Origin of the sequence: Ruminococcus sp. D54t1_190329_F1, from assembly GCF_015551645.1 — a bacterium.
Lineage (GTDB): Bacteria > Bacillota > Clostridia > Lachnospirales > Lachnospiraceae > Blautia_A > Blautia_A faecis.
Window position 1 is genome coordinate 1 of the sequence record NZ_JADNDC010000015.1, and the last position, 98776, is coordinate 98776.

Consider the following 98776-nt stretch of genomic DNA (forward strand, 5'->3'; position numbering starts at 1 on the left):
GTCGGAAAGCCGTGTGAGGGAGAACCTCATGCACGGTTTGATGAGGGGCGGATGAAAATTTCATCCGCCTACTCTACCACAGTTCTTGTTACAGCTTTTACATTTCCTCTATCCCTCAAATCACGACCTTCATTAGCTTCCATAAACATTTCCAGAATATCGGTTTTAATCAGGACTTTGCGACCAACCTTTAATACTGGAAGTTTCTTCCATTCTACAAGCTGTCTTAAGGTGTTTCTGCCGATTCCCGTATAGTCAGCAGCTTCTTCGATGGATAATGCAATTTTTCTTTGCGTCATATAATCACCTCCTTACAAATTGCATTATGCAATTCTTGTGATGTAAGTATATCCTTTTCACATCTTTTTGTCAAGCGTTACGAAATGTCAAAAATAAACTTTATATTGCATATTGCAATTTCAGAAAAACAATGCTATAATTCATACATACCGAAAAAGGAGGCAGTCAGCATGAAAGATAAAGAATTACGCAAGCTGATAGGGAGCAGAGTAAAACAGCGCCGTCTGGAATTGAATCTGACACAGCCTTATGTCGCAGAAAAGATGGGTGTTACCGCTTCTACAATCCTGCGTTATGAGAATGGTTCGATTGACAATACGAAAAAAATGGTGTTGGAAGGTCTTTCGGAAGCACTCCATGTATCTGTGGAATGGCTCAAAGGGGAAACAGATGAATATGAAACCGATATTACGGATAAGAGAGAATTACAGATTCGTGATGCGATGGGAGATATTCTGGAACAGTTACCACTTGCCCTTACCAAAGAAGAAGATGCTTTTTCAAAAGATTTATTACTGCTGATGTTAAAACAATATGGTCTGTTTTTGGATTCCTTTCAGTTCGCCTGCAAAAACTTTAAGGGGAATGATGGTCAGACGGATATTGCCAAAACAATAGGGTTTGAATCGAATGATGAATATAATGAGATTATGTTCTTAAGGGAAATCACTCACACCATCAATGCTTTTAATGAGATGGCAGACATCGTAAGGCTCTATTCCAAGAAACCCAAAACAGCAGAGCAAAGGCTTGCAAATCTTTTATCAGAAGTCTTATACGAAGATTCCGAATCGGTATAGTAAGACAGCCGGAGTTATGATATACTTACACGCACGAAGCATTTCATCAGTTCCGATTGTCTAATATCGAAAGGAGACATACGATTATGGCAAAAGGATCTGTAAGAAAAAAAGGAAAGAAATGGTACTACCGCTTCTATGTAGAGGACGCAAGCGGCAATCTTGTTCAGAAAGAATGCGTTGGAACAGAAAGCAAAAGTGAAACTGAAAAACTGCTCCGTCAGGCAATGGATGATTATGAGAAAAAGAAATTTGTTGCCAAAGCGGAAAATCTCACAGTCGGACAACTTTTGGATGTGTGGGCAGAGGAGGAATTAAAAACAGGTACGCTCAGCAATGGTACTGTGGAGAATTACCTCGGAACAATCCGAAATATTAAGAAACATCCGCTGGCAGAACGGAAATTAAAAAATGTAACCTCTGAGCATTTGCAATCCTTTTTTGATTTGCTTTCCTTCGGGGGAGTTCATCCCGACGGAAAAGAGAGAAAGGGTTACAGCAAAGATTACATCCATTCTTTTTCCGCAGTCATGCAGCAGTCCTTCCGCTTTGCAGTATTTCCAAAACAGTATATTACGTTTAATCCCATGCAGTATATTAAACTGCGGTATCAGACGGATGAAGTTGATTTGTTTTCAGACGAGGACATGGACGGAAATATCCAACCAATTTCACGAGAAGATTATGAAAGATTGCTTGCTTATCTGAAAAAAAAGAACCCAGCCGCAATACTTCCAATCCAGATAGCCTATTATGCCGGGCTTCGTATTGGAGAAGCCTGCGGTTTGGCGTGGCAGGACGTAAATCTGGAAGAACAATGCCTTACCATAAGACGTAGCATCCGATACGATGGCTCAAAGCGCAAATATATCATCGGACCAACCAAGCGGAAAAAAGTGAGGATTGTTGATTTTGGAGATACGCTGGTAGAGATTTTCCGTAATGCCCGGAAAGAGCAGTTAAAAAATCGAATGCAGTACGGAGAACTTTATCACACGAACTACTACAAAGCGGTCAAAGAGAAAAACAGAGTGTACTACGAATATTATTGCTTAGACAGAACAGAGGAAGTCCCGGCAGATTATAAAGAAATTTCTTTCGTCTGTTTAAGACCGGATGGTTGTCTGGAACTTCCAACTACTTTGGGGACTGTTTGCAGAAAGGTGGCAAAAACATTAGAGGGATTTGAAGGCTTTCATTTCCACCAGTTACGTCACACCTATACAAGCAACCTTTTAGCAAATGGAGCTGCCCCAAAAGATGTGCAGGAACTGTTAGGACACTCAGATGTAAGTACCACAATGAATGTCTATGCTCACTCCACAAGAGATGCTAAACGAAAATCAGTTAGGCTTCTTGATAAAGTGGTAGGCAATGATTAAAAAAATTCCCTTATTTCCCTTGTGATTATCTCATAAGGGTAAAAATAAGGGAAACTACATATCATTTCACTAATGGACAGGCGGGAAAGCCTATAAAATGGGGAAAGTTAGAGAGATAATTATATAAATTCCAGTTTGACTACAAGTACGGGCATAGGCGGATGATTAGGCCGGTTGTAATATTCTGTTTTAATAACCAGAAATTTCCTGGAATCCAGCACCTTCAGCCATTTCAGCAGTGCATCCCGTTCCTCAAACCCGGAATCTCCGCCGCTGTAGATACACAGCATCAGGATCCCGCCCTTTTTCAAAAGGGACAGGGATACGGTAAGTGCCTGAATACTGGATTCTGCCCTTGTGGCAAGAGTATGATCGCCCTTCGGCAGATAGCCGAAATTGAATACAATGCAGCTTACACTCACAGGCTCTGCGTATTTTCCCATATTTACGTGGGAATCCAGAAACAGTTCATAATTGTGAGGGGCATTTTCTTTTTCAAGCCGCTCTCTTGTATTGGCAAGTGCCATTTCCTGAATATCGAAAGCGAGTACATGCCCTTTTTCCCCACAAAGACGGGAAAGAAGCAGAGTGTCATTTCCGTTACCCATGGTGGCATCAATGCAAAGCTCTCCCTCTTTTACATGCTCTGAGATAAAGTGGGCGCACCACTGTGTGATCTGGTAGTTCATAATGGTTCCTTTCTTTTGTAGTATCCTTATTATCAAAGACGAAAACAGATGGCAAAATTTCCCGCAAAGTGGGGTGTGCACGTTACGGGAAGGATTTTTTTACATGCTCTGGAATGGCTGTTAAAAGTCCAAGGCTATTATAACAGATAATAAAACAAAGAAAAGATGCATATAAAGGTAAATTATGTATGAAAAGCTGAACATATAAAAAATACATTGCATTCATACGTCTCTTTGCATTATAATAAGCGGTACGGACAAAAGGTATAAAATAACAGATGAATTTTGTCCAAAAGATTTCAAAGAGAGATGAGGGAAGATAATGTTAGAGGGAAAGACAGTTCTTCTGGGAGTTACTGGAAGTATTGCAGCATATAAGATCGCATATCTTGCAAGTATGCTGAAGAAACAGCAGGCAGACGTTCATGTGCTAATGACCAGAAATGCCACTAATTTTATTAATCCCATTACTTTTGAGACACTTACCGGGAATAAATGCCTTGTGGATACCTTTGACCGGAATTTTCAGTTCCAGGTAGAGCATGTGTCCATTGCGAAAAAGGCTGACGTTGTGATGATCGCACCGGCAAGTGCCAATGTGATAGGCAAGCTGGCTCATGGAATTGCAGACGACATGCTTACAACCACCATTATGGCATGCAGATGCAAGAAATTTATTTCTCCGGCGATGAACACCAATATGTTTGAGAACCCCATTGTTCAGGATAATCTAAAAATCCTGGAGCATTATGGATACGAAGTGATCGATCCTGCTGTGGGCTATCTTGCATGTGGCGATACCGGAGCAGGAAAAATGCCGGAGCCGGAGACTCTTTTAAACTATATTTTGAGAGAGTGTGCCTGTGAGAAGGATATGAAAGGGCTGAAGGTGCTGGTTACCGCCGGTCCTACCCAGGAAGCAATTGATCCTGTCCGTTATATTACCAACCATTCTTCCGGCAAGATGGGCTATGCCATTGCAAAAATGGCTATGCTGCGCGGAGCAGATGTCACACTGGTGAGTGGACGTACTGCACTTACACCGCCGCCATTTGTAAGAGTGGTTCCGGTGGTAACAGCCAGAGATATGTATGAAGCTGTAACCTCTGTCAGTCAGGAACAGGATATTATCATTAAAGCAGCAGCAGTGGCAGACTATCGTCCGGCCAGTGTGAGCGATGAGAAAATCAAAAAGAAAGACGATGACATGTCCATTGCCCTTGAGAGAACAGATGACATTCTGAAATATCTTGGAGAGCACAAACCGGATGGACAGTTTCTCTGTGGCTTTTCCATGGAAACAGAGAATATGATCGGTAATTCCAGAGTCAAACTTACCAGGAAAAATCTGGATATGGTAGCTGCCAACAATGTAAAAATGGCAGGTGCCGGATTCCAGGGGGACACCAATGTTCTGACTCTGATTACACAGGATGAGGAAGTATCACTCCCGCTAATGAGCAAGGAGGATGCAGCCGGTAAGATCCTGGATAAAATACTGCTTGAGAGAGTTCGCAGATAGTTATTTACAGGCTGTCATTTTGATAGCATTTATAAATCTTTTGCGAAGCCGCAGGCAGTGGCACTGGTGTTATATTCGCAGATTGTATTTTGTAAATCTGGACAGAGGATAACACATTTTTCAGAGTGGCGGGTAAATACCAAAAAAACATGCCCGCTGTTCCATACCGTATTGTATCCCTGGGTCTGAACAGGCTCTAATATAGGGAACGATAACAAGGAGGACAATATGAACAAAAAATTTACAACATCTCAAATCACCTTACTGGGCCTTATGATCGCAATTCTGCTTCTTATGGCTTACACACCTCTTGGATACCTGAATATCGGGCCTCTTGCAATCACCTTTAATATTATTCCGGTTGCCGTCAGCGCAATTACAATGGGACCTGTAGGCGGAGCCATCGCGGGAGCCGTATTCGGACTTACCAGCTTTGGTCAGTGTATCGGCATTGGAGGTACCAGCCTTATGGGTGTTACCTTATTCGGAATCAATCCATTCCTGGCGTTTGTTCAGAGATTTATTCCAAGACTGGTTGACGGACTTCTTCTTGGATATATTTTCCGGGGAGTCCGCAGGAAATCAAAAAATATTTATCTTTCCTGTGCTGTAACAGGATTTCTTTCCGCATTTTTAAATACTCTGTTTTTTATGGGGTTATTGGTTTGCCTTTTTGGAAATACCGAGTATGTACAGGGACTTATGGGTGGAAAAAACGTGATTCTGTTCATCTGTACATTTGTAGGAATCAACGCAGTATGTGAAATGCTTTCCGCTACCGTTATCACAGGCGCTGTAGGTGCAGCCCTTTACAAGGCAAGGCTTCTTCCGGAAACAGAGAAGAAATCTGAGAAAGTGGTAAAAACAGCAGAAGTTTAAGAAAATTGAAAACAGACAGACTGTTTGCAAAAATGGCCGCTGATTGCGGCTGAAAGCAGTCTGGCTGATGATAGAGAAATCATGGAGGAAAAAATGATTTTAGCAATTGATATTGGAAACACAAATATTGTGGTTGGCTGCATTGATTCAAAGCAAACCTATTTCATTGAGAGACTTTCCACTGTCCGTACAAAAACAGAACTGGAATACGCAGTTGACCTGAAGACAGTTTTGGATTTATATCATATTAAGCGGATTGATATTGAAGGCTGCATTATTTCCTCTGTAGTACCGCAGATTACCAATGCCGTGAAGCTTGCAGCTGAAAAGGTTCTGAAAAAAGAACCTATGGTATTGGGACCAGGTGTAAAAACAGGACTGAATATCCTGATGGATAATCCCGGACAGCTTGGAGCAGATCTTGTAGCAAATGCAGTTGCAGGAATTCATGAATATTCTCTTCCACTGGCAATTATTGATATGGGAACTGCAAGTACGGTAAGCGTAGTAGATGAGAAGAAGCATTATGTGGGAGGCATGATTTTTCCCGGAATGGGAGTGTCCCTGGATGCCCTTACTGCCCGTGCTTCTCAGCTTAGCGGAATCAGTATTGAAGCACCGAAGCGCATCATTGGAAAAAATACCATTGAATGCATGAAAAGCGGTGTGATTTACAGCAATGCAGCAGCCCTTGACGGAATTGTTGACAGAATTGAAGAAGAGCTTGGTCAGAAAATTACAGTTGTTGCAACTGGTGGTCTTGCCCGTAAGATTATCCCACATTGCAAGCGGAAGATTTTGCTGGATGAGGATCTTTTGTTAAAAGGTTTGCTCATTATATATGAGAAGAACAGAAAAGAATTATAAGCTTTCTGAGAATGAAAAATGAGACAGGTCAGAACTTCACGGTTATGAGGTTCTGACCTGTTTTGCCCGAATTCGGTTGCCGTTAGGAACGATGAAAGGCATCTGCAAAATCTTCTGGGACAGGGGCAGTCATACACATGTTTTCTCCTGTAACAGGGTGAGCAAATTCCAGCTGAAAGGAGTGCAGGGGCTGTCTTTTTATAATTCTGTAATCTGGATTGTAGAGAAAGTCTCCTGGCAGCGGATGTCCAATGTACTTCATATGCACACGGATCTGATGAGTGCGTCCGGTTTCCAGATGGAGCTCGATGAGAGAGTAGGAATGATAGGTGTCTAATCGCTCATAATGTGTGACCGCACTTTCCCCATTTGCGAAATCCACCTGTCTTTCGATGGTGGAATCTGCTGCGCGCCCGATAGGCGCATCAATAGTTCCTTGCTCTGGTGCGATTCCCTGTACAATTGCCAGATAGGTACGCCGGATCTGACGCTGTTTCATCTGGGCAGAGAGAACTGCTGCACTATAAGGATTTTTCGCCAGGATCAGGGCTCCTGTGGTGTCTCTGTCCAGACGGTTGATGCAGCGGTAGACGAAATGCTGTCCTTTTTCTTTAAAATACCAGGCAACTCCATTCGCCAGTGTATTATCATAATTTCCAATGGAAGGGTGCACAGGCATGTCTGCCGCCTTATTTATGACTAAAATATCTTCATCTTCATATAGAATAGAAAGGTCCATTCTCACAGGCAGGATATTCTCAGTGTTGTCCGCTTCCGGAATATGTATGTGAAGAGAATCTCCGACCTGAAGAACTGATTTCCCAAATCCCCGCTCACCATTTAGCTGAATCGCATTTTTATCTGCCTTCATGGAAGATAAAATTCCCCGGGAAAAGCCCTTGTTCCTGAGAAAATCAAGAAGCTGCATTCCTTCCTGCTCTGGCTGTATCGTGTATGTAAGAATTCTGTCCAAGGTGTTCCTCCTGAAATTGTATTAAAATTATGTTGAAACATAAGGATTGTGCGTAATTAAATACTGTATTTTTTTCGCTCAAGGTGTATAATAGCACAGAAAATATTTGCATGGAAGTATCTGAAGCAGTTTTATGAGATATACATCCATGCGACAGGAACTATTTATATATTTAAGGAAAAAGAGAAAACATATGAAACAACAGCAACATCTTTTTACAAACAAAATGCTCCGGGCGCTTCTTGTTCCTATTATTATGGAACAGCTATTAAATGCCTTGATGGGTACGGTAGATACTATGATGGTCAGCAATGTAGGTTCTGCGGCCATTTCCGCCGTTTCTCTTGTGGACTCCATCAATGTATTGATCATTCAGGCCTTTTCTGCACTGGCAGCAGGAGGTACCATTATCTGTACCCAGTATCTTGGCCAGAAGAATCACGAGATGGCAAACAAATCAGCCAGGCAGGCACTTTTTATTATAACGGCTATTTCTGTTTTCATCGTTGTGCTTGGACTTGCTTTCCGTGCACCGCTTCTTAGCTTTATTTTCGGAAAAGTAGACGCGGATGTTATGAAGAATTCCATGGTATATTTCTTTTATACTGTGCTGTCCTATCCTTTTATTGCGCTTTATGATGCCGGAGCATCCATTTTCCGTGCACAGGAAAACACCAGAGGACCGATGGTAATCTCCATTATTTCCAATGTGATGAATATTGTGGGAAATGGAATCCTGATCTGGGTATTTCATATGGGAGTTGCCGGAGCCGCCATTTCTACACTGGTATCCAGAATTTTTTGTGCAGTGGTAGTGCTTTATCAGCTTAGAAAAGACAGGCAGCCAATTGTGGTACGTGATTATCTGAAAATCCGTCCGGATGGAAAAATGATTGGCAGGATTCTTGCTCTTGGTATTCCTTCTGGTATAGAGAACAGCATGTTCCAGCTTGGAAAGCTGGCAATCCAGTCTACAGTCTCTACGCTTGGAACCACTGCAATTGCAGCCCAGGCTATGACCAATATGCTGGAGATGTTAAATGGAACAGCTGTAATTGGTGTTGGAATCGGACTTATGACAGTAGTGGGACAGAGCCTTGGAGCCGGAAAAAAAGACGAGGCAGTTTATTATATGAAGAAACTGATGATCTTTTCCGAAGTCTTTCTCATCGCCTGCTGTGCAGTGGTATATGTCCTTGCACGGCCGATTACCATGATTGGTGGAATGGAAGCTAAAAGCGCTGAAATGTGTCTTGATATGATGTTCTGGATCACCATTGTGAAACCAATCGTATGGATGTTTGCGTTTATTCCGGCTTACGGCATGCGTGCGGCAGGAGATGTGAAGTTTTCCATGATTACTTCCTGCATTACTATGTGGACCTTCCGCTTTTGCCTGTGCGTTTATCTGATCCGGGTATGTGGCATGGGACCGATGGCTGTCTGGATCGGAATGTTCACAGACTGGACGGTACGTGCGATCGTGTTTGGTCTGCGGTTTAAGAGTGGAAAATGGATGGAACATAAAGTTGTGTAAAAGGTAACTGCAAAAGGTAACTGCAAAAGATAAGGAAAGCGATCCCCTTTTATTGACTTTTAAATGGCAAAATTATATAATGTAACGGATAAAAACAGGGAAAAGCATGATCAGGAAGCCAGGTGTAATTCCTGCACAAGTCCGTTACTGTACAGTCAGATACTGGTTGCTTTTTCAGAAACAGGATTTCCTGCGGCAACCGGGATAAGACTGATAGGAAAGAAGCTTTGTTGTCAGGACAGGGCTTCTTTTATTTACGTAACAGATGGGGCGGACGTGAAGATTGCCGTCACAATCCCGGAAACCCGCATAGCGGGTTCCTCATAGCTTTGGAGGCAAGAAAAATGGAACATAAGACAGGATTGGAAGATTATTATGTGATTCGCGGACAGAAGAAAATGCGTTTTGGCTATACTACAGGTTCCTGCGCGGCAGCAGCTTGCAAGGGCGCCTGCCTGATGCTTCTGGGAAAAGAAAAGTTAACATCTGTACCGCTTATGACTCCCAAGGGAATCCTCCTTGACCTGGAACTGCATGACATTCAGATCAGTGAAAATCAGGTTACCTGTGCAGTGAAAAAAGATGCCGGAGATGATCCGGACACAACAAATGGCATTCTTGTGTATGCTACAGTGTGGAAGACGGATACTGCCGGAATCGTCATAGATGGCGGAGTGGGCGTAGGCAGAGTTACAAGACCCGGGCTCTCCCAGAAAGTAGGAGAAGCTGCGATCAATTCTGTTCCTCGTGCCATGATCCTTCGAGAAGCAGAAGAAGCTGCAGTTTCCCATGACTATGAGGGAGGGCTGAAGGTTGTGATTTCTGTTCCGGAAGGTGTAGAGATCGGCAAGAAGACCTTTAATCCCAGGCTGGGAATCACAGGGGGAATTTCCATTCTTGGAACCTCCGGAATTGTGGAGCCTATGAGTGAAAAAGCTCTTGTAGAAAGCATTCATGTGGAAATGAAGCAGCACTTTACCCAAGGCGAGAAGTACCTTCTTGTGACTCCGGGAAACTATGGGGCAGATTATCTGCGTGAGCACATGACCTTACCTTTCGAACGAAATATTAAGTGCAGCAATTATGTGGGAGAAACCATTGATATGGCTGTGGATATGGGAGTGAAAGGAATCCTGTTTGTGGCCCATATTGGCAAGTTTGTAAAGGTAGCAGCAGGAATTATGAACACCCATTCCCACAGTGCAGATGCCCGTATGGAAGTGCTTGCAGCCAATGCCCTCAGAGTGGGAGCGGATGGAGATACTGCAAGAGATATCCTGAATTGCAATACCACAGATGATGCCCTTGATATTTTGCACGAAAAAGGCCTTTTAGAGCCTGCAATGCAAGAAATTATGGAAAGAATCCAGTTTTATCTGGATCACCGTTCTTATGAACAAATTAAGCTTGGTGCGGTTGTTTTTAACAATGTATATGGATATCTGGGAAAAACAAGAGATGCCGGTGAACTGATTCAGGAAATTCAAAAGCAGGATGAAATGCTTAAACTTCAAATGTAAGCGGGATGATAGAGTGTGCAGATTGCAGGCATGGACAGTATGTTGCAGGGCATTTTTACGAATAAAGATATGTTCAGTTTATGAGAGCAAAAAATAAAAACAGAGTAGTTATGTTTAAAAACTATTTCAGAAAGAGAGATCTATGACAGGAAAATTATATGGCGTAGGAGTTGGCCCAGGGGATCCGGAGCTGATCACTTTAAAGGCCTTAAGACTTACAAAGGAAGCAGATATACTGGCTTTTCCAGGGGAAAACCCAAAAGAATCTGTAGCATACAGGATCATGAAAGGTGCGTATCCGGAAATTGACAGCAAACAGATGATTTCCCTGCCAATGCCCATGATCAAAGACAGAGAAGAACTGAAACGTGTTCATGATGAAGGAGCAAAAATAATTGCAGAATGGCTTGAGAAAGGAAAAAATGTAGTATTTCTTACCCTGGGAGATCCAACCGTATATTCTACATACATTTATGTTCATAAAAGGGTGGAGCAGCTGGGATATGCAACGGAAATCATCAGCGGCATTACATCCTTTTGCGCAGTCAGTGCCAGATTTAATGAAGGACTGGTGGAAAAATCCCAGCAGCTTCATGTAATCCCTGCCTCCTATCAGATAGAAGAAGCATTAAAGCTTCCAGGAACGAAGGTTCTGATGAAAACCGGCAAAAAAATGCAGGAAGTAAAAGCACAGATCAAAGCATCTGGTAACAAAGCCGAGATGATCGAAAATTGCGGAATGCCAGATGAGAAAATTTATAGAAGTGTGGAAGAAATTCCAGATGATGCAGGTTATTATTCGTTGATCATTGTGAAGGAAAAGTAAGATAATGTAAATGAAAACCAATGTAGGCAGAGTAAAAATTTATTAAAGCAAGAATTATAAAACTTTGCCGCATAATAAAAATTATAGTGAAAAAGGAGAGAAAGCCATGATTCATTTCGTAGGAGCAGGTTCCGGAGCACCGGATCTGATCACCGTAAGAGGAAAGAAATATCTGGAAGAAGCAGACGTAGTTATTTATGCAGGATCTCTGGTAAATCCAAAACTTCTGGAGTACACAAAGGATATTTGTACTATTTATAACAGCGCAAAGATGACACTGGAAGAGGTGCTTTCTGTTATGGAAAAGGCAGAAGCAGCAGGCAAGACAACAGTAAGACTCCACACAGGTGATCCCTGTATTTATGGTGCCATCCGTGAGCAGATGGATGTGCTGGATGAGAAGGGAATTGCTTATGATTACTGTCCTGGTGTCAGTGCATTCTGCGGTGCGGCAAGTGCTTTAAATCTGGAATATACGCTGCCAGATATTTCCCAGAGCGTGATCATCACCCGTATGGAAGGAAGAACTCCGGTTCCGCCAAAGGAAAGCATTCAGTCCTTTGCTGCCCATCAGGCAACTATGGTTGTTTTTCTCAGTACAGGAATGCTGGAAGAACTGAGCAGAAGACTGATCGAAGGCGGTTATACGGCAGATACTCCTGCTGCGATTGTGTATAAGGCAACCTGGGAGGATGAGAAGAAATTTGTGTGCACAGTAGGAACCCTGGCGCAGACTGCGAAAGAGAATCATATTACGAAGACTGCACTTATGATCATTGGAGACTGTGTAAATGCCGCTCATTATGACCGTTCCAAGTTATACGATCCAGGATTTACAACAGAGTTCCGTGAAGCAACGAAATAAGAATAAGGTTATTTGATATGGCAGCTTAGGTTAGAGCCTGTTCCAGATGAAAGGAAAACGGATGAAAATTTCCATGATATGCTACACCCTGACAGGGCAGCAGACAGGAGAGAAACTAAAAAAGGGACTGGAAAAAGAAGGAAATATAGTTTCTTTTTTCACAAAGAGCAAATACATTCCAGATTCTATAAAGGGAAGCTGCGGGAAATGGACGGGAGAACAGTTCGAAACTGCAGACAGTATCATTTTCATTGGAGCAGCCGGAATCGCAGTGCGCAGCATTGCTCCCTTTATACAAAGCAAAAAGAAAGACCCGGCTGTGCTGGTAGTAGATGAATTGGGCAAATTTGTGATATCCCTGCTGTCTGGACATCTTGGCGGGGCAAATGAACTTGCCTGTCTGGCTGCAGACATTTTACAGGCAATCCCTGTAGTCACAACTGCCACAGACCTTGAGGGAAAATTTGCTGTGGATGTGTTTGCAAAGAAAAATAACTGTCACATTTTTCGAATGAAAGAGGCGAAAGAGGTTTCTGCCGCGCTGCTGGCAGGTGAGAAGGTGGGATTCTACAGCGAATTTCCCTGGGAGGGAGAACTGCCAGAGGGACTGATCTGGTGTCAAAAAACTGGCATATCACTTTCTGAAATACAGTATGAAACTGTGGATGGCACACCACTTCCAGAGGTGGGGATTGCCGTGACCGTACATAAAAGCTGTCATCCCTTTGCCTCAACGACGCATGTAGTTCCACCAGCTGCTGCGCTTGGAATGGGCTGCCGGAAAAATAAAGAATCAGAAGCCGTGGAAAAAGCAGCATTCAGCTGCCTGAAAGAAAATGACATTTATCCGGAGGCAGTTGCAGCTCTAGCAAGCATTGATGTAAAAAAAGAAGAACCCGGGCTTCAGGCTCTTTCAGAAAAGCTGGGAGTTCCCTTCAAAACATTTTCCAGTGAGGAACTTCTGTCTGTGCAGGGTGAATTCACATCATCCTCTTTTGTGAGTAAGACAGTAGGTGTGGATAATGTGTGTGAGCGAAGCGCGGTGAAAGCCGCAGAGAATTATACTGGCGTTCATTTTATACAGAGAAAACGGGGCGCAGAGGGCGTGACAACGGCTCTTGTCCTTGGAGATTGGAGGATACGTTTTGAGTAAAGAAAAGAAAATCTATGTGGTAGGAATCGGACCAGGTTCTTATGAAGGAATGACAGGAGCTGCAGCTACAGCTCTTGAAAAAAGTGATGTGATCGTTGGATACACTGTTTATATTGATCTTGTAAAAGACCATTTTCCGGGAAAATCTTTTCTCACTACACCTATGAGAAAGGAAGTAGACCGCTGTGTAATGGCTTTTGATGAGGCTATGAAAGACCAGACAGTTTCCATGATCTGCAGTGGTGATGCGGGAGTTTACGGAATGGCTGGTCTTATGTATGAAATCGGCGCAAACTATCCGGAGGTGGAGCTGGAAGTAGTTGCAGGTGTTACAGCAGCAACCGGAGGAGCAGCAGTTCTTGGTGCTCCATTGATCCACGATTTCTGTCTGATCAGTCTCAGTGATCTGCTCACACCATGGGAAAAGATCGAGAAGCGTCTTCTTCTGGCTTCGGAAGCTGATTTTGTGATTGTTCTTTACAATCCGTCCAGTCACAAGAGACACGATTATCTGAAAAAAGCCTGCGAACTTATGCTTCAACACAAATCTCCGGAAACAGTATGCGGTACCGTGCAGAACATTAACCGCGAGGGTGAAACTGCCAGGGTTATGACTCTGGCTGAATTGAAAGAAACACAGGTAGATATGTTTACCACTGTATTTATCGGAAATTCACAGACCAGAAATATTGATGGAAAAATGGTAACACCAAGAGGATATAAAAATGTCTGATGTTGTTGTTTTTGCAGGCACCACAGAAGGCTGTGAAATCTGCAGCTTTTTGGCAAAAAATAAAGTAAGTGTGTTTGCCTGTGTCGCTACCGATTACGGCAGCAAATCATTAAAAGAGGGCGAATATCTGAAAATCCACGCTGGCCGCCTGAATGGGGCGGAGATGGAAAATCTTCTGAAAGAACTCAGCCCCGGACTGGTGCTGGATGCTACCCATCCGTATGCTGCCGAGGTAACGGAGAATATTCGTGCTGCCTGCCAAAATACAGGTTTTTCTTACCAGCGAGTATTAAGAGAGGCCGGTGCTTATCAGGATAAGGCTGTTTATGTGGAGAATACAGAGGCAGCAGTGGAATTTCTGGAAGGTACAAAAGGAAATATCCTGCTTACCACAGGCAGCAAGGAGCTTGGAAAATTTACAGCTTTATCTGATGCAGGAGAACGCATTTATGCCCGTGTTCTGTCTTTGCCATCTGTGATGGAAACCTGCAAAGGTTACGGCTTTGAGGGCAAGCATCTGATCGGTATGCAGGGACCCTTTTCCATGGAATTAAACGCAGCCATGCTTCGTCAGTATGACTGCAAATATCTTGTGACAAAGGATACAGGAAAAGCAGGTGGTTTCCAGGAGAAAATTGATGCTGCACTTATGTGCGATGTGATTCCTGTTATAATTGGAAGACCGCTGCAGGAAGAGGGCCTTTCTGTGGCAAAATGTAAACATATGCTCGCGGAACACTTTGGACTCACCCTGAAACCTCACGTTACACTCCTGGGAATTGGGATGGGAAGTGAGAAAACCCTTACAATTCAGGGAAAAAGGGCAGTTCAAAGAGCTGATCTGATCATTGGGGCCAGGCGTATGGCAGATTCCATCCGGGAGCCGGGACAGCCGGTGGTGTATGAATACCGCAGCGATGTGATTGGAGCTTATATTAAGAGCCATCCGGAATATGAGAATATTGTGATAGCTTTGTCCGGGGATGTGGGATTCTACAGCGGAGCGAAGAAGCTGTTGGATGTGTTGAATGGAAGGAAACCAGAGGGGGTTTTAGCAGATGATTTTGAAGGGCAGGAGCACAGTGAAAAAGAGAATGGCTGTGTCTCCATTGAGATTATCTGCGGAATTTCTTCTGTGGTTTATTTTATGTCCCAGATCGGTTTATCCTGGGATGATGCGAAGATCACCAGCGCCCACGGCAAAAATTGCAATTTGGTTTCCATGATCAAGCAGAATCAGAAGGTTTTTTCCATTCTGGGAACAGGAAGTGCAGTTGCGGAACTTGCACAGAAGCTGGTGGAATATGAGATGGGAGATGTGGTTCTCTATGTTGGAGAAAATCTTTCCTATCCAGATGAAAAAATATTCCAGGCGAACGCCAGTGAACTGACTTCCTATGAGGGTCAGGCATTGAGCGTTGTCTGTGCTTACAATGAAAAAGCCAGACCGGCATTTTCCACTCATGGAATTCCAGATGAGAAATTTATCCGTGGAAAAGCACCTATGACAAAAGAAGAGGTGAGATGTGTTTCCCTTTCCAAGCTTCGTCTTCAGGAAGATTCCATCTGTTATGATGTAGGTGCCGGAACAGGTTCTGTTTCTGTGGAAATGGCTCTTCGCGCAGATCAGGGACAGGTTTTTGCTGTTGAGAAAAAGGATGACGCGGTGGCTCTTCTTTACGAAAACAAACAGCGGTTTGCAGCGGATAATCTGGAAATTATAAAGGGCGAGGCACCGGAAGCACTAAAAGAACTGCCGGTTCCAACTCATGCGTTTATCGGCGGTTCATCAGGAAATCTGAAAGAAATCGTTGCCCTGCTTTTAGAAAAGAACCGGGATGTGCGGATCGTGATCAACTGCATTACGCTGGAGACTATCAGTGAGGCACTGGAGATATTGAAAGAATACGATTTCGCAGATCAGGAAGCAGTGCAGCTTACAGCCTCCAGATCAAAAGAGATTGGAAGATACCATCTAATGATGGGAGAAAATCCTATTTATATTATTACCTGCCAGAGCCCCCGGGCGCAGATATGACAGGTGTGGTTTTCTTAAGAGTGCAGAAAAAGGCTGTTGGCGCGGAAAGAAGAGGAGGACTATCATGAAAAAAAGAATACCCAGGATCTTGCTTGCAGCAGGAGCCAGCGGAAACGGGAAAACACTTCTCACCTGTGGTCTGCTGCAGGTACTGGTAAACAGAGGAATAAAGACAGTCTCCTTTAAATGCGGACCGGATTATATTGATCCCATGTTCCATACCCAGGTAATTGGTACAAAATCCCGAAATCTGGACACTTTTTTTACAGGAGAGGAGATTACCAGATACCTTCTTGCAAAAAACAGTGCTGATTGTGAAATAGCAGTGATGGAAGGGGTCATGGGATTTTACGATGGAGTGGCAGGAATTACCACCAGAGCAAGTGCCTATGATCTGGCCAGGGTAACGGACACACCTGTAATTCTGATCGTGAACAGCAAAGGAATGAGTGTTTCACTTGCTGCTTACATAAAAGGATTTATGGAGTATAAAAGGGACAGCCATATAAAGGGCGTGATTTTTAACCAGATGTCGCCCATGCTTTATCCCCGAATGAAAAAGCTGATAGAAGAAGAGCTTGGTATTAAGGTGCTGGGCTATGTGCCAAAGGTAGAGGACTGTGTGATAGAAAGCAGACATCTGGGCTTGGTTCTTCCGGAAGAAATTCCGGAATTAAAGGGAAGGCTTTTAAAGCTGGCAGAAGTGCTGGAGAACAGTCTGGAAATAGAAGAGATATTAAAACTGGCCAATGAGGCACCAGTGTTGGAATATCCATTGTTGGAAAAGACAGATGAGAGATCCCTATGTCAGCCAGCTGGAACCAGTGCAATAGCTGAAAAGGTGAAAAGAGAAGTGGATGCATTGACTGAAATGAGTCAGGTGTATACCTGGAAAAGCCCAAAGAAGCTTCGGATCGGTCTTGCGAAAGATGAGGCATTCTGCTTCTTTTATGAGGATAATCTGGATCTTCTTCGTTCCATGGGTGCCGAGTTGGTGGCTTTTTCGCCTGTACATGACGGACATTTACCAGATAATCTGGACGGACTTCTTCTCTATGGTGGATATCCGGAATTAAATGGAAAAGCATTGGAGGAGAATCTTTCTATGCGGCAGGAAATTGCGGCAGCCATAAAGGATGGAATGCCCTGTCTTGCAGAATGCGGTGGGTTCATGTATCTCCACGAAAGCATGGAGGGAATGGATGGGAAATTCTATGAAATGGCAGGCATTATTCCGGGTAAGGTATGGCGCACACCCAGACTGACCCGGTTTGGCTATATTACTTTGAAGCAGAATCAGGGGATTTCCCATGGAAAACAGGAAACTGTAATTCTTGGGGAGTCAGATCTTGGAGTAAGTCCGGCCCATGAATTTCATTATTTTGATTCGGATAATTGTGGAACTGCATTTCATGCTTCCAAACCGGAAAGCAAACGCGGGTGGGACTGCATGCAAGGTTCTGATCATTTGTTAGCTGGCTTTCCTCATTTATATTATTACGCAAATCCGAAAATCCCACAGGCATTTTTAAAAAAGTGTCTGGAGTATAAGGAGTTACAAAAATGATACGATTATTAACTCTTCCGGCAGGTTTTATTCTTGACCTGCTTATGGGAGATCCAAGATGGCTATATCATCCGGTATGTCTTATAGGAAATCTGATCAGCATACTGGAAAAAGGAATACGAAAGGTGTTTCCGAAAACAGATAAGGGTGAGCGGGCAGGAGGCATTCTGGAAGTTGTCCTTGTCTGTTTTATTACCTTTTTTATTCCTTACGTTGTAATCCATCTGTTTTATAAATGGAATTTCTGGCTGGGCTTTGCACTGGAGACTTTCTGGTGCGGACAGCTGCTTGCAACAAAATCATTGAAAGTGGAAAGTATGAAAGTATATGACCGCCTGAAAAACGGAACCATTGAGGAAGCGCGTTATGCCGTTTCCATGATTGTGGGACGTGATACACAGGCACTTTCAGAAATCGGAGTGACGAAGGCTGCTGTGGAAACGGTTGCGGAAAATTCCTCTGACGGAATTATTGCCCCTATGCTTTATATGGCAATCGGTGGAATTCCTCTGATGTTTTTGTACAAGGGCATCAACACTATGGATTCTATGCTTGGATATAAAAACGATAAATATCTGTATTTTGGAAGATGTGCAGCCAGACTTGACGATGTGGCGAATTATATTCCAGCCAGAATTTCCGGCTGGCTGATGGCATTGTCCACAGTATTTGTTGGAATGGATACCAAAAATGCAGTGAAAATATACAGAAGAGACCGCCGCAATCATGCAAGCCCCAATTCTGCCCAGACAGAAGCGGCTATGGCAGGAGCACTGGATGTTCAGCTGGCAGGAAATGCTTATTATTTTGGTAAGCTATATGAAAAACCGACGATCGGGGATCCGATCCGCCCGGTTAAAATCGAGGATATTCCAAAAGCGAATAAACTGCTTTATGCAACCTGTATTGTGGGAGCAATTTTATTCTTCGGTCTGAGTGTTCTTCTGAAGACTGTGTTATAGCAGATTTTGCTGAAAAAACAGCAACAAATAAAAGATTAAAGTATGTTTTAAAATTGTGATGCACATCTAGAGCGTGCAATTACTTGAATGGAGACAACAATGGAAAAACACATACATGGCGGTGATGTGTATCATCATCAGGGGTGCATTGACTTTTCAGCAAACTGCAATCCTCTTGGCACCCCGGAGGGAATCAAAAAAGCGATCATTGAAAGTCTGGAGCATATAAATGACTACCCCCAGGTAGGCTGCACTCCCTTAAAAAAAGCCATTGCAGAATATGAGAATACGAAGCCGGATCAGGTGATCTGCGGAAACGGCGCTGCAGAGGTGATCTTTTCCCTTTGCCGGGCGGTGAATCCAAGACGGGCTCTGGTGCCGGCTCCGACTTTTGCAGAATACCAGCAGGCATTATATAGTGTAGATTGCCAGGTAGAGTTTTTTCTCCTGGATGGGAAAAAGAGGTTTGTGCTGGAGGAAAACTTCTTACAGGCATTGACAGAAGAGATTGACATTATTTTCCTGTGTAATCCCAATAATCCAACCGGGCTTCTGGTGGAAAAACCATTGCTGGAAAAAATTCTGAAGCGTTGTCAGGAGCTTAATATTCTTATGGCGGTGGATGAATGTTTCCTGGATTTCGTTCCATCACCAGAAAAATATACGCTAAAAGAATATCTGGAAACCTATGACAATCTGTTTCTTCTGAAAGCTTTTACAAAGCGCTATGCTATGGCAGGTGTGAGACTTGGCTATGGTCTTTGCGGAAATAAAGGACTTCTGGAAAAAATAGAAGGTGTATGTCAGCCCTGGAATGTCTCTTCCATGGCACAGGCAGCAGGTCTGGCTGCATTACAGGAAACGGAATATGTAGAAAAGGGCAGACAGGTGACATTTGAAGAGCTGGCTTACCTGAAAGAGCAATTGACTGCTCTTGGTTATCCGGTTTACCCATCTCAGGCAAATTATGTGTTTTTTACTGGTCCGCTGGATTTGTATGAGAAGCTGGAGCAGAAGAAGATCCTGATACGCGATTGCAGCAATTATACCGGACTTTCCAAAGGATATTACAGGGTTGCGGTGAAGGAACATGAAGAAAATCAGCAGCTTGTCAGGGCATTGAAAGAAATAGAAAGAAATAGATAGAACCAAAGTTGAAAATGTGATTTTATAAAAGGAGGAACACATTTTGGCAAAAGCAATCATGGTGCAGGGGACAATGTCCAATGCCGGAAAAAGCCTTCTGGCAGCAGGCCTTTGCAGAATTTTTAAACAGGACGGGTACCGTGTGGCACCTTTTAAGTCCCAGAATATGGCGTTGAATTCTTTTATCACAAAAGAAGGTCTGGAAATGGGACGTGCCCAGGTGATGCAGGCAGAAGCAGCCGGAATTGCTCCTTCTGTTCTGATGAATCCTGTTCTTTTAAAGCCTACAAACGATGTAGGCTCCCAGGTGATCGTAAACGGTGAGGTTCTGGGAAACATGAGCGCCAGAGATTATTTCAAATATAAGAAAAAACTGGTGCCGGATATTATGAAGGCTTACAATGCTCTTGCAGCAGAAAATGATATTATTGTTATAGAGGGAGCCGGAAGTCCGGCGGAAATCAATCTGAAAAGTGATGATATCGTAAATATGGGTATGGCGAAAATGGCAAAGGCTCCGGTTCTTCTGGTGGGAGATATTGACCGTGGCGGTGTTTTTGCCCAGCTGATCGGAACTGTCATGCTTCTGGAAGAAGATGAAAAGGAGATGGTAAAAGGTCTGATCATCAATAAATTCCGTGGAGACAAAACTATTCTGGATCCTGGGGTGGAAATGCTGGAGGAGAGAAGCGGCATTCCGGTTGTAGGCGTAGCTCCTTATCTGAATATTCAGGTGGAGGATGAGGACAGCCTGACGGAACGCTTTGAGACAAAACGGACAGTAGACATGATTGACATTGCGGTGATCCGAGTGCCCAGAATTTCTAATTTCACAGATTTTAATCCGCTGGAGAGTATTCAGGGAGTTTCCCTTCGCTATGTAAAAAATCCATCAGAGCTTGGCAATCCGGATATGATCATTCTGCCTGGAACCAAAAATACAATGGAAGATCTTCTGTGGATGAGAGAAAATGGCCTGGAAGCGTTGATCCTGAAGGAGGCTGCGAAAGGAAAGCTGATCTTTGGAATCTGCGGCGGCTATCAGATGATGGGCGAAACTTTAAGCGATCCTCATGGAGTGGAAGCTGGCGGAACGATCAAAGGTATGGGCCTTCTTCCAATGGATACCGTTTTTGCCAGGAAAAAGACCAGAACCAGAGTGGAAGGCTCCTTTAGCCAGCTGACTGGTGCGTTTGCAAAGCTTAGTGATACTGCTCTGGAAGGATATGAGATCCATATGGGTGAGACTGCCCTGAAGGGAGATGCAAAGCCATCTACAAATATTCAGGATAGCGTAACCGGAGAGAGAAAGGCGGATGGTGCTTATCTTGACAATGTGTGCGGAACTTATGTCCATGGTGTTTTCGATAAAGAGGCAGTAGCTGAGGCAATTGTACAAATCATTGGAGAAAAGAAAGGGCTGGACGTATCCGGAATGACTGGAATGGATTTTCAGGCATTTAAGGAAACCCAGTATGATATTCTGGCAGCAGAGCTCCGGAAACATCTGGATATGAAGAAAATATATGAAATCCTGGAAGAGGGGGTATAAATATGAAGGTAGAACTGGAAAATGTAAAACCAATGGACATAGAGAAAAGAAGCTTTGAGATTATCACAGAGGAGCTTGGTGATACCCCTCTGCTCCCGGGAACAGAGCTGGTGGTAAAGAGATGTATTCACACAAGCGCTGATTTCGATTATGCGAAAAATCTTTGTTTTTCCGAAAACGCAGTGGAAAAAGCGATTCAGGCAATTAAAGATGGCGCCTGTATTGTAACCGATACCCAGATGGCAAAAGCAGGAATCAATAAACGCGCCCTTGCAAGGTATGGCGGTGAGGTTTACTGCTTTATGTCAGATGAGGATGTGGCGAAGATTGCGAAAGAAAATGGTTCCACCCGTGCCACGGCAAGCATGGACAAGGCGGCCGGGGTGGATAAAAAGCTGATCTTTGCCATTGGAAATGCACCTACAGCACTGGTTCGCCTTTATGAGCTGATCGAGGAGAAAAAACTGAATCCGGAGCTGATCATCGGTGTGCCGGTAGGGTTTGTGAATGTGGTGCAGTCCAAGGAACTGATCATGCATACAGATGTGCCGTATATTGTAGCCCGCGGGCGTAAGGGCGGATCAAATATCGCAGCGTGCATCTGCAATGCCTTGCTGTATATGATCGACAACAACCGGGGATAAAAAACAGCGTATACTCTGTCTGTGGTAAATGGCAAAGTATACGCTGTCCGTTTAGTTCAAAACTACAGACTTCAGCAGTTCGCAGGCCGGGACGAAATCCTGTACTGGTATGGAGGAGCAGGACATAAGTACCGTCACATCTTTCTCACTTTCTTTTAGAATTTGTAAATGCAGGCTTTTTTCAGAAGCCTGTTTTTTTAATTCATCCCCGCTTTTTTCATAAGGCAAAGTAAGAGCCAGACTGGTACCGGCTGCGCCCACCTGAATCTGACAGCCAGTGCCAAATACCTGACGGACTGAGCTGCGAAGCTGTTTTAATTTGGAAGAATAAAGTCGTTTCAGCCTTCTGGTCTGTGCAGCAAGATGACCGTCCCGGATAAATTGACACAGAGCAATCTGTTCTGCTTTAGAAGCAGTCTGGTTGTAAAATCCGGCTTTCTTTTTATAAGCATTGAGAAGCTCAGGAGGCAGGATCATAAAGCTGATACGGATAGAAGGCAGCAGCAATCTGGAAAATGAACCAATGTAAACTACGCCCTGTCCTCCGGAGAGTCCGAAAAGGGAGGGTGTAGGCTTCTGGAAATAGACAAATTCGTTTTCGAAATCATCTTCGATTACCAGATGATGGCGTTCATCTGCATATTTCAAAAGCTCCAGACGGCGCTTTACCGGCATGATTTCGCCCCACTTTGTCATGTGTGCAGGAGAAACATAGACCACATCACAGTCTTTGTTACGGTAACAGATCTCATATCCATAGTCCCCGAAAACTGTGCTTCCGTGAACGAAAGAAGGGGTTGGAAAGGATACCCGGTGAAATTCCGGATATACTTCATGGATAAGAGGACAGAGAATCTGCAGCAGGCTTTGGAAACTGGCGCCTACTACAATATCATCCGGTGAACAAAGAATGTTCCGCCTCTCACGGATGTAATCTGACAAAGTTTCCCGGAAATCCGCTTCCCCCTGGGGTTCGCCATAGGTCAGCATGCGTTCATTCTGCCGGAGGGCGCTTTTCATGTAACGGCTCCACAGGTCAAAACGAAAGCTTTCTTTATCTACACCTGAAGATGCCAGGTCATAGCGGTAATGAGTTTCTTTATGAGTACCCGGCTGGTTGTTTTTATGCTGGTGGGAGGCAATCTCTGTGACATAATAGCCGCTTTGGGCTTTTGCCATAATGTAGCCGTCTGCGGCAAGCTGAAGATAGGCAGTTTCAATAGTAGTGCGGGAAAGCTTCAGCTCCTGGGAACACTTGCGGAGAGAAGGCATTTTGCTTCCGGGTGTCATTTTCCCATCCAGGATCAGTTTCCGGTAGTATTCGTAAACTTCCATATAAAGATGCGTAGTGCGGTTTTGATTCTTTTCAATGTCTAACATAAAACTGTCCCTTCTAAAAAAGTTGAATTTGGATATTTCTGTACATACACTTAGATGATATTTTATAATATAAACGAAAAATTTACAATAAAAATCAGGAGTGATATATTTGAAAAAAATAGCGGTAATTCAGGATTTGTCAGGGCTTGGAAAATGTTCCCTGACAGCGGCAATTCCGGTGATCTCGGTGATGGGCGTGCAGGCTGTACCGCTGCCAACAGCAGTACTCAGCAACCAGACCGGTTATCCTTCCTATTACTGTGACAATTATACAGAGCACATGGAACAGATCATGGATGAATGGGAGAAACGGGGATTTTCCCCGGATGGAATTTATACAGGATTTCTGGCTGACGAGGAGCAGGCAGATAAGATCCTGGATTTTCTCAGAAGATTCCGGAAAGAGAAGACCGTGGTGCTGGTGGATCCGGTTATGGGAGATAATGGCGGTGCTTATGGGATTTATACAGAAGGTTTGCGGGAACGGATGGTCCAGCTGGTGAGAAGCGCACAGGTGATCACCCCTAATCTGACAGAAGCATTGCTTCTTTTGTATGGGAAAGAAGAGATGGAAAAAAGATATGCAGGGCTTATGGAACTGGATGGGGAGAAACGTCTGGAGCAGATTGAAAAAATCGGCGAGAAGCTGGCAAATGAATATTGTTTACAGGCAGCTGTAATTACGGGAATCGAATATGTGAAAGAGCAGAAAGCAGCACCTGCGCTAATTTCAGATAGGAATAAGAAGAACTCTATGCAGATGGGAAATCTGGTGGTGGAAAATGGTCAGGTCTACTGGTGTTTTGCCCCAAAGACCGGGGGCAGCTATTCGGGAACCGGTGATCTGTTTGCCTCTGTACTCAGTGCAGGGTTAGTGAAGGGAATGTCTATGATGACTTGTGTAGAGCTGGCAGTAAATTTCCTTTCCAAAGCAATTGCGGAAACTGTACAGGAGGGCACGGATCGAAATGACGGGGTCTGCTTCGAGAAATATCTTGAAGAATTGTGTAAAATAGAAAAATGAAACAGCTGCTGTGAATGGCGAGAAGAGTAACATGAATTATGAAGGAGCGAGTGAATAATGGCTGATATTGTTTATTGTTATAATCATGAAGTGTATTTTAATTTAACTAATAAATGTCCCTGCAACTGTACCTTCTGCATCCGTAACAACGGTGATTCTGTAGGTAGTGCAAAGACATTATGGTTTGAGAAAGAACCTACAATGGAAGAAATCTACAAGGCAATCGATGCGTTTGATTTTTCCGGTTACAAAGAAGCTGTTTTCTGCGGGTACGGCGAGCCGACTATGGCATTGGATAAGCTGATCGCAGTCAGCAAATATGTAAGAAGTAAATATCCGGCACATTTAGACCGAGATGGTAAGCTCTGTCCGGGAATCCGGTTACGTCTGAATACAAATGGACTTGGTGACCTGATCAATAAGCGTTCTATAGCCAGGGAAGTGTGTCAGGCTGTAGACATTGTTTCCATCAGTCTGAATATGCCAGACGCAAAGTCCTACAATGAAGTAGTACGTCCGGCCTATGGGGAAAAAGCATTTGATGCCATGTTGAAATTTGCAGAAGATTGCAAACAGTATACAGAAAATGTAAAATTTACCGTTGTAGACTGCATTGGCGAGGAAAATGTTGAGAAAAGCCGTAAAGTGGCAGAGAAGCTTGGTATTCCCTTGAGAGTGCGTGAATATACAGCAGAATAAAAGCGGAAGAATATAAGCAGATATGTTTAAATAAAAAAGACACCTTAACAGATTATTTATAAAACCTAACAATTTTTATTAGATTTTATATGTATAAAAATCTGAAGTGGTGTCTTTCATTTTGCGGACAACGAGCTAAAGTCCGTGTTTATATGAAAACTTAGAACTTTTGAGAACTGGTTGCAGCCTTGTTACGCATTTATAAGCTTCAGCAAAATCTCCCGGAACTGTGGCACACAAGCCAGTATATCTGAGTTCGCCAGATAAGGCAGCTCCTTATTTCCCCAGTCTGTGATGGTGCCGCCTGCTTCCCTTAAAATAATGGATGCCCCACTGTAGTCCCAAGGCTTCAGATTCTGCTCAAGATAAGCATGCTGTCTTCCGCATGCCACATAGCAGATATCAAGAGCAGCAGAACCGGTACGTCTGAAGTCAGCACAGTTCATAAAGATATTATAAAATATCGGGAACAATTCCTTTGCCCTGTTTTTCTCATAAGGAGAAGAACCGAAGGATACAACCGCGTCCTTGAATTCCGGCTGGTCAGAAACCTGGATAGGAGCTCCGTTCAGGTAAGCGCCTTCTCCCTTTGCTCCGTAGAACAGCTCTTCTGTAAATGGATTATAAACTACACCGAAAGTAATCTCCCCATTTTCATAAAGCCCAAGAGAAACTGCACTTAAGTGATAATCCCGGATCAGATTGGTGGTTCCGTCAATGGGATCCAGAATCCAGTATGATTTATCCGGATCCAGCCCAAGGTTCTCTTTCTCTTCGGCAATCAGTGCGATATCCGGAAATTCATTTCCAAGCGCCTCTTTCAGATACTTCTGCACAGCTACATCTACGTTTGTGACGTAATCTGCAGCTCCTTTTTCTGTAACCTTTTCATGTGTCATTTCCTGAAAGATCAGTGGCTTTGTCTGTCTTACAAGTTCTATGATCTTAGACTGATTTTCTTTATTCATATAAAAGTAACACCTCCAAGGTAAAATTTACCATAAATAAAAAGGAAGGACAAGACGCTAAAGCTATTAAAAATTGAGTTGAAAAAATTTATTTTTACCTTATAATTACAGTGTAAAAATAAAACTATGGAGGTAAGAGAATGGGTAATCTCACCAAGAAAGCAATTCTTGTGGTAAGCTTTGGAACCAGCCATGAGGATACCAGAAAAGTGACTATTGACGCAATTGAAGAGACAATTGGAGCCGCTTTTCCCCAGTACAGGATTTATCGTGCCTGGACAAGCAAGATGATCCTGGCGAAGATTGAAAAACGGGATCACATTCATTATGATAACGTGAAAGAAGCTATGGAGCGCATGGCACAGGACGGAATCGAAGAGGTGATCGTTCAGCCAACTCACGTAATGAATGGAGTGGAGAACGATCTTATGAAAGCAGACGTTCTTGCAGCTGCTAATCACTTCCAGTCTGTGAAATTCGGCAATCCGCTGCTTACCACAGAAGAAGACAATGCATATGTGGTAAAAACAATTACAGATGTATTTCCTGTAATTCAGGATAAGAAGACTGCACTTGTGCTTATGGGTCATGGAACAGAGCATTATGCAAATACGGTTTATGCCGCTCTTGATTACAGATTCAAAGATATGGGATATGAAAATGTGATCGTGGCAACCGTAGAGGGTTATCCGGAAATTGACCAGGCTTTGAACCAGCTGGAGAAAAGCGATGCCAAGAAAGTTGTGATCGCACCATTTATGATCGTGGCAGGTGACCATGCCAAGAATGATATGGCAGGGGAGGAAGCGGATTCCTGGAAAAATGTGATCGGAGCGAAAGGCTATAAAGTAGAAACTGTTTTGAAGGGTCTTGGCGAATACGAAAGCATTCGGAGGCTGTTTGTAGAGCATATAAAAACTGCCAGATAATTGACCAAAAAATTTGCAAATTGGTAATAATATTGTTGTTTTTAAAGAAGAGATATGCTAGACTGTTGAAGTAATTGAATACCAGTTAAGTGAACGGCGATTTCGCTGTGAGAGGGAATCAGGTGCAACGCCTGAACGGTTGCGGCCACTGTATACAGGAAGGCTGGCTTATGAAAACCATTGCGTATATGCGTGAGAAGGGAAGCCATGCTGTTACTACCTGCGAGTCAGGAAACCTGCTTGACGAAGGTAAGAAGAGGAGCTTCCGTAAAAAGTGCCTTTTAAGTCACGGGTAGTAGTGACGCTTTTTGAAGCCCCATCTTTTCGGTTACGAAAACAAACGAAAAGAGAGGAAAAGAAATGAAAAACAAAGTTTTAACTACAAGAATCATGGCTATGATGATGGCTGCTGCTATGACCATGTCCGCAGCGCCTGCAGTATATGCAGCAGAGCGTGCAGACTCTGAGACCATCAAAGAGGATAACCAGCCGGCCGAAGAGACTGCAGATGCTTCCGAGGAAGAGGATGCTTCTGAGGGTGAGACCAGAACCGAGTATCCTTTAACCATCACCACCTATGATTACGATGGAAACGAGATCGAAACCATCTATGAAAAAGCACCGGAAAAGGTTATCGCAGTATATCAGGGCAGCATTGAGACAATGCTGGCACTTGGACTTGAGGACCGCCTTGTTGCAACTGCAGGTCTTGACAACGAAGTTCCGGATGATCTGAAAGAAGCATTTTCTAAAACAAATTATCTTGATGAATTTACCCCATCCCTTGAAACTGTCACTATGCTGGAGCCAGATATGATCCTTTCCTGGAGTTCCCTGTTTTCTGATAAGAACCTTGGAAATGTAACCAACTGGATCGATAAAGGCTGCAACACTTATTATAACTCTAATACCCGTCCAGGCGGTGAGAGAACACTGGAAAATGAATATACAGATATTCTGAACCTTGGTAAGATTTTTGACGTACAGGATAAGGCAGAAGCAATTGTTGACGATATCAAAGCTGTAATTGACAACACACTTGAGGCAACAAAAGATGTAGAAGAGAAACCTACAGTAATGGTTCTTGAGCCACTTGGTGAGGACATTACAAACTATGGCGCAAGCAGTCTCGGAGGAGATATGGTAACCAAGTTAGGTGCAACTCTTGCAAATCCAGATGCTTCTACCGTTGGAAAAGAGGACATTATTGCAGCAAACCCGGATGTGATCTTTGTGGTATACATGCCATATGCAGGTGACGATCCACAGAGTGTTCTGGAAAGCCAGATGGCCGTGATCCAGGATGATGAAGCCCTCCAGAGCCTTGACGCAGTAAAGAATGGCCGTGTATATCCAATTATGCTCAGCGAAATGTACGCAAGTGCAACCCGTACCCAGGACGGAGTGGAAACATTTGCTAAGGGATTATATCCAGATGTTGCAATTGATTAATTGGATTGTGGAATGGATATATTGAGGAAAAAACAGTGAAAAAAGAGAAAATTTTTCGTTCATCTATCTATGCAACAGCTCTTGTGGGACTTGCCGCATTTCTGGTTTTTTCCATTCTGGCAGCTGTTACATTTGGAAATGCAGATCTGTCATTGAAAGATGTATACAGCGTGATTCTGTACAAAATATTCCACATAAAAAGTATGGCCTCCTACTCTGAGGGGGCCATTCATGATGTTGTATGGCTGATCCGGCTTCCAAGGGTTCTTCTGGCACTGGCGGTAGGTATGGCTCTTTCTGTGTGTGGCGTGGTCATGCAGGCAATTGTGCAGAATCCTTTGGCAGATCCTTATGTACTTGGAATTTCTTCTGGTGCTTCTTTCGGGGCAACTCTGGCGATCATGCTTGGAATCGGCAGCTTCCTTGGAGGAAACTCCGTAGGGCTTTGCGCATTTATAGGAGCCATGCTCACATCCTTTGCGGTTATTGCAATTGCCAATATGGGAGGCAAAGCAACATCGGCGAAGCTGATTCTTGCAGGAATGGCAATCAGCGCAGTCTGTTCTGCTTTTTCCAATTTTGTGATCTACATAACAAATGACAAAAATGGTGCCACAGAGGTTATGAAATGGACCATGGGAAGTCTTGCCGGGGCCAACTGGTCAAGGGTAAGTGTGATGCTTCCTGTGACGCTGGTGTGTGTAGTGCTTTTCTGGACGCAGTACAGGAATTTGAATCTGATGCTGTTGGGCGATGAAGTATCTATTACCCTGGGAACAGATCTGCACAGATTTCGGACTGCATATCTGATTCTTTCTTCTGTGATGGTAGGATTTGCCGTGTATTGTGCCGGAGTGATCGGTTTTGTAGGTCTGGTGATTCCTCATGTGGTAAGAATCTTGTTTGGAACAGATCACTGCCGCCTGATCCCCCTTAGTGCTCTGCTTGGAAGTTCCTTTCTGATATGGTGTGATGTGGCGTGCCGTGTGATCCTGAAAAACTCAGAAATGCCTATCGGTGTTCTGGTTTCCATTATTGGAGCGCCTTGTTTTATCTATTTACTGGTTCGCAAATCTTATGGTTTCGGAGGGAAAAAGGGATGAAAATAACCACAGAAAATATCCGGGTAAATTTTCAGGCAAAAGAAATCCTTAAGGGAATTTCCATTGAAACCAGAGATAAGGAATTGGTGGGGATCATTGGACCTAACGGAAGTGGAAAGTCCACTTTGCTGAAATGTATTTACCGTGTATTAAAGGCAGATTCCGGAGCTGTATATCTTGATGGGGAAGAACTTTATGCTATGAATGCAAAAAGCTCCGCAAAGAAAATGGCGGTGGTAGCCCAGCACAATTACTATAATTTTGATTTCAGCGCAAGAGAAGTAGTTTTGATGGGGCGTGCGCCTCATAAAAAAACTCTGGAAAGAGACAATGCAGATGACTACCGGATCGTAGAGGAAGCGCTGAAAATCGTTCAGATGGACAAATTTGCAGACCGCAGCTTTTCCACTTTATCAGGAGGCGAGCAGCAACGCGTGATTCTTGCAAGAGCCCTTGCACAGCAGACGCCTGCCCTGATCCTGGATGAGCCTACCAATCATCTTGATATCACTCATCAGATCATGCTGATGAAGCTGGTAAAGAATCTGGATGTTACCGTGATCTCTGCAATTCATGATCTGAACATTGCAGCTGCATACTGCGACCGGATTTATGTTTTAAAAGACGGTGTTCTGGAGGGGGAGGGTACTCCTGGGGAAGTTTTGACACCGGAGCTGATCCGACGGATTTATAAGGTGGAATCAGAAGTTGTCTATGACAGTCAGGGGAAAATGCATATTTTGTTCTTATAAAATAAACAGGCACAAGAGTTAAAAGGTGAGAAAAATGACAAAGATCGGAACTTTGACCTGTCTTCATTCCAACGATGTCTGTGCCAGGGTGGGATGTCTGAAGGCTTTTATGGAACGGGAGGCCTTTTTTAAGGAATATTCCCAGGATACCTGTTTGGCAGCAATGATGACATGCAATGGATGTAAAAGTATGAATCCTGCAGAACCAGATGATGACAAAGGAATTCTGGAAAAAATTGACAGGCTGGTCAGTGAAGACATAAAAGTTATGCATGTTGGTGTATGTTGTCTGATCGACGGCAAAAAAGAGTGCCCAAGAATAACCCGTATCTGTGAAATGCTGGAAGACAGAGGCATTCAGGTGGTTAGAGGCACTCATAGGGAATGAAAAGATAAGAAGAATATAAGAAAACTTCCAGACGGATAAGTAGCCCATAATCGAACCGCCTGGAAGTTTTTCATTGTTGTTTTATTGACAATCTCCCTGCAAATTAGTAAAATTAGCGGTGGCGGAAAAAAGATAGAAACACAAAACGCCAAAGCAAAATGTTTTTAAGGAGAATTACATAAGATGAGTATTTCCATGATTGGAATCGACCATAGTATGGCTCCCATAGATATAAGAGCCTTATTTGCATTTACCAGAAAAAATGCAGGAGAGGCAATGGAGAAAATAAAAGAGCAGCCTGGAATCAACGGCTGCATTATCCTGTCCACATGCAACCGCCTGGAAGTCTGGGCAAGCGTTGATGAGGAAACTGAGATTTCTTTATATGAAGAGCTTTGCAGATTAAAAAAAATACAGAACAGGGAATACGAGAAGTATTTTATAAAACGGGAAGGTCATGACGCTGTAGAACATCTGTTTTATCTTGCATCAGGGCTGAAATCCCAGATTTTGGGTGAAGACCAGATCCTGACGCAGGTAAAGGACGCCCTTGGAATTGCCAGAGAACATTTTACCACAGACGGAGCTCTGGAGGTGCTTTTTCGAATGGCCGTGACAGCAGGCAAGAAGATCAAAACAGAAGTCCCATTTTCCCATGGAAATCCATCTGTGATCCATCAGGCTATACAAATGCTGGAAAAACAAGGCTATTCAGTAAAAGAAAAGGTCTGTATGGTGATCGGAAACGGTGAGATGGGAAAGGTGGCAGCTCAGACCCTGATGGAGAGCGGAGCAGATGTGACGGTAACAGTCCGTCAGTACCGAAGTGGTATGGTAAGCATTCCTTTTGGCTGTAAAAGAATTAATTATGGAGAACGAATGGAATATCTGCCAAAATGCGATCTTGTGGTAAGCGCCACGGCAAGTCCCAACTTCACTTTGCGCGAAGAGCTGTTTGAGGATCTGGAACTGGAGAAGACCATTGTACTTATTGACCTGGCGGTTCCAAGAGATATTGAACCAGAGGTGGGCAGGTTTGAAGGTGTGACTTTATATGACATGGACAGCTTCAAAACGGATGAGAAGCCTGCCGAGCTTCAGGAACATCTGGAGGCAGCTGGAAAAATCGTCCGTGAGCAGATGGATGAATTTTTCAAATGGCTGGAAGGGAAAGATCTGATCCCGCGTATACAGGAAATTAAAGAAAATGCAGTAAATGATTTTAATTTAAGAATTATGAAGCCTCTGAAAAACACTCATATGGAAGAGCAGGAAAAAGAGCAGCTGTTGAGTGCAGTGGACCGTGCAATGGAAAAGGTTGTAAACAAAATGTTGTTTGGACTCAGGGACAGCATGAATGAACAGGCATTTCTGGAATGTGTAGCAGGACTGGAGAAAACATATGAAAAATAAGCGTTATTTCCCACTGTATGTGGATTTATCGGATAAGAATATTGTGGTAGTGGGTGGGGGAACCATTGCCACAAGAAGAGTGAAAGCATTATTATTATTTACCAGGAATATTACAGTAATCGCACCGAAGATGACAGCCGATCTCTGGGAACTGGGCAAGCTGGGAAAAATTCAGATCCAGCCCCGCCCTGTGAAAAAATCAGATTTCTCTATGGCTTATATGGTGCTGGCTGTTACGAATAACAGTGAGTTAAATGAGGAAATTTACCGTATCTGTAAAGAAGAGGGAATTTATGTAAATGTTGCAAGTGATAAGAATTTGTGCGATTTTTACTTTCCCGGAATTTGTCTGAAGGATGATATTGTAGTGGGAATCACGGCCAGCGGTGTCAATCACAAAAAGGCTAAGGCAGTAAGAGAAAAAATGCAGGCACTTCTGGAAGAACTGGAAAAAGATGAGGATAGTTATGAATAAAAAAGTTGTGATCGGAAGCAGGGAGAGCAAGCTTGCCGTACTGCAAAGCCAGATGGTGAGGGACTATATTGTCTGCAAGCACCCGGAAACAGATGTGGAAATTCTTACCATGAAGACCACAGGTGATAAAATTCTGGACCGTACACTTGATAAAATCGGAGGAAAAGGTCTGTTTGTAAAAGAACTGGATCGGGCGCTTCTGGAAGGAAGAAGCCAGTTGTCAGTTCATAGTCTGAAAGATATGCCAATGGAAATCTCAGAGGAACTTCCCATACTTGCTTTTTCCAGACGTGAAGATGCAAGGGATGTACTGGTTCTTCCAGAAGGCTGCCATACTTTGGATCCGTCCAAACCCATCGGATGTTCCAGTCTTCGAAGAAAACTGCAGCTGAAAGAAATTTATCCGGATATGAATGTGAAAAGCATTCGCGGAAATCTTCAGACAAGACTGGAGAAACTGGATAACGGAGATTATGCAGGGTTAGTTCTTGCAGCCGCAGGGTTGAAGCGTCTGGGACTTGAAAAAAGAATCAGCCGGTATTTTGATACAGAAGAAATGGTTCCGGCAGCAGGTCAGGGAATCCTGGCTGTCCAGGGAAGAAAAGGGCTGGATTATGAATATCTGGAAGGATATGACGATCTGCAGGCACACCAGGCGGCAGCAGCGGAGCGTGCCTTTGTGAAATATTTAAACGGAGGCTGTACTTCTCCTGTGGCAGCCTATGGAGAAATCAAAGATGGTCAGTTGAAACTTACCGGCCTTTATTACGAGGAAGAAACCGGACATTACCTGAAAGGATATAAAACAGGAAATCCTTCAGATGCAGAAGAACTGGGAACTTCTCTTGCAAAAGAACTGCAGGAGCGCTGCAAAGTGGAATACAAAGAGTCTGGCTTGCAGGAAGACAACAAAAAAGAACCGGGAAAAGTCTGGCTAGTGGGAGCCGGTCCTGGAGATGTGGGACTTTTTACAATGAAAGGTGCCCAGGTGCTGGAACAGGCAGATGTGGTTGTTTATGACAGCCTGGTAGGACAGGGAATCCTGACCAGAATTCCTGCTTCTGCAAAATTGATCAACGTGGGAAAACGTGCCGGCCACCATACCATGTCCCAGGAGAAGATCAATCAGGTTCTTGCTGAAGAGGCAAAAAAGGGCAACAAGGTAGTACGCCTGAAAGGCGGCGATCCTTTTCTCTTTGGACGAGGAGGAGAGGAGCTGGAGCTTCTTACAAAGGAGGGCATTCCTTATGAAATAGTTCCTGGTGTGACATCCCCGATTTCCGTACCTGCATACAATGGGATTCCTGTGACACATCGGGATTTCTGTTCCTCTGTCCATGTTATCACCGGACATAAACGCAAGGGTATGGAGTACGACATTGATTTTGGGGCACTGGTGCATACAAAGGGAACTCTTGTTTTTCTTATGGGAATCACTGCCATGGAGGATATCTGCAATGGTCTTATGAAAGCTGGTATGGAACCGGATATGCCTGCCGCTGTTTTGTCCAAAGGAACCACAGCAGGTCAGAAACGAGTGGTGGCTACTGTTGGTACCCTGAAAGCCGCGGCTGACCAGGCGAAGATCCAGACACCGGCCATTATTGTGGTAGGAAAGGTCTGCACTCTGGCAGATGATTTTGCCTGGTATGAGAAATTACCTCTGGCAGGCTGGAAGATCCTTGTCACCCGGCCAAAGGAGAATATTTCCAGAACTGCGGCCCTTCTTCGGGAGAAAGGTGCAGAAGTACTGGAACTTCCATCCATCAGTATTATCCCTCTGGAGGATCAGAGCAGACTGTACCAGGCCTTTTCTCATATCCGCAGCTATGACTGGCTGGTATTTACAAGTCCTGCAGGCGTGGAAGTTTTCTTCAGGCAAATGGAGAAAAAGAAGATCGACCTGCGTTCTCTTGGAAATGCAAAAATCGCGGTGATCGGTGAGGGCACAAAGAAGAAGTTTCTGGAAAGAGGAATCTATCCGGATTTCATGCCTTCTGTTTATGATGGAAATACCCTTGGAAAAGAACTTGGCGCTCTTTTAAATGGAACAGAAAAGATTCTGATTCCAAGAGCCTCCCTTGGAAACAGGGAGCTGGCAGAAGAACTGAAAAAAACAGGTGCACAGGTGGATGATGTTCCGACTTATGAGACCGGATATGTAAGCAGTCCTCTTATTAATGAGAAGAAAGAATTTGAAGAGGGCACCATTGACCTGGCTGTATTTACCAGTGCTTCCACAGTGAAAGGCTTTGTGGAGAGTACCAAAGGACTTGATTATTCCAGGGTTCGTGCTGCATGTATTGGGAAACAGACTCGTGCAGCGGCGGATTCTTATGGAATGCAGACATATATGTCAGAAAAAGCAACCATCGACAGTCTGATCGAACTGGTTGAGACACTGAAGAGGAGTGAAGAAAAATGGAACTGATTAAGAGACCTAGAAGATTAAGGGGCAGTGCAAATTTGCGAAAAATGGTGAGAGAGACCAGAATGGACAAATCTTCTCTTATCTATCCGCTGTTTGTAATGGAAGGAAATGGAATCCAGGAAGAGATTCCTTCCATGGAAGGGCAGTACCGTTACAGCCTGGACCGTCTTCCCTATAAGCTGGAGCAGTTGGAAAAAGCAGGAGTAAACAGCATTATGCTTTTTGGAATCCCGGATCATAAGGATGAAGTCGGAAGCGGCGCTTACGCTCAGGATGGTATTGTACAGAAGGCACTTCGGGAAGCAAAGAGCAGATTTCCAGAGATGTATTATGTGACAGATGTGTGTATGTGTGAATATACCTCTCACGGTCACTGCGGCGTTCTTTGCGGCCATGATGTTGACAACGACAAGACATTGGAGCTTCTGGCAAAAACAGCTCTGTCTCATGCGCAGGCTGGCTCTGATATGATCGCGCCTTCCGATATGATGGACGGACGTGTAGCTGCCATCCGTAAAGAACTGGATCTGGGCGGTTATACCAATATTCCGATCATGTCTTATGCGGTGAAATATGCTTCTGCGTTCTATGGTCCATTCCGCGATGCAGCCGGAAGTGCTCCTGCTTTTGGAGACCGCAAGAGCTATCAGATGGATTTCCACAACAGAAGAGAGGGAATGAAAGAAGCTCTTATGGATATTGAAGAAGGCGCTGATATTATTATGGTGAAGCCTGCCATGTCCTATCTTGATATGGTATCTGAGATCTCCAAGGCTGTGAATGTTCCGGTAGCTGCCTATAGTGTAAGCGGTGAGTATGCCATGGTGAAGGCTGCAGCAAAGATGGGCTGGATCGATGAAGAGCGGATCGTTGGAGAAATGGCGGTGGGAGCTTATCGTGCAGGTGCACAGATTTATATCACCTATTTTGCAGAAGAAATTGCAAAAATGATGGAGGAAGGGAGAATCGGATAATGACAAAGTCTGAGAAGCTTTTTGAGAGAGCGGTAAAAAGAATCCCTGGCGGTGTAAACAGTCCGGTGCGTGCATATGGCGCTATTGGAGAAGCACCGAGATTTATTGAACGTGCAGATGGCTGCTATATTTATGATGTAGATGGCAATCGTTATATTGATTACATAGATTCCTGGGGACCAATGATCCTGGGACACAATTTTCCTGCAATACGGGAAAGCGTTCTGAAGGCATGTGAAAAAGGCCTGAGTTTTGGATGCGCTACAGAGATTGAAGTGGAAATGGCTGAATTTATCTGTGACAGAATCTCGCATGTGGATATGGTCCGAATGGTCAATTCTGGTACAGAGGCTGTTATGAGTGCAATCCGTGTGGCAAGAGGTTATACGGGGAAAAATAAGATCATCAAATTTGCAGGCTGCTATCATGGACACAGTGATGCCATGCTGGTAAGCGCAGGTTCCGGTGTGATGACAAGTGGTGTGCCGGACAGTGCCGGTGTTCCAAAAGGCTGTACAGAGGATACTATGCTGGCAGCTTACAACGATCTTGGCAGTGTGGAGACTCTTTTTCAGCAGGCAGATGGCCAGGTGGCAGCAGTGATCGTGGAAGCAGTTGGAGCCAACATGGGCGTAGTTCCGCCAAGGGAAGGATTTCTGCAGGGACTTCGCGCTCTTTGCGACCAATACCATGCCCTTCTTATTTTTGATGAGGTGATTACCGGATTCCGACTTGCATTTGGCGGCGCAGCACAGTATTTTGGTGTAACACCGGATCTGGTTACTTATGGAAAAATCATTGGTGCCGGAATGCCGGTAGGTGCATATGGCGGAAGAAGAGATGTGATGGAATTGGTTGCTCCGGCAGGAAAAGTATATCAGGCAGGTACTTTAAGCGGAAATCCGGTAGCTATGGCTGCCGGGCTTACCCAGCTGAAATATTTGTATGACCATCAGGAAATTTACACGGAACTGGAGAAAAAGGGAGAGCTTCTCTACGGTGGAATGGGAAAAATCGTGAAAGAAAAAGGTCTGAATTACCAGATGAATTATGTGGGCTCTCTTGGAAGCCTGTTCTTTACGGGACAGCCTGTTGTCGATTATGTTTCTGCAAAATCTTCTGACACAGTGGCATTTGCAGAATATTTCAAAAAAATGCTGAATATGGGAATTCATATGGCTCCGTCCCAGTTTGAAGCCATGTTCCTGTCAGCGGCTCATACAGATGAAATTATTATGGAAACTCTGGATGCAGTAAAGCTTGTTCTTTGAAAATGTGTGTGGTATAATTTAGACACAATTACATAAAAGAAACCAGAATACGAGTTGCTGTAATAAAATGCGGCTGTAATAAATGAACCGTGGCAGAGGATTTACTGATATAGAGAATGCAGTAATATTCAGAGCTGCACAGTGACCCGCTACGCTGTAAAAAAGATCGGAAGAACAGCGTGAACGGACGGTTTCCAGAAAGAGACTGTAGGAGGCTAGACAAATGGGTAAGAAATATGTGGCTTATGTAGGAACCTATACTCACGGAACCAGCAAGGGAATTCAGGTTTATGACGTGAACCTGGAAGAAGGTACTCTCACAGAGAGAAGTGAAGTGGAAGTAAGTAATGCGTCTTATACCGCGGTATCCAAGAATGGAAAATACCTTTATTCTATCGAGGATGAGGGCGTTGCGGTATTCAAGCGTGATCATAATGGCGATTTGGCACGTATCAACAGCGTGGATATTGATGGCATGAGAGGTTGTTTCCTTGCTACAGACGTAGATGGCAAATATCTTTACGTAGCAGGTTATCACGATGGAAAGGTAACCGTTGTACACACTCATAAGGATGGACGTCTTGGAAGTGTTATGGACGGTGTTTTCCACACTGGTCTTGGAAGTGTTGCAGAGCGTAACTTCCGTCCTCACGTAAACTGTGTACGTCCTACTCCGGATAATAAATATCTCTGCGCAGTAGATAATGGAATTGACCAGATCAAGGTTTACCGGATCAATAAGCGCACAGATAAGCTGGAGCTGGTTGATATTGTAAGATGCCCGAGAGAGAGCGGACCGCGTATTATCCGTTTCAGTGCAGATGGACGTTTCGCATATGTGCTTTTTGAGCTGAGCAATGAGATAAAGGTTTATAGCTATAACGGAAATGGAGATATTCCGGAATTTGAACTGCTTCAGAGCATTTCTACCCTGGCGAAGAAAGAGGATGGAGGTGTATCTCACAATGCTGCTTCCGGACTTGCACTTGCACCGGATGGCAAGCACCTGTTCTGCACCACAGCCGGTGAGAACACAGTGGGCATGTTTGAAGTGGATTCTGAGACAGGACTTCTGGAACGCAAGCTTGTTCTTCCAGTAAGTGGTGACTATCCGAAAGACCTTGTAATCTTCCCGGATAACCAGCACATTGCCGTTGCCAACCATTCCAGCAACAGCATTACCACCTTCAAGGTTGACTATGAGAAGAACATCATTATGATGAAAGGCAAGCCGCGTAAGATCGAGACTCCGAACTGCATCAATATCTGGCCGGTACCGGATGGAAATGATATTGAGGATTTGGAGGCATAGGTATATTTTTTCAAACACGCGTTAGTGTGAATAGTGAATTTTTTCACAGATTATATAAATAATGAAGGCAGTTATCTGAATGAGAGAAAGATTCAGGTAACTGCCTTTTTGACGAATTTTAAAGATAAAAGTTTTTTACATAGTCCATGCGTGCACTCATATTGGAGAACATGGCATCTACCAGTGTGATGGCGGCCATGGATTCCACGACTACAACGGCGCGGGGCACGATCACAGGATCATGGCGGCCTTTGATTTCGATGGAGGTGTTCTCGCCGGTAGTGGTAACAGTCTGCTGAGGCTGTGCAATGGATGGGGTTGGTTTGATGTGGGCGCGGAGGAGAATTTCACCGCCGTCACTGATTCCGCCTAAAATGCCTCCAGAGTGGTTGGTGGTCTTTACAATTCTGCCATTTTCCATGTGGAAGCCATCATTGTTTTCGGAACCCTTCATGGTGGAAACCTTTACACCATCGCCGATTTCCACTGCTTTTACGGCGCCAATAGACATCAGTGCCTGGGCAAAAGCTGCATCTAGTTTTCCAAATACAGGATCTCCAATGCCAGCAGGAACGCCGCTTATACGGCACTCGACAACACCGCCTGCACTGTCCTCCTCTTTCATGCATTTCTCCAGATACTTGGCTGCTTTTTCTGCGGCAACCATATCTGGCATATAGAAAGAGTTTTCCGGTATTATTTCAGGGTGGTAGCTGTGGCAGGAGACTGGTCCGATGGAACTGGTGTAGGCCTGCAGGGTAATACCAAGTTCTTTCAGAATCCTGGCTGCAATGGCTCCTGCGGCAACTCGGCCGATGGTCTCACGTCCAGAGGAACGTCCACCGCCTCTGTAGTCGCGAAAACCATATTTACTGTCAAACCCAAAATCTGCATGTCCAGGACGATAGGTCTGCGCGATATTTCCGTAATCCCGGGAACGTTGGTCTTTGTTCCGCACGATCATGGAAATGGGGGTGCCAGTGGTCTGTCCCTCAAAGACTCCGGAAAGGATTTCGACTTCATCTCCTTCATTTCGGGCAGTGGTGTAACGGCTTTGGCCAGGCTTCCTTCTGTCCAGATAAGCCTGTATATCTGCCTCCGTAAGGAAAAGTCCTGCCGGAACGCCATCTACAACGGTGCCCAGTGCCTTGCCGTGGGACTCTCCCCAGGTAGTTACCGTAAATTTTTTTCCAAATGTTGACTGACTCATAGGCATAAATCCTTTCTTCTTCGGACTGCAGCAATCGCCAGTTGTGGAGGGAAAACTGCTGTGCCGAATTAAAGTATGAATGTGATGTTAAAGACATTATAGCGAAATGCAAAAAATTTGTAAACCGAATCTATTAGAATTGACAAAATTTCCTGTAGAAATTATAATTAAGCGTGTATTTTTGAGGATAGGAGCCCTGTCTGACAGAAAAGTGGGACAGCTGGTTTTTATACAGAAGCAAGAGATTGGAAGGAGTGCAGCTTGTGGTAAGGATTTTTAAGACAATAGAGGGTGCGATCCATGAGATTCAGGAGCCACAGGAGGATTGTTGGATTGCAATGACCAATCCCACTGCAACTGAGATCTTTGAGATGTCCGAAAGATTCGGAATCGAAGTAGATGATCTTCGCGCTCCTCTGGATGAGGAAGAGCGTTCTCGTATTGAAGTGGAAGATAATTATACACTGATCCTGGTAGATGTTCCTATGATCGAGGAACGCAATGACAAGGACTGGTATGGCACTATCCCTCTTGGTATTATTGTTACCAAGAAGATGATTTTTACCGTATGTCTGGAGGATACCCAGGTGCTTACCCGGTTTATGGAGGGAAGAGTACGTAATTTCTTTACCTATATGAAAACCAGATTCATTTTGCAGATCCTGTACCGCAATGCCACTATGTACCTGCATTATCTGCGTATTATAGATAAGAAAAGTGAACAGGTGGAGGAGAAGCTCCACATGTCCACCCGTAATCAGGAACTAATGGAACTGTTGGAACTGGAGAAATCCCTGGTTTATTTTACTACATCTCTTCGGTCGAACGAGGTAGTACTGGAGAAGCTTCTGAAGGTAGAGAGCATTAAGCAGTACCCGGAGGATACGGATCTTCTGGAAGATGTTATCATTGAGAATAAACAGGCAATCGAGATGGCCAATATATACAGCGGTATCTTAAGCAGCATGATGGGGACTTTTGCCTCGGTTATTTCCAATAACCTGAATGTGGTTATGAAGGTTTTGTCCGTTATCACGATTGTAATGAGTATTCCCACTATTGTGTTCAGTGCATATGGAATGAACCTGAGCCCTTCGGGAATGCCGTTTTCTGCTGACAAATGGGGATTTTTAGTGGTGATATTGCTGTCCATACTGGTGAGTATTGTGGCAGCTGTGATTCTGTCCAAGAAGAAATTTTTCTGAATAGGAGGATTACATGAAATTTATTGATAAGCTGGAACGAAAATTTGGAAGATTTGGTATTCCCAATCTCACAATTTACATGATTGTATGCTATGTGATCGGTTATGCACTGATGATCGTGAATCCAGGCATACTGAACTGGCTGAGCCTGGAACCAGCGTATATTCTGCGGGGACAGGTATGGAGACTGGTAACCTGGGTACTGTATCCACCGAGCACTTCCGGAGTATTATGGTTTGCAATTGCAGTTCTGTTCTTTTATTATCCAATTGGAACTTCTCTGGAGCGGACGATTGGAACTTTTAAATATACGTTGTATATTCTTTCGGGCGTGATATTTACAATTTTGGGAGCGTTTATTCTGTATTTCCTTCTCGGAGGAAATGTTCTGGTAGGAAACGTATTTTCTACTTATTATATCAGTCTGTCCACATTCCTTGCATATGCAATGTGTTATCCGGATATGCAGGTTCTGCTTATGTTTATCATTCCGGTGAAGATGAAGTGGATGGCAATTTTTTATGTGGTGATCGTTGTATATGAAATGATTCAGTACGTTATGGCAGGTGCATGGTATCTGGTGATCCCGATTGTGGCTTCACTGTTGAATTTCATTATTTTTTACTTTGGAACAAAGGATTTCAGCCGGTATAACCCGAAGGAGATCCACAGAAGAAATGAATTCCGCAGAGCAATGGAACCCCAGGGACGTATGAAATCAGGCAGCGGCAGTGTGACCAAGCACAAATGCGCGATTTGCGGACGTACTGAGCTTGATGATCCTAATCTGGAATTTCGTTTTTGTTCCAGATGCAATGGAAATTATGAGTATTGCCAGGATCATCTTTTTACACATACACATGTGAAATGAAATTAATGTAATTGTTAACCGGTAACATCGCATGGCTGCTGTGAACGATGTGGGCAGCAGCCAGCAAATGACTGAAAAGACAGAGGGAAAGACTGCTTATGAAGAGAACAAAAATTATCTGTACTATGGGACCAGCATCCAGTAAGAAAAATACTTTAAGAGCTATGATGCGTGCCGGAATGGATATTGCACGTTTTAATTTTTCCCATGGTTCTCATGAAGAACACAGGGGAAGAGTAGACATGGTCAAAAACCTACGGGAAGAACTGAATATTCCGGTTGCCCTGCTTCTTGATACAAAGGGACCGGAGATCCGTACCAAGCTTCTTAAGGATCATAAGAAGATTACATTGGAGGCTGGAAGCGAATTTACACTTACTACCGGTGATATAGAGGGAGATGAGACCAGAGTCGCCATCACATATGAAAATCTTTACAAAGATGTGAAAAAAGGCGGCAAAATCCTGATTGATGATGGTCTGATCGAACTGGAGATTGAGAATATTAAGAATGGGGATATTGTCTGCCGTGTCTTAAACGGCGGCGAGCTTGGAGAGCGCAAAGGAATCAATGTTCCTTATGTGAATGTGAAGCTTCCGGGAATTACAGAGCAGGATAAAGATGATATTCTGTTTGGAATTACACAGGAGTTTGACTATATTGCAGCTTCTTTTGTCCGTGATGCAAAAGCGATTAAAGAAATCCGTCAGCTTTTGGATGAAAATGGCGGACATGATATTGGAATCATTGCCAAAATCGAGAATGCCGAAGGTGTTGAAAATATTGATGAGATCATCAAGGCTGCAGATGGTATTATGGTTGCCAGAGGTGATCTTGGTGTGGAGATTCCTCCTAGTGAGGTTCCTTATATCCAGAAAATGATCATCCGCAAGTGCAATGAGAACTATGTTCCGGTTATTACTGCTACCCAGATGTTGGATTCCATGATTCGCAATCCACGTCCTACAAGAGCAGAGGTGGCAGACGTTGCCAATGCTATTTACGACGGTACAGATGCTATTATGCTTTCCGGTGAGACTGCAGCTGGTAAATATCCGCTGGAAGCACTGAAGATGATGGTGGAGATTGCACAGACCACAGAGCCTCACCTGAATTATGAGGATTATACCCATAACCGCAATATGTGTGGTGAGAGCAGAGTGTCCAGCGCTGTGGGACTGGCAGCAGTGCAGACTGCAAGAGATCTGAAGGCCAAGGCCATTGTGACTCCTACCTTTGGAGGAAGAACAGCCAGACTGATTTCCAATTTCCGGCCGGAAGCTCCTATTTATGCTGTTACTCCCAATGATACGATTCTGCATAGACTTCAGCTTGTATGGGGCGTTACACCGTTGAAAGGATACGAGAAGGATTCCACAGAGCATATTATTTCCCAGGCCATGAGCGTTGTCCGCAGAAAGCGGCTTGCAAAGAAAGGAGACCTGATCGTATTTACGGTTGGAGATCCTGCTACCAATATGACCCGGGAAGGTGCTGTAACAAATATGCTGCATGTGATTGAAGCCAAATAAAGCTGTCACAGGCTCTGACTTGTGACAACAGAAAAATTACTTTTTAAGAGCAGCGAGTGCTGTATTTTACAAACGAGGAGAAACTATTATGAAAAAGACACCTTTTGTAACACTGGAAAAGGTACAGGAAATTGCCGGAAAATATCCTACCCCATTTCATCTTTATGATGAGAAAGGAATCCGGGAGAATGCACAGGCTTTAAAGGAAGCTTTTGCATGGAACAAAGGCTTTAAGGAGTTTTTTGCAGTAAAGGCAACCCCGAACCCATTCCTGATCAAGATTTTGCAGGAATATGGCTGCGGATGTGACTGCTCATCCATGACAGAACTGATGCTTTCCAAAGCTATCGGATGTAAGAAGGGAGACATTATGTTTTCCTCCAACGACACTCCGGATAAAGAGTTTAAATATGCAGATGAGATAGGTGGAATTATCAATCTTGATGACATCACTCATATTGAGAGTGTAGAGAAAGCTGTTGGAAAGATTCCGGAGATTATCAGCTGCCGTTATAATCCTGGCGGAGTGTTCAAAATCAGTAACGATATTATGGATAATCCCGGGGATGCAAAATATGGCATGACTACGGAGCAGATTTTTGATGCATTCCGTATCCTGAAGAGTAAGGGCGCCAGGGAGTTTGGAATTCATGCATTTCTTGCCAGCAATACAGTGACGAATGATTACTACCCGATGCTTGCGAAGGTTATGTTTGAACTTGCTGTGAAGCTTCAGAAGGAGACTGGGGCGCATATTAAATTCATCAATCTTTCCGGTGGTATAGGTATTCCTTATCGCCCAGAGCAGACTCCAAACGATATTCGTGCAATTGGAGAGGGTGTACGCAAGGTATATGAAGAAGTTCTGGTTCCGGAAGGAATGGGAGATGTAGCTATTTATACAGAACTTGGACGATTCATGATGGGACCTTATGGTTGCCTGGTAACAAAAGCGATTCATGAGAAGCACACTCACAAAGAGTATATCGGTGTGGATTCCTGCGCAGTAAACCTTATGCGGCCGGCTATGTACGGTGCTTATCATCATATTACTGTTCTTGGAAAAGAGGATCAGGTTTGCGATCATCTGTATGATATCACAGGATCTCTTTGCGAGAATAATGATAAGTTTGCAATTGACCGTTATCTTCCGAAGATTGATATGGGAGATTATCTGGTGATTCATGATACTGGCGCACATGGTTTTTCCATGGGATATAATTACAATGGTAAATTGAAATCTGCGGAGATCCTTCTTCACGAAGATGGAAGCTTCGATATGATCCGTCGCGCCGAGACTCCAAGAGATTACTTTGCAACTTTCGACTGCTTCCCGATTTATGAGAAAATGCTGGAGGATGAAGACCGGGCGTAATTACTTATGAGTAAGATAAAAACAGTTTGATGCGTTTGGCTTGCAGACTGTGTAAATGAAAAGAGGAACCGCTGAAATGCTGGCGGATCCTCTTTTGCTATATAGAAAGAATTTCTTTGGAACAGTTGGAGATTGATGGTCAAAAGTATGAATCCACGAGGCAAATGCAGGGCAAATTTTTGACAACCCTTGCCATTTTTTGAAATTCTGAACAATAAAAAATCCCGTAAAATCAAGGATTTGACAGGATTTATATAACATATGAAATATGAAAAAGTGCCGGCAGTGGGACTTGAACCCACACGTAGTTGCCTACAACAGATTTTGAGTCTGCCTCGTCTGCCATTCCGACATGCCGGCGGTTGAACAATTGATATAATAGCACATTATAAAAATAAAGTAAAGATGAAATTATGAAAAGTTTATAAATTTTTGAGGCAGAATATTGATATTCATACATGGAAATGCTAAAGTATTTAACAGTTGACAGAAAATGGAGGAAATGCCAATGAATATTGACCATAAAAAACCAGAAAACCGGCCATTGTACATTTTTGCACTGATAGCGGTTGGGGTGATCCTTTTCCTGAACATATTTGCCATTCCTGCCATGCAGGAACGCTCTGTGGAGAAGACCGACTATAGTACATTCCTCAGCAATGTAGAGCGTGGAAATGTATCCAAGGCAGAGGTGCAGGACGATTATATCTATTATGTAGTCAGAAAGAACGGCGAGGACGTGGTGTGCAAGACTGTACGTATGGATGATCCAGACCTTGTAAGCCGCCTTTATGAAGCCGGAACCAGTATGGAAGCAGTGGAGCCTCAGAAGCAGTCCATCTTTCTCAGTCTGGTGATCGGATATGTGATTCCAATCGTAATCTTTGTTTTCCTTGGGAGATGGCTGAGTAAAAAGATGATGAGCTCTATGGGCGGAGGCCCTGGCGGAGCAATGTCCTTTGGAAAAAGCAATGCCAAAGTATATGTGAAGTCTTCTACAGGAATTAAATTTACAGATGTGGCAGGTGAGGACGAGGCGAAAGAGCTTCTTACGGAAATTGTAGATTATCTTCACAATCCACAGAAATACACGGAGATTGGAGCATCTATGCCCAAAGGCGCCCTTCTTGTAGGACCTCCTGGTACAGGTAAGACATTGCTCGCCAAGGCAGTTGCAGGAGAAGCAGAAGTACCGTTTTTCTCTATTTCCGGTTCGGAATTTGTGGAAATGTTTGTGGGCATGGGTGCTGCCAAGGTTCGTGATCTGTTTAAACAGGCAAATGAGAAGGCACCTTGTATTGTATTTATTGATGAGATTGATACCATTGGTAAGAAACGTGACAGCGGAAGCTTCACAGGTGGAAACGATGAACGTGAGCAGACATTAAACCAGCTGCTTACAGAGATGGATGGATTTGACGGCTCCAAGGGAGTTGTGATCCTGGCTGCTACCAACCGTCCGGATTCCCTGGATCCGGCCCTTCTGCGTCCAGGTCGTTTTGACAGACGTATTCCGGTAGAACTTCCGGATCTGAAAGGACGTGAGGAAATCCTGAAAGTCCATGCCAGAAAGATCAAAATCGCAGACAGTGTCCGTTTCGATGAAATTGCCAAGGCAGCAGCCGGCGCTTCCGGTGCAGAGCTTGCCAATGTTGTAAACGAGGCAGCTCTTCGTGCTGTCCGTGACGGCAGGAAGTTTGCTACCCAGGCTGACTTTGAGGAGAGTATTGAGGTAGTTATCGCTGGTTATCAGAAGAAAAACCGGGTGCTTTCCAATAAGGAGAAGTTGATCGTATCCTATCATGAGGTGGGACATGCACTTGTGGCGGCGAAACAGACGGATTCTGCTCCGGTTCACAAGATTACCATTATTCCCCGTACCTCAGGCGCTCTTGGATACACCATGCAGGTGGATGAGCAGGAGCACTTCCTGATGTCAAAGGAAGAATTGGAGAATAAAATTGCTACATTTACTGGTGGACGTGCTGCTGAAGAACTGATTTTCCACAGTATTACAACTGGCGCGTCGAATGATATCGAGCAGGCTACCAAGATTGCCCGAGGCATGATTTCACGCTATGGCATGAGCGATGAGTTTGATATGGTTGCGATGGAAAGTATGAACAATCAGTATCTGGGCGGTGATTCAAGTCTTAGCTGCTCCTTTGAAACACAGACACTTCTGGACAAAAAGGTAGTAGAGCTGGTACGAAGACAGCATGAGAAGGCCTATAAGATTCTTGAGGATAATATTGAGAAGCTTCATGAACTGGCAAAATATTTGTATGAGCATGAAACAATCACAGGCGAGGAATTTATGAAGATTTTAAATGATCCGCCGAAGTCTCTTACTGCCAGTGCAGAGTAAAAAAGCATTTTTGTATTATTTGACTGGATTTTGCGGCAATAAAGAGAACCGCATTGCCGGATATATAAAATAAGGGACAGCAGAAAATGATCGGATACCTCTTAAGCAGATTTTTGTTATTTACATTGTCTGTTTAAAGAGTAACCGTATCCGATCAAACATCTGCTGTCTCTTGTGTTTTGAGGGAGATTCGGATATAATAACAAATATGGGCTGCAAAAGGGAGGTGTGTTTCCATGAATTGTCAGACAGCAGAGAGTATGGTAAACCGATACATTGAGCATGATTTATCTGTAGATGAACTGGAGGATTTTCTGGAACATGTGGAGAATTGTCCGTCCTGTTACGACGAACTGGAAACTTATTTTATTGTTCATGCTGCCATGCAGCAGCTGGATGAGCAGAGCAGAGATTCCACATTGGATCTTCGGGAGCTTCTGGAAGAAGATATTCGTAAATCCAAGCATTATATACTGAAGATGAGATTCCGCCGCGCGCTGAGTGGAATGGGATTCTGCGCGTTGATTGCCGGACTGGGTGGATTTTTGATTTATATTATTATGCAGGTATTATAGGAAACACGGTACAGGAGGCTTATATGTGTGAGAAAATTTTACTGATAGATGGTCACAGTATTTTAAACAGGGCATTTTACGGACTTCCGGATCTGACTAATTCAGAAGGTCTGCATACAGGTGCTGTCTATGGCTTTTTAAATATCCTGTTTAAAGTGCTGGGAGAAGAGAAACCGGAATATCTGGCAGTGGCATTTGACAGAAGTGAGCCGACTTTTCGCCATGCGAAATACCCAGAATACAAAGGTACACGTAAGCCCATGCCTCAGGAACTAAAGGAACAGATTCCGCTCTTGAAAGAGATGCTTGAAAAGATGGAAATCGCCACAGTTTCCCTTGCAGGCTTTGAAGCAGACGATATTCTTGGTACGCTGGCGAAAAAAGGTGAAGAAAAAGGTATGGATGTAATCATTCTTTCCGGTGACCGTGATCTTTTACAGCTGGCGACTAAGAAAACCATGATCCGTCTGCCAAGGACTGCAAAAGGGCAGACTGTTATAGAAGACTATAAGGAAGACCAGGTGCAGGAGCGGTATCTGGTTACTCCTGCCCAGGTTATAGAATTAAAGGCTCTTATGGGTGATGCTGCCGACAATATTCCTGGAATTCCAGGTGTCGGAGAGAAGACAGCCACCAGGCTGCTTGCAGAATATGGCTCCATAGAAAATGCTTTTTCCCATGTGGAAGAGATTTCACAAAAGCGGGCCAGAGAATCTTTGAGGGAAAATTACCAGATGGCCCAGCTGAGTAAGGAGCTTGCAACTATTTGTACAAACAGCCCCATAGAATTTGAACAGGAGAAATTCCAGTTAGGAAATATTTTTACAAAGGAAGCCTACGAGCTATGCAGAAAATTGGATTTCCGGAATTTTCTGATGAAATTTGATCCGGCTGAAGTGAATGAAAATACAATAGAACAGGATTTTTTCATCTGCAATGATCTGGAGGGCTGTGAGGCACTTTTTGAAAAAGCGGGACAGGCAGAAGCTGTGGGAATAGCGCTTCTCTGGGATAAAGAAGGTGTCTATGGAGCTGGTCTGGCATTAGGGGAAGATGAAATGTATTATGTTCCTGTGGAGGGAATGGTAACAGCAGCTTATTTAAGTGATAAGATCGGCAGGCTGGGGAAGTCTACCACAGTTTGTTCCATGGACGTAAAAACCATGCTCAAGCGTGCTGATCTAACACCCGATGCAAACGTATTTGACTGTGGCATTGCAGCTTATCTTCTGAATCCTTTGAAAAGTACTTATACTTATGAAGAGCTTGCAAAAGATTATCTGGATGGGAAGCTCCTTCCGGGAAAAGAAGAGCTTCTGGGAAAAATATCCCTGAAAAAGGCCTGGGAGGAGGATATGCCGGAACTGGAACATCTGGCATGCTATATGGCGTATACCGCTTTTGCCACCAGAGCCCCCTTGAAAGCGAAGCTTCAGGAAACAGGTATGTGGAAGGTATACACAGAGATTGAACTTCCTCTTGTATTTACGTTAGATTCCATGGAAAAATGGGGAATCGAAGTAAAAGGAGAAGAATTGAAAAATTATGGTGAAAAGCTGACTGTCCGCATTCATGAACTGGAAAAGCTGATCTGGCAGCAGGCAGGAGAAGAATTTAATATCAATTCTCCGAAACAGCTTGGTGTGATCCTTTTTGAAAAAATGGCTATTCCGGGAGGAAAGAAAACGAAGACCGGCTACTCCACATCCGCAGATATATTAGAGAAACTGGCATCAGAGAATCCAATCGTAAATGATATTTTGGAATATCGTCAGCTTACAAAGCTGAAATCCACTTATGCAGACGGTCTTGGAGCCGTAATCGAGAAGGATGGAAGAATTCATTCCACTTTTAACCAGACCATAACTGCCACTGGCAGAATCAGCAGTACAGAGCCAAACCTTCAGAATATTCCAGTCCGAATGGAGCTTGGAAGACTGATCCGCAAAGTATTTGTACCGGAAGCTGGATTTGTATTCCTGGATGCTGATTACTCACAGATTGAGCTGCGTGTTCTGGCTCACATGTCCGGGGATGAAAAGCTGATCAAGGCTTACAGGGAGGCGGAAGATATTCATCGACTGACAGCGTCTCAGGTCTTTCATATTCCGCTTGAGGAGGTCACTCCTCTGCAAAGACGAAATGCCAAGGCGGTAAACTTTGGCATTGTATATGGCATCAGCTCTTTTGGTCTTAGCCAGGATCTTAGTATTACAAGAAAAGAGGCTGCCGCTTATATCCAGAAATATTTTGAGACCTATCCAAGCATAAAGGGATTTCTGGATGGACTTGTGGAGCAGGGAAAAGAAAAAGGCTATGTTTCCACTATGTTTGGCAGAAGAAGACCGGTTCCGGAACTGAAATCCAGCAATTTTATGCAGAGATCCTTTGGCGAGCGTGTTGCCATGAACTCGCCAATTCAGGGAACTGCCGCAGATATTATCAAAATTGCCATGAATCGTGTGTATAAACGTCTTTTGGATGAGAAACTGAGATCCAGACTGGTGCTTCAGGTCCACGATGAATTGCTGATCGAGACTTGGAAAGATGAAATCCCTCAGGTATCAAGAATTCTGGAAGAGGAAATGAAGGGTGCAGCCAATCTGGCAGTGGAGCTGGAAGTAGATATGCATCAGGGGAATAACTGGTACGAGGCAAAGTAGAATCAGAGCTATGTCTGGAATAGGATTGAGGAAGAAAATAGTTTGCACCTCATAATTACCAGGTGAAATCGAAGCAGTAAGGAATAGGACAAATGAAGACAATTGGTATTACAGGAGGAGTTGGTGCCGGAAAAAGTACGGTGCTTGCTTATCTTGAGAAAAAATATAATGCTTTTGTTATACAGGCTGACGAAGTGGGACATATTGTGATGGCTCCGGGACAGGAATGTTATCAGCCAGTGATTGATCTGTTTGGGAAAGATGTGATAAAAAACGATAAAACTATTGACCGGAAGAGGGTTTCCGATGTAGTATTTGAGCAACCGGATTTTTTGAGCCGCCTAAATGGAATAATTCATCCGGCTGTAAAAAGATATATCCTGAAAAGCCTGGAGGAACAGAAGAATAAGGGACGGAAGCTATGCATTGTGGAAGCTGCACTTTTTCTGGAAGAACATTACCAGGAGTTTTGTGATGAAGTATGGTATATTCATACAGATGAGGAAATCCGCATTCAGCGCCTGATGAAAAACCGAGGCTATACAAGGGAAAAATCTCTTGGAATTATCGGAAATCAGGCCAGCGAAGATTATTTTCGAGCCCATACAGATTTCGTTGTAGAAAATAACGGAAATGTGGAAAAAACCTGGAAGCAGATAGATGAAGGAGTAAGAAGAAATGAGACTTTGTAGCATTGCCAGTGGAAGCAGCGGAAACTGTATTTATGTGGGATCAGAAGAAACCCATGTTCTTGTAGATACAGGAATAAGCGGCAAAAGGATCGAGCAGGGACTGAACCAGCTGGAACTTACTGGCAGGGACATTGATGCGATTCTGGTCACTCATGAGCATTCCGATCATATCAGCGGTCTGGGGGTGATGGCACGCAGATACCACATTCCGGTTTATACTACAGGTGGAACTGCAGATGCAATCAGCAGAATGAAGAATATGAAGAATTTTCCGGAAGACACTTTTCATGAGATTGTGGAGGATCAGGATTTTCATATCAGGGATCTGACCATTCATCCTTTTTCTATTCCACATGACGCGGCACAGCCGGTAGGATACCGGGTTGAGTGTGAAGACAAGGCAGTTGGAATCGCCACAGATCTTGGAAAATATAACGATTACATAGTAGATAATTTACAAAATCTGGATGCTCTTTTGCTGGAGGCAAATCATGATATCCGTATGCTTCAGGTGGGAAGTTATCCCTATTATCTGAAACAGCGTATCTTAGGCGACAGGGGACATCTTTCCAATGAAAATGCAGGAAAGCTGCTTTGCAGGCTTTTGCATGATGACATGAAAGCTGTTTTTCTTGGACATTTAAGCAAAGAAAACAACTATGAGGCTCTTGCCTATGAGACTGTGTGCTCAGAGGTAACTCTTGGAGATAATCCATATAGATCAAAAGATTTTCAGATTCAGGTTGCGAAACGGGACAGTATTTCAGATGTGGTTGTATTGTAGAGGAGATAATTTACAGTAAAGAAACAAAACTATATTTGAAATACAGGTTCAGTTTTTATATACAGATCAGGGAAAACTTAAAGCTGTATTTTCCCTGGGACAGTCAAAATGGGCTGCAGACCCAAATACAGGAGGAGTATCATGAAAAAAACAATTATCACAGTAGTAGGAAATGACACCGTTGGTATTATTGCAAAGGTATGTACTTATCTTGCCCAGAATCAGGTTAACATTCTGGATATCTCCCAGACGATTGTACAGGGATATTTTAACATGATGATGGTCGCAGATACCAGTGCTTCAGACAAGGAAATTGCAACTCTTTCCAAAGAACTGGCTGCTCTCGGGGATGAGATCGGCGTAGTGATCCATTGTCAGCATGAGGATATTTTCAACGTAATGCATCGAATTTGAAATGAAAGTCCCATCCATCGGACTTTCATTTAACAAAAATGTCGCCTGTAGGTGATATATCCATAGAAAGGAATACGAATGCTATGATTAATATATTTGAGGTGAATGAGACCAACAAAATGATCGAGCAGGAGAATCTGGATGTACGTACCATTACTCTTGGAATCAGCCTGCTGGATTGTATTGACAGCGATCTTGAGAAATTAAACGAAAAAATTTATAACAAAATTACCACATATGCCAAAGATCTGGTGGCAACTGGTGAGAAAATATCAGCACAGTACGGAATTCCAATTGTAAACAAACGAATTTCTGTTACACCAATCGGTCTGATTGGGGGTGCTACATGCAAAACTACAGATGATTTTGTAACAATAGCCAGGACCCTGGACAAAGCTGCCAAGCAGGTGGGAGTGAACTTTATTGGTGGATATACAGCTCTTGTAAGTAAGGGAATGACACCGGCAGAGGAGCTTCTGATCCGTTCTATTCCGCAGGCGCTTGCCAGTACAGAGCGGGTATGCAGTTCTGTGAATGTTGGTTCCACAAAGACTGGAATCAATATGGATGCCGTGAAGCTTATGGGAGAGATTATTCTGGAAACAGCTCAGGCAACCAAAGAACAGGATTCCCTTGGCTGTGCCAAGCTGGTAGTATTCTGCAATGCGCCGGATGACAACCCGTTTATGGCAGGTGCTTTCCACGGCGTTACAGAAGCTGACAGTATTATTAATGTTGGCGTCAGTGGTCCAGGTGTTGTAAAAACCGCTCTGGAGAAAGTAAGAGGAGAGGATTTCGAAACTCTCTGTGAGATGATCAAACGAACTGCATTTAAGGTAACCCGTGTAGGTCAGCTGGTTGCCAGGGAGGCTTCCAAGATGCTTGGCGTTCCATTTGGAATTGTGGATCTTTCCCTTGCGCCTACTCCTGCAATCGGTGACAGTGTGGCTGAGATCCTGGAAGAAATCGGTCTTGAAAGAGCCGGTGCACCTGGAACTACAGCAGCTCTTGCCCTGTTAAATGACCAGGTAAAAAAAGGTGGTGTAATGGCTTCCACAGCAGTTGGAGGCTTGAGTGGTGCATTTATTCCGGTCAGCGAGGATCAGGGAATGATCGATGCGGTAACAGCAGGTGCCCTTACCATTGAGAAATTAGAGGCTATGACCTGCGTATGCTCTGTGGGACTTGATATGATCGCAGTACCAGGTGATACGAAGGCATCCACCATTTCCGGCATTATTGCAGATGAAGCAGCAATTGGAATGGTGAACCAGAAAACAACAGCAGTCCGTCTGATCCCTGTTATCGGAAAAGGAGTAGGAGAGACAGTAGAATTCGGTGGTCTTCTTGGCTATGCACCAATCATGCCGGTAAATAATTTCTCCTGTGATGCGTTTGTGGCAAGAGGCGGAAGAATTCCAGCTCCGATCCATAGCTTTAAAAACTAAGTTTTCTGGGTTACTGGTCACGGAGTGAACAGAAACTTTTTTGGATAAATTTGCACTTGACATTCTTACATCACTGTGCTAAAGTATAAATCAGTTAAACCGATGAGAAAGAGTAGTAAATCAGATGTGACATTTAGTCGTTATGAATGGACTGAATAATGACTTATCAGAGAGCGAAGGATGGTGTGATCTTCGTATGAAGCGGCTGATGGAATGGACTTTCGAGGGCGGCCCGAAATTATATTTCAGGAGAGTAGGCGCCGACGGGAACCGAACCCGTTACCAATCAGGAGTGTATGTTTGTACATGAGAAAGTGGACGATTTGTCAATTTGAGTGGCACCGCGATAATAAGATTTTATTACCGTCTCAAAGAGCAACAGGGAATGTTGTTTTTTGAAGACGGTTTTTTGATATCCATTTTACCACTCATTCTTTCTCGCAGACAAGATGCAGAAGATCGGCTTAGTTATCTTCTGGAGCCTGTTTGAAAATCATTTCCGTAAAGTGTGACACATATTATGCGGAAAGCCTTTTTAAACACGCTCCCGCCAATTTTAAGAGAGAGAGGAAAACACTATGAAAAAAAGAATGATCGCAATCGCAGCAGCAACAATGGCAACTATGATGATGGCAACACCTGTTCTTGCAGAGGACTACAAGATCGGTATCTGCAATTATGTAGATGACGCATCTCTGAACCAGATCGTAGACAATCTGGAAAGCCGCCTGAAAGAAATCGGTGATGAGAAGGGTGTAAACTTTGATATTTCCTATGACAATTGTAATGCAGATGCCAATGTTATGGAGCAGATTATTTCTGATTTCCAGGCAGACGGTGTAGACCTTATGGTTGGCGTTGCAACACCAGTAGCTATGCGTATGCAGGCAAGCACAGAAGGAACTGACACACCGGTTGTATTCTCCGCAGTATCGGATCCGGTTGGTGCAGGTCTTGTAGAGTCCCTGGAGGCACCTGGTGCAAATCTTACCGGAACAAGCGATTATCTGGATACCGCTTCCATTATGAAACTGATCGAAGCTGTAAATCCGGATACCAAGAAGATCGGACTTTTATATGATATCGGACAGGATTCCTCTACAGCAGCCATCGAGGCAGCAAAAGCTTACATGGATGAGAACGGAATCGAATATGTTGAGCGTACCGGAACCACTACTGATGAAGTTCAGCTTGCAGCAGATGCACTTGTTGCAGATGGTGTTGACGCAGTGTTTACCCCAACTGATAATACTATTATGACAGCAGAGCTTTCTATTTATGAGAAATTTATTGATGCAGGAATTCCGCATTACACAGGAGCTGATTCCTTTGCGTTAAATGGTGCTTTCGCAGGATACGGTGTTGATTACGCAAATCTTGGAGCAAAAACAGCAGATATGGTTGCTGATATCCTTCTGAATGGAGCTGATCCGGCAACCACTCCTGTAGAAACCTTTGATAATGGTACTGCTACTGTAAACACAGAAACATGCGAAGCTCTCGGCCTTGATTTTGAAACTGTCAAAGCTGCTATGGAGCCGCTCTGCACACAGGTAAATGAGATTGTGACAGCAGAGAGCTTTGACGAACTGGAAGCAAATTAATGATTAACCGGAGGAAATGATTGTGACACTGGCTACTGCACTCTCCTTAGGAGAAACTGCCTTGAAACTTGGACTGATCTGTTCCCTGACTGTCCTTGCATTGTTTTTAAGTTATTCCATGCTGAATGTCTGCGACCTTTCTACAGACGGCTGCTTTACATTAGGAGCCGCTGTAGGAGCCGCCGTGGCGGTCAGCGGACATCCTTTTTTATCAATAATAGCAGCAATGCTTGCCGGAATCTGTTCTGGCTTTGTAACCGGATTTTTGCAGACAAAAATGGGAGTAGACAGTCTGCTTGCGGGAATTATTGTGAATACAGGGTTGTATTCGATTAACATAGCAGTGATGGGAGGCTCTTCCCTGATCAATATGAACCGTACAGATACGGTGTTTTCCATGATGAAGGATGTTCTGGCAGATACCCCTCTGAAGGGAAGAACAGATATAATTGTTGCGCTGATCGCAGTAGCAGCAGTGGTTGCTTTTCTGGTGGTATTTTTAAAGACGCGGCTTGGTCTTGCAATCCGTGCTACAGGAAATAATGCAGATATGGTGAAGTCGTCGTCTATCAACCCGGTATTTACAACGATTATCGGACTTTGTATTGCAAACTCTTTTACAGCACTGTCCGGATGCCTTCTTTCCCAGTCTCAGAAATCTGTGGATATTAACATCGGTCAGGGAATGGTTACCATTGCGCTTGCTTCCCTGCTGATCGGAGGAACAATTCTTGGAAAAGGCGGAATTTTTGTAAGAGCTGTGGGAATGGTATTGGGTTCTTTTATTTTCCGACTGGTTTATACGGTAGCTTTAAGATTTAACATGCCGGCGTTTATGCTGAAACTGGTATCTTCTGTGATCGTTATTCTGGCAATTTCCGGTCCTTATCTGAAACGACAGTGGCCGCAGCTGAAAAGAAGAATGACGCACAAGAAGGGAGGTATCTGATTCATGTTAAAGCTTTCACATATTTCCAAAACCTTTAATCCAGGAACGGTAAATGAAAAAGTGGCAATCAGAGATTTGTCTCTGCATCTTGAAAAAGGCGATTTTGCAACGATTATCGGCTCCAACGGAGCTGGTAAATCTACTATGTTTAATGCCATCTGTGGAGATTTTCTCACAGATTCCGGATCTATTGTTCTGGATGGAGAGGATATTACATTTCTGCCACAGCATGCCAGAGCAAAAAATATCGGGAGACTGTATCAGGATCCGATGCGGGGAACTGCTCCTGGAATGACGATTCTGGAGAACCTTGCGCTTGCTGCAGGGCAGGGAGGCTGGCTTTCCCGTATTTCCAAAAGTGATAAACAGCGTTTTCGTGAACAGCTTGCACTTCTGGATATTGGTCTTGAAGATCGCATGAACCATCCAGTGGGACTTCTTTCAGGAGGCCAGAGACAGGCACTTACTCTTTTGATGGCAACTATGAATCCACCGAAATTGCTTCTTCTGGATGAGCATACAGCAGCTCTTGATCCGGGAACAGCCGAGAAGGTGCTGAACCTGACCAGCAGGATCGTGAAAGAGCACCGACTGACCTGTCTGATGATCACCCACAATATGCAGTCTGCACTGGAGCTTGGAAATCGTATTTTGATGATGGATTCCGGTGATATTGTTCTGGATATCAAGGAAGAGGAGAAAAAAGGCCTTACTGTGGAAGGACTGCTTGACAAGTTTAAAGTTGGAGCAGGAAAGAAACTGGATAATGACCGTATCCTTCTTTCTAATGAGTAAGACGAAATTGATAAAAGTGAGCCCTGGCTATTGCACGGAAATGCAGTAGCCGGGGCTCTTTATGCAGTAGAGAATATTATACAATAATAATCTGTTGTCTGTATTCATGAACATAAGAAGCACTGTTTTTTTGTGCCAGAATGCTTTCGTAAAGATTGGATGCGAAAGTTGTTTCATTTAGTAAATCCATAGCTTGCGGTGCGTTTTCAAGCACTGCGGCAGCATCCGGCAGTCTGGTAAGCAGAGGAATGCTGCTGCATTTTTTTATTTTGCCCAGAAGCGCAGAACTGTTTTTTCGAAATCCCAGAACCCGGGCGTAGGGAATCTGCGCTGGCACACTCTGAATATGAAGAAGCATGTGAAGCAGTGCTCTCTGGATCCTGGTGCGTGTGATCTCCTTGGTTTTCAGGAGGTCGGCAAACTGGGAAAATGTTTTATACTGATCCCTGCAGGAGAGAATCCTTCTGGCAAGAGCGTGGGACATGTCCAGATATGTGCACAGGCTTTCTTCTTTTTCCTGAAGAAGACAGTAGCGGTAAAGCGTATCCAGATCGTTTTCCAGAAGATAATGATTTCTGGAAATTGCCTGTAAAAATAGTTCCAGGGAATTTGCTGGTAAAAATTTTTTTGCCATATCAGAAAGGAACGCAAAATTCTGTATTGAGGTTTCTGATGCTTCAGATAAAAAGCAGTGGGAATGCTTGGTATTGGACCAGTCCCCTTTGGGTGGAACGTTGAAATCCAAAATGGCATTCCGAATAGCAGAAGCAGAAGGAAAGTGATTTTCAGACAGAGTATTTTCGTGATAATCATTTCCTTCCCGTTTAATGGAAACCGGTGAAATAGAGCTGTTTTCCCGTAAAATAGCCTTGCAGTATTCGATTCCAAGAATATTATTGGGGGAAGAGAGCAATTGCTGGTATTTTTCTGATTCGGGAAAAACTGCAGAGAGAGCCATGCTTCTGGCCTTTGGAAAAGTCATTCCGTTTTTCAGATTCCGGCGAAGGGCGTCCTGAAAAGCTTCCGGCTCCTCTGCCAGGATTTTGGCCAGCTCCATAAGCGCATCCGTATCACCGCATTCACTTCCGAAACAAAGTATATCTGTAACCCCAAGTCCATCCAGAAGCTGTACGCCTCCTCTGGCAAATAACTCTGCACTGGCAGAAGAAATGGAAACCGGCAGCTCCAGAACCAGGTCTGCGCCGCTCCGAAGAGCCATTTCTGCACGTACATATTTTGAAAAAAGAGCAGGGGTTCCTCTTTGCACGAAATCACCACTCATGGCGATAACTACATAGTCTGTCCTTAGTTTTTCTTTTATATAGTTTATCTGATATTCATGTCCTGTATGGAATGGATTGTATTCTGCAATAATTCCGGCTGTTTTCATAAAATTGCACCTCAAAAAATACGTTGTTCTTCCATATTCTAACATTGAAAAGCTTGAAATACAAGGCGGGGTGGCGTATAATGAGGATAAGTTACTGAAAGGGAAAGGGATATTTATGCCAGTTCCCAGAGGATTACTGTAACAAATGAAAGGAGCCATTTAATCATGGGATTTATTGATGTAATCAAAGAAAGAGCAAAATCCAGCATTAAGACAATCGTACTGCCAGAGACAGAGGACATGAGAACTCTTGAAGCAGCAGACAAAATTTTAAAAGAGGGAATTGCTAAGCTTGTACTTGTTGGTAATGAGGAAGCAGTTAAGAAGAGCGCAGCTGAAGGCGGCTTCGACATTTCCGGTGCACAGATCGTAGATCCTGCAACATCTGAGAAGACTCAGGGATATATTGACAAATTAGTAGAGTTAAGACAGAAAAAAGGCATGACACCAGAGCAGGCTAAGGAGATCCTTCTGAACCAGTATCTGTATTATGGTGTTATGATGGTTAAGATGGGCGATGCAGACGGTATGGTTTCCGGAGCTTGCCACTCTACAGCTGATACCTTAAGACCATGCCTTCAGATCCTGAAGACAAAACCAGGTACCAAGCTTGTTTCCGCATTCTTCCTGATCATCGTTCCGGATTGCGAGTACGGCGCTAACGGTGCATTCGTATTCGGTGATTCCGGTCTGAACCAGAACCCGAATCCAGAAGAACTTGCAGCAATCGCAGCTTCTTCTGCTGAGTCCTTCAAGCTTCTTGTACAGGAAGAGCCTGTAGTAGCTATGCTTTCCCATTCTACAAAGGGAAGTGCGAAACATGCAGATGTTGATAAAGTTGTTGAGGCTACCAGGATTGCGAAAGAGCAGAATCCGGACCTTGCACTTGACGGAGAGTTCCAGCTGGATGCGGCTATCGTTCCAAGCGTAGGTGCTTCTAAAGCTCCGGGAAGCCCGGTTGCAGGTAAGGCTAACGTTCTTATCTTCCCAGACCTTGATGCAGGAAACATCGGATACAAGCTGGCTCAGCGTCTTGCAAAAGCAGAAGCTTACGGACCTATCACCCAGGGTATCGCAAAACCTGTAAATGACCTGTCCCGTGGATGCTCCGCTGACGATATCGTTGGTGTTGTAGCTATCACATCCGTACAGTGCCAGGCTCAGGACTAATTTGGAATTAGTCTGAAAAGGGCTGAATCGTATTGTGATTGAGGGCACATGCCCTTGAAGAGATACCAGAGGAATAAAATATCTGGTGTCAGGTAATACATAATCATGTAAACAGGAGAGTAAAAAAATGAATGTATTGGTAATTAACTGCGGTAGTTCTTCTTTAAAATACCAGTTGATCGATTCCGACACAGAAGCTGTTCTTGCAAAAGGACTTTGCGAGAGAATCGGAATTGACGGAAGACTGGTATACCAGAAAGCCGGAAATGACAAAGAAATCACAGAGGCTTCCATGCCGACTCATAAAGAAGCCATCCAGATGGTTCTGGAAGCTCTTACAAATGAGAAAACAGGCGCGATCAAGAGCCTTGCAGAGGTTAATGCAATTGGTCACCGTATCGTACACGGCGGCGAGAAATTCGCTTCTTCCGCTATCATCACAGATGAGATGATCAAAGCAGTAGAAGAGTGCAACGATCTTGCACCGCTTCACAACCCGGCAAACCTGATCGGTATCCGCGTATGCTCCGAGCTTATGCCAAACGTACCTCAGGTAGGTGTATTCGATACCGCATTCCATCAGACAATGCCTGCAAAAGCATATTTGTACGGACTTCCGATCGAGTACTACAAGAACTACAAAGTAAGAAGATACGGCTTCCACGGAACCTCCCACAGCTTCGTATCCAAACGTGCTGTTGAGTTCCTTGGCCTTGACAAAGATAACTCCAAGGTTATCGTTTGCCACCTTGGAAACGGTTCTTCCATCAGTGCTGTACAGAATGGCAAATGCGTAGATACTACAATGGGTCTTACTCCTCTTGAAGGTGTTGTAATGGGTACACGTTCCGGAAGCATTGATCCGGCTATCGTTGAGTACATTGCAAAGAAAGAGAACCTGGATCTTGCAGGTGTTATGAATGTTCTCAATAAGAAATCCGGTCTTCAGGGTATGTCCGGTGTTTCCAGTGATATGCGTGACCTTAGAGCCGCAGCCGCTGAGGGCAACGAGGATGCTAAGAATGCAATCGAAGTTCTCTGCTATGGCATTGCGAAATATGTAGGTGGATATGTAGCTGCTATGAACGGTGTTGATGCAATCGTGTTTACAGCTGGTATCGGTGAGAATGTTGGCATGATTCGTGAGAAAGTCTGCTCTTATCTTGGATTCCTTGGTGTTACAATTGATGCTAAGGCTAATGAGGCTATGGGCGAGGAAGTTGTTATTTCCGGTGCTGATTCCAAGGTAAAGGTTGCAGTTATCCCGACTAACGAGGAGCTTGCAATCTGCCGTGATACTGTAGCACTTGTAAAATAATCGTTACTGTTCACTGGTAACGTTCCGCGAGGTGTTTTTTGTGAACAAAGTTCACAGAAAACCCGAGAATTAAGTTTGCGAAGCAAACGCTACTTCTTGTGCTTGTCACAAGAAGGTTCGTCTTTCTGTGCATCGCGAAGCGCGTTACTGTGAACGGAGTGAACAGTAACAAATAATCAGCTGCAGTGTGATCAGCAGTACATTGCAAAGTCAGTTGCTGAGAGGCAGGCTGCTTTGCGGTAATACTGCATTACTTTGTAAAAATAAATGCATAAATCCTGCCAGAGAATCATACGCTCTGGCAGGATTTTATATGCAACAGGAAATTGATTTTATATTCCACCTGAAATTTCGTCAGCTTGTGCATCGCGAAGCGCGTTACTGTGAACGGAGTGAACCAATGTCATTTAGTTAATTTTCAAGGTTAGATCTTATACATGAGGTCTAACCTCTTTTTTAGTTTTTCCCTAAATAGGGGTTGACACTTCAACTCAAATGTACGGCCGCTCTCACTACTGATTGGTTTTTAGAAGTAGTGAGAGCGGCCTTTGTAGTTAAAGAAGCATCTGCACGATGCAAATACAACTACAAGGAGATTTTTTTATGCTACAAAACCAAATCAAAACCATATTTAATTCGGCTGTCTCAAAGGTCGTTGACAACATTGACCAGTATACTTTTTCTCCAGAAAAAGATTTGAAACGCCACAAAAAACTTCCAGCTGATAAACTTATCTCATTTCTGATTTCAGAAGGCTCCGCCTCAACAAAATTAGAACTTTTAGATTTTTTCAATCTAAGTAATAACTGCGTGACAAATTCAGCTCTTAATCAGCAAAGGGCCAAACTCAAACCAGAGGCACTTCAACAAGTTATGTATGAATTTAATGATGCCATTTTCCAAGAAAAGGTTTCATCGAAATACCGTTTTATTGCTGCCGATGGATCCACGGCCACCTATTTTAGCAAAGCATCCTTTTCACCAGATGAGTACTACGTAAATCAAGGGCATTCACAGAAAGGATTTTACAGCATGCATATTAACGCATTTCAGGATATTCAAAAACATATCTATACTGATATTCTCATTCAACCGGTTCATAAAAAAAGATGAATTCAATGCTTTCTGTACCATTGTTGACAGACATCCGGCTCTTCCTAATACTAAAAATGTTTATATAGGTGACCGTGGATATTGTTCTTATAACAACATGGCTCATGTTATTGCTTCTGCCCAATATTTTCTTTTTCGAACTAAAGATATTCACTCCAAAGGTCTGGTTGGAAAATTTAATTATCCTGATTCTGACACCTTCGATATCGATGTGAATGTTACACTTGTCAGAAGTTACTCGAGAAAAATCCAGGTGAAAACTGATTACTATAAACGTTTTGTGGACCACGCTACATCTTTTGATTATCTTGAATACGGGGCCGATGATACATACGATATCTCTTTCCGGGTCGTTCGTATTAAAATATCTGATGATACCTATGAGTGTCTGGTCACAAATCTTCCACGTAAAGAATTCAATATGCAGCAACTAAAACTTTTATACTTTGCCAGATGGTCTATAGAATCCTCTTTTCGAAAACTGAAATATACGATTGGTCTAAACAACTTTCATTCGTATAAACCAGATTATATAAAGCAGGAAATCTATGCAAGAATCATTCTATATAATGTGACAGAAACCATAATCAACAATACGATAATTGAAAAACGTGAAACAAAGCATGCCTACAAAGTGAATTTTACAGTAGCGGCACATATAAGTAGAATCTTCCTTCGTCTGACCATGAAAGAAGATTCCATAGATGTTATGGAAATCCTTAAGTCCGAACTTATTCCAATAAGGGACGAACGCCAATACCCAAGGCTAAAGACAGCTCATTTCCAAAACCTCGGTATTTTATATATAGAGCTGCTTAAGAAAATTCATAACACTTTGAATTATAGCATTTTTTGAAGCAGATGAAAATCTGCTTATTTGTCGTTGAAGAAAATATCCTTTATGTTGATAAAATTTTCCAACTTCCCACTCTCATAATCAAATCCAATAACTTTCGTGTCTAATATCGTATTTCTAATGGTGTTATCTCATTCATATTCCAATTAACTAAATGACATTGCGGAGTGAACAGTAACTTTTTTTGAAAATTTATTGTATATAAGAGAAAATTCAAGTTGACAAATAATGACAGGGTATGTATAATTGATTAAGTGTGAATAGGGAGACGATTATGCAGATACATTTATCAGATATTTCATCCAGCGAAGGTAAGAGTCAGCACTACAGTGTTGCTTTTGAGATGGATACCATCACCTTCCAGCAGGGAACCTTTCCAGTACTGGCGAAGGAACCTGTAGAGCTTACGATTACGAATACCGGCGACAGAGTTCTGGAACTGGAGGGAAGCGGTCTTGTGACTGTTGGAATTCCATGTGACAGATGTCTGGAAGAGGTTAGGACCAGGATTCCTTTTGAATTCAAGAGGAAACTTGACATGAAGCTTACGGATGAAGAACGTGTGAATGATCTGGATGAGAGCAGCTATCTCACCGGCTATGACCTGGATGTGGACCGTTTGGTCTATCTTGAGGTACTGATGAGCTGGCCTTTGAAAGTCTTATGTAAAGAAGACTGCAAAGGGATTTGCAGCAGATGCGGGAAGAACCTGAATAATGGTCCCTGCGGATGTGCCGAGGAGCCTAAGGATCCCCGTATGGCAGCTATCAGTGATATATTCAGTAAATTTAAGGAGGTGTAACCGAAATGTCCATCTGCCCAAAGAATAAATCTTCCAAAGCAAGACGCGATAAGAGAAGAGCAAACTGGAAAATGAGCGCTCCGAACCTTGTAAAATGCAGCAAATGCGGCGCGCTTATGATGCCACACAGAGTTTGCAAGGCTTGCGGAAGCTATAACAAAAAAGAGATCGTTAAAGTTGAAGACTAATGGCGAATCTTTTAAGAACACCTGAGTTGATTGGGTGTTCTTTTTTTATGCAGCAAGCAGGATTCTTTCCTGTTGTTTTTTCTATATAATTCATCTATAATGAAATGAGTGTCAAAAGGTCTTTTGACACTGGTATCATTTATAATATTCACAGAAAAAATACATTACCTGGAGGAACTACAATGTCTGAATTTAGCGATAAGATCAGATCAGAATTTAAAAAGGCAGATGATGAGCGCGATGCTCTTATGAATACCCCGGAAGACATCGAACGTTGGGATAATATTGTATATGGACATGATGACAGGGAGATGCAGAGGCTGGACGTATACAGGCCGAAGCAGGCACAGGGAGAAGACCTTCCGATCATTATCAGCGTTCATGGAGGAGCCTGGATGTATGGAGATAAAGAAAGATACCAGTACTATTGTATGAGTCTTGCACAGCGAGGATTTGCTGTTGTAAACTTTACATATCGTCTGGCTCCTGAGAGCAAATTTCCAGCACAGTTAGAGGATGTAAATCTGGTATGCAAGTGGGTGATGAAGCGTGCAGGAAGATTCCATTTTGATACAGAACGTATTTTTGCAGTAGGAGATTCTGCAGGAGCTCATCTTCTGGGACTTTATGCAGCAATCTGTACGAATCCGGCATATGCTGCCAAATATGATTTTGCTGTACCAGAGGGCTTTGCCCTTACTGCAATTGCTTTAAATTGCGGTGTGTACAGGATCCCAAGGGAAGGGGCAGACAATATGACTATGTTGATCATGAAGGAACTTCTTCCGGAAGGCGGTACAGAGGAAGAACTGGAGAGCATTGATGTACTGAACGGCATTACAGATGTTTATCCTCCTGTATTTTGTATGACTTCCGTGGCAGATCATCAGAAAGCACAGGCACCTGCATTAGTCCAGAAACTGATGGAGAATAATGTGCCCTTTGTATATCGTGTGTTTGGAGATAAGGTTAATAAACTTGGTCACGTGTTCCACTGCGATGTAAAAACAATTGATGCTGCCCAGTGCAATGATGCAGAATGTGATTTTTTCAGGGAGTTTTGTTTCTGATAGTAAGACATTCATGTAAAACATATTACGGTACAATGCAAAGTTAGAGCCTGTTTGAAAAATCATTCCTGCAATCTGCACGCCCCACAAATTGTGACGCACATCTTGCAGAAAGCCTTTTTCAAACACGCTCTTGTTGTTGTGATAAAGTAAACAGTAACACCCATTTTTCACGGAAACCTGCGGTTCGCCACAGGTTTCTTGTATTATACGATAAAATCTTATATGCTTGGGACAAGGGAGAAAATCAATGAAAAAAAGGTTAAAAGGTCTGATAAGTGTTTTTTTCTTTTTGCTTTGCATATTTGCCTGGAAAAGCGTGCAGGAAGTAAGGGCAGCAGAAAATGTAATAAGGGATTTTTCCAGAATTTTCTACATACCTGCCGGAGTAGTTTTGAAAGGCGGAAGCCTGCAGAAACTGCAGGAAATTTATGATGGCATGAGCTGCATTGCATATACAGAAGACGGGGAAGAGCTTTATCTGGATGCAATCTGGGACTATTCCGGAATTGATATTCAGACTGTGGGAGCCTATAAGATTACAGGGACAGTGAGACTTCCGGAAGGATATACAAGCAATGTCGGTCTTCCGGAATGGACAGCATGGATTTCTGTACAGAATCCGGGACAGCCGGAGATTCAGGTGTATTCCCGAATGATTTCAGCAGGTATTTACTATTTTCCATGGATCACAGAGCAGAATCCGGATAAGATGGCAATATGGCTTCAAAGAGAAGGAGAGGACTGGGTAAATGTAAGCGAGGAAGGATATGGATTTGCGGATACCGATGGGGTGTATCTTTCCTGCCAGAGTATGATAGCTGAAAATATATATACACTGACAGTTGTTTATAATGAAGGGAAAACCAGAAATCTTAAATACCGCTATCAGTCAGATGGAAGCTTGGAGATACTCAGTTATCAGCCTGGAACAATTGGCGGGACAGTATCAAAAGATACTGTTATCCGTTCCTGCGAGGAGATTGACGAAAAGAGCCTGCAGCGCTGCATGGTATATGCGGTGCGGGCGGGGCAGAGTCTGGCAGAAGTACGGACCGAGCTGGAGGAGACTTTTTATATTCTTGGGAGCACCTGTGAAGAATATGAGGATACTGCGGCCCATCCGGCTGTTATCATGCCTTCGGTATGGGATTTCAGTCAGGTTGATGTGAATGCTCCTGGCGTTTATAAAGTGACGGGAACTTTTGCAGCTCCAGAAGGCTGCACGGTGGATCAGGAGCTTACTGTTCCGGGGGCGTCTGCTTATATTACCGTTCAGCGCCCGGATCAGCCGGAAGTACAGACGTGCTGTGTGGTTGGCGTGGATACTCTGTTTTTTCCTATGATATTAGACCGTTTTACAGATGAACAGCTGGACAATCTGCAGGTATATCTGCTGGAAAATAATGAAGATAAAGAAATAAGCAAAAGTAATTTCTATTTTGACAGAAAGGGTCTGTATCTGAAAAAAAGTGTTCTTAAAGCTGGCTGGGAATATGGAATTTACGTAACCTATCCAGGTGGAAGTACCGGGGTATATACTTTTGTGTATGGTGGGGAGCTGATTTCTAATGAGCACTGGTACAAGCGCAACTATGCAGACAGGGATGGCAAAGAGCTTCCGGATATTGACAATGAAACGGAGCGGGTAACGGATACTTCCGCCATCCTTGTAGGAAACAGGCTGCTGGATCTTATGAAGAATGGTGTAAAGCTGATTCCTTTTGAAGGAGACGGAGTGCTGGTCAGGGTTCCTGTGGAAGTGGTAAAAGGCTGGAATATAAAAGCGGAGGATCAGATTGAAACAGACATTTCCTGGGTGGGAAGTGATGTTTCTGTAAAAATTTCCAAAAACGGAGAAGCTGTTACAGATATTCCAGGAGCTACCGTGGAGATTCCGTATGCGAACCGTGACTCTCAGACTATGCTGACAGACGAAGACGGTAACTCCTATACAGGTTCGGTAAATGATGCACAGAACGCTGCGGTGATTCCCATTGATAAAACCGGAGATTATACAGTGGAAGAGCAACCACAAAATCAGACAGAGAATGGTGGAAACACAGAAGAGGATGATCCGGAAGGAGACAGTCTGGAAAATGCGGCGGACTCAGGGGAAGAAAAGCTGTCAGAACAGGTTGAGGAACTTCTTTCGGAAGATGTCAAAAACCAGAAAGCGAATTCAGATGAGAATCTTAACAGTCAACATAAAAAAACGGCTTCAATTGTTATAATAATTGTAATTTTGTTAATATTGTTATGGAATATACCAATGAGACGCGGCAAAAAGCTCCGAAAGGGGGAACGGGGTGAAGGAGAACAAAGCAAATAAAAAAGGAAGGAAGCTGCTGTGGGGAACTGTAATCATAACCATGATTCTATCCTTTATGTTTTTTTACGTGTTGTATTGTTCGAATAACAAATATATGACAAGAGAGGAAAAAGCCATACACGGACTTTTGTATGCAGATGGCTCCTATGAGAGCTTTCCTGTCTATTATTTGTCCAGAGAATGGGAATATTATCCGGATGCACTTCTTACGCCGGAGGATGATCTGGATAAATATTATTTTCGTTATATTTCTATTGGGGAATATGGTGGAATGGAACTTGGAAACAGTGAGAGAAGTCCGTATGGGAGTGGTACATACCGGTTAAAAATCATGCTTCCCGCTGAGCAGCATACATATGGTTTGTATCTGCCGGAAATTTTTTCAGCATATAATTTGTATGTGGATGGTGTTCTGGTCGGACAGATGGGAAATCCGGACCCGGATCATTATGTGGAACGGACTCAGAACAGAATGTTTACCTTCAAGGCCAATACTTCATTAGAAATTCTGATTGCAGTGACAGATAAAAGCTCTGCTTCGCCGGGAATCCAGAGTGTACCTGTTTTTGGAAATCCTTTAAAAATAAACACCATAAGGGGAATTGCGGTGTTTATCAATTCCTCTGTATTTACCTTGATCATTCTGGTTCTGGCGTTTTCCGTATGGGCATTTTTTAAAACCAGAAGCAGGGCAAATGTACTTTTTGCAGGAGTATGCCTTTGTGTGCTCGGGTATACCTGCTATCCCCTTCTGCATACATATCTGGCGCTAAGAGTACAGCCCTGGTTCTCTGTTGAAATGCTGTTCTATTTTCTTGCTTTTCCGGCAATGCTTTTGCTGGAATATGAGATCACAGGGCAAAAGTATAAGTGGATGGTATGGGGGGGTCTTGCTACAGCTGTGGCAGGTCTTGGGGTTACGCTTGCCGGGATTTTTGCAGGGGGAATGGAGAACGCAGCTCTTTCTTATGGTATTTCAGCGGCAACAGAGGTGCTGAAATGGTTTACCGCTGTATGCCTTGTTTTAACTGCGTTTTTCTATACGGAAGGGATGCAGGGCATTTCTCTTCTTGCAGGAACCGTAATTTACGCAGTATCTCTGGCAGCAGACCGCATATGGTCTTTGTATGATCCGATTATTGGCGGCTGGTTTCCGGAATGGGGCGGCATCATTTTGACAGGTATATTTGGAATGTTTCTCTGGAGAGAACTGACAGAAGGCTATCGGATGCGGCTGATCTATGAAAAACAGTCCAGACAGATGGAATTGCGTCTGCTTATGCAAAAGGAGCATTATCAGAAGTTAACTGATGCACTGGAAGAGGCAAGCCGTACAAGACATGACTTCAGACAGTATATCCGTACTGCTTCCATTCTGCTGGAACAGGAACATTATGAAGAACTGAAAGCGTATTTTCATCAGTTCGCACAGGAGAGCACCGAAAAAATGCAGACACCAGTATGCTATTGCAAGAACATGTCTGTGGATGCAATCTTACATTACTATGCGTCACAGCTGGAGCAAAAAGGTATAAAGTACAGATATTCAGTAGAGGTTCCAGAGAAAATGAAAATTTCTGATCTGGATATCTGCAGGATTTTTGGTAATCTGATGGAAAATGCAGTGAGAGCAGTGCAAAAAGAAGAGAACGCGGATGAGGCTTATGTAAATTGCATCTGCAAAGTAAAAATGGGAAAACTTCTGATCAATATTGAAAACACCTATGCAGGAGAAGTGCAGAGAAATGGGGCAGCTTTTTATTCAACAAGTCACAGCGGGCAGGGAATTGGAATTGCTTCTGTTTCCAAAACAGCAGAGAAATATGGTGGATATGCCGACTTTTCTGCCAGAAACGGTATATTCCGGGCGAATGTGTTTATTCCACTGGAAGATATGGATTTACGGCTTTCTGACAAAGCTGACTGACAGGCTGAGAAATTTTGCCGGGTCTTTCTTCCACATAAAAAGTCTGCGCAACCAGTTGTGCAGACTTTTGTATTATGAGAAAAGATAATTCAGATATTCCTTCTTGATTGCGTTAGCTCCCCGTTTACGGATCTGGACGGTTTCCTGGTTGTCCAGAAGAAAGCCCTCCTCCAGTGTTTTGTAAATGCGGTCCATATTCACAAGACAGCCGCGGTAGCAGGAGAGAAAACAGGGGAGATCGTGAATCAGTTCCTCGAATTTCTGGAAAGTCAGGTATGTGCGCAGAACTCCTGCGTCTGTGTGAAGCTGGACAGCATTGTGAAAGGTGTCTGCATACAAAATGGTTTTTACAGGAACACGTAGAAGGGTACGGTCGCAGATCACCTCTATATATCGTGTATCCTGTGCACGCTTGATCTGAATGGAGTCCAATACCTTTGTGAGCTTGTTTGTATCAAGAGGCTTCAGAAGATAATAAGCTGCCTGCACGTCGTAACTGGCAACCGCAAAAGCATCGCTGCTAGTAACAAAAATAAGAGCACAGGAGTCGCCTTTTTCCCGAAGCTGGGCGGCCAGGTCCATACCATTGGCCTGCTTTATGTAGATATCAAGAAAAATCAGGTCATAACTGCCGGGAGAATAGCTGTTCCAGAAGTCTTCAGGTGAAGAGAAGATAGCTGTTCCAGAAGTCTTCAGGTGAAGAGAAGGTATGTAATTGGATAGATATCTGTTTTTGGTCATAATGTTCCCGGGCAGCTTCTGCAAGTGCATCAAGATCCTGCTGCACATCATCAATTATTGCAATGTTCAATGCTAAAATCCTCCAAAAGAATGAAAACCTGCAGTAAATTAAAATATTACTGTTCACTGGTAATGTTACACGAGGTGTTTTTTGTGAACAAAGTTCACAGAAAACCCGAGAACATCGGCGCGAAATCATGCGAATGCATGATTTCTGTGCATTGCGAAGCATGTTGCTGTGAACGGAGTGAACAGTAACATCAAAATATCACTGAAAGTGTCATTTCATCCCATGTATATTGTTTTTTCAAAATAAATCGGATATAGTAACCTCAAGGTGATGAGGCGTTAGAAAGTATTATAAACTTTTTAGGTCCTCTATATAATATCACAAAATATGATAAAAGTGAGGTAGAAAAATGAAAAACTGGAAAAAAGTTATGGCTATGTTATGTACCGCAGCAATGGTAACCGGATTTTCTGCTCCTGTATGGGCTGAGGCAGATGCAGCAGAAGATACTGAGACTGCAGATGATGAGATTACAGAATTAACAATGGACATGCTTGATGAAGCTGCATATGAAGGAACATGGTTATCTTTTGAGCCGGGCTTCGATCTCTATGTACCAAGTAACTGGGATGTTCTGGAAATTTCAGATGAAGATGCAGCAGACGGTGTTATGTTCCAGGCACAGGATCCAGATTCTGAAGAAGGCGTGAACATGGTAGTGACCGCTACAGATGTTGGAACAGAGTATGATCTGCATTCCATGGCTGATGAGCTGGCTACAGAGTATGAAGATGTTGAGAAGGTTTGCATTAACGGACTCTATGCGGTTTCCTTCGAGACTGAAAGTACATACGGAATCGCTTTCCTGGAGGATGCTGAGGGAATGATGTACAATGTTCAGATCGGACCGAAATCTGATGACATTCAGCCTATCGCTGAGACACTTTTCGTTTCTCTGATCAAGACAGAAGACAATGTGGAAAATGCAGAGGCTGAGACTGATGCGGCAGCTGACGAAGAAGCAGCAAACTAATTGCTATAAATGCAATCAGCAGTAATAACTAATTTAAATGCGAAACGTGAATGTCAGCTGGAAATAAATTTTGAAGCTGGCGCTTAAGAAAACAAAACAGAAGCTATGCAGTATATGGAAAAAGACTGCATGGCTTCTGTTTTTTGTTTCATCAGATAAATATGCGTTTAACAGTTAGTTGTGTAAAGATTTCTTCAGCTTCGTATTCCATTTCTGTACAATCAACGGATTCATTTTAATCTTTTTACGATCGTAAGTGATCAGTCCGTTGGTTTCTTCTTCAATATCAGAAAGCTGCGTGAAAACAGTTGCAGAGTATCCTTTTTTTACAGAAGGTACGATAGTGTTTTCCATCAACCTGGAGAAGCCGTCGGTAAGCGCCTCGCTGGTGGTAAATTTCTTATATCCGTAAATATTTTTACAGGCACTGTGCTCTTGCAGGCGAAGAGAGTAACCTCCAAATTCAGATAAAGCAAGTACGCGGTCTGATTCTGGTACTGGAAGTCCAAGAAAATAATAATGGAGACTGTTAATATCACCACAGCCCTGATCAAACCATCCACTGGCAGAATCTACCAGGCGGGAAGGATCAAGCCGGTGAATAAAATCTGTGATTTTTTTGGTTGAAAACTGTCCCCATCCTTCGTTGAAAGGTACCCATGTGACGATGGAAGGATGATTATACAGTGTCCTGACCATATCCCGGATATCGTCAATGTATTCCTGACGGCCGAATACATCTGTGCGGGAGAGCAGGCGGGCGTGGAGGTCTTTTACTGGAATGCGCATCCAGTTTAATAATGTGGCCAGATAGGTGACAAACCAGTGATGGTAGGAAGAACCGCCGTTAGGCATATCCTGCCATACCAGCATTCCCATGCGGTCACAGTGGAAATACCAGCGGTCTGCTTCAATCTTGCCATGCTTGCGGAGCATATTAAAACCAAGATCTTTCATTGCACGAATATCGTAGATGAGAGCTTCATCTGAAGGTGCTGTATAAAGCCCGTCGGGCCAGTAGCCCTGATCCAGCACGCCGCTCTGAAAATATGGCTGATCGTTCAGGAAAAAGCGTGGATAGCCATCGTCAGCTATCTGTACGTCACATTTGCGGAGTGCGAAATATCCAAGAATCCGGTCTTTGCCATATTCCAGGGAATAGGGGTAAAGCCATGGCTCTTTGGGAGTCCAGGACTTCTGCATATTTTCCGGGATGGAGAGGGTGGCTTCTTTTCCGGGACGGATTGCGGCGGTAGTTATTTCATCTTGGCATAATGTATCGTTAAGTCCGTCTGCATCAAGAAAAACAGGTGGATAAACTTTGCAGATCACATTGGATGAATTCTGTCTGTCAGGTGAAAAAGCCAAAACAGTTCCCTGAGAATCTGTCTGATCTGCTGCCGTGGGACTTATATGGGCAGGAGATGCATTTTCGGTCAAGGCGGCGGAGGATACGCGGATTCGCATCCGGACCAGACCGTTGTCCCAATCCGGGGTAACACGCACATCTCTTATGTATTCGTTCGGTACGATCTCCATCCATACAGTCTGCCATATCCCGCTCTGGGCAGTATAGAACATACCGCCGCGTTTCAGCTGCTGTTTGCCTCTGGCATGATAGGAGGTGTCACTGAAGTCATGGACACTTATTAGGATAGAGACTGTGAGATCTTCTGTAATAAAGTCTGTAATATCTGTGGTAAATGGAAGGTAGCCTCCCTTGTGATAGGTGACGAACTTTCTGTTAATGTACACACTGCAGATCTGATCTACAGCTCCAAAATGCAGAAGAAGCCGCTGACTTTCTGTATCCAGGCAGTTCTCTGGCAACTGGATGGTACGGGAATACCATAAGGTTTCATCAGGCAAAAGCTGGCGCTTTACCTGGGAAAGAGGTGCTTCCGGTGAAAAGGGCACTAAAATCTGTCCGTCAAAGGGGAAATATTCGCTTTCGTAAAATTGCCATGGAAGAATGCGGCTGTCAGTAATCAGATAGTCCCACATGCCGTTCAGATTGATCCAGTGACGGCGTACCATATCCGGACGAGGATATTCTTTCAGAGTCTGTCCCAGGGCAGCCGCTTTGCTCCAAATGGTTTCCAGATTTTTCAAATATATGTCCTCCTTAAATTTACGAAAAGTATGAAAAAATAATTATAATGATATGTCTTATTATACACGAAATATGGACGTTTGCAATTGGATTTGTGAAAACCTGATCCGCAACATTACTGTTCACTGGTAATGTTCCGCGAGGTGTTTTTGCGAACAAAGTTCACAGAAAAACGAGAATTTGAGCGTGAAATCTTGCGGATGCATGAGTTTTGTGTAACGCGAAACGTGTTGCTGTGAATGAAGTGAAGAGAAACACGGTTGCAGGGCGTAGAGTGAACAGCACATCGCAACTTACGATTGAAAAAGCAGGTGTGGTATGTTACGATAAAAAGGATTGATGGAGGGGAAAAAGATGAATAATTCACAAAACAAAAATCTGCTGACAGAAGGGTCTATCTGGAAGAAACTGATGGGATTTGCGTTCCCGCTTTTTCTGGGAAACCTGTTCCAGCAGCTGTACAATACAGCAGATTCTCTGATCGTGGGAAACTTTCTGGGAAGTGATGCACTGGCTGCGGTAAGTTCATCCGGCAGTCTTACATTTCTGCTGGTAGGATTTTTTCAGGGCCTTGCTATGGGAGCAGGCGTTATCATAGCGAGATATTTTGGCGCAAGGCAGAAGAAGGAGCTTCACAGGGCGATTCATACCACGGTGGCTTTTGGTATTCTGTGCGGTATACTTCTTACAGCTGGCGGTGTTGTGCTTGCACCAAAAATTCTGATCCTTATGAAAACACCGGCAGATATTTTGCCGAAATCCACCCTGTATTTCCAGGTATATGCCCTGGGATCCCTGGGACTGGTTCTTTATAACAATTTTGTAGGCATTATGCAGGCAGTGGGAGACAGCCGTCATCCATTGTATTACCTGATTTTTTCATCGCTTTTGAATGTGGCTCTGGATATGGTTTTTGTAGGCGGATTTGGAATGGGCGTGGAGGGCGCAGCTCTTGCCACCATGATTTCCCAGTTTATGAGCGCATTTTTGTGCCTGTACCGTCTGATGAAAAAAAGCCCGGAGGAGTATACGGTTTCCCTTAGGGACGTTCGCCTGGACTCCTATATGCTGAAACAGATCGTATCCAACGGTCTTCCTGCCGGCATCCAGAATTCCGTGATCGCCATTGCAAACGTGGTAGTGCAGTCTAATATCAACAGCTTCGGCAAGCTGGCTGTTGCTGGATGCGGGGCATATTCCAAGGTTGAGGGATTTGGTTTTCTGCCTATTACCTGTTTTTCTATGGGACTGACCACATTTATCAGTCAGAATCTGGGAGCAAAGAAATATGACAGGGCAAAAAAAGGAGCCCGTATTGGTATCCTCTGCAGTATTTCGATGGCAGAGATAGTGGGAATTATTGTGTATTTTGCAAGCCCGGTATTTATTGCCGCTTTTAACAATGATCCGAAAGTGATTGCTTTTGGAGTGAAAGAAGCACATATCATTACTCTGTTCTATTTTCTGCTTGCCTTTTCCCATTGCATTGCAGGACTTATGCGCGGAGCGGGAAGAGCTACGGTGCCCATGTTTGTTATGCTGGGCTGCTGGTGCGTGATCCGTGTGACTTATATAACCATCGCTGTGAAGCTGCATCCGGTGATCCAGACTGTATTCTGGGCGTATCCGCTGACCTGGTCATTAAGCTCCATTCTGTTTTTGATTTTTTATCTGAAATCAGACTGGATCCATGGTTTTGAGAAAAAAAGAAACTGACAGAGGCGGAAAATACTGAAATAAATGCCAGTGGATGGTGAAAAAGGAGTTATGGTTTTTATGAATGTACTGAACATTGAACATGTAAGCAAGATCTTTGGAGATAAAAAGATTTTTGATGATATTTCCTATGGAATCCATGATGGGGATAAAATCGGAATCATTGGAATCAATGGAACTGGAAAAAGTACTCTGCTGAAAATCATTGCAGGGGAAGAGGAGACTGATGAGGGACAGGTGATTTCCCAGAATGGTCTTCGTATCACTTATCTGCCTCAGATGCCGGATTTTCCAAAAGGTGCCATTGTACAGGACTATGTGGCTGATGGGAAATGGCAGAAGGACTGGAGCACGGAAAGTGAAGCCAGAAATATTTTGAACAAGCTGGGGATTACAGAACACAATGTCCCTGTGGAACAGCTTTCCGGTGGTCAGAAGAAGCGTGTCGCACTGGCCAGAACTCTGGTAAACCCTTCTGATGTGCTGATTCTGGATGAGCCTACCAACCATCTGGATAACGAGATGGTAACCTGGCTGGAGGATTATCTGAACCGCTTTAAAGGCGTTGTGATCATGGTTACGCATGACCGTTATTTTCTTGACAAAGTTACCAATAAAATTCTGGAGATCAGCCATGGAAAGGTATATTCCTATGATGCCAATTATTCAGGATTTCTGGAATTAAAAGCACAAAGAGAAGAGATGGAGCTGGCTTCTGAGAGGAAGAGACAGAGCATTCTCCGTATGGAGCTGGAATGGGCGAAGCGCGGCTGCCGTGCAAGAAGCACCAAGCAGCGGGCCCGTCTGGAGCGTCTGGAAGCGTTAAAAAATGGCAAGGCGCCTGTTCAGGAGACGGATGTGCAGATGGACTCTGTGGAGACCAGAATGGGGAAAAAGACAGTAGAGCTTCATCACATTTCCAAAAGCTATGGAGATAAGGTGATTCTGGATGATTTTGACTATATTGTGCTGAGAAATCAGAGACTTGGAATTATCGGACCAAATGGATGCGGAAAATCTACTTTGATCCGCATTATTGATGGAATGGTGGAACCGGATTCCGGTACCGTGGAGATCGGAGAGACGATCCGGATTGGTTACTTTGCCCAGGAAGTGCCGGACATGGATGGAAACCAGCGGGTGATTGATTATATCCGTGATGTGGCAGAGTTTATTCCTACCCGTGATGGAAAGATCAGTGCCTCTATGATGCTGGAGCGTTTTCTTTTTGATTCTGCAATGCAGTATACACCGGTAGCCAAGCTGTCAGGAGGAGAGAAGAGACGTCTGTATCTCCTGAAGGTACTGATGGAGGCGCCAAACGTACTTCTTCTGGATGAGCCAAGTAATGATCTGGACATTCCTACACTGACCATTCTCGAAGATTATCTTTCTACATTTTCCGGAATTGTGATCACGGTATCTCACGACCGTTATTTCCTGGATGACGTGGTGGATCGCATTTTTGCCTTTGAAGGGAATGGAAAACTGACCCAGTATGAGGGTGGTTATACAGATTATGCGGAGGCGAAAGCGCGGAAATATGGGGTTGGAAGCAGTGAAATTGGTGCCGGGGCCGGCAGCAGTTTGTCGGATAAAGCAGCTTCCGGAAATAACAGTACAGAGGATGAAGGGAAAAAACCTACCAGAAAAGACTGGAAGCAGGGTCAGAAGTCTGAAAAACTGAAATTTACTTATAAAGAAGAACGGGAATATGCTGTTATTGATGAGGATATAGCCAGACTTGAAGAGAAAATTGCCAGGCTGGAGAATGATATGATGGCAAATGCCACCAATTCCGTGAAACTTCGTGAAATCATGGCAGATAAAGAGGCGGCGGAGAAGCAGCTGGAAGAGAAAATGGATCGCTGGGTGTATCTGAATGATCTGGCGGAGCAGATTGAGGCACAGAAAAATAATGGATAAAGGTGACAGGAAGCTGCATGTTTTGAAAGTCCATAAAGAAAAAGAAGAGGAAAGCTTTCTGAACAGGAGAAAGGAATTGTTTCGCAGACTACCAAAAATTGACAGGCTTATGGGAATGGAACTGACGAAAGAACTGACGGAACAGTATGGGTATCGTGCAGTACTGGAAGCTGCCAGAAAGGTGGAAGAGCAGCTGCGGGATGCCATGCGTCAGCAGATTTTGGCGGAAGAAAAGCCAGCTGTGTTCCTGGATATATCTGGACTATCAGACCAGAAGGATGGCTTACCAGTAAAGCTGTCTGATTTGAAGGCTTTGTCTGAGACAACATTAGATTATACAGAGTACATTTTGCAGGAAATGAAGAGACTGCTTGCGTGCAGAAGCCAGAGGCAGATACAGCGGGTGATCAATGCTACCGGTGTGATCCTTCACACAAATCTCGGAAGAGCGCCCCTTGGGGACAGACTTGTGTCTGAGCTTATACCTTTGATGACCGGATATACTAATCTGGAAATGAATCTGGAAAATGGGAAGAGAGGAAGCAGATATGATCATTTTGCTGAAAATCTCTGTAAACTGACTGGGGCTGAGGCTGCCATTGCAGTGAATAATAACGCGGCAGCAGTGTTGATCATGCTGACGGCGCTGGCATCTGGAGGAGAAACCGTGGTTTCCAGAGGAGAACTTGTGGAGATTGGAGGGAAGTTCCGGATTCCGGATGTATGCAGCCAGAGTGGAACGATGCTTGTGGAAGTGGGGACTACCAACCGGACTTATCTGGAGGATTACGAAAATGCAGTGACAGAGAATACAGCTGCTTTTCTGAAAGTGCATACCAGCAACTATCAGATTACCGGTTTTACCCATGAAGCAGAGCTTGCGGAACTTGCAGAAACAGCACATAACCGCGGAATTCCCCTTCTGGTGGATCTTGGAAGCGGAAGCCTTGTGGATATTGCTTCTTATGGAATCGAGCCTGAAAAGACCGTACAGGAGCTTTTGAAGAAAGGCGCAGATATTGTATCTTTCAGTGGCGATAAACTTCTGGGCGGACCACAGGCAGGAATACTGGCAGGACGTAAAGATTTGATCGAAAAGATTTCCAGGCATCCTCTCATGCGGGCACTGCGAATCGATAAGTTTACAGCTGCCGCGCTGGATAAGACAGTAAGTATTTATCTGGATGAGGGTCAGCTGGAGAAAGAGATTCCGGTTTATGATATGATGAGTCGAAGTGCAGAAGAACTTAAGCGGAATGCATTATGGCTTATGGATGAACTGTTGTCTGATGATTCTGAATATGAACTTGCAGTGACCTCTACACGAAATCCTGTTGGCGGTGGTACTACACCTGGAAAAACACTGCCTGGAGCTGCATTGCAGATAAGAAGCCTGAATGGAAGTGGATTTTCCGCTCAGGAAATCAGTGACCGCTTACGGAAACTGGACACTCCGGTAATTGGTCATATTGTAGACGACCGGGTTTATCTGGAAATGAGGACTATAAGGACTGACAAAGAACTGGAGATTCTCAGAAAAGAATTGAAATATGATCTGTGCAAGAAAAACCCTCAATGACCTTTGAAAATCATTGAGGGTTTTTGCATATTATGATTTTATTTCCCCATATGCCATGCCAGTCTTACACTTGCAGAGTGGACTGTTCCTGTGAGCCAGTCGCAGTCATTGGTGATCCAGTCCATGATGCCAAGCTGACGGGTTTCCCAGGAAACGGTAGCTTCATGGGCTTCCGGTGTTTCTTCAGTCTCCATAGTGGTGTCGATCTCGTCGTAGCCGAAAATATATCCGCCTGCGCTCCAGATGCTGAAGTTGCTGTCAGGACCCGGGTCAATCCTGCCCTCTCTTGCGGCAACCAGTCCGTCATGTCTTGCCTTATATTCTTCCTCGCAATCAGGTTTCAGTCTGGTTATGAACATTCTGTGGCGGATCAGCTCTTTGTTTTCGCGGACAACACCGAAATTGTGGTACATCAGACGCATGTTTTCGCCAGGGGTGGAAATCCAGGTGAAGGTGTGGTCAATTCTGGAGGTGAGAGCCTGGATGCTGGCTTTTTTCTCTTCTGAAAATTCATTATTTTCGTCTGTTTCGTAATATCCGAAAATCAGGGAATCACAGTTCCAGATGCTGAAATTATGTACCTTTTCTTGATCCAGAAATGCAGTCAGATCTGGCCAGATCTCTCCTAATATCTGGCGGTATTCATTTTTTTTCCCTTTTTTGATTTCCATAGCAAAGCTGTGTCTTTCCATAAGAAAAATCCTCCGTTTTATAAAAATAAGATATTGTGTATATCTGGTTTTTCTGTTTTGAACCTTGCAAAAAAATATTAATCTAAGAAAAAGTCAAGTTTACTTCTCACGGAATGTTACCAGTGAACAGTAATAGTTACTGTTCACTGGTAATGTTCCGCGAGGTGTTTTTTGTGAACAAAGTTCACAGAAAACCCGAGAATTGCGGCGCGAAATCATGCTTTGCATGATTTCTGTGCATCGCGAAGCGCGTTACTGTGAACGGAGTGAACAGTAACCAGTAATAAGGATAGCATAATTTCTCAGATAAATCCACCCTTATATTGACATTCAGCATGTACTTATATACAATAAGAGGACTGGCCTGGAGCATATTTGAAAAATCATTCCCGCAATCTGCACGCCCTGCTTTGCAGTATATTTTGCCTGAATTTGGTCTGCGTAGCCCGCTGCGACGCCCCTATCCGGACAAAATTTCCTGCAAATTGTGATGCACATCTTGCAGAAAGTCTTTTTCAAACACGCTCTAAAAAAGAGGGCGACAGAAAAAAGGGTTATTGGTCACGGAGTGAACAGTAAACGAAAAGGTTTAATTACAGAAGAGAGGGGATTGTTTTTGGAAAAAGAAGTAAAAGTTCAGGAAAATAAAATGGGTGTGATGCCAGTGGCAAAGCTTCTGCTCACCATGTCTGTACCGATGATGATTTCCATGCTTGTCCAGGCACTTTATAATATTGTGGACAGTATGTTTGTGGCGAGATTAAGTGAGAGTGCACTTACTGCAGTTTCACTTGCGTTTCCGGTGCAGAACCTGATGATTGCAGTGGGAACCGGTACTGGTGTTGGTATCAATGCGCTGGTGTCGCGCTCTCTTGGAGAGAAAAAGCAGGAATATGCCAATAGTGCTGCAAATAACGGTATTTATCTTGCGATTTTCAGCTTTATTGGATTTGCAATTGTTTGTGGATTTTTTGCACCTGCTTTTTTCAGGGTGCAGACTACGGATCCGCAGATCATGGAATATGGTGTGGATTATGTCAGAGTGATCGGAATTATGTCCTTCGGCCTGTTTATCCAGCTGACCTGTGAGAAGCTTCTGCAGTCTACAGGGAAAACGATTTATTCCATGGCAACACAGCTTCTTGGCGCTATTATCAATATTATTCTGGATCCAATCATGATTTTTGGTTTATTTGGATTTCCAAGAATGGAAGTAACAGGAGCAGCTCTTGCCACTGTTACCGGCCAGATCATTGCAGCAATTGCAGGTGTGATCGTGAATATGAAGCTGAATAAAGAGCTTCATATTTCTCTTGTGAAATATAAGATTTCCGGTGATGTGATCCGCAGCATTTACAGCGTAGGTTTCCCATCTATTATTATGGCTTCTGTTGGTTCTGTTATGACATTCGGAATGAATAAGATCCTGATGGGCTTTACTTCCACTGCAACGGCGGTATTTGGCGTGTATTTCAAGCTTCAGAGCTTTATTTTTATGCCAGTGTTTGGACTGAATAATGGAATGGTTCCCATTGTTGCTTACAACTATGGTGCCAGAAAACCGAAGCGTATTACGAAAGCAATTAAGCTGAGTATTATTTACGGAGTATGTATTATGCTTGCTGGTTTCGCTGTATTCCAGCTGTTCCCGGGAAGCCTTCTGGGAATTTTCAGCGCCTCTGACGATATGATGGCAATCGGTATCCCGGCACTTCGTACCATCAGCCTCAGCTTTCTGATCGCAGGATTTTCTGTGGTTGCATCTTCTGTGTTTCAGGCATTGGGACATGGCTTTTTAAGCCTTGCGGTGTCTGTGCTGCGTCAGCTGGTAGTGCTACTTCCGGCTGCATTTATCCTGTCAAAAGCAGGTGGCCTTGGAGCCTGCTGGTGGTCCTTTCCCATTGCAGAGGTGTTCTCGGGAGTGATCTGCTTTGTGTTTATACGATATGCGTATAAGAAAGAAATTCATCCGCTTTACGAGAAATAAAACAGATAGGAAAACAAGAGCCCTCGGAATTTCGGTTCCGGGGGCTCTTGCTAAAATTAGTAATATTTATTTTTATTCCATATGCACTGTCACATGATACTCTGTCTTTCCATCCTCAACAGGTACCACATTTCCATCCACATGCCTGCCATCAACCTCCAGGTAAGCTACACCCTTTTCTACATTATTCGGGTTCTTAACGTCGAAGTAATAGGTGGCACCGCGGAAGCGGCGGGTGAGGGTGAAGTCACCGAAGCCCTCCGGAATACACGGATCAATGGAAAGTCCATCATAGGATGGCTGTACACCCAGAATTGCCTGGGAGAGGTTCACGAAAGTCCATGCAGCTGTTCCGGTAAGCCAGCTGTTTTTCGCTTCGCCATGGCGGGCTGCATCCCGTCCTGCGATCATCTGGGAATAGACATAAGGCTCTGTGCGATGGATTTCGCTAATGTTTTCAATATAAGACGGGCAGGTCTTTTTATAAATTTCAAAAGCACGGTTTCCTCTTCCGATAACGGTTTCGGCAATGGAAATCCATGGATTGTTATGGCAGAAGATTCCGGCATTTTCTTTGTATCCCGGAGGGTAGGAAGAAATTTCACCAAGGTTCAGGTAATATCTGGTGTAAGCCGGCTGGTGAAGCATAATACCATATTTAGTGTCCAGGCGCTCTTTTACAGAATCAAGAGCTTTTTTTGCCAGGCCTTCTTTTACACCAATGCCGGCAATGATACAGAAGCCCTGCGGCTCAATGAAAATCTGCCCCTCTTTGCATTCGTGGGAGCCAACCTTCTGAGAGGTGGCGTCATAAGCACGAAGGAACCATTCTCCATCCCAGCCAGCGTCAAGGACTGCCTGGTACATTTCTTCAACAGCTTTCTGTGCGATAGCAGCGTCCTCTTCTTTTCCAACACGTCTGCAGATCTCTGCAAACTCATTTCCGTATTTTACATACATACCTGCAATAAATACAGATTCTGCAACTGGTCCCTCAGATGGTCCTGTGGTCTGGAAGGATTCACCAGGTTCATTGGAAAAGCAGTTCAGGTTCAGACAGTCATTCCAGTCAGCACGTCCGATGAGAGGGAGCTTGTGTGGTCCAAGATGGGTGCGGCTGTATTCGAAGGAACGGCGAAGATGCTCAAAAAGAGGAGCTGCTTTTTCCATATGGCAGTCAAAAGCAACCATTTCATCCAGAATGGAATAATCTCCAGTTTCCTTTAAGTAAGCGGCCACAGCAGCAATCAGCCACAGCGGGTCATCGTTAAATCCGCTTCCGATATCCAGGTTACCTTGCTTGGTAAGCGGCTGGTACTGATGATAAGCACTTCCATCTTCGAACTGGGTAGCTGCAATGTCAAGGATTCGTTCTCTTGCACGCTCCGGGATCAGATGTACAAATCCAAGAAGATCCTGGCAGGAATCACGGAAGCCCATTCCACGGCCGGTTCCGGATTCATAGTAAGAAGCGGAACGGGACATGTTAAAGGTTACCATACACTGGTACTGGTTCCAGATATTTGCCATACGGTTTACGTGAGGATCCTTACTCTCTACATGATAGCGGGAGAGAAGATCATCCCAGTAAGTATTCAGGATGGCGAAAGCTTCATTTACCTGTTCGGAAGTTTCGAATTTCTCCATGATCTTCTTAGCAGGCTCTTTTTTGATCACGTTTAAAGCTTCCCATTTGTCGTCTTTTGGGTTTTCACAATAGCCGAGAAGGAAAACATATTCTTTTTCTTCACCAGGTGCCAGGGAAACATTGATCTGCTGGCTGGCAATGGGATACCATCCGCTGGCAACAGAATTGTGGCTCTTGCCTTCCTCTACAACGATTGGAGCATTATTGCCGCGGCCAAGTCCTAAGAACTCATCACGGCTGGTGTCAAAACCGTCTACAGGAGTATTTACAGTGAAAAAGCTGTAGTGATTGCGTCGTTCGCGGTATTCGGTCTTATGGTAAATGGTGCTGCCGATGATCTCAACTTCACCGGTGCTTAAGTTTCGCTGGTAGTTGGTCATGTCGTCAACGGCATTCCAGAGGCAGAACTCTACATATGAAAATAACGAAATCTCTTTCGCTTTATCTGAATTGTTTCGCAGAGTCAGTTTGTTGATCTCGCAGGCTGTGTCAACAGGGACGAATGCAAGAAGATCAGCTGCCAGGCCGTTTTTCTCACCGTGGAAACGGCTATAGCCAAGTCCATGGCGGCACTCATAAACATCAAGAGGAGTGCGGGTTGGCATTGCACCTGGATTCCATACGGTATCTCCATCTTTGATATAGTAGTATTTTCCGTTGGAATCTACCGGGATATTATTGTAGCGGTAACGAGTGATACGGAGCAGCTTTGCATCTTTATAGAAGCTATAGCCGCCGCAGGTGTTGGAAATCAGTGTGAAGAAATCCTGGGAGCCAAGGTAATTGATCCATGGCAACGGGGTATCTGGTGTTGTAATAACATATTCTTTATTGACGTCATCAAAATGTCCGAAATTCATAGTGGATCTCCTTTGATAAATTTTATTCTTGCTGAATTCTTTCTAATTGGTTGATTGCTATTCGTGATTTACATCAGGGTGCATTAATTTAATTTTCGAAGCTGCATAGTGATCTGCGCTTATATAAGTAATAATGTTTTGCAAATGCAATGAGTAGTTTCGAAAAAATCAATTGGATTGAATTGTGAGATAATTAACACACGAAAACGAATAAGTAAAGGCAATAAGAAATAAAAGTAAAGAATAATGGTATATATTTGTTCTTAGTATAATAGAAAGACTGATTAAAAGCAACATAAAAATTACAGTAATAATTAAATCTATTATATATTACAAATCAGAGATTTAAAACACGAAACATTTCGCGAAAACATTTCGAAAAGAGCTCTTATTCACGATTAAATTGTTAAAAACACAAATATCCAAATTGTGCAATAGGTAGAATGACGTGAAAACGCACAAAAAACGCCAGAAACCACTTGATTTTTTGTGCACTAGGGGGTACTATAAGCTTACGAAAACGATTTAGAGATGACAGGAAAGAAAAACAGGAAAGAATGAGGCAAGCATATGGTTTCCATGAAAGAAATCGCAAAACAATGTAATGTCTCAGTCGCCACTGTCAGTAAAGCATTAAATGGTTACTCCGATATCGGAGAAGAAACAAAAAACTACATATTAAGAACGGCTTCAGAGATGGGATATCTTCCCAACTCATCGGCAAGAGCTTTGAAGACGAAGCGAACCTTTAATCTGGGAGTTTTATTTGTGGACGAGGCCCGAAGCGGTCTCACACATGATTACTTCAACAGAGTACTGGAAAGCTTCAAAAGCACCGCAGAGGCGAAAGGCTATGACATTACTTTTACAAGCGGAAATGTTTCCGGTAAAAGGATGACCTACCTGGAGCACTGCAGATACCGGGGCGTGGACGGAGTGGTAATGGCCTGTGTGGATTTCACCGCAGAAGAGGTTCAGGAGCTTCTCCTTTCAGACATTCCGGTGGTGACCATCGATCATATCTGTGATGGAAGGATATCGGTAGTATCCAACAACATCCAGGGAATGGAAGAACTTGTTACCTATATATATAAGAAGGGACACCGCAAGATCGCTTACATTCATGGAGATGACACATCGGTTACCAAGAATCGTCTTGGAAGCTTTTACCGGACCTTGCAAAGACTGGGGATTGAAGAACCGGATGAATATGTAAAACCGTCTTTTTACAGAGATGCTGATCTGGCAGGTGAGAGAACCGGTGAACTTTTGGATTTGAAAGATCCGCCAACCTGTATTCTCTATCCTGACGATTATGCAGCGATGGGAGGGATAAACGAGATACGGGAAAGAGGACTTCGGATACCGGAAGACATTTCAGTAGCCGGGTACGATGGAATTAATATCGCCCAGGTTCTTGAACCCAAGCTGACAACCCTTTGCCAGGACACAGCGGCAATCGGAAGGATAGCGGCAGAAAGGCTGATTGAGCTGATTGAGCACCCGAAGACAACAGTTATTGAGAAATACACAGTGGATGGAACCCTTTTTAAAGGAGCTTCCGTGAAAACTTTGTATCCATCAAAAAATTTCAAGTAGTTATTAAAAAAAATTAAAAGATATAATTAAAGGAGGAAGTAACATGAAGAAAAAAATGGTGAGCGTATTATTAACAGCTTCTATGCTGGCAGGAATGACATTATGTGCAGTCCCGGTTATGGCAGAAGATGCAGAAACACCGGAAAACGAAGTTACCGGTGACGCTTCCGCAGATGATTCCTTTGTAGTATGGGGATGGAACGATGATATCAAGAAGATCCTTGATGGACCATTCAAAGAGGCTTATCCAGATGATTACGAAAGAATCGTTTTCGTAAACACAGGTGGATCTGATTATTATCAGAGCAAACTGGATCCTGTACTTGATGATCCTTCAAATGAGTTATATCCTGATATGATGGGCCTGGAAGTTGACTATGTTCAGAAATATGTAAACAGCGACTGGGTACAGAATGTAGCAGATCTTGGAATCACAGCTGATGACTATGCAAACAGCTATCAGTACAATCTGGATCTTGGATCCGATGTTGATGGAAACGTAAGAGCTCTGTTCTGGCAGGCAACTCCTGGATGCTACGCAGTTCGTGCAGATCTGGCTGAGAAATATCTTGGAACAACAGATCCTGCAGCATTAGCTGAGAAATTCAAAGATCTGGATACCATCGTTGCTACAGCTAAAGAGGTTAACGATGCTTCCGGCGGAAAATGCAAACTGTTCTCCGGCTATGATGAGATCAAACGTAGCCTGACCGGTTCCAGAACCCAGGGCTTCTATGATGAGAACGATAAGATTACAATTGATGACAACATCAAGACATATATGGAAACAGCTAAGACTCTTTATGATGAAGATCTTACCTTCAACACAGATCAGTGGAGCGCTGACTGGAGTGCAAACATGAGTGGTGATGGCGTTGATTCTAACGCAGCACTTGCTTATATGGGATGCCCATGGTTTGTATACTGGAGCTTAAGTGATGCTTGGAAAGGCAACACAATCCTTGTTCCTACCCAGACAAAATGCTATTGGGGCGGCACAGGACTTGCAGCTACAACAGATTGTGCAGATACCGAGCTTGCAGCTAAGATTATGAAGTTCTTCACATGTGATGAAGATGGAATGGTTGCAATCAACGCTCTGAACTCTGACTATGTAAACAATACAGCAGCTGTCAGCAAGATCATCGAGGCTGGTACATCCGCAGATGGAAACGGCTATCTGTATCCAGACGCTGGACAGAACTTCATGGAGTTCTTCCTTCCATTAGCAGACGGACTTGACGCTTCTATGGTAACAGCAGAAGACCAGCAGATCCTTTCCCTTATGGATACTCAGACCAAGGCATATGCTACAGGCGAAAAAGACCTTGATACTGCACTTGCAGATTTGACTGCATCTATCCATGATACATTCTCTTACCTGAGCGCAGAATAATGTGGCTTAAGAGTTTGCAGAGTCAATCATAAGTAAGTAGTGAGTGTGCTGCTTCTTCCCCAAAGAAGGAGCAGCACATTCTTATATAAGCGAGCAGCTGCTTTTGCTATAAAAAAGCAGAATGACTGCCAGTGGCAGAGGAGGATGGCGCAGAAGCCCAAAGGGGCAGGTACTCCCGCCAGTGTCAGGCATTCTGCCTGGGAAAAGCAGGCAACTTCAGACAGGAGGCTGTTATGAATAAGAAAAAGAAAAAAATGATCGATTATGGAAGGTATGGCTACTTCTTTATTGCACCGTTTTTTATCACTTATCTGGTGTTCCAGCTGTGGCCACTGATCAATACTTTCTATTATAGTACCTTAACCTACTACAAACGTAACGGACGTGAATTCATGGAGTTTGCAGGACTTCAGAATTTTGTAAATATCCTTGGTATGGCTGCAGGAGAGAGAGGTTATGTACTCAGCTATCTGAAAAATACCCTTGTAATGTGGGGCTGCAACTTTGTTCCTCAGATTCTGGTTTCCCTTCTTCTGGCTGTATGGCTGACGGATGAGAAGGTTAAGGTAAAAGGAACCGGTGCGATGAAGGTTATTGTTTACCTTCCAAGTGTTATCACTGCAGCTTCCGTTTCTGTACTGTTTAAATCTTTATTTTCCCAGTATGGACCAATCACCCAGACGTTGAAGGACTGGGGCGTTCTCAGCAAGAACTTCGATTTTATGTCCAGCGTAGCAGGAAGTCGTGGGCTGATCTCCACAATTCTGTGGTGGATGTGGTTTGGTAATACGACCCTGCTTCTGATTTCAGGCGTTCTTGGCATTGACCCGGGACTTTTTGAGGCTGCTGATATTGATGGTGCAACAGGCTGGAAAAAATTCCGCTACATCACTTTACCGCTTTTGAAACCAATTATGCTGTACACACTGGTTACCTCCGCAATCGGTGGTCTTCAGATGTATGATATCCCAGCACTGTTCAACGTTCCGGAGACCGGACTTGTTGGTCTGCCAGATGATAAGACTACCACAATGGCCATGTATATTATGCGTTTGTACAACAGCGATGTTGGAAAGGCAGCAGCCGTTTCCGTAGTACTGTTTATTATCACGTTGGTTGTCAGTCTGATCCTGTTCGCAACTATGAGCGACAGCGAAGACAGACGTATGAAAAAAGAGCAGAAACAGCGTAGAAAGGCAGGTGGAAGATCATGAGTAAAGCCGCAACAGCAGACAGCTACAGCAAGAATATGCTGCATCAGAAAGTCTTCCGTACCATTATTTGTATTTTATTCTGTATCATTGCACTTTTGCCATTTGTTCTTCTGGTTATGAACGCAACAAGAGATTCTGAGTCTATCAAGGCTGGTGTTTCCCTGATTCCGTCCACACACCTGATCGAGAACTGGAAAAACCTGATGATCAAGCAGAACGGTATGCAGATTACTTTGCAGAAAGCGATCATTAACTCTGCAACCATTACGATTCCTGGAACTTTCCTGTCAGTTTATTTTTCATCTCTGACAGCTTATGGTATCCATGTATATGATTTCAAATTCAAAAAATTTGCATGGGCATTTATTATGGCAGTTATGATGGTACCAAGTCAGATTTCCATCATCGGTTTCTACCGTTTCATGCTGGATCTGAAGCTGATCGATACATACGTTCCGCTGATCATTCCTACCATTGCAGCTCCAACTGTTGTTTTCTTTATGAAACAGTATATGGAAAGTACACTTTCTCTGGAGATGATCGAGGCAGCCAGAATCGACGGTTCAAAAGAGTGGAATACCTTTAACAAAATTATCCTGCCGATTATGAAACCGGCAGTTGCCACACAGGCAATCTTCCAGTTTATCGCACAGTGGAACAACCTGTTTACACCTACCATTTTGCTGACAACAGATTCCAAGAAAACACTTCCTATGTTTGTACAGCTGTTGAGCTCCAACCAGTTCCGTACGGACTATGGTGTAGTTTATGTAGGACTGTTTGTTACCATTATCCCTCTGGTTGTTGTATACCTGGTACTTTCCAAGTATATTGTCGCAGGTGTTGCACTTGGCGGTGTTAAGGGTTGATGGCGTGTATGAAAAGCATTTGATTAAGAAAAATATTAAAAGAGAATAACATGTACAGCCAGGGGAGAAATCTTCTGGCTGTATTTTTGCGCTTTTTTGAAAAAATAATTTAGCACCACTGAAATTTATTAAGAATTTTGGTATTTTCAGGTGGCAAACGGAGAATTATATGTTATACTGATTTGGTGTCATTTATGGGAACAAGCAGCAAATTTTTTGCGAATTACATAGAGCGTATCTGAAAAATCATTCCCGCAATCTGCACGCCCCACTTTGTAGGAGATTTTGCCCGAATTCAGTTGCCGTACCCGCTACGGTGCCCTCATCCGGACAAAATCTCCCACAAATTGTGACGCACATCTTGCAGAAAGCCTTTTTCAAACACGCTCTAGGATAAAATTGGGCGAGGTTGTTGTTTTATGGGTTATCAGGAAGCAATCACATTTATTTTGGAGATGATTGGAACTATTGCATTTGCAGCGTCAGGTGCACTGGTGGGATCGGAGCAGAAGATGGATATTTTCGGAGTTTCAGTTCTTGGGGTGATCACTGCAGTTGGCGGGGGTATGATTCGTGATGTGACGCTTGGAATTACCCCTCCGGGAGTTTTTCAGAAGCCAGTATATGCGGCTGTAGCAGTGCTTACTTCAGTGCTGGTGTTTTTTCTTCTTTATTTTAAAAGGGAGATGCTGAAAGGAAATGTTACTTATGACAAAGTAATGCTGGTGATGGACTCTGTAGGACTTGGGATATTTACTGTGGTTGGCGTAAATACTGGAATCCGTCAGGGGTTTGCAGACAACACTTTCCTGCTGGTATTTGTGGGAACCATCACCGGTGTTGGCGGAGGATTGCTCCGTGATATGATGGCAGAGGTGCCGCCTTATATTTTTGTAAAGCATATTTATGCATGTGCATCCATTGTGGGAGCTATTGTTTGTGTGTATACGTACCGCTGGTTTGGAGTGGTGTTCTCCTTGATCTTTGGATCTGCAGCGGTGATCCTGATGCGGTATCTGGCTGCACATTACAGGTGGAACCTGCCGAAATTAAAATAAAAGGTAGCTATTAGAGGAGTACTTATGATTAAAGCAGAGAATTTATCCTATTCTTTTCCACATAAAGAGTTATATAATAAAATTTCATTTACCCTGGAGGATGATGTGCATTGTGCCTTTATCGGAACCAATGGAACCGGTAAGAGTACACTGGTGAACATGATCCTTCATCCGGATAAATATTTATACGATGGAAAGCTGAGCGTGGATGTGCCTGGAAGGATTGGGTATGTCAGTCAGTTTTACACCATTGAGAGAGAAAAAGAGGTTACGGTATTTGATTACATCAGTGAAGAATTTGTAAGGCTTCAGAATAAGATCAACCAGATCTGCGAGGATATGGCAGTTACAGATCATCTGGAGAAGCTGATGGAGGAATATCAGCAGACTTTAGATGAATTTAATGCCATTGACGGTGACTTTTACGAAAGTAATATTCGCAAGCAGCTGAAAACAGCGGGTCTGGCTGGGTATGAAGATCAGCTTCTTACAAATTTAAGCGGTGGAGAGTTTAAGCTGGTGCAGGCCATCCGGGAGATGATGATCAGCCCGAAATTTATTATTATGGATGAGCCAGATGTGTTCCTGGATTTTCAGCACTTAAATGCACTTCGGAATCTGATCAATTCCCATAAGGGAACATTGCTTGTGATCACCCACAACCGCTATCTTCTGAATCATTGCTTCAACAAGATCCTCCATCTGGAAAATACGGAGATGCAGGAATTTGATGGCAATTATGTGGATTATAATTTTGCACTTTTGCAGATGAAAATTGAGCAGCAGGAGCTGGCTGCGGCAGATATGGAGGAAATCGAGCGTAACCGCAAGATTGTAGAGCGTCTTCGAAACAGCGCTACTGCCATTGACAGTGCAACAAGGGGAAGAAGCCTGCATGCGCGAGTTTCCCTTTTGGAACGTCTGGAAGCGAGAAAGACAAAGTCTCCATTTGTGGATATTAAGCAGCCGGAGATCGTATTTCATGCAGATGAGGTTTTTGATGCGGAAGTTTCTGGTGAAAATCCGGAAGAAGCTTTGGAAAGTGAAAGAAAATCCGAGTTGGGAGATGCGAATGCAGAAAATGAAGCTGAGAAGATAGTGTTAAGTGTAGAAGACTATAATGTGACCTTTGACCGTGAGATTATGGAACATGTTTCCTTTGTTCTTCATGCAGGGGATAAGGTTGCAATTGTGGGACCAAACGGTACTGGAAAGACGACCCTTCTTCGTGATGTTATCAAAGGAGAAAACCCGGCAATCCGTCTTGGCGAAAATGTTAAGATGGCATATCTTTCCCAGATGCATGGGGAGGTATTTGATGAGAAGGCCACTGTTCTTAAAAATTTTGAGGATGCAGGCTTTGATACCGATGATCAGGTGATAGCTTACCTAAAAACTTATGGTTTTGAGGAAGAACTGATCTACAGTTCGGTATGTGATCTGTCTGGTGGAGAAAAGAATCTTCTCCAGCTTGCGAAGATTTCCAGAACAGGTGCAGGTCTGCTGCTACTGGATGAGCCAACCAGTCATCTGGACACATATTCCCAACTGGCACTGGAGCAGGCGGTAGAGAAATACAATGGGACAGTTCTCATGGTTTCCCATGATTTTTATACCGTAGCCAACTGCATGGATTATGTGCTTCTCACAGAGGATAAGGGCCTTCGCAAGGTAAGTATGCGAAAATTCCGAAAGATGATTTACGCCGATCACTTTGATAAGGATTACCTGGAATATGAGCAGAAGAAAAAAGAACTGGAGAATCGAATAGCTTTCGCACTTCAGGCTGGCAAGTATGAGGATGCGAAAAAAATTTCACAAGAACTGGAAAAACTTTTGCGGAAATATAATGGATAACAAAATATTTGTATAGGAAGCAGCAGTGACGGACATATGTGCCGGAAACGTATAAGAAAAACAGCCCCCGGAAAAATTCCAGGAGCTGTTTTTAAATAAGGGAAACAAAAATATAGTAAGATGTCAAAATAATTTATTACTCTTCGTGAGTATCCTGCAATGCCAGGTAACCTTCCTCGCCGGTTCTGATCTTGACAACGTTTTCGATGTCGTATACGAAAACTTTTCCATCACCGATCTGACCGGTATGAAGAACTTTCTTGGCGGTTTCGATAACCTTCTGAACAGGAACAAGGCTGACAACAATTTCAATCTTGACTTTCGGAAGCAGGTTCATATCCATCTCAACGCCACGATAGTAAGCAGGAGCCCCTTTCTGGACACCACAGCCAAGAACGTTTGTAATGGTGATTCCGGTTACGCCGATTTCATTCATAGCCTGCATAAACTCTTCCAGCTTGTTCTGACGGGTAATGATAACAACCTTTGTAATCTTATGAACGCCGTCTGTCGGGATTTCCGGAATGAATTCAGCTGGAGCAGAAGGTCTGGGAGCAGCGGTAAATTCTCTGGAAGTTCCCATAGGAGTGGGAACGGAAGCAACAGCATCGCGAATAGCAAATCCGTCATAAGCACTTGCAAGACCATGTTCTTTTATATCAAGACCCTGAATCTCCTCTTCAGCAGATACTCGAAGACCTATAGTATGTTTGATGACCTGGAAAATAATTGTCATTGTAACTGCAACCCATGCAATTGTGATAAGCATTCCGGCAAGCTGTACACCAAATCCATGGAAACCGCCGCCAACAAGAAGACCTTTCCAGCCTGTACCAGCTCCATCGGAGAAAAGACCAACGGCGAGAGTACCAAATGCACCGTTTAAGCCATGGACACCAACAGCACCAACCGGATCATCCACTTTTAATACTTTATCAATAAATTCAATACCAAATACTACGACAAAACCAGCTGCAATACCGATAATAGCAGCAGATGCAGGAGATACAGTATCACATCCTGCAGTAATTGCAACAAGACCTGCAAGAGATCCGTTCAGGGACATGGATACATCTGGTTTTTTATAGCGGATCCATGTGATCATCATAACCGTTACAGTTGCAACTGCAGCAGCAAGGTTTGTGGTAACGAAGATTTTTCCTGCACTTACAATTGCATCGCCTTCCATGGATACAGTGGAAGCACCGTTGAAACCAAACCAACAGAACCAGAGGATAAATACACCAAGTGCACCGACTGTCAGGTTATGACCTGGAATTGCTTTTGATTTTCCACTTTTGGAATATTTTCCGATACGTGGTCCAAGAATGACGGCACCGATAAAGGCGGCCACACCACCTACCATATGTACTGCACAGGAACCTGCGAAATCATGGAAGCCCATCTGACTGATGAAACCGCCGCCCCAGATCCAGTGACCGGAAATCGGATATACTACAAGGCTGATCATAAGACTGTATACACAATACGATGAGAATTTGGTTCTCTCAGCCATAGCACCGGAAACAATTGTAGCGGAAGTAGCACAGAAGACTGTCTGGAAAATCAGGAATGCCCAGAACGGAACTCCGTCAGGAAGCATTGCACTGCCATAATTTGCTTCTGAAGCAATACCACCGATTCTTCCGAAGAAGCCGTTTCCTGCACCGAACATGATTCCAAAGCCAACCAGCCAGAAAGCCGGAGTACCGATACAGAAATCCATCAGGTTTTTCATAATAATGTTACCTGCATTTTTGGCTCTGGTGAAACCTGTCTCCACCATAGCAAATCCGGCCTGCATAAAGAAGACCAGCGCGGCACCAACAAGTACCCAGATCGTGTTTACTGCTGAATAATCCATAATAATTTCCTCCCTCTTTTCGCACTTTTCGAAATATTTCGAAAAACACGTTTTTAATATCAAAAAGCGCGAAAGAGAAAACAAATTTGTTTTTTCTTTCGCGCCTTTACGATCATGGTATATTGTCTGCATCTGCAGAAATATTGTTACTGTTCACTCCGTGACCAGTAACACGCTTCGCGATGCACAAAAATCATGCATTCGCATGATTTCGCGCTGCGATTCTCAGGTTTTCTGTGAACTTTGTTCACAAAAAACACCTCGCGGAATGTTACCAGTGAACAGTAACGAAATATTCAGTTGTAAAATTAATATGTAAAACAGGGGATATCCGTATCGTGTGATTAATGGATGAGGAAATCGATAATGAATTATGAAGTAGAGTTTCATAATAGATATCCCCTGTATTTACCTGTGTGAGAAACAAATTCCAAAAACAGGAACAGTTTCTTTCATTTAGAATTCTCCTCTGTAAATCTGATCAGATATAGAAGAGAAGTTTTCCATATGTAGGATATGGAAGCAGATCATCCGGAATGAGAGTTTCAGCTTCATCAGCAGATTTTCTCAATTCCTCCATGTCCTCAAGTACTTCAGCCTGATACAGTTTTGCATTTTCCAGAACATCATCAGTTGCTTTTGCTTTTGCTGTATCAGCTTTCAGCTTCTCAAGACCTTTTGTCATAGCATCCTGAAGTCCGGACAGCTTGGTGATAAGAGCAGTTTCACTCTCACAGGTGATTCCAGGAACAACAGATGCTTTCAGGCTTGCTGTGCTTGCAATTTCTTCAATATAAGACATAACAGATGGAAGAAGGTCTTTCTGAACCATTTCAACCATTGTGTTAGATTCGATGTTGATGGTCTTGGAATAGTTTTCAAGCCAGATTTCATAACGGGAGTGCAGCTCTTCGCTGGTGAAAATGCTGTGCTTTGTGAACAGGTCGATATTCTTCTGGGCAATCCACATTGGGAGAGCATCCGGGGTAGACTTCAGGTTGTAAAGACCACGTTTTTCAGCCTCTTCAATCCACTCATCTGTATAACCGTTGCCGTTGAAGATCACACGTTTGTGTTTCTTAATGGCTCTCTTAATCAGTTCATGAACTGCATGTTCCATATCTTCCGGAGCTACACCGTCAAGCTCTTTTGCAAACTGGTCAAGAGCTTCTGCAACAGCTGTATTCAATACAATATTCGGGTTTGCAACAGAAGCAGCAGAACCAAGCATACGGAACTCGAATTTGTTTCCGGTAAATGCAAATGGTGAAGTACGGTTTCTGTCAGTATTGTCTTTTACAAAGTGTGGCAGAACAGTTGCTCCGATATCCATCTGTACAGCGCCGTGAGAAGTAAAGTAAGTATTATTTTCAATGGATTTGAGGACTTCTGTAAGTTCATCACCAAGGAAAATAGATACAACTGCTGGCGGAGCCTCGTTGGCACCAAGTCTGTGATCGTTTCCGGCACTTGCAACGGAGATACGAAGAAGATCAGCATATTCATCAACTGCTTTAATAACTGCCATTAAGAATACCAGAAACTGAATGTTCTCAGATGGTGTTTTTCCAGGATCCAGAAGATTTACGCCATCATCTGTGATCATGGACCAGTTGTTGTGCTTACCACTTCCATTGATTCCCTCAAATGGTTTTTCGTGAAGCAGGCAAACCAGATCATGTTTGTCAGCAACCTTTTTCATGATTTCCATTGTCAGCTGGTTGTGGTCAACTGCAACGTTTGTGGTATCGAATACAGGAGCCAGCTCATGCTGTGCAGGAGCAACCTCGTTATGTTTTGTTTTTGCAGGAATGCCAAGCTTCCAGAGCTCTACATCAAGATCATGCATGTAAGCTGCAACCTTTGGCTTCAGAGTTCCAAAGTAGTGATCTTCCATTTCCTGTCCCTTAGGAGCAGGAGCACCAAGTAAGGTACGTCCGCAGAATACAAGGTCTTTTCTTTCTTTATAAAGTTCCTTTGGAACCAGGAAGTATTCCTGCTCAGGTCCTACTGTTGTGGAAACATGTTTAATTCCCTTGTTTCCAAGAACGTGAAGCATGTTTACGGCTGCTTTATTTAAGGTATCCATAGAGCGAAGGAGAGGAGTCTTTTTGTCAAGTGCCTCACCGCTGTAGGAACAGAATGCTGTAGGAATGTAAAGGGTTCCGTCTTTAATGAAGGCCGGTGATGTTGGATCCCATGCTGTGTATCCTCTTGCTTCAAAAGTAGCACGAAGACCGCCGGATGGAAAACTGGAAGCATCCGGTTCACCTTTTACAAGTTCTTTTCCGGAGAAATCCATGATCACCTGTCCATAGCCTGTTGGAGAAATGAAGCTGTCGTGTTTCTCGGCTGTTACATTTGTCATAGGCTGGAACCAGTGTGTATAATGAGTAGCACCATTTTCGATTGCCCATTCTTTCATGGCTACTGCAACGGAGTTTGCAACATCAAGCTCCAGGTGAGTACCATTTTCGATGGTCTTTTTCAGTGCTTTGTACAAGTCCTTAGGTAATTTACTGCGCATGATCCTGTCGTTGAAAACAAGACTTCCATAGATTTCGGGAATATTCTGTGTCATAACGGATACGCTCCTTTCACTTTTCATGTCTTTCTTCATCCTTATTTTTGATAAAAGAAAAAGGCGCCTTGGATACATTTCTGTATTCCAAAGCGCCTTTGCTTTATGTTCTGTAGTATACTCAAAAAAAAACAGATGTCAATAGTTTTTTTGAAAAAATTTTCAAAAAGATTTTGCAGTTGACTGAAAAAAGTTCTTGCCAAAATTAGGATAGGCATACTTGACAAATAGGTTTCTTCCATTATAATTTTTGTTCAGAGCCAGGCAAATTTACAGTAAGATATGTGAGCGTGCTTGCATAACGATACGTCCTTGGCTGTAAATTTATTTGGCGATACGCAAAATCGACGAAATGGGATGCATTTCTGAGATTGGATTTGATCATTAAAATAAAACTCAGTACCGAGGAGGAAAACAAATGGCAGAGATTAAAGAAGAGTGTGGTGTCTTCGGAATCTATGACCTGGATGGAAATGATGTGACGTCTTCAATTTACTATGGTCTGACTTCTTTGCAGCACCGTGGTCAGGAAGCCTGTGGCCTGGCAGTATCGGATACTAAGGGACCTATTGGAAATGTTAAGTTTCACAAAGATCTTGGACTGGTAAGCGAGGTGCTTCGCGAGGATACACTCCATAAGATGAGTGGTGATATCGGAATCGGACATGTACGCTATTCCACAACAGGAGCATCCGTTGCAGAGAACGCACAGCCTTTGGTTTTATCTTATGTAAAAGGGAGTCTGGCACTGGCACACAATGGAAACCTTGTTAACACTGGGACACTGAAATGGGAACTGATCCAGAGCGGAGCAGTTTTTCATACCACCACTGACTCAGAAGTGATCGCATTTCATGTAGCCAGAGAGAGGGTACATACCAGCTGTGTAGAGGAGGCAGTTCTGAATACAGCCAGGAAGCTGCAAGGCGCATACGGTCTTGTGATCATGAGTCCCCGTAAGCTGATCGGAGTCCGTGACCCCTATGGCTTAAAGCCTCTCTGCCTTGGAAAAAGGGACAATGCTTACGTGCTGGCTTCTGAGAGCTGTGCACTTACTTCTGTAGGTGCCGAGTTTATCCGTGATATCGAACCTGGTGAGATGATTACGATCAGCCGTAAGGGCGTGAAGTCAGACATGACTCTTGCGGATACGGTGAAAACCCGTGCCCACTGTGTTTTTGAATATATCTATTTTGCAAGACTGGACAGTACCATGGACGGTGTAAAGGTTTATGATGCACGTATCCGTGGCGGTAAATCCCTTGCAAAATCTTATCCTGTGGAGGCAGATCTTGTCACCGGTGTTCCGGAATCCGGTCTTCCTGCTGCCAAAGGATTTTCTGAAGAATCTGGTATTCCATTCGGATTTGCATTTTATAAGAACTCTTATATCGGCAGAACTTTTATCAAACCTACTCAGAAGGAGAGAGAATCCAGCGTTCATCTGAAGCTGAGCGTATTGGATGCTGTTGTAAAAGGAAAACGCATTGTGCTTGTGGACGACTCTATTGTCCGTGGAACCACCATAGCAAACCTGATCCGCATGTTGAAAGAAGCAGGCGCTCTTGAAGTACACGTAAGGATCAGTTCTCCGCCATTTTTACATCCATGCTATTTCGGAACCGATGTGCCAAGTAATGACCAGCTGATCGCGGCGCAGCACTCTACAGAAGAGATCTGTAAGATGATTGGGGCAGATTCACTTGGTTATATGGAGATTGATTATTTGGAGGGCATGGCAGGTGGACTTCCTATTTGTAAGGCATGCTTTGACGGAAAGTATCCGATGGTAATTCCAGATGAGAATAATTTACAAAATGATTTTGAAATTCATAAGATATGAGAGAAATAATTTCGCTTATACAGGTTGTTCCAGAACATTCATAACAATAAAATAGTGCATAACTACCAAAATACCGATTGCATATTTGTGCAATCGGTATAATTATTTCTGAAATGTTATAAAAAAGTGTGTGAGAAAAAAACTTGACAAATATGGAGACTTGGTGCATAATTTGCCTCAATCAAAGGAAAACGTTTTCAAGAGCCTTTGATTTTGATAGAAAAGGAAACTATAATTCCTGTAAAACAGAAAGGGTGATAACGATGTGTCAGAAGCAGATTAAGCTGAATGCGAAGGAGGATGTTCAGGAATTCGTAAAGGCAGCGGGTAAATGTGATTTTGACATAGATGTTTTCTATAACAGAATCATCATTGATGCAAAATCCATTCTGGGAGTTCTGAGCATGGATCTTACAAGGGTTCTTACTGTACAGTGCCATGGCGAGAGCAAGGAATTTAACCGTACATTACAGAAGTTTGCAGTTGCCTGATTAAGCAGTTGTAAACTGGCACCTTTTAAGGTGTCCATAAAAATCGTAAAAAACAGATATTGCCGGGAACGACTTGAAATATGAGACAGCATGGTATCCCGACAGCATCTGTTTTTTTTAACCCCAAATTGCTATTTAATGTGTTGAAAGTTGTTCAAGGCGGACGCATTCGGACAATGGTGATTGCTCACTCGCCGGCGCAACGCTCCAGCGAACTAACTGCTAACTGCGACTAAATCGTTCAGGAGAGCCTTCACGATTAAGTCTCCGTAAGCAGTGGATTTCGCTTACGCTAAAACCGCGCCTGAAATGGCTCGCTAGAGCAATCACCATTGCCCGAATGCTGTGTACTGGCTGGGACTTATTTGTACATAGGAACTTTCAACAGGTGGGGTGGGTGAGTGATTGGTTTCCCTATACTGTATCGGAAACGAAAGTTTATGGGAATCTTGCCGGAAATTAGCGGCTTTTATAATTTCTATGAAGTATTTGCACATTCTTAGGGCTGTTTTGCAAACAAAG

The 98776-nt window shown here is 43.6% G+C and carries 82 protein-coding genes, 1 tRNA gene and 1 riboswitch; of the genes, 67 read left to right on the forward strand and 16 right to left on the reverse strand.

The window, feature by feature from the left end:
• Nucleotides 1-68: 68 nt before the first annotated feature.
• Nucleotides 69-299 carry a helix-turn-helix domain-containing protein gene (locus I2D69_RS08425; protein WP_195379730.1) on the reverse strand — a complete coding sequence of 77 codons (231 nt, stop codon included), beginning with the start codon at nucleotides 297-299 and terminating at the stop codon, nucleotides 69-71.
• 171 nt (nucleotides 300-470) lie between these two features.
• Here I2D69_RS08425 and I2D69_RS08430 point away from each other — a divergent pair, with 171 nt between their 5' ends.
• Nucleotides 471-1100, forward strand: a complete 630-nt coding sequence (locus tag I2D69_RS08430; RefSeq protein ID WP_009265518.1) for a helix-turn-helix transcriptional regulator — start codon at nucleotides 471-473, stop codon at nucleotides 1098-1100.
• 86 nt (nucleotides 1101-1186) lie between these two features.
• On the forward strand, nucleotides 1187-2482 hold the full coding sequence (locus I2D69_RS08435; RefSeq protein WP_009265517.1) for a tyrosine-type recombinase/integrase: 1296 nt from the start codon (nucleotides 1187-1189) through the stop codon (nucleotides 2480-2482).
• A gap of 119 nt (nucleotides 2483-2601) precedes the next feature.
• Here I2D69_RS08435 and I2D69_RS08440 read toward each other — a convergent pair whose 3' ends face one another.
• The gene (locus I2D69_RS08440) at nucleotides 2602-3171 is read right to left on the reverse strand and encodes a class I SAM-dependent methyltransferase (protein ID WP_207741804.1); all 570 of its coding nucleotides are present in this window, start codon (nucleotides 3169-3171) and stop codon (nucleotides 2602-2604) included.
• A 322-nt stretch (nucleotides 3172-3493) separates the two neighbouring features.
• Between I2D69_RS08440 and coaBC the strand changes: the two genes are divergently transcribed.
• The 3 genes from coaBC (at nucleotide 3494) to I2D69_RS08455 (ending at nucleotide 6439) form a co-directional block, all read left to right on the forward strand.
• On the forward strand, nucleotides 3494-4693 hold the full coding sequence (gene coaBC, locus I2D69_RS08445) for a bifunctional phosphopantothenoylcysteine decarboxylase/phosphopantothenate--cysteine ligase CoaBC (protein WP_173716588.1): 1200 nt from the start codon (nucleotides 3494-3496) through the stop codon (nucleotides 4691-4693).
• 228 nt (nucleotides 4694-4921) lie between these two features.
• The gene (locus I2D69_RS08450) at nucleotides 4922-5572 is read left to right on the forward strand and encodes an ECF transporter S component (RefSeq protein ID WP_173716587.1); all 651 of its coding nucleotides are present in this window, start codon (nucleotides 4922-4924) and stop codon (nucleotides 5570-5572) included.
• A 93-nt stretch (nucleotides 5573-5665) separates the two neighbouring features.
• On the forward strand, nucleotides 5666-6439 hold the full coding sequence (locus I2D69_RS08455; RefSeq protein WP_173716586.1) for a type III pantothenate kinase: 774 nt from the start codon (nucleotides 5666-5668) through the stop codon (nucleotides 6437-6439).
• A gap of 82 nt (nucleotides 6440-6521) precedes the next feature.
• On the opposite strand, the gene I2D69_RS08460 is transcribed toward I2D69_RS08455, so the two are convergent.
• On the reverse strand, nucleotides 6522-7412 hold the full coding sequence (locus I2D69_RS08460) for an RluA family pseudouridine synthase (protein WP_173716585.1): 891 nt from the start codon (nucleotides 7410-7412) through the stop codon (nucleotides 6522-6524).
• A gap of 193 nt (nucleotides 7413-7605) precedes the next feature.
• On the opposite strand from I2D69_RS08460, the gene I2D69_RS08465 reads away from it, so the two are divergent.
• The 12 genes from I2D69_RS08465 (at nucleotide 7606) to I2D69_RS08520 (ending at nucleotide 21955) form a co-directional block, all read left to right on the forward strand.
• A complete protein-coding gene (locus I2D69_RS08465; protein WP_173716584.1) occupies nucleotides 7606-8949 on the forward strand; it encodes an MATE family efflux transporter in 1344 nt (447 codons plus the stop codon).
• 344 nt (nucleotides 8950-9293) lie between these two features.
• Nucleotides 9294-10469, forward strand: coding sequence for a cobalt-precorrin-5B (C(1))-methyltransferase CbiD (gene cbiD / locus I2D69_RS08470; RefSeq protein WP_173716583.1), 1176 nt, complete (start codon nucleotides 9294-9296; stop codon nucleotides 10467-10469).
• A 142-nt stretch (nucleotides 10470-10611) separates the two neighbouring features.
• Nucleotides 10612-11295, forward strand: coding sequence for a precorrin-2 C(20)-methyltransferase (gene cobI / locus I2D69_RS08475; protein WP_173716582.1), 684 nt, complete (start codon nucleotides 10612-10614; stop codon nucleotides 11293-11295).
• Between the two features lie 106 nt (nucleotides 11296-11401).
• On the forward strand, nucleotides 11402-12160 hold the full coding sequence (gene cobM / locus I2D69_RS08480) for a precorrin-4 C(11)-methyltransferase (protein WP_118579928.1): 759 nt from the start codon (nucleotides 11402-11404) through the stop codon (nucleotides 12158-12160).
• A 46-nt stretch (nucleotides 12161-12206) separates the two neighbouring features.
• Nucleotides 12207-13313 carry a cobalt-precorrin 5A hydrolase gene (locus I2D69_RS08485; RefSeq protein ID WP_226841003.1) on the forward strand — a complete coding sequence of 369 codons (1107 nt, stop codon included), beginning with the start codon at nucleotides 12207-12209 and terminating at the stop codon, nucleotides 13311-13313.
• Nucleotides 13306-14046 carry a precorrin-3B C(17)-methyltransferase gene (cobJ, locus tag I2D69_RS08490; RefSeq protein ID WP_173716581.1) on the forward strand — a complete coding sequence of 247 codons (741 nt, stop codon included), beginning with the start codon at nucleotides 13306-13308 and terminating at the stop codon, nucleotides 14044-14046. The genes I2D69_RS08485 and cobJ overlap by 8 nt, the downstream gene beginning before the upstream one ends.
• Nucleotides 14039-16084: a precorrin-6A reductase gene (gene cobK, locus I2D69_RS08495; protein WP_195379731.1), complete on the forward strand. Its 2046-nt coding sequence runs from the start codon at nucleotides 14039-14041 to the stop codon at nucleotides 16082-16084. Before cobJ ends, cobK begins: the two co-directional genes overlap by 8 nt.
• Nucleotides 16085-16148: 64 nt before the next feature.
• Nucleotides 16149-17651 (forward strand): cobyrinate a,c-diamide synthase, encoded by a 1503-nt coding sequence (locus tag I2D69_RS08500; RefSeq protein WP_195379732.1) that lies wholly within the window; start codon nucleotides 16149-16151, stop codon nucleotides 17649-17651.
• Entirely contained in the window at nucleotides 17648-18613 is a 966-nt protein-coding gene (gene cbiB / locus I2D69_RS08505; RefSeq protein ID WP_195379733.1) for an adenosylcobinamide-phosphate synthase CbiB, read from the forward strand. The genes I2D69_RS08500 and cbiB overlap by 4 nt, the downstream gene beginning before the upstream one ends.
• 99 nt (nucleotides 18614-18712) lie before the next feature.
• Nucleotides 18713-19759 carry an aminotransferase class I/II-fold pyridoxal phosphate-dependent enzyme gene (locus tag I2D69_RS08510; protein WP_195379734.1) on the forward strand — a complete coding sequence of 349 codons (1047 nt, stop codon included), beginning with the start codon at nucleotides 18713-18715 and terminating at the stop codon, nucleotides 19757-19759.
• A 43-nt stretch (nucleotides 19760-19802) separates the two neighbouring features.
• A complete protein-coding gene (locus I2D69_RS08515) occupies nucleotides 19803-21311 on the forward strand; it encodes a cobyric acid synthase (protein WP_187565981.1) in 1509 nt (502 codons plus the stop codon).
• Nucleotides 21312-21313: 2 nt separating this feature from the next.
• Nucleotides 21314-21955, forward strand: coding sequence for a precorrin-8X methylmutase (locus I2D69_RS08520; RefSeq protein ID WP_195379735.1), 642 nt, complete (start codon nucleotides 21314-21316; stop codon nucleotides 21953-21955).
• A gap of 51 nt (nucleotides 21956-22006) precedes the next feature.
• Here I2D69_RS08520 and I2D69_RS08525 read toward each other — a convergent pair whose 3' ends face one another.
• A complete protein-coding gene (locus tag I2D69_RS08525) occupies nucleotides 22007-23335 on the reverse strand; it encodes a PLP-dependent aminotransferase family protein (RefSeq protein ID WP_148462861.1) in 1329 nt (442 codons plus the stop codon).
• Nucleotides 23336-23444: 109 nt separating this feature from the next.
• Here I2D69_RS08525 and I2D69_RS08530 point away from each other — a divergent pair, with 109 nt between their 5' ends.
• Together I2D69_RS08530 and I2D69_RS08535 are read left to right on the forward strand one after the other, a co-directional pair.
• On the forward strand, nucleotides 23445-24359 hold the full coding sequence (locus tag I2D69_RS08530; RefSeq protein ID WP_195379736.1) for a pyridoxamine kinase: 915 nt from the start codon (nucleotides 23445-23447) through the stop codon (nucleotides 24357-24359).
• A 57-nt stretch (nucleotides 24360-24416) separates the two neighbouring features.
• Entirely contained in the window at nucleotides 24417-25058 is a 642-nt protein-coding gene (locus I2D69_RS08535; RefSeq protein ID WP_195379737.1) for a TIGR04100 family radical SAM protein, read from the forward strand.
• Between the two features lie 191 nt (nucleotides 25059-25249).
• Here I2D69_RS08535 and I2D69_RS08540 read toward each other — a convergent pair whose 3' ends face one another.
• A complete protein-coding gene (locus I2D69_RS08540) occupies nucleotides 25250-26026 on the reverse strand; it encodes an inositol monophosphatase family protein (protein WP_195379738.1) in 777 nt (258 codons plus the stop codon).
• A gap of 140 nt (nucleotides 26027-26166) precedes the next feature.
• Between I2D69_RS08540 and I2D69_RS08545 the strand changes: the two genes are divergently transcribed.
• From I2D69_RS08545 to I2D69_RS08595, 11 genes are all read left to right on the forward strand, one after another.
• Complete coding sequence (locus I2D69_RS08545) at nucleotides 26167-26955, forward strand: sirohydrochlorin cobaltochelatase (RefSeq protein WP_173769683.1); 789 nt, start codon at nucleotides 26167-26169, stop codon at nucleotides 26953-26955.
• A gap of 70 nt (nucleotides 26956-27025) precedes the next feature.
• Nucleotides 27026-27214: riboswitch (cobalamin riboswitch) on the forward strand.
• A gap of 101 nt (nucleotides 27215-27315) precedes the next feature.
• The gene (locus I2D69_RS08550) at nucleotides 27316-28407 is read left to right on the forward strand and encodes an ABC transporter substrate-binding protein (protein ID WP_227198920.1); all 1092 of its coding nucleotides are present in this window, start codon (nucleotides 27316-27318) and stop codon (nucleotides 28405-28407) included.
• A gap of 35 nt (nucleotides 28408-28442) precedes the next feature.
• Nucleotides 28443-29510, forward strand: coding sequence for an iron ABC transporter permease (locus tag I2D69_RS08555; protein ID WP_227198919.1), 1068 nt, complete (start codon nucleotides 28443-28445; stop codon nucleotides 29508-29510).
• Nucleotides 29507-30262 carry an ABC transporter ATP-binding protein gene (locus tag I2D69_RS08560; protein ID WP_195379739.1) on the forward strand — a complete coding sequence of 252 codons (756 nt, stop codon included), beginning with the start codon at nucleotides 29507-29509 and terminating at the stop codon, nucleotides 30260-30262. The genes I2D69_RS08555 and I2D69_RS08560 overlap by 4 nt, the downstream gene beginning before the upstream one ends.
• Before the next feature lie 34 nt (nucleotides 30263-30296).
• Nucleotides 30297-30650 (forward strand): CGGC domain-containing protein, encoded by a 354-nt coding sequence (locus tag I2D69_RS08565; RefSeq protein WP_173769685.1) that lies wholly within the window; start codon nucleotides 30297-30299, stop codon nucleotides 30648-30650.
• 183 nt (nucleotides 30651-30833) lie between these two features.
• Nucleotides 30834-32063: a glutamyl-tRNA reductase gene (gene hemA, locus I2D69_RS08570; protein ID WP_195379740.1), complete on the forward strand. Its 1230-nt coding sequence runs from the start codon at nucleotides 30834-30836 to the stop codon at nucleotides 32061-32063.
• Nucleotides 32053-32538, forward strand: coding sequence for a bifunctional precorrin-2 dehydrogenase/sirohydrochlorin ferrochelatase (locus I2D69_RS08575; protein ID WP_148462846.1), 486 nt, complete (start codon nucleotides 32053-32055; stop codon nucleotides 32536-32538). Before hemA ends, I2D69_RS08575 begins: the two co-directional genes overlap by 11 nt.
• Nucleotides 32531-34969 carry a hydroxymethylbilane synthase gene (gene hemC / locus I2D69_RS20950; protein WP_195379741.1) on the forward strand — a complete coding sequence of 813 codons (2439 nt, stop codon included), beginning with the start codon at nucleotides 32531-32533 and terminating at the stop codon, nucleotides 34967-34969. Before I2D69_RS08575 ends, hemC begins: the two co-directional genes overlap by 8 nt.
• Entirely contained in the window at nucleotides 34960-35943 is a 984-nt protein-coding gene (hemB, locus tag I2D69_RS08585; protein ID WP_195379742.1) for a porphobilinogen synthase, read from the forward strand. The genes hemC and hemB overlap by 10 nt, the downstream gene beginning before the upstream one ends.
• Complete coding sequence (gene hemL / locus I2D69_RS08590) at nucleotides 35943-37214, forward strand: glutamate-1-semialdehyde 2,1-aminomutase (protein WP_195379743.1); 1272 nt, start codon at nucleotides 35943-35945, stop codon at nucleotides 37212-37214. The genes hemB and hemL overlap by 1 nt, the downstream gene beginning before the upstream one ends.
• Nucleotides 37215-37437: 223 nt before the next feature.
• Nucleotides 37438-38526: a lactonase family protein gene (locus I2D69_RS08595; RefSeq protein WP_195379744.1), complete on the forward strand. Its 1089-nt coding sequence runs from the start codon at nucleotides 37438-37440 to the stop codon at nucleotides 38524-38526.
• A gap of 118 nt (nucleotides 38527-38644) precedes the next feature.
• Here the strand turns inward: I2D69_RS08595 and aroC are convergent, their stop codons facing one another.
• The gene (gene aroC, locus I2D69_RS08600; RefSeq protein ID WP_195379745.1) at nucleotides 38645-39736 is read right to left on the reverse strand and encodes a chorismate synthase; all 1092 of its coding nucleotides are present in this window, start codon (nucleotides 39734-39736) and stop codon (nucleotides 38645-38647) included.
• A 263-nt stretch (nucleotides 39737-39999) separates the two neighbouring features.
• Between aroC and I2D69_RS08605 the strand changes: the two genes are divergently transcribed.
• The 4 genes from I2D69_RS08605 (at nucleotide 40000) to I2D69_RS08620 (ending at nucleotide 44719) form a co-directional block, all read left to right on the forward strand.
• Nucleotides 40000-40941 carry a magnesium transporter CorA family protein gene (locus tag I2D69_RS08605; protein WP_148462836.1) on the forward strand — a complete coding sequence of 314 codons (942 nt, stop codon included), beginning with the start codon at nucleotides 40000-40002 and terminating at the stop codon, nucleotides 40939-40941.
• Between the two features lie 13 nt (nucleotides 40942-40954).
• Nucleotides 40955-41812 (forward strand): hypothetical protein, encoded by an 858-nt coding sequence (locus I2D69_RS08610; protein WP_118580009.1) that lies wholly within the window; start codon nucleotides 40955-40957, stop codon nucleotides 41810-41812.
• A 98-nt stretch (nucleotides 41813-41910) separates the two neighbouring features.
• The gene (gene pyk / locus I2D69_RS08615; protein ID WP_118580012.1) at nucleotides 41911-43344 is read left to right on the forward strand and encodes a pyruvate kinase; all 1434 of its coding nucleotides are present in this window, start codon (nucleotides 41911-41913) and stop codon (nucleotides 43342-43344) included.
• An 88-nt stretch (nucleotides 43345-43432) separates the two neighbouring features.
• Nucleotides 43433-44719, forward strand: a complete 1287-nt coding sequence (locus tag I2D69_RS08620) for a diaminopimelate decarboxylase (protein WP_173735328.1) — start codon at nucleotides 43433-43435, stop codon at nucleotides 44717-44719.
• A 277-nt stretch (nucleotides 44720-44996) separates the two neighbouring features.
• On the opposite strand, the gene I2D69_RS08625 is transcribed toward I2D69_RS08620, so the two are convergent.
• Nucleotides 44997-45079, reverse strand: a tRNA-Leu gene (locus I2D69_RS08625).
• A gap of 148 nt (nucleotides 45080-45227) precedes the next feature.
• Between I2D69_RS08625 and ftsH the strand changes: the two genes are divergently transcribed.
• From ftsH to I2D69_RS08675, 10 genes are all read left to right on the forward strand, one after another.
• The gene (gene ftsH / locus I2D69_RS08630) at nucleotides 45228-47087 is read left to right on the forward strand and encodes an ATP-dependent zinc metalloprotease FtsH (protein WP_173769727.1); all 1860 of its coding nucleotides are present in this window, start codon (nucleotides 45228-45230) and stop codon (nucleotides 47085-47087) included.
• 236 nt (nucleotides 47088-47323) lie between these two features.
• Nucleotides 47324-47662, forward strand: a complete 339-nt coding sequence (locus I2D69_RS08635; RefSeq protein ID WP_173735330.1) for a zf-HC2 domain-containing protein — start codon at nucleotides 47324-47326, stop codon at nucleotides 47660-47662.
• 23 nt (nucleotides 47663-47685) lie between these two features.
• Nucleotides 47686-50325 carry a DNA polymerase I gene (gene polA / locus I2D69_RS08640; protein ID WP_173718132.1) on the forward strand — a complete coding sequence of 880 codons (2640 nt, stop codon included), beginning with the start codon at nucleotides 47686-47688 and terminating at the stop codon, nucleotides 50323-50325.
• A gap of 92 nt (nucleotides 50326-50417) precedes the next feature.
• Nucleotides 50418-51017, forward strand: coding sequence for a dephospho-CoA kinase (coaE, locus tag I2D69_RS08645; protein ID WP_148462829.1), 600 nt, complete (start codon nucleotides 50418-50420; stop codon nucleotides 51015-51017).
• Complete coding sequence (locus I2D69_RS08650; RefSeq protein WP_173718133.1) at nucleotides 51004-51801, forward strand: MBL fold metallo-hydrolase; 798 nt, start codon at nucleotides 51004-51006, stop codon at nucleotides 51799-51801. Before coaE ends, I2D69_RS08650 begins: the two co-directional genes overlap by 14 nt.
• Nucleotides 51802-51942: 141 nt before the next feature.
• Nucleotides 51943-52215 carry an ACT domain-containing protein gene (locus I2D69_RS08655; protein ID WP_021925040.1) on the forward strand — a complete coding sequence of 91 codons (273 nt, stop codon included), beginning with the start codon at nucleotides 51943-51945 and terminating at the stop codon, nucleotides 52213-52215.
• An 83-nt stretch (nucleotides 52216-52298) separates the two neighbouring features.
• Nucleotides 52299-53663, forward strand: coding sequence for a PFL family protein (locus I2D69_RS08660; RefSeq protein WP_195379746.1), 1365 nt, complete (start codon nucleotides 52299-52301; stop codon nucleotides 53661-53663).
• Nucleotides 53664-54241: 578 nt separating this feature from the next.
• Entirely contained in the window at nucleotides 54242-55267 is a 1026-nt protein-coding gene (locus I2D69_RS08665; RefSeq protein WP_173718134.1) for an ABC transporter substrate-binding protein, read from the forward strand.
• Nucleotides 55268-55283: 16 nt separating this feature from the next.
• On the forward strand, nucleotides 55284-56216 hold the full coding sequence (locus I2D69_RS08670; protein WP_195379747.1) for an ABC transporter permease: 933 nt from the start codon (nucleotides 55284-55286) through the stop codon (nucleotides 56214-56216).
• 3 nt (nucleotides 56217-56219) lie between these two features.
• On the forward strand, nucleotides 56220-57011 hold the full coding sequence (locus tag I2D69_RS08675; protein WP_195379748.1) for an ATP-binding cassette domain-containing protein: 792 nt from the start codon (nucleotides 56220-56222) through the stop codon (nucleotides 57009-57011).
• 76 nt (nucleotides 57012-57087) lie between these two features.
• Here I2D69_RS08675 and I2D69_RS08680 read toward each other — a convergent pair whose 3' ends face one another.
• A complete protein-coding gene (locus I2D69_RS08680; protein WP_173774110.1) occupies nucleotides 57088-58401 on the reverse strand; it encodes a nucleotidyltransferase family protein in 1314 nt (437 codons plus the stop codon).
• Nucleotides 58402-58566: 165 nt separating this feature from the next.
• On the opposite strand from I2D69_RS08680, the gene pta reads away from it, so the two are divergent.
• From pta to I2D69_RS20955, 9 genes are all read left to right on the forward strand, one after another.
• Nucleotides 58567-59571, forward strand: coding sequence for a phosphate acetyltransferase (pta, locus tag I2D69_RS08685; protein ID WP_118580048.1), 1005 nt, complete (start codon nucleotides 58567-58569; stop codon nucleotides 59569-59571).
• 127 nt (nucleotides 59572-59698) lie between these two features.
• Entirely contained in the window at nucleotides 59699-60889 is a 1191-nt protein-coding gene (locus I2D69_RS08690) for an acetate kinase (protein ID WP_118580050.1), read from the forward strand.
• 603 nt (nucleotides 60890-61492) lie between these two features.
• Entirely contained in the window at nucleotides 61493-62002 is a 510-nt protein-coding gene (locus I2D69_RS20065; RefSeq protein ID WP_243243784.1) for a hypothetical protein, read from the forward strand.
• Nucleotides 61989-62858 (forward strand): transposase, encoded by an 870-nt coding sequence (locus tag I2D69_RS20070; protein WP_347708390.1) that lies wholly within the window; start codon nucleotides 61989-61991, stop codon nucleotides 62856-62858. Before I2D69_RS20065 ends, I2D69_RS20070 begins: the two co-directional genes overlap by 14 nt.
• Before the next feature lie 274 nt (nucleotides 62859-63132).
• Nucleotides 63133-63660 (forward strand): DUF177 domain-containing protein, encoded by a 528-nt coding sequence (locus I2D69_RS08700; RefSeq protein WP_195379749.1) that lies wholly within the window; start codon nucleotides 63133-63135, stop codon nucleotides 63658-63660.
• A 5-nt stretch (nucleotides 63661-63665) separates the two neighbouring features.
• Entirely contained in the window at nucleotides 63666-63848 is a 183-nt protein-coding gene (gene rpmF / locus I2D69_RS08705; protein ID WP_077610953.1) for a 50S ribosomal protein L32, read from the forward strand.
• A 182-nt stretch (nucleotides 63849-64030) separates the two neighbouring features.
• Nucleotides 64031-64918 (forward strand): alpha/beta hydrolase, encoded by an 888-nt coding sequence (locus I2D69_RS08710; protein ID WP_195379750.1) that lies wholly within the window; start codon nucleotides 64031-64033, stop codon nucleotides 64916-64918.
• 250 nt (nucleotides 64919-65168) lie between these two features.
• Nucleotides 65169-67250, forward strand: coding sequence for a hypothetical protein (locus I2D69_RS08715; protein WP_195379751.1), 2082 nt, complete (start codon nucleotides 65169-65171; stop codon nucleotides 67248-67250).
• The gene (locus I2D69_RS20955; protein ID WP_195379752.1) at nucleotides 67228-69177 is read left to right on the forward strand and encodes a GHKL domain-containing protein; all 1950 of its coding nucleotides are present in this window, start codon (nucleotides 67228-67230) and stop codon (nucleotides 69175-69177) included. Before I2D69_RS08715 ends, I2D69_RS20955 begins: the two co-directional genes overlap by 23 nt.
• Nucleotides 69178-69249: 72 nt before the next feature.
• Here I2D69_RS20955 and I2D69_RS08725 read toward each other — a convergent pair whose 3' ends face one another.
• Both I2D69_RS08725 and I2D69_RS20080 read right to left on the reverse strand, forming a co-directional pair.
• Entirely contained in the window at nucleotides 69250-69888 is a 639-nt protein-coding gene (locus I2D69_RS08725; protein ID WP_294423235.1) for a LytTR family DNA-binding domain-containing protein, read from the reverse strand.
• Nucleotides 69836-69988, reverse strand: coding sequence for a hypothetical protein (locus I2D69_RS20080; protein WP_226855019.1), 153 nt, complete (start codon nucleotides 69986-69988; stop codon nucleotides 69836-69838). The genes I2D69_RS08725 and I2D69_RS20080 overlap by 53 nt, the downstream gene beginning before the upstream one ends.
• 349 nt (nucleotides 69989-70337) lie before the next feature.
• Here I2D69_RS20080 and I2D69_RS08730 point away from each other — a divergent pair, with 349 nt between their 5' ends.
• Entirely contained in the window at nucleotides 70338-70961 is a 624-nt protein-coding gene (locus I2D69_RS08730; RefSeq protein WP_173715489.1) for a hypothetical protein, read from the forward strand.
• A gap of 174 nt (nucleotides 70962-71135) precedes the next feature.
• Here the strand turns inward: I2D69_RS08730 and I2D69_RS08735 are convergent, their stop codons facing one another.
• Nucleotides 71136-73073: a sugar-binding domain-containing protein gene (locus I2D69_RS08735; RefSeq protein ID WP_243243785.1), complete on the reverse strand. Its 1938-nt coding sequence runs from the start codon at nucleotides 73071-73073 to the stop codon at nucleotides 71136-71138.
• Nucleotides 73074-73428: 355 nt separating this feature from the next.
• On the opposite strand from I2D69_RS08735, the gene I2D69_RS08740 reads away from it, so the two are divergent.
• Genes I2D69_RS08740 through selA form a run of 3 tightly spaced genes read left to right on the forward strand, consistent with a single transcriptional unit; the run spans nucleotide 73429 to nucleotide 78295 of the window.
• Nucleotides 73429-74790, forward strand: coding sequence for an MATE family efflux transporter (locus tag I2D69_RS08740; protein ID WP_195379754.1), 1362 nt, complete (start codon nucleotides 73429-73431; stop codon nucleotides 74788-74790).
• A gap of 60 nt (nucleotides 74791-74850) precedes the next feature.
• Nucleotides 74851-76716, forward strand: coding sequence for an ABC-F family ATP-binding cassette domain-containing protein (locus tag I2D69_RS08745; protein WP_195379755.1), 1866 nt, complete (start codon nucleotides 74851-74853; stop codon nucleotides 76714-76716).
• Between the two features lie 22 nt (nucleotides 76717-76738).
• Nucleotides 76739-78295 carry an L-seryl-tRNA(Sec) selenium transferase gene (gene selA, locus I2D69_RS08750; RefSeq protein WP_195379756.1) on the forward strand — a complete coding sequence of 519 codons (1557 nt, stop codon included), beginning with the start codon at nucleotides 76739-76741 and terminating at the stop codon, nucleotides 78293-78295.
• 38 nt (nucleotides 78296-78333) lie between these two features.
• On the opposite strand, the gene I2D69_RS08755 is transcribed toward selA, so the two are convergent.
• Both I2D69_RS08755 and I2D69_RS20960 read right to left on the reverse strand, forming a co-directional pair.
• Nucleotides 78334-78987 (reverse strand): L-rhamnose mutarotase, encoded by a 654-nt coding sequence (locus I2D69_RS08755; RefSeq protein ID WP_195379757.1) that lies wholly within the window; start codon nucleotides 78985-78987, stop codon nucleotides 78334-78336.
• A 330-nt stretch (nucleotides 78988-79317) separates the two neighbouring features.
• Complete coding sequence (locus I2D69_RS20960; protein WP_313718321.1) at nucleotides 79318-79485, reverse strand: DUF6783 domain-containing protein; 168 nt, start codon at nucleotides 79483-79485, stop codon at nucleotides 79318-79320.
• On the opposite strand from I2D69_RS20960, the gene I2D69_RS20965 reads away from it, so the two are divergent.
• Complete coding sequence (locus tag I2D69_RS20965; RefSeq protein WP_313718320.1) at nucleotides 79420-79566, forward strand: DUF6783 domain-containing protein; 147 nt, start codon at nucleotides 79420-79422, stop codon at nucleotides 79564-79566. The two genes, I2D69_RS20960 and I2D69_RS20965, sit on opposite strands and share 66 nt — an antisense overlap.
• A gap of 70 nt (nucleotides 79567-79636) precedes the next feature.
• Nucleotides 79637-80974, forward strand: a complete 1338-nt coding sequence (locus I2D69_RS08760; RefSeq protein ID WP_148462876.1) for an MATE family efflux transporter — start codon at nucleotides 79637-79639, stop codon at nucleotides 80972-80974.
• 72 nt (nucleotides 80975-81046) lie between these two features.
• Here the strand turns inward: I2D69_RS08760 and I2D69_RS08765 are convergent, their stop codons facing one another.
• Nucleotides 81047-83482 (reverse strand): glycosyl transferase, encoded by a 2436-nt coding sequence (locus I2D69_RS08765; RefSeq protein WP_148462813.1) that lies wholly within the window; start codon nucleotides 83480-83482, stop codon nucleotides 81047-81049.
• Between the two features lie 570 nt (nucleotides 83483-84052).
• Between I2D69_RS08765 and I2D69_RS08770 the strand changes: the two genes are divergently transcribed.
• From I2D69_RS08770 to I2D69_RS08795, 6 genes are all read left to right on the forward strand, one after another.
• Nucleotides 84053-85081, forward strand: coding sequence for a LacI family DNA-binding transcriptional regulator (locus I2D69_RS08770; RefSeq protein ID WP_118580086.1), 1029 nt, complete (start codon nucleotides 84053-84055; stop codon nucleotides 85079-85081).
• A gap of 43 nt (nucleotides 85082-85124) precedes the next feature.
• Nucleotides 85125-86477, forward strand: coding sequence for a hypothetical protein (locus I2D69_RS08775; RefSeq protein ID WP_148462812.1), 1353 nt, complete (start codon nucleotides 85125-85127; stop codon nucleotides 86475-86477).
• Nucleotides 86478-86710: 233 nt separating this feature from the next.
• On the forward strand, nucleotides 86711-87691 hold the full coding sequence (locus I2D69_RS08780; protein ID WP_148462811.1) for a sugar ABC transporter permease: 981 nt from the start codon (nucleotides 86711-86713) through the stop codon (nucleotides 87689-87691).
• Entirely contained in the window at nucleotides 87688-88560 is an 873-nt protein-coding gene (locus I2D69_RS08785) for a carbohydrate ABC transporter permease (protein ID WP_226814790.1), read from the forward strand. Before I2D69_RS08780 ends, I2D69_RS08785 begins: the two co-directional genes overlap by 4 nt.
• 419 nt (nucleotides 88561-88979) lie before the next feature.
• Nucleotides 88980-89618, forward strand: coding sequence for a TRIC cation channel family protein (locus I2D69_RS08790; protein WP_195379759.1), 639 nt, complete (start codon nucleotides 88980-88982; stop codon nucleotides 89616-89618).
• Nucleotides 89619-89642: 24 nt separating this feature from the next.
• The gene (locus tag I2D69_RS08795; protein WP_195379760.1) at nucleotides 89643-91475 is read left to right on the forward strand and encodes an ABC-F family ATP-binding cassette domain-containing protein; all 1833 of its coding nucleotides are present in this window, start codon (nucleotides 89643-89645) and stop codon (nucleotides 91473-91475) included.
• Nucleotides 91476-91611: 136 nt separating this feature from the next.
• On the opposite strand, the gene I2D69_RS08800 is transcribed toward I2D69_RS08795, so the two are convergent.
• Both I2D69_RS08800 and I2D69_RS08805 read right to left on the reverse strand, forming a co-directional pair.
• Complete coding sequence (locus tag I2D69_RS08800; RefSeq protein ID WP_195379761.1) at nucleotides 91612-93339, reverse strand: ammonium transporter; 1728 nt, start codon at nucleotides 93337-93339, stop codon at nucleotides 91612-91614.
• Between the two features lie 481 nt (nucleotides 93340-93820).
• Nucleotides 93821-95920, reverse strand: a complete 2100-nt coding sequence (locus I2D69_RS08805) for a glutamine synthetase III (RefSeq protein ID WP_195379765.1) — start codon at nucleotides 95918-95920, stop codon at nucleotides 93821-93823.
• Nucleotides 95921-96338: 418 nt separating this feature from the next.
• On the opposite strand from I2D69_RS08805, the gene purF reads away from it, so the two are divergent.
• Complete coding sequence (purF, locus tag I2D69_RS08810; protein WP_173715499.1) at nucleotides 96339-97763, forward strand: amidophosphoribosyltransferase; 1425 nt, start codon at nucleotides 96339-96341, stop codon at nucleotides 97761-97763.
• A gap of 263 nt (nucleotides 97764-98026) precedes the next feature.
• Nucleotides 98027-98254, forward strand: a complete 228-nt coding sequence (locus tag I2D69_RS08815) for an HPr family phosphocarrier protein (protein WP_148462805.1) — start codon at nucleotides 98027-98029, stop codon at nucleotides 98252-98254.
• Nucleotides 98255-98776 lie beyond the last annotated feature (522 nt).

What these genes read in the sequence shown, in the direction of transcription:
- I2D69_RS08425 (WP_195379730.1), bottom strand. Translation starts at nt 299, where the DNA reads ATGACGCAAAGAAAAATTGCATTATCCATCGAAGAAGCTGCTGACTAT.
- I2D69_RS08430 (WP_009265518.1), top strand. Translation starts at nt 471, where the DNA reads ATGAAAGATAAAGAATTACGCAAGCTGATAGGGAGCAGAGTAAAACAG.
- I2D69_RS08435 (WP_009265517.1), top strand. Translation starts at nt 1,187, where the DNA reads ATGGCAAAAGGATCTGTAAGAAAAAAAGGAAAGAAATGGTACTACCGC.
- I2D69_RS08440 (WP_207741804.1), bottom strand. Translation starts at nt 3,171, where the DNA reads ATGAACTACCAGATCACACAGTGGTGCGCCCACTTTATCTCAGAGCAT.
- coaBC (WP_173716588.1), top strand. Translation starts at nt 3,494, where the DNA reads ATGTTAGAGGGAAAGACAGTTCTTCTGGGAGTTACTGGAAGTATTGCA.
- I2D69_RS08450 (WP_173716587.1), top strand. Translation starts at nt 4,922, where the DNA reads ATGAACAAAAAATTTACAACATCTCAAATCACCTTACTGGGCCTTATG.
- I2D69_RS08455 (WP_173716586.1), top strand. Translation starts at nt 5,666, where the DNA reads ATGATTTTAGCAATTGATATTGGAAACACAAATATTGTGGTTGGCTGC.
- I2D69_RS08465 (WP_173716584.1), top strand. Translation starts at nt 7,606, where the DNA reads ATGAAACAACAGCAACATCTTTTTACAAACAAAATGCTCCGGGCGCTT.
- cbiD (WP_173716583.1), top strand. Translation starts at nt 9,294, where the DNA reads ATGGAACATAAGACAGGATTGGAAGATTATTATGTGATTCGCGGACAG.
- cobI (WP_173716582.1), top strand. Translation starts at nt 10,612, where the DNA reads ATGACAGGAAAATTATATGGCGTAGGAGTTGGCCCAGGGGATCCGGAG.
- cobM (WP_118579928.1), top strand. Translation starts at nt 11,402, where the DNA reads ATGATTCATTTCGTAGGAGCAGGTTCCGGAGCACCGGATCTGATCACC.
- I2D69_RS08485 (WP_226841003.1), top strand. Translation starts at nt 12,207, where the DNA reads ATGAAAGGAAAACGGATGAAAATTTCCATGATATGCTACACCCTGACA.
- cobK (WP_195379731.1), top strand. Translation starts at nt 14,039, where the DNA reads ATGTCTGATGTTGTTGTTTTTGCAGGCACCACAGAAGGCTGTGAAATC.
- I2D69_RS08500 (WP_195379732.1), top strand. Translation starts at nt 16,149, where the DNA reads ATGAAAAAAAGAATACCCAGGATCTTGCTTGCAGCAGGAGCCAGCGGA.
- cbiB (WP_195379733.1), top strand. Translation starts at nt 17,648, where the DNA reads ATGATACGATTATTAACTCTTCCGGCAGGTTTTATTCTTGACCTGCTT.
- I2D69_RS08510 (WP_195379734.1), top strand. Translation starts at nt 18,713, where the DNA reads ATGGAAAAACACATACATGGCGGTGATGTGTATCATCATCAGGGGTGC.
- I2D69_RS08520 (WP_195379735.1), top strand. Translation starts at nt 21,314, where the DNA reads ATGAAGGTAGAACTGGAAAATGTAAAACCAATGGACATAGAGAAAAGA.
- I2D69_RS08525 (WP_148462861.1), bottom strand. Translation starts at nt 23,335, where the DNA reads ATGTTAGACATTGAAAAGAATCAAAACCGCACTACGCATCTTTATATG.
- I2D69_RS08535 (WP_195379737.1), top strand. Translation starts at nt 24,417, where the DNA reads ATGGCTGATATTGTTTATTGTTATAATCATGAAGTGTATTTTAATTTA.
- I2D69_RS08540 (WP_195379738.1), bottom strand. Translation starts at nt 26,026, where the DNA reads ATGAATAAAGAAAATCAGTCTAAGATCATAGAACTTGTAAGACAGACA.
- I2D69_RS08545 (WP_173769683.1), top strand. Translation starts at nt 26,167, where the DNA reads ATGGGTAATCTCACCAAGAAAGCAATTCTTGTGGTAAGCTTTGGAACC.
- I2D69_RS08550 (WP_227198920.1), top strand. Translation starts at nt 27,316, where the DNA reads ATGAAAAACAAAGTTTTAACTACAAGAATCATGGCTATGATGATGGCT.
- I2D69_RS08560 (WP_195379739.1), top strand. Translation starts at nt 29,507, where the DNA reads ATGAAAATAACCACAGAAAATATCCGGGTAAATTTTCAGGCAAAAGAA.
- I2D69_RS08565 (WP_173769685.1), top strand. Translation starts at nt 30,297, where the DNA reads ATGACAAAGATCGGAACTTTGACCTGTCTTCATTCCAACGATGTCTGT.
- hemA (WP_195379740.1), top strand. Translation starts at nt 30,834, where the DNA reads ATGAGTATTTCCATGATTGGAATCGACCATAGTATGGCTCCCATAGAT.
- I2D69_RS08575 (WP_148462846.1), top strand. Translation starts at nt 32,053, where the DNA reads ATGAAAAATAAGCGTTATTTCCCACTGTATGTGGATTTATCGGATAAG.
- hemC (WP_195379741.1), top strand. Translation starts at nt 32,531, where the DNA reads ATGAATAAAAAAGTTGTGATCGGAAGCAGGGAGAGCAAGCTTGCCGTA.
- hemB (WP_195379742.1), top strand. Translation starts at nt 34,960, where the DNA reads ATGGAACTGATTAAGAGACCTAGAAGATTAAGGGGCAGTGCAAATTTG.
- hemL (WP_195379743.1), top strand. Translation starts at nt 35,943, where the DNA reads ATGACAAAGTCTGAGAAGCTTTTTGAGAGAGCGGTAAAAAGAATCCCT.
- I2D69_RS08595 (WP_195379744.1), top strand. Translation starts at nt 37,438, where the DNA reads ATGGGTAAGAAATATGTGGCTTATGTAGGAACCTATACTCACGGAACC.
- aroC (WP_195379745.1), bottom strand. Translation starts at nt 39,736, where the DNA reads ATGAGTCAGTCAACATTTGGAAAAAAATTTACGGTAACTACCTGGGGA.
- I2D69_RS08610 (WP_118580009.1), top strand. Translation starts at nt 40,955, where the DNA reads ATGAAATTTATTGATAAGCTGGAACGAAAATTTGGAAGATTTGGTATT.
- pyk (WP_118580012.1), top strand. Translation starts at nt 41,911, where the DNA reads ATGAAGAGAACAAAAATTATCTGTACTATGGGACCAGCATCCAGTAAG.
- I2D69_RS08620 (WP_173735328.1), top strand. Translation starts at nt 43,433, where the DNA reads ATGAAAAAGACACCTTTTGTAACACTGGAAAAGGTACAGGAAATTGCC.
- ftsH (WP_173769727.1), top strand. Translation starts at nt 45,228, where the DNA reads ATGAATATTGACCATAAAAAACCAGAAAACCGGCCATTGTACATTTTT.
- I2D69_RS08635 (WP_173735330.1), top strand. Translation starts at nt 47,324, where the DNA reads ATGAATTGTCAGACAGCAGAGAGTATGGTAAACCGATACATTGAGCAT.
- polA (WP_173718132.1), top strand. Translation starts at nt 47,686, where the DNA reads ATGTGTGAGAAAATTTTACTGATAGATGGTCACAGTATTTTAAACAGG.
- coaE (WP_148462829.1), top strand. Translation starts at nt 50,418, where the DNA reads ATGAAGACAATTGGTATTACAGGAGGAGTTGGTGCCGGAAAAAGTACG.
- I2D69_RS08650 (WP_173718133.1), top strand. Translation starts at nt 51,004, where the DNA reads ATGAGACTTTGTAGCATTGCCAGTGGAAGCAGCGGAAACTGTATTTAT.
- I2D69_RS08655 (WP_021925040.1), top strand. Translation starts at nt 51,943, where the DNA reads ATGAAAAAAACAATTATCACAGTAGTAGGAAATGACACCGTTGGTATT.
- I2D69_RS08660 (WP_195379746.1), top strand. Translation starts at nt 52,299, where the DNA reads ATGATTAATATATTTGAGGTGAATGAGACCAACAAAATGATCGAGCAG.
- I2D69_RS08665 (WP_173718134.1), top strand. Translation starts at nt 54,242, where the DNA reads ATGAAAAAAAGAATGATCGCAATCGCAGCAGCAACAATGGCAACTATG.
- I2D69_RS08670 (WP_195379747.1), top strand. Translation starts at nt 55,284, where the DNA reads ATGATTGTGACACTGGCTACTGCACTCTCCTTAGGAGAAACTGCCTTG.
- I2D69_RS08675 (WP_195379748.1), top strand. Translation starts at nt 56,220, where the DNA reads ATGTTAAAGCTTTCACATATTTCCAAAACCTTTAATCCAGGAACGGTA.
- I2D69_RS08680 (WP_173774110.1), bottom strand. Translation starts at nt 58,401, where the DNA reads ATGAAAACAGCCGGAATTATTGCAGAATACAATCCATTCCATACAGGA.
- pta (WP_118580048.1), top strand. Translation starts at nt 58,567, where the DNA reads ATGGGATTTATTGATGTAATCAAAGAAAGAGCAAAATCCAGCATTAAG.
- I2D69_RS08690 (WP_118580050.1), top strand. Translation starts at nt 59,699, where the DNA reads ATGAATGTATTGGTAATTAACTGCGGTAGTTCTTCTTTAAAATACCAG.
- I2D69_RS20065 (WP_243243784.1), top strand. Translation starts at nt 61,493, where the DNA reads ATGCTACAAAACCAAATCAAAACCATATTTAATTCGGCTGTCTCAAAG.
- I2D69_RS08700 (WP_195379749.1), top strand. Translation starts at nt 63,133, where the DNA reads ATGCAGATACATTTATCAGATATTTCATCCAGCGAAGGTAAGAGTCAG.
- rpmF (WP_077610953.1), top strand. Translation starts at nt 63,666, where the DNA reads ATGTCCATCTGCCCAAAGAATAAATCTTCCAAAGCAAGACGCGATAAG.
- I2D69_RS08710 (WP_195379750.1), top strand. Translation starts at nt 64,031, where the DNA reads ATGTCTGAATTTAGCGATAAGATCAGATCAGAATTTAAAAAGGCAGAT.
- I2D69_RS08715 (WP_195379751.1), top strand. Translation starts at nt 65,169, where the DNA reads ATGAAAAAAAGGTTAAAAGGTCTGATAAGTGTTTTTTTCTTTTTGCTT.
- I2D69_RS08730 (WP_173715489.1), top strand. Translation starts at nt 70,338, where the DNA reads ATGAAAAACTGGAAAAAAGTTATGGCTATGTTATGTACCGCAGCAATG.
- I2D69_RS08740 (WP_195379754.1), top strand. Translation starts at nt 73,429, where the DNA reads ATGAATAATTCACAAAACAAAAATCTGCTGACAGAAGGGTCTATCTGG.
- I2D69_RS08745 (WP_195379755.1), top strand. Translation starts at nt 74,851, where the DNA reads ATGAATGTACTGAACATTGAACATGTAAGCAAGATCTTTGGAGATAAA.
- I2D69_RS08755 (WP_195379757.1), bottom strand. Translation starts at nt 78,987, where the DNA reads ATGGAAAGACACAGCTTTGCTATGGAAATCAAAAAAGGGAAAAAAAAT.
- I2D69_RS20960 (WP_313718321.1), bottom strand. Translation starts at nt 79,485, where the DNA reads ATGTGCATCACAATTTGCAGGAAATTTTGTCCGGATAGGGGCGTCGCA.
- I2D69_RS08760 (WP_148462876.1), top strand. Translation starts at nt 79,637, where the DNA reads ATGGGTGTGATGCCAGTGGCAAAGCTTCTGCTCACCATGTCTGTACCG.
- I2D69_RS08765 (WP_148462813.1), bottom strand. Translation starts at nt 83,482, where the DNA reads ATGAATTTCGGACATTTTGATGACGTCAATAAAGAATATGTTATTACA.
- I2D69_RS08770 (WP_118580086.1), top strand. Translation starts at nt 84,053, where the DNA reads ATGGTTTCCATGAAAGAAATCGCAAAACAATGTAATGTCTCAGTCGCC.
- I2D69_RS08775 (WP_148462812.1), top strand. Translation starts at nt 85,125, where the DNA reads ATGAAGAAAAAAATGGTGAGCGTATTATTAACAGCTTCTATGCTGGCA.
- I2D69_RS08780 (WP_148462811.1), top strand. Translation starts at nt 86,711, where the DNA reads ATGAATAAGAAAAAGAAAAAAATGATCGATTATGGAAGGTATGGCTAC.
- I2D69_RS08785 (WP_226814790.1), top strand. Translation starts at nt 87,688, where the DNA reads ATGAGTAAAGCCGCAACAGCAGACAGCTACAGCAAGAATATGCTGCAT.
- I2D69_RS08790 (WP_195379759.1), top strand. Translation starts at nt 88,980, where the DNA reads ATGGGTTATCAGGAAGCAATCACATTTATTTTGGAGATGATTGGAACT.
- I2D69_RS08795 (WP_195379760.1), top strand. Translation starts at nt 89,643, where the DNA reads ATGATTAAAGCAGAGAATTTATCCTATTCTTTTCCACATAAAGAGTTA.
- I2D69_RS08800 (WP_195379761.1), bottom strand. Translation starts at nt 93,339, where the DNA reads ATGGATTATTCAGCAGTAAACACGATCTGGGTACTTGTTGGTGCCGCG.
- I2D69_RS08805 (WP_195379765.1), bottom strand. Translation starts at nt 95,920, where the DNA reads ATGACACAGAATATTCCCGAAATCTATGGAAGTCTTGTTTTCAACGAC.
- purF (WP_173715499.1), top strand. Translation starts at nt 96,339, where the DNA reads ATGGCAGAGATTAAAGAAGAGTGTGGTGTCTTCGGAATCTATGACCTG.
- I2D69_RS08815 (WP_148462805.1), top strand. Translation starts at nt 98,027, where the DNA reads ATGTGTCAGAAGCAGATTAAGCTGAATGCGAAGGAGGATGTTCAGGAA.